This is a genomic window from Pantoea sp. EKM20T (assembly GCF_011800485.1).
GTDB lineage: Bacteria > Pseudomonadota > Gammaproteobacteria > Enterobacterales > Enterobacteriaceae > Pantoea > Pantoea agglomerans.
On the sequence record NZ_JAALFW010000004.1, the window covers coordinates 1 to 114,410 of the forward strand.

Sequence of the window (114,410 nt, forward strand, 5' to 3'; positions counted from 1 at the left end):
TGCTGTTGTAGTGGGTAATCAGCAGCAGATTCTGGCTGAGGCTGGTACTGTTTCCATTCAGATCCGTTGCACTGACCAGAATGGTGTGGTTGCCGTCCTTGATAGTTTTCACGTCGCTGTCAGAGAGCTGAACCTGCCACTGATCCTGGTAGACGCTGCCCTGCCAGGTTCTGCCGTCAAGGGTCAGTTCAACCGGCGTGCCGGAGGGGAGATGGGCGGCGGAGCCGGTGAAGATAATGCCGTATATCCCCTCTTTGTAACTGACCGCATTGTCGCCGGTAACCGGATCAAGAGTCAGCGCCGGTAATGGAATGGCGCTGGCCTTCATAGCGTCGGAGGTGGCGGGGGCATCTGAAGCTGTTGCTGACTCAACCTGGGGCGTAAGCGTTAAGGTTGAATCAGCTTCGCTGGTCGTCGCCCTCAGGGCGACAGCTGCTCCGTTTAACGGCATGCCTGACGGGATCAGAATCTGGCTTTGGGTAGACTCTACCACTGATAACGCGGGATCTGACTCTGGACTGGCAGGGAATGGCATTGGAGATGTTGCAGAAGCTGGAGATTGCCAGACAGGTGTCAGCGTGGTGACAGTCTGAGCATCGCCGGAAACGTCTGTGCTGAACTGTGCCTCCTGAAATAAACTTCCCTGCTGGAAAAGCATTTTACTCTGCTGGCCTGCAACCTCAGTAAAGAAATTCTGATAGCGAAGCGTATCGCTCTCGTGCAGGTTAAGAATGAGATCGTCACCCTGTTTCTGAAAAGAAGAAATCTGAGAAGGTGAGCTTTGCAGCGTGATAAGAGCGGGTTCGCTCAGAATAGATTGTGATTTTCCTTCAGTGGACTGAGACAATGGGTGACCGCTTTTCAGCGATATGACCGTGGCGCGGCCCGTTCCTGAAAATGCCATGGAAATCTCCTTATATACCAGTTATTAAGTAGGCAATGCCGTTGGAAATAAAGCGACGCTTTACTTATTTCAGGCACGCAACGGCCAGCGCCAATAAAGGTGCTGAGGCAGAGCCGGCACTCAACGCATTAAACGCAATTCGTAGCAACAATAAAGGGCATAACCACAGCCAGATTAAATATTCGGTTTTGAAAACAGATTATTTCTGCTGGCAAAATAAAAAGTACCATTCTTTGCAAGAGTCCGGGCATCAGCTCAATTAACCTTTACTGACTTCAACGACGTATTGTCAGGAAAAAGTGAATAGTTGATGCTGGATAGACATAAGCTAAACTTCGTTTTCATGTCTGGCTACCAGGTAAAATCTGGAAATGTCCCCTGTTAATAGCAGATGCTTCCTGATGATTTAACTGCCCTGCTGTCTCAGTTTAGTAACGACTTCCCCATCCCTGTAAGAGCAATGATGATGCTATTGCACCATTTTAAGTGGCAGGTGGGAAATTGCATTACCGATATACGTGTCCGCTTTATGCTAAAAGCGGACACTTTAATTTAAACAGGAATAAGTCAGCGTCAATCCTTATTAATCAGGTAACGACTGAACCAGTTACTTCACCACCGGGTTCTTTTTAAGTGAAAGCATGTTCATAAACTCTTCATCCAGATGCAGGTGTTGCCGGACAAGTTCAGGTGGTGTACTGGCGAGCCACTGGTTAAGCGAAATATCGGCATAGTAATCACTTTTAAAAAGCTCAAGAAAACGCAGTGGTCCCTTACCGGTGTTTTCGATGTAGTGTCCCATAGCAAAAGGAACATATCCCACATCGCCGGCGCGGTAGTCAAAAGTCCTTGCCTGACCGGATGATGCAAAGACCCCCATCCGCCCCTCTCCTTCAAGGTAATACTGCCATTCATCATTGTTAGGATGCCAGTGCAGCTCGCGCAGTCCGCCTGGCTCAATTTCCACCAGTGCGGCAGCAATCGTTTTTGAAACCGGAAAATTGGATGAATCCGTGATCCTGACGGTTCCTCCCGGCGCGCGTACCGGATCCTGAGCCAGCATCTTGTGGGTAAAGCGGATTTTCGACTTCACCCCGCCTTTTATACTGTCTGATTCCAGGCTGCCCGGAACGTTGCCGGCAAAAATGTACTCATCATCAGGTGAAGGCAGGTGAGAAAATGAAGATACCGGAACCCTGAAGTTTTTGGCGAGAATTTCCGGGGGAATATGCCTGAACCAGTCTGACAGCAGAAAAGTGCTATCCTCATCAAAATTTCCGTCGTCAAAAGCCAGTAAAAATTCACAGCCGTCCGGACCGAGACCCTGAATCGAATGGGGAATACCGGGCGGAAAATACCATAGGTCACCTGCAGCGATATCATCAACAAACCATCCTCCGCTGGCGTCAAAAGCGGTAATCCGCGCGTTGCCATAAGTCATGTAAGCCCACTCCCCCTCTTTATGCCAGTGCAGTTCGCGAATACCTCCGGCATTGAGGCGCATGTCCACACCCGCAATCGTCGTAGATATGCCCAGCTCCCGCTGCGTCACCTGACGCGTCCAGCCACCGCTTCCCTTGCGTACGTGCGCATCACTGAAAGAAAAGTGAAGGTTTGGCAGCGTTCCGCTGTCGGTAACGGGCGGATTTACGATGTCCGGACTTTCAGCCTCACGAATAGGGTCATGTGGTCCGGGATCTCGTCCTCCGCTCCCTGCCGGAAACGTCTTTACGCCGTTGTCATGTGCCATGGCCTGACCCGCCGCAAGCGCGACCGTTCCTCCTGCCGCAAAAGCCATAAAATGTCTTCTTGTCAGTGTTTTCATATTCATCCCTCTTAATAATCTTTTTATAAACGGTATTATTTTTGTTACCGCCATAAAGTTATAAGCGGGCTGAATGCGGAGGGAAAAACAACTTTGTAACACTGTGGAAAGAGTGCATCTTTCACGCAAATAGTAAAGATAATTGAATGTATTAAGAAAGATTAATGTTGTTTAATCAACGTATAGTTATAAAGGGATTATCCTGTGCATAAGCGCACTAATCGTCAATTAATGTGGGTCTTTTTGATTTTCATTTACCCGGTGATCGGTAACTGCTGATAAGAATTTTTACGAATTGAGGGGTTTAACGAGGCCTGAGCCTTTGATCCGTGAGCTTTCACGCACGTACTCAGATAGACGAGGCGCATGTGCAGGGCCGCTCTGTTACGCCTGATTAAGCCCGAAGCATAAAGTCCACTCCTCACTCATAGCGGACATAGATAAATCCGCCCTGGATCACCTATTTCAGTCACTATCACTGGCACTGTTGAAACCGGAGATCAAAGTCACCCCCGATTTACTACGCTGGTTACAAGACAACATTCAGAAGCCGTTCAGCGTCCAAACATGCCCTTTAGTTTTTGCTTCATGCTCCGCACATAGAATGGCGTAAACTGCGACCTGATATGTGAGTCCAGACCTTTGTCGTTCTGGCCAAGGCGCATCAGATCCACCGCCTGCCCATTCGGAGAGGTATCCGCTGCGACAAGACCCGCACCACGCATCACCTCTTGCACATCACCGCTCATTTCCACCCCCACCAGATAATGCGGTTTATCATCGACTGACGGGTCGTGCATTAAAACCAGGAATGCACGGCTGACCCCGGGACATTTTGCAAACCAGGCTGATAACTCTTTCAGAAGCCTGTCCGGAACAACGGCAGGTACTCCCACTAATACCTGTGTTTCTTCCTCAACCACCCTTGTCTGCGGCAGGCGACCCGTTCCTTCCGCCAGCATGGCTTCTATTTCTTCCGGCACAAACTCCTTTCCGTAATCCGACCTGGGATTAAGAAACACACCCTCTCCCCGCGTCATTTCAAAAAAGGCTCTGGCAGGCAACTTCATGTAGTTACTTTCCTGGCTGATGGCGCGCTGCAGGGTGGCAAGCGAGCTGAATACCGGAATGACAGGCGTTCCATCCGGTTTTTCCCAGTGCTGAATCGAGATATTCTCACCCGCCTTTAGTTCGACCTCACCATCACCCGTTGCCCCTCCGGAACTACCCAGGACGTAAAGAGATGAATCTAACAGTACCCGGTAAAACTCAGGTCGTTCTGCTGGATGATCGGCCGCCAGTTTTAAAGCAGTCTCCAGTTTGATTTCCCTTTCGTCAGACATTTAACCACCTTAGGCAGGATTGGATTAGGATCAATTTAACAAGGGCTTATGAGCATAATATAGATAATTTCTACTCGCCAGATTCCTGCACGTACCGGGGGATTGCCTTTGAGGGCTCGTTATTGCGATTAAGGACATGCGTTTGAATGGGTAAATGGCAGAACAGGCACGATCTTTTCCGTTTTCCAGACGCTTCCCTTAAACTACACCGCACAGGCCTCAACTATTAAGCTTATCTGACTAACATCCTGTTCTATAAACTCGTGAGTCAGAACCGTTACCAGCGTGTTTATCAGTGTTTGTTTAAAATCATGCTCACGCTGACATGCCATACTGCTACAGAGAACGATGTAACTTCAGCTATTAAACCAGGAAAATAAGATGTTTTTACCGGATGCACGATTCACAAAAATCTTTCCTCACTTCTCATTCCAGGCATGAGTCGTCAGCTTTTTGTTTCTCTGGATGGGCCCAAGGGAACCGGTAAAACCACTCTGCTGGAGTCCATTACGCAAGTGCTAAGAGCAGATAACAGGAAGGTGATCCGACTTAGCGAGCAAAAAAGCGATCCCTTCAGGGCGGAAACAATGGCACTGGTTAACAGGCTCGCCAGAAATCCCTCCGTTGATCTTGAACAGGATATTTGTGAACGCTTTGCCGTTAGCCGTGCCTGGATTTCACAGAATGTACTCACTAAACAGCCCGGGAACTGCATTATCCTGATGGATCGCTGGTATCCGTCTGATGCCGCGTTTCGGCGGATGGTGCCCTTTGCAGAGATTTTGCAGCGAAACATTAAGCTCAATGTGCGAGCGCCAGATCTGCATGTCGGGGTGGTCACGGCACCTGAGATTTCATGGGAACGAGCCGCGGCACGATCGCGTGGGCTGGGGAGTACAGTGATTCACAGGCTGGAAGAGCATGTCGCTTGCACCAGAGCGTTCGAGCAGGAGATGACTAACCACGGCTGGTTTTTATGTCGCAATGAAGGAACCGTAGAAGAGGCAACGATGCAGGTCATTGCTGAAATCTATAAAACGCTTTGATGCCCTACAGTTATCCGTTTCAGGGGCTGATTCCTACTCGAAATTGCCAGTTAACAGCGCGACCTGTTCCGTTTCGCTCTCCCCTGCTCGCGCTTTATGAATACCGCTTTGCAGATCACTGGTTTCGGTCTTTGACACCAGCAAATAAAACACATAACAGTCGCGTTATCATCTCTTCTTCGAAAATTCGTGTCACCTTTGGTTGTTAACTCAAAAATCATCCACCTGAATTTTACTTGTCTGAAATCAACAATAATCAGATTACCGCTGGCACAGATATCCCGCTTTAACTTATAAAATTGCTTTATTTTTCAGATAAGGCACAGGGAATTGCGCTACGCATCGATACCATTTAATCACAATCAACTGGGCTGGCCTGCGGGTGAGCATTGTTTTACGCCGCAGCCCATGCTGCGAGAGGATATCACTGCCGACTGGGTTATCGTCGGCGCGGGGTTTTCAGGTGTTGCCTTTGCGCGACGCCTGGCTGAAATTAATCCCGACCTGAAAATTATCATCGTCGACGCGCACAGCACACGGGAAAGCGCATCGGCACGTAATTCCGGGTTTGTTATCGGTCTGCCTCATAATATTGGCAGTTCGACCGCTGAATTAAAAAAGGCCAACGCTTACCGTAACCTGCTTCAGGAAGGCATTCGTCAGCTGGAGCAGGTTATTTCTCAGCATCATCTTCAGTGCGACTGGGAACAGGTCGGTAAATATCACTGCCAGGCTGAACGTGGCAGTGATCGTATTTTAAAAGAGTACGCCAGCCAGCTCGATTTAATGGATGAGCCATGGCAGATGTCAGACAGCGAGGAGCTTTACCTTAAACTCGGCACGCGCTTTTACAGCAAAGGGATATACACACCTGGCTGTGTGCTGGTTAATCCGGCGCAGTTGATCTCCGGGCTAAACCACTATTTACCTGAAAATATTCAACGCTTCGATAATACGCCAGTGCTGGGGATTCGCTACGGCAGCATGGCTGAAGTGCTGACACCGTTTGGCATCATCAAAACGCCAAAGGTGATGCTGGCCACCAACGCATTATCGCCAGAGTTGCGGCCAGGACTTTCGCGTCAGGCAGCAATGGCGACCTTCGCCAGCATTACCGATCCGCTGACCGATGAACAACTGGCTACCCTGCCCCCCATGCAGAGCTGGGGGCTTACGCCGGTTAATGCGATTGCCGGTGCAACCTTCCGTTTTACCTCAGACCGCCGTTTCCTGATTCGCCAGCACGTGATACCCGCACTCAGCGGTCAGGTAAATGCCGCAGAGACCTGGCAGGCAACCCAGCTGCATCAGCGCTTATTTCATAAAGTCTATCCGACCCTCGGCAGCGTAAAGCTAACCCACACCTGGTCCGGCACCATCAGCGTTACGCGAAACAGCGCGCCTGAATGGGGCATGCTGAACAAATTTATCTGTACGGCGGGTGGCTGTAACGGCGCAGGTGTTTCAAAACAGACCGTAGCGGGCAGTCTGCTGGCAGATTACATGATGAAACAGGACAACCCGCATATCGCGGATATGCTGTCGCTGGGCAAGGCCAGTTTCATGCCGCCATCGCCGGCGCTGGATGTCGGCATAAAACTGTCACTGATGAAAGAGCGTTATCTGGGCCGTAAAGAGGTCTGATCCTCCTTTTGGTATGGGCGGGAAGCGGCATAGGCTGTTTGACGTTAATCCCCTGAACCCTGCGGCTCAGGTCACGAACCAGCCCGCAGGATAGTGTTCACAGATAAATTCCACGAAAACCTTAACCCTGATGCTCTGGAGATGGCGGGAAGTGTGCAGCACCCAGAGCTCAGTAAGATTTTCCTCCTCTCCCCAGCAGACAAGCTCTCCCTCTTCCAGCTGTTTGCTGACGAGGGATTGCGGAAGCATCGCCGCACCAGCACCCGCCAGAACGGCGTCCCGGAGCGTCAGAATGGATGACAGACGCATCAGAGGCTGTGGCGTAAAACATCGCTCTCCGTCCTGTACGGCCCAGAGCTCACCAGGCTGAAACGTTGACATCACAACTGCCGGTATTTCCGGCGGGTTATGCGGATCGCCTGTTGGCATGACAAGCGCGGGAAGCGCCACCAGCACCTGCTTATCACGGGCAAAACACCGGCCGACCAGCGAACTGTTTTTCTGTGGATTAATACGAATAGCAACGTCAAATTGCTCATCCACCAGATCGCTCATGCGATCTTCTGAAATAGCTTCAATCAGGATGTCAGGATAGCGTCGCTGAAACGCAGCCAGCAGGCCGCCAAGCGCCAGTTGCGAAAACAGCAGCGGTGCGGCGATACGCAGGGTGCCCGCAGGCTTTGTCCGCTCGTCGCGTGCTGATCGCGCGGCTTCATCAATCTCCTGTATTGGCCCGGCGGTGCGTGCCAGCAAACGTTCGCCAGCATCGGTGACCCGCAGTCGCTGGCCGCCCCGCTCAATCAGCCGCACACCAACCGCCTCTTCAAGTTCAGCCAGCCTGCGTGATAGCGTGGCTTTGGGCCTTCCGCTGGCGCGACTGGCAGCACCCAACCCTCCCCAGGCGGCAATCAGATGAAAATCTTTTAGCGCGTTAATATCCACAGGCTGTCTCATTTATGGAACAACTCGTCTCAATATTAGCGTCTATTCGTGGGAAATGGATCGGCTTATTGTTTGCTCACACCCACCCAGACATTATGGAATAAACATCATGACGATTCTTGTTACCGGCGCCACTGGCCGTGTTGGCCGCCACCTTGTCGATCAGCTTATCCACCGCGGTGCTGATTTCCGTGTTCTGACACGCGATCCGGCAAAAGCGGGCTTTGCGGACAATGTCGACGTTGTTAAAGGCGATCTGCTGGATATCGACGCCCTGCGCGCCGCCTTCAGCGGCATCAAAACGCTTTTTTTACTGAACGCGGTCGCTGCAGATGAATATACGCAGACAATCATCACGCTCAATATTGCCAGAGAGTGCGGCATTAAGCGTGTCGTCTACCTGTCGGTTTTTGGCGCAGACATTTCGGTTAACGTGCCGCATTTTGCCGTCAAATATGGTGCCGAGCGCATGCTGAAAGAGATGGGGTTTAGCGCTACTATTCTGCGCCCCACCTACTTCATCGATAATGAGGTGATGATCAAAGATGTGATCATCAACCACGGCGTTTACCCGATGCCGATCGGCATGACTGGCCTGGCAATGGTCGATACACGGGATATTGCTGAAGTGGCGGCAATTGAACTGATAAGGCGCGACCAGGCCAGCGAAGAATTACCGGTCGAAACGCTCAATCTCGTGGGGCCGGATACGCTCAACGGAGAAGAGGCAGCAGCAGCCTGGCAACAGCTTCTGGGCCGTCCGGTAATTTATGGAGGAGATAATCCGGATGTATTCGAAGCCAATATGGCGGAGTTTATGCCGCGCTGGATGGCGTATGAAATGCGGCTGATGGCTGAACGTTACGTCAGTGATGGGATGATTCCACAAGAGGGCGACCGGGAACGTCTGGTCACCCTGCCTGGCCGCCCACTGCATACCTATCGTGACTTTATTACCGCACTCGCCGGAGAGTAATCTGGATCTCTCAGGCTTAAGGACAAGCCTGTAGAGCAATGCTGCGCATGCTAACTATTACGATGCACCACTTTCAGTTGGGGAATTCAGCGGCTCATAGATTGTACTGAGCAGTATCAACAGGTACTGACACAATTTATTCTGTGAGTGCCTGTTCTTATCTTCGGCGACAGCTGCTCTCTGGCGTCTCAATTATCTCACGCCCCTATCTTATCCTTTTCAGCATCTTCACCGTAAAAGTGTGAACCCGACCACATAATAGAAAAGTTAACCGCACAAACTGTAGCAAAAGGTTAATTTTTACTTAACATTCACAATTATGAACCCTTTCTTTCCCAGGCACCTGTCATGCTCAGACCATCATCAAGTGAATGTTTTACAGTGGTAATTTCTATGATCATAGTCATTAGCTTCTTCTACCTGTGGTTCACAGCACATGAATTTTATTAATTATCACTAATCAATTCAGAAATAATCTGTATTGGCTCAATTTTTTCAAGGTTACGGAATACCTTTATGCCACGATTCACAATCAGTCAGCCCGTGATGCACCGCGTTACGTTTATTATATTATTCTCAATTTATATCTCGGTTTTTCTCAATCTCGCCTTTTACCGGCAGGCATATTCACTTATACCGCTAAATGAGCTTAAAAATATTCTTTTTTTGTTCTCCATGCCCCTTGTGGCTTTTAGCGTCATCAATATTGTGGTGACTATTGCCTCATTTCTCTGGCTGGACAGGATAACCATTGCACTATTTATCTTTGTCTCTGCCACGGCTCAGTACTTTATTCAGCACTATGGCATCATTCTTGACCGTTCAATGATCACCAACATGGTGGATACCACGCCAGCAGAAAGCATGGCGCTGCTGACGCCTAAGATGATAGTGGTAATATTTTTTACCGGCATTTTTATGGCTGTACTTGCCTTCTGGCCCGCGTTTAAAAAGTCGGTTCCGGTGTGGAAAGGAGTGCTTGAGCGCGCTTTAAGTCTGGTGATTTCTGTTGTGTTGATAGCCGTGATAGCCATGTTGTTTTATAAGGATTACGCCTCACTGTTTCGTAATAATCACGAGCTGGTGAAATCCCTGAGTCCGTCTAATTTTATTGCCGCCTCGCTCTCTTACTATAATCACCGCGAGCGGGCGAATCTTCCCCTGGTGAAAATAGGCGAAGATGCGCATCAACTCCCCCACATGCTGAACGGCCCTAAAAAAAACCTGACGATTCTGGTTGTGGGTGAAACGTCACGCGCCGCCAATTTTTCTCTGGGAGGTTATTCACGGCCAACCAATCCACTGCTGGCGGAAGATGACGTCGTCTATTTTCCTGACGTCTCCTCCTGTGGCACATCCACGGCGGTCTCCGTTCCCTGCATGTTTTCGAACATGCCGCGCAAGCACTACGATGATGCCCTGGCCAGTCATCAGGAGGGGCTACTGGATATTATTCAGCGTGCAGGGCTGAGTGTTTTATGGAATGAGAACGATGCGGGATGCAAAGGGGCCTGCGAAAGGATCCCTAATCAGGATATGACAGCCCTGAATCTTCCGGGAATGTGTATTAAAGGCGAGTGCTATGATGAGGTGCTTTTCCATGGTCTGGAGGAGTATATCAAACAGCTTCAGGGGAATGGTCTTATCGTGTTGCATACAATAGGCAGCCACGGGCCAACCTACAACCATCGTTACCCCCCGGCGTTCCGCAAATTCACGCCCACCTGTGAAACAAATCAGATTCAGGAGTGTTCTCAGGACCAGCTGATTAATACTTATGACAACACCATCCTGTATGCGGACTATATCGTCGACAAAGCGATTGAATTACTCAAAGCCCATCAGGACGAGTTTACGACAAGCCTGGTTTATCTTTCCGATCATGGTGAGTCGCTGGGAGAGAAAGGTGTCTATCTGCATGGCCTGCCCTATGCTATCGCGCCTGAAGCCCAGACTCGCGTGCCGCTGCTTATCTGGCTTTCGCCCGATTACCAGCAGCGTTATGCCGTGGACTACAAGTGCCTGAGCCAGCAAGCCACCACGCAAAAATATTCTCAGGACAACCTTTTCTCAACCATGCTGGGCATTACAGGTGTTCAGACCCGGGAATATGTCAGTTCTGACGATATAGTGGCGTCATGCAGAAATAAGTCGGGTCAAAAATGAGAGTGATAAAGCCCCGGAACGGGGCTTTAATCTGACAGGACGATATCTGAATAATCAGAAGGGCCGGGGGATAAACCGTTGGCCGTCGATTATCACAGTCAGGTTTGCTCAGAGATTTCTCTCACCTGAACGACACAGTGTGGCTATCTCATATTGATTAAAGCGAACCCGAGCCAAGCCTCACCGGCATCGTGATCGTGACAAGTCCAGCAAGGAATGCAAAACTCAGTGAAATATTCAGTCACCTTAGCCAGATCATCAACGCAGACAGATTATTCTTCCCAGGAAATTTAAACCGGCCAGTTTATGGCACGGTTATTTTCAATAATATCCTGATGAGAGGGCGCATCACCCAGCGTCGCGAAACTGGCATAAAGCTGTGGCAGCCGGGTCAGCCCTTCGCCCTTTCTGGCCAACGCCAGAGCTCGCAGCATTACGGGCGCTTCCCAGTCACAGCAGTAACAAGGTGTGCAGGGCTGCTGACGCCATGATTCAGCGATAGTCCCAGAGAACACAGGATCAAAACCGGTGTCGTTAATCAGTGACATGGCCGTCTGCACACCATCAGGATGATCTCCCGCTACGGCAACTGCCAGACGACCCCGACTTCCCTGCGGCTGGCCCAGATCGGCGAGCGAGTCGGCAAGGATGTTATTAAAAGCTTTAACCACAGGGTGCCCGATTTGCTCCTGAACCCATTCGCTTTCGGTCTGCCCATTATCCAGTGCAGTAATCGGTGCATCGCGCAGGCCAGGATAGTAGTTGCTGGTGTCGATCACCGGGACATGGGATGGAAGGTGATCGAAAAGCCCATCAGGCAGGCTGCTAAGTGCCGGCAGCGGAATGGAGAGAATCACGGCTTCAACGTCTGTAACCGCTCCCCTGATGTCTGTGGGTTCTGCATTAATTTCACCCGCGAAATCACGCACGCCATCAATTCCGCGTGAGTTAGCGATTTTTACCTTGTGCCCCGCTTCACTAAGCTTACGTGCCAGGGTACCACCGATATTACCTGTGCCAATTATGCCGATTTTCATATTTCGCTCCTGATTCTGTGTTGAAGTGAGATACCCTATATATTCACTGAATAAACAACAAGAACCGACAAAATAGTGGGTTACTAACCTGAAGGTAAGTATGGAAAGAGACTGGCGTTGTGATATTCCGGAGCAGCGACTGGTGTGGGCTAAGGCTACCACCGAAGCGCTGAAGATTATTGAAGGTAAATGGAAGACAATTATTATCTGTCAGCTTTTCGCCGCTAAAGGCCCGCTGCGCTTTTCCGAGCTGGAGCGCCGGATTGAGGGCGTAAATCAAAAAATGCTGATCCAGCAGCTTAAGCAACTGGAACAGGATGGCATCGTGACTCGCACGGTTTATCCCGAAGTCCCTCCGCGTGTTGAGTACTCGCTTACCGATCTGGGAAAAGCGCTTGGGCCATCAATGACTGCTCTGATTGACTGGGCCTTCCTGCGTCGTGAAACGCTGGGGCTTGATGGCGCCTGAAGCTCGCATTTCAACCTGGTTATACCGATGTGGCTGAGCGCAGGGCATGGCTGTTCAGGCCAAGACTGGCGTAACGAGAAAGAAACTCCAGCCGATGGTGGATTATGTCGTTTCTGGCTGGTCCCGATGATCCCGTAACAGCGCTTGCGGATAATTCGGAACCGGCCAGCCCGGTTACATCGCCATGTGCTGGGCGGATTTCAGATGCTGTTCTACAACAGGGGTATGCGCGTCGGCCAGCGCCTTCACATCCGGATCCTTTATCTTCGTCGCGTCACTCTTCAGCGTCGACAGCACCATCTTATGATCCATTATTCCGGCATTTTCCATATACATTTTGTCAAAGGCACCGCCGCTCTGCTTTTCCAGCTTATCGGCCATGGCCTTATGTTTAGCGTCTGGCGCAGTCGGTAATGTCACCTCTTTTTGCTTAGCAACCGCCTGAACTTTTGTCAGGGCACTGCCATGATCTTCGACCATCTTCTGTGCAAAGGTTTTAACTTCTACGCTTTGTGTTTTGTTCAGCGCAATTTTGGCGGCGGCAATTTCATTGATATTGGCCTGCGCCATATCCTTCAGTGCTTTTTCATCACCAGGGCTGAGCTTGTCACTCTTTACGGTCTGCGGTGTATTCCCGCCCTGCGGGGCGCTTGTCTGCGTCTCAGCCTGTACGGTGGCAGTGCTGCACAGAACGACGACGGCTGATATAGCCAGCCATCCTTTATAGCTTTTATTATTTTTCATTTTGTAATCCTGAATATTATGGGAAGACCGATATCAGAAAAGTTCTGCTCACAATTACCTGCTCCGTCTCATGAGTCGACATGGTTTCTGTCTCGCTTAAAGTACCTTACGTAGCAGAGTGATTAAGCGTTGTAGTAATGTCAGGTAATCGCAAGTATAAACAATGCATTACAGCAGCATAAAAATAACGAAAATGTATTCCGCCTCGCTTAAAGCCGAAAATTTATCTATTGTTAGCAAGGGCTTCAGCATAAAATTTATACGAAATATCAAAACATCGTACAGCTTTTCTTTGATTGGTTTGAGATAATTCTTAAGGTTGCTATGTGGTTGTCGGCCGTTTAATGCTGGGTAATAACTAACAGGTGACATAATAATGTTAAGAGGTTGAGCTCATGTTACCTCCTTACATCGCTTTATATTTTCTGGTTCAGATTACTGAATAATATTAAGGAAAGATCACATGCTCAAATCTCGCACTTTAAAAGCCGCATTTGCGGTGGTGATATCTTGTACCGTGCTTGCTGCGCCCGTTTTCGCAAATCCGGGCAACGGCAACGGTGGTGGCGGTCAGGGTAATGGTAATAGCGGAAACCCGGGTAATAACGGCAAAAGCGGAGAGCACGGAAACAAGGGGCATGGTAATGCGGGTCCGAAAGAAAAACATGGAAATCGTAAGAACGCAGGACGACCCGATCACGTCGAGTCAGATATCAACTACTCTCTTGCACGTAAACTTGCCGTCAATTATGGCCTTGTCGGCTATCAGTCTTTGCCGCCAGGAATAGCTAAAAAAGTTGCGCATGGTAAACCTTTGCCTCCGGGTATCGCCAAAAAAAGTTTGCCAGCATCAATGCTAAATGAGCTGCCCTATTACCCTGGTTACGAATGGCGAGCTGTCGGAGATAATCTTGTGCTGATAGCCCTGAGCACCGCTGTCGTGACCGCCGTAATTAATGGGGTTTTCGATTAACCTTCAAAACTTTTTCGAATGGGTTAACTTTCCTGGTGGAGCGCCAGTAACACGCTTAAATGCTTTTCTGAAGGCGCTCCGACTCATATCCCAGCGCGGCAGAAACGCCTGAAATCGTTTCGCCTGAATTTTGCAGATGATTGCTGGCGAGCGGCATCCTCCATTGCGTCAGATATTCTATGGGCGTAATTCCAACCGTCTGACCAAAATGTTTTGCAAATGCAGCGCGGGACATCCCTGTCTGTGATGCCAGCATATTTTACGTCGGACATGTCATCGCAGCGCCCGTCTCCGGTGTAAAGTGCCTGACAGGCAGATTGCCACTCATGCTTTATGCACTCTGTGACAGGCTCCGTTGGTCCCGTTGATCGGGAATGCGCGCAATCACCTTGATTTCAAAATCAAATCCCGCCAGCCACGTCACACCCACCGCTGTCCAGTTAGGATAAGGAGGCTGCGGAAAAACGCGCTGCTTTATCTGCATGATGGTTTCGAACTGATGCTCCGGATCGGTGTGAAACGTGGTGACATCGATCAGATCGTCAAAGGTACACCCTGCCGCAGCGAGCGTGGCTGCCAGATTCTCAAATGCCCGTTCTATCTGAGCAGCAAAATCAGGCTCCGGCGTGCCGTCGGCACGGCTGCCCACCTGACCCGAGACAAACAGCAGATCGCCTGAGCGGATAGCCGCTGAATAACCATGCTGCTCATAGAGAGCGTGACGATTGGCAGGAAAAATGGGTTCGCGGGTGATCATAGAATTTCCTCAATAGCCTTTAAGGGATTGCAGGATGCAGCGCACACGAGTTTGATTTAATATACGCGGCGTATGTCACATTAATCACACATACGTCGCGTATGTCAATTAATATACCTCGCGTATGTGAAAGGAGAGTGTATGGCCGTTAAACGTCGCGCTGAAACAATGGAAGAGAACCGGGCAAAACTGATTGCAGCAGCACGCAAAGCCTTTGCCGAAAAAGGCTTTGCCGCTGCGTCAATGGATGAACTGACGGCCAGCGTAGGTCTGACACGCGGGGCGCTCTACCACAATTTTGGTGACAAAAAGGGGCTGCTTGCGGCGGTCGTCGCACAGGTTGATGGCGAAATGGCGCAGCAGGCTAAAGCGGCAGCGTCTGGGGTGAGCGATGCGTGGGAGAAGCTGGTGGCTGAAGGCATCGCCTACATCCGCATGGCAATGGATGCCGAAGTGCAACGCATTGTGCTGCGCGATGGCCCGGCTTTTCTGGGAGATCCTTCCCAATGGCCCAGCCAGAACAGCTGCCTGGAAGCCACGCGTGAAACGATTACCCGTCTTATCGACAGCGGGATAATGAAGCCGGTCGACGCCGATGCCGCCGCTCATCTGCTGAACAGCGCGGCGCTGAATGCCGCACTGTGGGTCGCTTCCAGCAGCGAGCCGGAAAAGGCGCTGCCAAAGATGATCGACGTGTTCACACAACTGGCAGGCGGCTTGCGCCATAGTGCGATTTAACCCTGAATGCTCACTGCTGCTTTCACTGATAGCCCTGAAGCTCTGAGTGCTGACGCCTGCATCTCTTTCAGGCGCGGTGTCGTTTTAATTCAGTGTGACAGCGGAATCAGGCCGCTCTCCTGATAGGTCGCAATCAGGTTATCAAAAATGGTTATATCCTGGCGCGTGCGGGCTATTAACTGCGCGCCAGCAACTGCGGTGTAAATTGCCAGCGCACGCTGCGCATTTTTCTCCGCGTTATCGGGCGACTTTTCGCAAAGGACCTCTGTCAGCCACTCGACGTTCGCATCGACAAAACACTGAACCTCACGCTTCACTTCCTCGGGCAGATCTTCAGATTCCGCCGCCATAAAGCTGGAGAGACAGAGCCGGTTGGCATCTTCAAGCGACTTGCGGAAAATCTGCGGATAGCGCTGCAACGCTTCATCCGGTGAGGCACTTTGCTCGCGTATAGTCTTTAAATCCTCAGCCGTATCCTGCCAGTATCGGCTGGCAACCGCGGCTCCCAGATTGGCCTTACTGGCGAAGTGATAATAGATACTGGCATTCTTGATGCCTACCTCGTCAGCGATGCTGCGAAAATTAATCCCGTTATAGCCATGATTCTGGGCAGCACTTTTTGCTGCGGCCAGAATGGCTTCACGCGCGTTCAGGCTCATAACTCAGTTTTCCTTCAGGAGGTGGAGACGCATTATAAGGGGAAAATATTTACCTGCCAACTGGTAGACAGGGATTGACAGGAGAAAAGTTCGGCATCACAATCCACCTACCAATTGACAGGTAGGTAATTCAATCATGACTGATATCCACAATGCATCTGCAGTTCCGTCACTCCCCACGATGAAGATTTATGACTGGTATGATGGCCCTTATCCTGCACGGGTCAGGATTGCCCTGGCGGAAAAGGGATTACTTTCTGAGGTCGAATTTATTCCGGTCAACCTGTGGAAAGGTGAGCATAAAAAACCTGAATTTTTAGCGATCAATTATTCAGGAACACTGCCGGTTCTAGCGCTGAATGACGGAACGCTGATCGCTGAATGCACCGCCATTACGCAATATCTCGATGTGCTGGATGAGAATCCGGTTCTGACTGGCGTCACGCCGGCAGAAAAAGGCGTTATCCATATGATGACCAAACGGGCTGAGATCGAATTTCTTGATGCGGTCAGCGTCTATTTCCATCATGCCACAGCAGGACTGGGGCCGGAGGTGGAGCTCTTTCAGAATCCGGAATGGGGTGCGAAGATGCGTGAAAAGGCCATCAGAGGGATGCACTACTTTGACGGCGTTTTACGCTCACAACCTTATGTCGCGGGCAATACATTTTCGATGGCGGATATCGCCGTAACCGGCGGAATGATTTTCGCGGCTTTGGTGAATCTTGCTGTTCCTGACGAGTGTCGCGCCCTGAAAGCGTGGTATGCAAAAATCCAGAGCCGCCCCAGCTATCAGCAATGGCAGGCAATGGTTGAAGCGGGCCGCCCTGCTGCTGCTGCATCGTCTCAGGACCGGGCGTAAGATCGCGCTGATCGTTCTGGATAACGTGGTCTGGCGGCTATTAAAAAAACCCCGGGAAATCTTCCGGGGTTTTGTCATCTCAAAACATGAAATTTCCGCGCGTCAGCCTTATCAGAATGCCGCTTCAGCCTGCATTGCGCTCAAAGTGGCTATTTACAAAGGCGCGGCAGCGTGGCGAGATCGGATCGAGAAACACCTGCTCCGGTGAACCGGACTCCTCAATCATGCCCTGGTGCAGAAACACCGCTTTGTTCGACACGTCACGCGCAAAGCCCATTTCATGGGTGACGATAATCATGGTACGTCCCTCTTCCGCCAGACTGCGGATCACCCGCAATACTTCGCCCACCAGCTCCGGATCCAGCGCTGAAGTTGGCTCATCGAACAGTATCGCTTTTGGCTGCTGCGCCAGCGCCCGTGCAATCGCCACGCGCTGCTGCTGTCCGCCGGAAAGCTGCGACGGCCAGGCGTCGCGTTTTGCATAGAGTCCCACTCTATGGAGCAGCGCTTCTGCTTCTTCAATCGCCTCTTTATGGCTGCGCTTCTGCACATGAACCGGCGCTTCAATGATGTTCTGCATCACCGTTTTATGCGGCCACAGGTTGAAGCTCTGAAATACAAAGCCGAGCTGCATTCGCATCAGCTTGATGCGACGGCGCTGCTCGCGGCTCAGTTTTTCGTCGGCGTTATCCAGGGTGACGTTCACCTCGCCTACCGCAATTTCGCCTGCCTGCGGCACTTCAAGAAACGGAATGCAGCGTAACAGCGTACTTTTTCCCGACCCACTGGCACCAATCAGCGATATCACATCGCCATCCTGCGCGGTCAGGCTGATGTCGTGCAGCACTTCGTGTCCCGCATAACTCTTTCTGAGATGGCTCAGCATAATGGTAGGGGCGGTCATGAGCGTGCTCCAAAATAGTAAGGTGATAAGCGTCGTTCCAGCATCGATACGCCTTTGCTGACCAGCATGGTGAGTATCAGGTAGATCACCGCCGCGCTCAGGAACACCTCCAGCGCCCGGAAAGTGGAAGAGACTATCGAGTCGGCAATGCCGGTCATCTCCATCAGGCTGATAGTGCTGACCAGCGACGTTGCTTTGATCATCGAGATGATCTCATTGCTGTAGGCCGGCAATGCCTGTCGAATCGCAATCGGTAAGGTGATGCGGGTAAAGATCTTATACGACGACATGCCTGAGACTTTAGCGGCTTCCAGCGACTGCTGACTGACGGCACGCAGCCCGCCGCGCAGGATCTCCGAGGTATAGGCGGCATCATTGAGAATCAGCGCCAGTAAGCCGCACCAGTAGGGATCGCGCAGCAGCGGCCAGAACAAGCTTTCCCGCACCGCCGGTAAACTGCCCAGGCCGTAATAGACCATAAAGATCTGGATCAGCAGTGGCGTACCGCGAAACAGCCAGACGTAGAAGCGACAGAAAACGCTGCCGACACGCGTCATGCGCAGCAGGTTAAGCAGCAGCGCCAGCACGCCGCCGCCAAAGAGTGAGAGCAACGCCAGGTTGATGGTCAGCGGCAATCCTTTCAGCAGCGCCAGCAGCGTCTGCTGTAAAAATATGATATCCACGTGGTCTCCTTACCCCTTCACGCGCTGTTGACCGCGCATCGCAAACTTTTCCACGTAGCGGAAAACCATATCGGAACAGGTGGTGATAATCAGGTAGATCACCGCACCCACGCTGTAGAAGAAAAAGGACATCTGGGTGGAGTTGGCTGCGGTGGAGACCTGGTTCATCGTTTCCACCAGTCCGGTTACCGAGACCAGCGCCGACTCTTTGATCACCGATTGCCACTGGTTGCCCATGCCGGGCAGCGCAGTGCGTAACGCCTGCGGCATGATAATGCGGCGAAACATCATCAGCCGTCCCATGCCGGTCACGGTCGCCGCTTCCAGCGTTCCGCCGGGAATGGCGTAGAAAGCGCCACGGAATACCCCGCTCTGATAGGCACCGGAGATCAGCCCGATGGCAATCGCGCCCGCCACAAAGCCGTTCACATCGAAGGGTCCCTGGAAGCCCAGCGCGGTGCCCACGGTGGAGACCACCTGTCGTCCACCGAAGTAGAAGAGGTAGATCACCAGCAGTTCCGGCACGCCGCGAAACAGAGTGATGTAGCCTGCCGCCAGTCGCTGCTGCCAGCGTGAACCGGCAATCTGCATCCAGCAGAGCACGCTGCCCAGCAACGCACCCAGTAGCCAGGCGCAGAGTGACACGCTGACGGTGACGGCGGCGGCGTTAAGCAGCACGCCACCCCAGCCCTCATCCCCGAAGCCCAGTATCTGCCAGTCAATATTCATCAGCATCAGCGGTTACGCTTTCGGCGCGACATCTTCGCCAAACCATTTGATCGACAGTTTGCTCAGCGTCCCATCTTTGATCATGGAGTCCAGCGCCTGATTCAGCACCTGCTGCAGCTCACTGTTGCCTTTACGCAGACCAATCGCCGAGCCTGCGCCCAGCACGCCACCGGAGAAGCCATAGCCGCTGCTGCTGATCGCCTCAGTATGTTTTTTCACAAAGGCGTTGAGGTTGGTACGAGACGCCATGACAGCATCCACCCGGCCATTCATCAGGTCGGCAAAGGTTTCAGGACCCGCCTGATAGGTGCGGATAGTGGCAACATCGCCCAGGTATTTTTGCAGGAAATCCGCCTGAATGGTGGCGACCTGCACCGCGATGGTTTTCCCTTTGAAGGTGGTTTTCAGATCGTCTATCGCTTTTTTCATGCCGGCGTCATCATCCGCCGTTACAATCGTGCCGCTGCCTGGCAGCGTGGCCAGCGGGCTTTTTTTCGCAGTCACAAAGCTGGAGACGCTCACGGTGTACTGATGGGTAAAATCGATCGCTTCAGCACGTTTTGGCGTTACGGTCACCGCATCGATCACCGCATCATATTTACCGTCGATAAGACCCGGGATCATGCCCGACCATTTCTGGGCGATGATTTCATATTTGAAGCCAGCACGTTTAGCCAGCTCCGCCACCATATCCGGCTCATAGCCGACGATTTTGCCGCTCGGGGTGGTCTGGTTGAACGGAGGATAAGCCGCTTCAGTCGCAAACTTCAGGGTGCCGAAATCTTTCGCCTGGCTGAACGCGGAAGTGGCGAGCAGCGCCACGGTCAGAGAAGCCGTGAACAGGCGGTTAAGCATCATCATATAAACCTCATTTATTTATTATTAAGAGAGTAAATCAATTGCAAGGCGGGTCAGCGCCTGCGTCCCGGCGGTAATGCTGCGTTCGTCCGGCTGATAGTCGGAGTTATGCAGGTGATCGTCACGGCCCGGCGTGGCCGATCCAATATGAATCTGGCAGCCCGGTACCCGTTCCGTGAACAGTGAAAAATCTTCGGCACCAAAGCTGGCGCTGGGCTGCGCGATGATGGGCTTATCAAACTGATGCGACAGAATCTGTTCCAGTGAATCGATCAGGCGATCGTCATTCATCAGAGGCGGCACGCCACGCTGGAAGTTAACCTCCACCCGTACGTTTTGCGCCAGCGCCACCCCTTCGCACATCCGTTTAAACGAGGTTTCCATAGCAGCGCGTACTTCCGGCGACTTAGTACGGATGGTGCCCTGAAACAGGCAGCTATCGGGAATGATATTGTGGGTGGTACCACCCTGAATGTGCCCGATGGTCAATACGGCGGAGTGAGCGGGATCGCGTTCACGCGAGATGAGGGTCTGTAGCTGGCTGATGAGATGCACGGTCGCGATGATAGGATCGGTGCCCATGTGAGGACGTGCCGCGTGGGTCGATACGCCATGCACCGTAACGTCGAATTCATCGCTGGAGGCAGTGCTGGCCCCGCGCGTCAGGGCGACTTCCCCCGCAGCCAGTTCAGGCTTGTTATGCAGGGTCACGGCCCAGTCGATGCCATCTGCCGCGCCGTCCGCGATCATCGCCTCAGCGCCACTTTCTGGCGTCTCCTCCGCGGGCTGGAATATCAGCCGGACCCGGCCTTTGAGCTGCTGACGATAGTGCGGCAGGATCGTTGCGACACCCAGCATCGTTGCGGTGTGAATATCATGCCCACAGGCGTGCATTTTTCCGGGATAGCGGCTGGCAAACGGTAAACCGGTCTGCTCATGGATCGGCAACGCGTCCATGTCGGCGCGCAACAGCAGCGTCTTACCCGGCTCTGCGCCGTCGATATCCACCACAACACCGCTGCGGCCAACGCCGGTGCGGGGATTGAGTCCCAGCGCCTGCAGATACTCTGTGACCAGACTGGCGGTGCGCAGCGTATCAAAGCCTAGTTCCGGATGCGCATGGATATCACGTCGAATCGCCACTAACTGCGATTCAAGTTCATTAACTCTGGCTTTTATTTCCCCGGCCAGTCGTGCTTTTTCCTGATTCATAGCAGCCCCGGCAATATGCGATCGGCACTCTGTTGCCGACCGCTATTTTAATCTCATCCTGATGGCGGACGTTGATGACCGTTTATTTATTCACAGCACGCGACAGAAAGCAACGCGCAACAGCCTGCTCTACATACTTAAAAATCAATAAGATAGTGTTATTTATTGGAAACCTGTATGAGATAACAGCGGATCAGCAATAATATTAATAATCCGCCACACGACATTACTTTCACTACTGTCACTGAGGTGATATTTCGCTTTTATCCGGAGAGGGAATAAAGAAGTCTGCCAGTATTTCCGCTAATTTCTCGGGTTGTTCGTCGGGAATAAAATGACCGCAGTTGAGAACAGTTTCACTGCTTACCTGATGCGCTACGGTGCGCAGCGGGGTGGCCATATCGGGTATCGATCCCTGGTCGGCACTGACAGCCAGCAGCGGTAAAGCCAGTTTGCCTTTTAACGCGCGCTGTCGATTCTGCTCTGCCGACTGTGCGAAAGCGCGGTAAAAAGCCAGTCCGGCCCGCAGGGCCCCGGGCTGCTGAAAAACGCGCAAATATTCATGACGGGCCGCCGCATCTATGCGATGTGGATTGGCTGACTTACGGTTAAAAAACCAGTCGAGGTAGATCGCCTCTCTGCCAGTGATCAGCGCTTCCGGTAAATCATCCACACAGTGAAATCCAAAATGCCAGGTTTTCCAGGCGCTATCACCCACCATTGGCATTAAGTCAGGCAGCGTGATACCGGGAATACCGCCATCCAGCAGCGCGAGACGGCTAACCTTTTCGGGATGGCCTGCCGCCAGTGACCAGGCGACCCACGCCCCGATATCATGCCCGGCCAGATGAAAGCGTTTGATACCCAGCTGGTTCAGCAGCGCCAGTATGCGCTCTGCCACGCTGTCAGTGTCGTAACCACTGGCTGGAAAGTCAGAATCACCCTGCCCTGGCAGGTCGGGTGCGATCACATGAAAGCGGCTGGCAAGCAAGGGAATAACCTCCCGCCAGGCATAACTGCTTTGCGGGAAACCCGCGAGCAAAACCACAGCCTCAGCGTGTTCACTGCCTGCGCTGAGGTAGTGTAGCCGCTGCGAGTCAATGTTAATAAAATGGTGCTGGTAGAGTGGATATACGTGCATAAAACCTCCGGACAATAAGGAAACGATCACTTCCTTAATGAGTAAAAAATTTAGTCGAGTAACTTCAGCGCCAGGGGGATGATGCTGGCATCGGGCCGGGTCGCAGCAACTTTACCGGCGACCCGCATCCCCAGAATAATGCAAAGCATTAGCGAAGCGGTGGCGTCTCTGTCCAGTGCAGGATTGACCGAACCATCCTGCTGACCCAGGCTGATTATCTGCTGCAGATTCTGCTGGTTGCGTATCAGCGCCGCGCTGACGGCTCCGGCAAGTTCCTCATCCAGAGTTTGCAGCTCCACGGCGCTGACAGCCACCAGACAGCCGCGCTCACCTTCGACATCGCGCACTGAATCCACATAAAAATTGAGTAGCGCCGCCAGTTGCTCACGGCCATTTTCACATTGCGCCAGCCGCGCGGCTAAACTGCTGTTGCGCATTGAGAGATAGCGAGCAAAGACGTTTGCAAACAGCGTGCGCTTGTCGGTAAAAGCTTTATAGATGCTGCCGGTAGTGAGCTGCATAGCATGGCCCAAATCGCCGATCGAAGTGGCGTGATAGCCCTTTTGCCGGAATACCAGCATTGCGCTGTCCAGTGCCGCATCGGTATCAAACGCCCGCGGTCGTCCCCGCTCTTTATAACGGTTATCGTTCATCACAAACACCATTAGAGAATGATCATTTCCTTAAAGATAGACTGATTTGTCCCGCAATGAAAATCTTTCTCCCTGCAGCTAAACAATGCATCAAGACGCTGATACGCATTTCATAACCTTTATCCAGACCCTTCCCCCCCTCTGACCTGACGCAAGGCACTGAAGCTTAAGCCTCATCTATACTGCAGCTTATCTTTGCTGAAGGAGCCCAATCATGGGACTGAGCTGGTTTACCCTCTGGCCGCCGCTGGCACGCGTGCTGTTTATCCTCGCCTGTCTGACCATTATTCTGACCGGCCTTTATCTGGCAGCACCGCTGATCAATCAGGTCCTGCTGGCGATGTTACTGGCCATCATGCTTGATCCCCTGATTACCCGTCTGGAAAACAAACGCATACCGCGCATCGTCTCGTCACTGCTGGTGATTATGCTGATGCTGTTGATCATGGTGGTCACTATCCTCAAGTTAACCGTGCTGACGCCCGATTTAATGCAGCTCAGCCGTCAGGCGCCCGTGCTACTGGCGGCCCGGCTTGAACAGCTGACGCTGGCCTTTGCCCGGCTTGATATCGGTATGACGCCCGACCAGTTGCTGACCTTTCTGGATGCGGGTGCGATAGTGCGCATCGTCACCGCGTTTCTGACGCAAATCCCTGGCGTCATCTCATGGTGGATCATGGTGTTCCTGATGCTGCTGTTTATGCTCTATGAGATGCCGCTGCTGAAAGCTGCACTGCAACAGCGGGTAAAGGGAAAACATCAGGCCTTTTATCTGGCGCTGCAGGAGGGAATTCAAAGCGTGATTGTGTATGCCAGAGTGAAAACGCTGACCAGTATTCTGGGCGGGTTAATCGTGGGCGTCGGCGCGCATCTGATCGGGCTGAAGTTTGCCTTTTTCTGGGGCGTACTGATGTTCATCTTTAATTACGTGCCGGTGCTTGGCTCCTTTCTGGCCGCGATTCCGCCGGTGATCCAGAGTTACATCATGTTTGATTTACAGATCGCGCTGGCGGTAGCAGGATTCTTTGTGGTGCTGAACCTCTGTCTGAGTTCGGTGATCGAACCATTGCTGATTGGTAAACGACTCAACCTGGCGCTAACCACGCAGCTGCTGGCGTTTCTGTTCTGGCAGGCGTTACTGGGGATTACGGGCGGGATACTGGCTATTCCACTGACCTATCTGATTAAAAAGGTCCTGCTTGCGAGCTATCCGCAGCAGGACCCGGAGGCAGAATTAACTCAGTGATGGCGTCTTCACCCGCCATGCGCGGGTGAGGCGTTTTTCGATCTCAACTATGATGAAGATCGCGATGCTGACAATCAGCGAAATCAGCCAGTAGTTGATCGGCAGTGGACGGGTACCAAACAGTGTGTTCATTAATGGCACATAAATAATGATCGCCTGAAGGACAATCAGTACCAGCGTCACCAGCCAGATACCGCGATTTTTTAGCAGACCGCGATCCAGTGAGAAGCCATCCGAGTTACGGCAGTTAAGCATGTAGGCCCACTGCGCAGTCACCAGCATCTGCAGCAGCACGGTACGGATAAACTCGGCACTGTAGCCACGCGGTTGCAGCCAGGCTTCCAGCACAAAGGCACTGATTGAAATTAGCAGACCGACAAACACCACGCGCCAGATGGCGTAAGCGTCCATCACATGCGCTTTGACATTGCGCGGCGGCCGGCGCATCGCATTCGCTTCAGCAGGCTCGAACGCCAGACCAAACGACAGCGTGGCGGATGTTGCCATGTTCATCCACAGAATCTGTACCGGGGTTAACGGGAGCAGATTGCCCATCAGAATCGCGATAATAATCAGCAGACCCTGTGCCAGGTTGGTGGGCATGATAAACAGGATGGTTTTCTTGAGGTTGTCGTAAACCCGACGTCCCTCTTTGACTGCCGCAGCGATGGTGGCAAAGTTATCGTCGGCCAGAATCATATCGGCCGCCTCTTTTGTCACCTCGGTGCCTTTGATACCCATCGCAATACCGACGTTGGCCTGTTTCAGCGCCGGAGCATCATTGACGCCGTCGCCGGTCATGCCGACGATCTCGCCGCTCGCTTCCAGCGCTTTCACCAGACGCAGTTTGTGTTCCGGGCTGGTGCGGGCAAAAATGTCATAGGTTTTTGCCGCGTCCGCCAGTTCGGCGTCACTCATGTGTTCAAGCTGGTAGCCAGTGATAGCAGCCTGGCTGTTGCCGATTCCCAGCATCTGACCAATCGCCATCGCGGTTTCCTGATGGTCGCCGGTGATCATTTTGACGCGAATGCCCGCTTTCTGGCACTCGTCAATGGCGGCAATCGCCTCGGGACGTGGGGGATCCATCATACAGGCCAGACCCAGCAGCACCATGTCACTTCTCAGATCGGCATGATCCAGCGCGGTAACGGGTGCAGAGGTTCTCTTCCAGGCGGCGGCAACGGTGCGCAGCCCTTCGCTGGCGTAGGTGGTGATGGCGGCATCCCAGTACGCACGGTCTATCGGCTCTGCACCCTCCGGCGTTTGCTGCTGTTGACACAGCGTCAGCAGCACGTCTGGCGCACCGGTCAGCAGCACATAAGATTCGCCGTTGGCAACACAGCTGACCGACATATATTTATAGAGGGAATCGAACGGCAGCTTGCTCACCACCTCAACCGGCTGAGGTGTCGTCTGGCCCTTCGCCGCCAGCACCTTCAGCGCGCCTTCAGTCGGGCCGCCAACAATCGTCCAGTGACCCTGACTTTCCTGACGCAGCTGGCTTTCATTACAGGTGTTTACCGCATGCAGGAACTGCTGAAACAGCGGATCCTGTGCCGCAGAGAGTCCACTTGCGTCGCCCTGCTCAGCAACAATCTCCCCTTTGGGTTCATAGCTGTTTCCGCTGACGCGCCAGCGGCTCTTCGCCAGCACCACCGCTTTCACCGTCATCTCATTCATGGTGAGCGTGCCGGTTTTATCGGAGCAGATCACCGACATCGCGCCCAGGGTTTCAACAGTCGGCAGCTTACGGATAATCGCCTGGGTGCGCGCCATCGACTGCACGCCCAGCGACAGGATGATAGAGATAATGGCAGGCAGACCTTCCGGAACCGCAGCAACCGCCAGGCTGATGACAGACAGCGACAGCTCGCCCAGTGGAATGTCACGCAGCAGATAGCCGAAGATAAACAGGGCGACCATCATCAGCAGGATGATGAAAAAGATCGCTTTACCAAGTTTGTCGATCTGCACCAGCAGCGGGGTTTTAACCTCTTTTATGCCACTGATCATTTCGTTGATATGGCCCAGCTCAGTATCACCGCCGCTGGCGATCACCACGCCTGCGGCGGTGCCGGAACTGACGGTAGTGCCTGAAAAAGCCAGGTTGAGACGGTCGCCCAGCGACTTTTCACCGCTCAGCGTATCGGTGTTCTTCGACACCACCGTCGACTCCCCGGTGAGGATTGCCTCTTCAACCCGCAGATTATTGACCTCAAACAGTCGCAAATCAGCCGGGATTTTGTCGCCGGGGCGTAACATCACCACGTCACCAACCACAATATCGCGCGTCGCGACCGTGACCTGTTTGTCATCCCGCACCAGCATCGCTTCACTGGCGAGCATGTTCTGAATACTTTTCAGTGACTTCTCGGCATTATTCTCCTGAATAAAGCCGATCAGGGCGTTAATGACGGCCACGCCGATAATGACAAAGGTATCGACCCAGTGACCCATTATCGCGGTGATCACCGCCGCGGCCAGCAGAATATAGATCAGCACATCTTTAAAATGCGCGATGAATTTGAGCAGAGCCGATTTCTCAGCTTTTTGCGGAAGGGCATTGGGACCATGTTTCTGCAGGCGTTCCTGCGCAGTGGCGGTGGATAATCCTGCTGAGGAGCTCTGCAGTTCGGAGAATATCTCTGCCACACTACGCTGATACCAGGGGCGCTCAGATAAAGCTAACGCTTTATCCTGCTTATCATTATTTAGCATATATAAACCTCGTGCCATTTAGCGATGAAATAAAGGCGCAATTAAAAGACATGCATTTTGCAGGCAGCCCCTCCTGCAGGTAATGACCGATATCATATTTACGTAAGAAACGTCTGACGAATAACATAAAATGGCTAAATTAAATCTAACCTATATTATGAGAATGACAACGTTGTTTTTGTTTAGCTAAGGTTTAAGTATGCTGATGCAGTGTGCATCGGTTTATACTCTGGCTCGCAAAAGGAAACTCTGATGAAAAAACAGAGCATTATCATGCTTTGCGGTTTCGTTATTCTCGCGGTCGCCGCAACGACTCTGGTGGGCTTACTGACCTGGCTGGTGGTCTCTCAGATGGCGGCGTAAGCCGATTCAGGCGAAGCAGCCCTGCCGCTTCGTTAAACTTATATGACGAAGATTAAAAATAAGTTTATCCCGGTCGCGATAAGCATCAGGGTTTATTACGCCTTAATGCTTATCAAACCGCAGTTTAAAAGCTGATGTTAAGGCGAAGAAAATGATTAAACGCAAGGTTATCCTCATTTTGCTCTGTTGTTTTTTTATGACAGCGTGCGATGAAAAAAAAGAAACGGATGCTCCCCCGCCCCGCGTAATTAAAGTTTTCACCCTTGAGTCGGACATCGCTCAAAATATCCGGGTATTTCCTGCGCGTATTCAGGCGGGTGATAATACCGATCTTGCGTTTAAACGGGCAGGCCAGCTGGTACAGCTTGATATTCGTGACGGGACGCCCGTGAAAGCGGGACAGCTTCTCGCTACCCTGAATGATGCAGATGCGAAACTACGGGTACGCGACCGCCAGACTGCACTGCAACTGGCGGAGCGACAATTTCAGCGCTTCAATACGCTGGCCCAGCGCAGCGCCGTTTCAAAGTCTGAAATGGATGTGCAGCGTGCTAATCGCGATGCCGCCGCGACTGCGCTGAAAATCGCACAGGAGGAGTTACAGTTTCTTAGCCTTCGCGTGCCGTTTGATGGCGTGATTGCAAGGGTACAGGCGCGTAATCATCAAGTCGTGGCCGCCGGACAGCCCATTGCGCTGCTGACCCGTGCCGATTTGCTCGACGTCATCTTTACGCTGCCCGAAACCCTCTTCACCAGCCTCGATATCCAGAATATTGACTATCAGCCTGAGGTGCAGTTTAACGCCCTGCCAGGCCGCTTTTTCACCGCACAATATAAAGAGCATACCAGCCAGACGGATGCCGCCACGCTGACCTATCAGGTGGTGCTGACCATGCCGCGTCCGGCTGATCTCCCTGGCGTTGCCGGCCTCAGCGGCTCGGTTCGCGTCAGGCTGCATAACCTGCCAAATGCCCCTGCCCAGCCGCGTCTGGTCGTGCCTGCGGCGGCGGTGTTCAATCCCGATCGCAGCCCCACCAATCAGCCGCACGTCTGGCTGGTTGAGCAGGATGGCGAGGCGCTGCGCATCAAAGATCGACCTGTCGAAGTGGGTCGTCTCACCGCCCAGGGCATTGAAATCATCAGCGGGCTGAAGCCGGGCGAACGTATCGTTGCCGCCGGTGTGGGTGAGTTGCGTGACGGTGAAGCGGTGCGCATCTGGCAGCGCGAGCGGGGGTTATAATGCGTATTCAGGAGCATTTTCTTGATAAACCCATTCGTATCTGGATGGTCATTCTGCTGCTGGGCGTGGGCGGAATCTATGCGCTGCTCAACATTGGCCGCCTCGAAGATCCGCTGTTTACCATTAAGTCTGCGGTTATTGTCACCCACTATCCCGGCGCGTCCGCACAGCAGGTTGAAGAGGAGGTAACGCTGCCGCTGGAGAATGCGCTGCAGCGCCTGCCGTCGCTGGACAATGTCACGTCCATTTCTGGCAATGGCCTGTCGCAGATTACCGTTAATATTCATACCCGCTATCTGGCCGATCAGCTGCCGCAAATCTGGGATGAGTTACGTCGTCGGGTCGGCGATGCGGCCCGGCAGTTCCCGCCTGGCGTTCAGGCCCCGCTGGTTAACGATGATTTCGGCGATGTTTACGGTTACTTCTTCGTCATTCACGGTAAAGACTTTACGAACAGCGAACTGCGCAACTACGCCGATCAGCTGCGGCGCGATCTGGTGCTGGTGCCGGGTGTGGCTAAAGTTGCAGTAGCGGGCGTCGAGCAGGAGGAGATCCGCATCGCTCTCTCCGCCAGCAAAATGACCGCCTATGGTATGACGCCGCAGCGCGTCGCCGATCTGCTGAGCCGGAATAACAGCGTTGCCAGTGCCGGAACGCTGCGGGTCGACAGCGAATCGATCCGTTTTCATCCCACCGGCGAACTGCAGACGCTGGACGATCTGGCTAATCTGCCGATTCTGCCCGCTGGCAACCCACAGAACGTGCATCTGCGCGATATCGCCACCCTGACGCGTGGCGTTACCGACAATCCCGCCAATATCTACTTTGCAGACGGTGAAGCGGCTCTGGCTATCGGCATTTCGTTCGCGCCCGGCGTCAATGTGATTGATGTTGGCGACGCGCTTTCCGCCCGAATGGCGCACTACCAGCAGGATACGCCCGCCGGTATCAGTCTGAAGGTGTTCTATAACCAGGCCCATGAGGTGAAACAGTCGGTTGATGGCTTTATCCTCAACTTCCTGATGGCGCTGGCGATTGTGGTGGGAACGCTGCTGCTGTTTATGGGCCTGCGCAGCGGCATGGTGATTGCCGCCTCGCTGGCGCTTAACGTGCTTGGCACACTCCTGATCATGTACCTGTTTAAACTTGAGCTGCAGCGGGTGTCGCTGGGCGCGCTGATTATTTCGCTCAGCATGCTGGTGGACAATGCCATTGTGGTGGTCGAAGGGGTCAAAATCGATCACCAGCGCGGTCACCCTTTACAGCAAGCCATTGCCCGTATGGTACGGCGCACTGCCCTGCCGCTGCTGGGTGCCACGGTGATTGCGATTCTCGCCTTTGCGCCGATTGGCCTATCGCAGGATTCGACCGGCGAATATTGTAAATCGCTGTTCCAGGTGCTGCTGATTTCACTGATGCTGAGCTGGGTCACGGCGCTGACCTTAACGCCGGTGTTTATCAACTGGAGTGAGAAGCGCCGCAGCACGGCTCAGCCTGAGCAAACCGAACCCTCCACGCCTTATCAGGGCATCGTATTCCGGCTCTATCGTCAGGCGCTGGGCGGCCTGCTGCGTTTCCGCCTGACCACGCTGACGGTAATGGTGGCACTGCTGGCTCTGTCGCTGTATGGCTTTACCCTGGTGAAGCAGAACTTTTTCCCCTCCTCCAGCACGCCGGTCTTTTTCACCGATCTCTGGCTGCCCTATGGCACCGATATTCATTACACCGCGAATACGGCGGCGGATATTGCCCGGTTCATTAATCAGGATCCTGAGGTCGCAGCCACGGTCACGACGGTGGGCCAGGGCGCTCTGCGCTTTACCCTGACCTATGACGCGGCACGGCAGTACAGCAACTTCGCCCAGATTATGGTGCGGGTTAAGGATGGCCGACAGCTTGATGCGCTGGCGCTGAAAACCGAGGCGTATATTGAGCAGAACTTCCCACAGGTGAATCAGCGCATCAAACGTATCCAGTTTGGCAGCGCCAGTGACAGCGCCATTGCCCTGCGGGTGATCGGCCCCGATCCCGAAGTGCTGCGCCACATCGCCAGCCAGCTGGATGCCATTTTCCTGGCGGATGGCTCAACGTTTCCGGTGCGCAATGACTGGCAGGAGCGCAGCAAAGTGATCCGCCCGGTCTATTCGGCGCTGCGTGGTCAGGAACTGGGTATCGATAAACATGACATCGATCAGGCGCTGAGAATGAATTTCAGCGGTGACGCGGTGGGCATTTTCCGTGACGGTTCGCGGCTGATGCCGGTGATGCTCTATCCGGCTGATGAAGAGCGGCAGAGTGTCGATCACATCGAGAATATTCAGCTGTGGAGTGCGGCCCTGCAGCACTTTGTGCCCCTGAGCAATGTGATTTCTGACTTCCGGCTGGAGTGGGAGAATCCGCTGATTATGCGTCGCGATCGTACGCGCGTGCTGACGGTGCAGACCGATCCCGATCCCGCTTCAGGGTTAACCTCCGCACAAGTGGTGGCGCGGGTTCAGCCACAGATCGACCAGCTTAAACTCCCGGCGGGCTACCGGCTTGAATGGGGAGGTGAGCTGGAAAGTTCACGTGAAGCGCAGAGCGGGCTGCTGAGTTCGCTGCCGGTGGGATTCCTGGCGATGTTCATCATTACCGTGCTGATGTTTAACTCGCTGCGCGACGCCGTCGCTATCTGGATCACCGTGCCGCTGGCGCTGATTGGCGTCACCTGTGGCTTTTTGTTCACCGGTATTCCGTTTGGCTTTATGGCGCTGATTGGGCTGCTGAGCCTGTCGGGCATGCTGATCCGTAACGGGATCGTGCTGATTGAGGAGATCAGGCTGTTCCGGCAGGAGAAATCGCTGCAGCTGGCGATTATTGATGCGGCGACCTCACGTCTGCGTCCTATTCTGCTGACCGCCTTCACCACGGTGCTGGGCCTGCTGCCGCTGCTGCGCGACGTCTTTTTCCAGAGCATGGCGGTGGTCATTATTTTTGGCCTCGGGTTCGCGACAGTATTGACCCTGCTGGTGCTGCCGGTCATCTATCGTTGCTTCCATGGTCGGGAGGCGCACGGTGAATAAGAGCGGACTGGCAATGCTGAAGACGCTGGCCTGTATCACCGCCGTCTCGTTTTTCACGCTTTACCAGAGCTACGACAGCTACCATTACGACATTAATCTGACGCTGAACGTGCTGAGTTTTGTTTCGACGATCGCCACGCCGCTCTATTTTCTGCTCAGCGGTTATATCGACGCCGGTGAGCTGCATACACCCGCGTGGCAGCTCGGCAAAATTCGCCGCATTCTGCTGATTTTTATCTTCTGGTTCAGCTTTTTCTGGTTTGCCGGGATGCATCATAAGGGCTATCTGATTCAGCCGTGGTTTGTAATTGCGCTGATTGTGATTTACGTGTCGCATCCGCTGATTGACCGACTCATTCAGCGGCCTGGGCTGATGGCATCGGGGATTTTACTGCTGCTGGTGTTAGCTTTTGCCTATGACCTGCTCGCCAGTCTCTACCCGGGCCAGCGAGCCTTTTCGCTGCTGCCGCAATACCGAATCTGGACCTGGGTGCTCTACTACCTCACGGGTCGGCTGATGGCCGCGCCGCGCGTGATGCAGTTGCTGACATCACCCAGAGTGATAAAGATCAGCCTGCTGCTGCTGCCCGCGGTTTATCTCTTTACCTGGCTGTATGAGCGTCATTACTTTCTTGCGCGCTTTCTGGCGACCCATAACGATGTGGTGCTGACGGGCTCGCAGGTTTATCTGCTGGTGGTGCTGATTGTGATCAGCATTAACGCCATTCGCCTGCCGGAAAAAGTCCAGTGGCTGACGCCGTTTCTGACGACCCTGGGGAAGACCATGACCGGCGTCTATATCCTGCACTATCTGATTTTTGGCCTGCTGGCGGCGGCAATCCGCATCCAGACTCTGGGCGATAAACTGCTGGTCATCGCCCTGACGTTAATCTTCTCAATGGCGCTGTCACTGCTGCTGTTGCGCATCCCCGGCGTCAGTAAGCTAATCAGCCTGTAGTCGCAGGGCGGCTCGTTCGGTTGCCGCACGACGAGTGGCAAGAAACTCAGCCATTTTCGCCCGCGCCTGCTCCACTTCCTGTGGCGATGCGGTATGCGGCGAACCGCTGGTAAACGGCGGTTCAGGATCATATTCCATCTGCAGCTGAACCGATTTCGCCACCGCGTCACCCGCAATTTCTGCCACCAGCGTCAGGGCAAAATCGATGCCAGAGGTCACGCCTGCGCCGCTGATACGATTGCGGTCGCGCACCACCCGTTGACTAACCGGCTCCGCGCCCAGTAGGGCCAGCTGATCGATGGAGCTCCAGTGCGAGGTCGCACGATATCCCTTTAGCAATCCGGCGGCCCCCAGCACCAGCGAACCGGTACAGACCGACGTAACCCACTTCGCCTGATCGGCCTGCTGGCGAAGGAAATTCAGCGTGATGTCATCCGACATCAGGGCGATCTGTCCTGGCCCGCCAGGCACACAGATCACATCCAGTGGCGGACAATCTGCAAACGTAGTGGTCGGCAATATCGACAGGCCGCGATCGGAACGCACCGGCTGAAGATCTTTCCAGATGAGATGGCATTCGACACCAGGCGTGCGCGCAAACACCTCCCACGGGCCGGTCAAGTCGAGCTGAGTGACATCAGGGAACAGCAAAAGACCAATCTGTAGCGGACGATTCATGCGTGAACTCCGGGCAGGTGATGAAACGCCATCATGCCGCGATGCCCGGTCAGATATCAATCCCGGCTACCGGAAACTATTTCCAGCGTATCCACCAGCGATGAGGGTAATATCTGGCCGTGACTCTGACCGGCATAACGCGTCAGAATCAGTCTGGCACCGCTCGGGCGCAGGATGTCGGTAAGCGCGCGCTCTTCCTGCTGAAGATCGTCAGAGTGGCCGGTTCGGCGTTCGGTGATGCCATCGCCCTCCATCAGATAGAGCGACAAATGTTTTAGCGGTCCGGCGTCGGCGCGTCGGGCCAGGGTAAGAATGCGCTGATGATTCCAGCTCAGCGAGGGAGCGGCCGCAAAATAATGGCTGAACCAGGCGGCATGAAAGAAGGTGTCCAGCACGAACAGTCCGCCGTAGGAGTGACCCCAGAGCGCACGCCGCTGCGGATTACTGGGCGCAAGGCGTTCTGCCCACGGGACAATTGTGTTCAGCAGCAGCTGACGAAACTGATGGCTGCCTCCGCCTTTGCGGCCATGAGGCTGAGTGACCAGAGTATCAGGCGCATCATTGGGTGGGGTGTAGTCGTAATTACGCGCCAGCACATCAAAGGGCAAATGGGTGTCGTAACCCACCGCGACCAGCACTGGCGGCGTGCCGCTGCTCAGCTTTTTAAGCAGAGGTTCTGTCAAATGTGCCATCGCCGCATTGCCATCCAGTAGCCAGAGCACCGGATAGCCGCCTGGCGGCGCATCGCTTTTGGGGATAGCAAGCCACACCCGATACTGCCGTTCCCCATCCTGTGAGACAAACTTTTTACTCTGGAAGCGATACCAGGCGGAGCCTGTGTCGGCGATGTTCTTGCCCAGCGGACGCATATCGGGTCGGGCAATGGCCGGAACGGCGGTTAAACCGGCTGTCATCACGGTCAGCAGCATCAGGAGGAAACAGGTACGGATAGTGTTCATTCAGCAATCCCTGCAAGGTTATCGGGCTAATCACGCCTGAGAGAGTGCCATCCTGACAAATTTTCACCGCGATAACATCCCCGCTTTTGCCGGGGTTAATGACATCCTCAGGGCACGCCGAGAAAACGCAACAGCGCCGTCATCGCCGCCGCCCCCAGAATAATCATAATCAGCGGCGCACGACGCCACGCCAGCAACAGGGCAAAGCCTACGCCCGCCACCCGTGCCACACCGGCAAAATGCTGGCCTTCAAACAGCGTGGTGGTGGCCGCTACCGCCAGCAGCAATATCGTGGCGGCGTCGGAGAGCATCTGCTGGGTGCGCTCGCTGATCGGCAGACGGTTTCCCAGCCTGACGCCTGCAAACCGCATCAGATAGGTTCCGGCAGCCAGCAGGGCAATCCCGGCGATAATCATTCCCTGATGTGTCATTTGCGCGATCTCCATGTCAGCAGGCCCAGCAGTGAAAACAGCACCGGCATGCCCGCCGGAACCAGTGGCGTCGCCAGCAAGGAGAGCAGCGCGCCGACGGTCGCGGGGATCCGGGTGCGTCGCTGGCGCAGCGCCGGGAAGATCAGAGCAATCAGGATCGCCGGAAACACCGCATCCAGTCCGATCACCGAGACATCAGGAATAAACTGCCCGATTGCTGCCCCGATCATGACGCTGACCGGCCATATCAAGCCGATACCGATACCGCACAGCCAGTAAGCACTGCGGCGCTGCGCCAGTTGCGGCTGAGAGATCCCAAACACCACACTTTCATCGTTCATGATGTGACAGCCCAGCCAGCCTGACGGACCCTGCCCCACCAGATCCTTGACCGCGATGCCAAACGGCAAATGACGTGCGTTTACCAGCAGGCCCGCTGCGGCGGCGGTAAATGGACTGCCGCCACCGGCCACAATGCCGATAAACAGGAACTCCGACGCCCCCGCCAGCACCAGCGTTGAGAGCGCCAGCGGCACCCAGAGCGGAAACCCGTCGGCCGACGCCAGCGAGCCATAGGATAAACCAACAATTCCATCAGCCAGGCAGACCAGAAAAATCGCTTTGATCACCCCTTTGTCCAGCAACTGCATTTGCGGAAAAAGCATCACTCTGTCTCATAATGAACATATAATCCGATATAATGAACACCGCGAAAGCGTTTTACAAGATGAACGTTATGTTCGATATAAAAAACATTCAGGTTATCAGGAGTGCGTTTGAATACCCCTATCAGCATTATTGCCAATGCCTTAGTACGTGAACGTCAGCGAGCCGGTCTTTCACTGGCTGAAGTGGCGCGCCGCGCAGGGATCGCCAAATCTACGCTGTCACAGCTGGAAGCGGGTAATGGCAATCCGGGCATTGAAACCCTGTGGTCGCTTTGCGTAACACTGAACATTCCATTTTCACGTCTGCTGGAGCCGGATGCGCGTCGTCTGCAGGTGATTCGGCGTGGAGAGGGCCTGACGGTTACCGCCGATCTTGCCGATTATCAGGCCGTTTTGCTGGCCTCCTGCCCGCCCGGCGTTCGGCGTGATATCTATCTGCTGGAAGTTCAGCCCGGCAGCGAACGCATTTCCCAGCCCCATATCCCCAATACCATTGAGCATATTATTATCGCTAAAGGGCGTGCGCTGGTGGGCCCGGTCGACAGTGCGGTGGAGCTGGATGTGGGGGATTACATTACCTATCCGGGCGATGAGCTGCATATCTTTCGGGCGCTGGAAGCCGATACGATGGCGCTGCTGGTGATTGAGCACAGCTGATCACTGTTTAGTGAGCTTCTGCAGGGTTTCTGCGGGCGTGAGGTGAGTGATTAGCTGCACCTCACTGCTCAGCCTGATCTCCGGATAGTGCTCGCGCATCCCTTCCAGCAGCACCTCATCAGGCCATTCCTCCTGTTTCCCCTGTGTCGCGGCGACTTCGCTTAAGCGCAGCGTGTCGACCTGCGTCACCCACACGATTACCGCGTCCGTTTCATCGTGCTGATTCACCAGTCTCAGCGGACCCGTGGTGATATCGCCCTCCTGCCAGCGAATCGTCGAGGTTTTCTCTCCGGACCTGACGGCTGGCATCAGACGCGGGACAAGCGTGAGTTGTTGCATTTCCACTCCCTTTTAACGCTCATTGGTACCCACAACAAAAACACAAATCCGGATTGAAAACAAACTCATTAATGTTATGTTATAACGTATCTATAATCCCGTTCTTACAGGTAACACCATGACACTCTCTGCTCTGACATCCGACGATCCCCGTCTGCCGGTTGCCGTTCTCTCCGGCTTTCTCGGTGCCGGTAAAACTACCCTGCTTAATCATATTCTGAACAACCGCGAAGGACGGCGGATCGCGGTGATCGTCAATGATATGTCTGAAATTAATATTGACGCTGCGCTGGTGCGCGATGGCGGCGCGCAGCTCTCCCGCACCGATGAAAAGCTGGTCGAAATGAGTAACGGCTGCATCTGCTGCACGTTGCGTGAAGATCTGCTGCTAGAGGTAAAACGTCTGGCTCAGGCCGGGCGTTTCGATCACCTGGTGATTGAGTCTACCGGCATTTCTGAACCGTTGCCGGTTGCCGAAACCTTTACGTTTGAAGATGAAGCGGGTGAAAGTCTGTCAGCCTATGCCCGGCTGGACAGTATGATCACCGTGGTCGATGGCTTTAACTTCCTGCGCGATTATCGTTCAGCCGATGATCTGCAGTCACGTGGCGAATCGCTGGGCGCGCAGGATGAGCGCTCAGTGGTTGATCTGCTGGTGGATCAGATTGAGTTTTGTGATTTGCTGGTGCTGAACAAAACGGACCTGCTCAGCCCGGCGCAGCTGCACCAGTTGAAGGGCATGCTGCAGGCGCTTAATCCGCACGCGCTTATTGTGAACAGCGAGTTTGGGCAGGTTCCGCTGGACTGCCTGCTGAATACCGGCCGGTTTGATTTTGACCGGGCAGCGCAGGCACCCGGCTGGCTGCAGACCCTGCGCGGTGAGCATCAGCCGGAATCGGAGGAGTATGGCATTCGTAACTTTGTCTATCGCGCCCGTCGTCCGTTCCATCCGCAGCGTTTCTGGCATGCAGTAAACCACCAGCTTGACGGCGTTATCCGCTCTAAAGGCTACTTCTGGCTGGCCAGTCGGCCGGAATATGCCGCAATGTGGTCGCAGGCGGGCGCGGTGGCACGTCAGGGTTATGCCGGGCGCTGGTGGGTCAGCGTGCCGCGAACTGAATGGCCACAGGATGCAGATTCACTCAACTTTATCGCTGAACAGTGGCAGGAAGGTACCGGCGATGCGCGCCAGGAACTGGTCTTTATCGGCATTGAGATGGACGAGAAGAGCGTCCGTGCCGCGCTGGATCATGCGCTGCTGACACCACAGGAGATGGCTGCGGGGCCTGAACAGTGGATCACCCTGGCCGATCCGGTGCCCGCATGGTTCGATGAAACCACCGCCTGACGCTGCGGTTGACGTACTTCTTTGACTTCGCAATAGTAAACGAACCGGCGGGTAGCAGTTTTCCACTAATCCCTGTTCAGGAGAGACCAGATATGCCACAACGTATTGCCGTAATCGGTGCAGGCGTGCTGGGTTTAGCCGTCGCGCAGTCATTTTCGCGACGGGGCGCACAGGTCACCGTCTTCGATAAAAACTATCCTGGCAGCGGAACCAGTCAGATCAGCTATGCCTGGGTCAATGCCAACGGCAAAGAACCCACCAGCTACCATGATCTTAATGCCCATGCGATAGACGAGCATAAGCGCTGGCAGGCCAGCCATCCTGCATCGCCCCGATGGCTGCTGGAAACCGGCACGCTGGAGTGGGCAGCCGATGAATCATCCCTGCGCCAGCTGGCGCAGCGCGCAGCAAAGCTTACGACGCTCGATTACCCCGTAGAGAAACGTAGCCGCGCCGCACTTCTGGGTGCAATGCCCGAGTTGCGGCTCGATCCCCGCGTTCAGCACGCCTGGTCTTTCCCGTCGGAGTGTCTGCTTTATCCGAGCCTGTTTATCGCCTCTCTGCTGGCAGAGCTGCGTACCAGTGGCGGGCAGCTGGTCTGCAACAATGAAGTGACGACGCTGACTGAATCGGCGCAGGATGTCCATCTTACGCTGGCCAGTGGGGATGAATGGCGCGGCGATCAGCTGGTGCTGGCGACCGGCCGCTGGGCACCGGAACTGATAAGCCAGTGCGGGCTTGAACTGGCGATGACCGATGCGAACCGCGCCGATCCTGTTGCCTGCAGTTTTCTGGCGCAGACGCAGCCTCTGCCGATCCCACTTAAATGCAATCTGATTACCCCGGAACTGAATGTGCGGCCGGATGGTGGCGGCCGCCTGATGCTGCAGGCGCTGGATCTGGATCAGCATGCCGATCCGGCGCGGCCGGTCTCGCCGGATGGACTGATTGGCAAAGAGATGCTGCGTCGATTGCGGCGGCTGTTTAGAAATACGGAAGGCGCGAGAATTGAGCGGATTGAAACAGGACAGCGGTCGCGTCCGGCAGATGGCTTGCCGGCATTAGGCTACATCAGCGAGTCAGCACGCGTTTATCTGATGGTAAGCCATAGCGGCATGACACTTGCCCCATTGCTGGGCAGGCTGGTGGCTGAGGAGATGCTGAGCGGCACAGCGTCACCAATGCTGAGTGCGTTTGCACCGCATCGGTTGCTGAGTCCGCTCAGTGCAGTCGCTAAAACAGCGCCCGCTTATCTTCCGTCGGCACAGTAAACACTAGCGACGATTCTTCCACACGGTCTGCACGTTACAGAATTCGTGCACACCAAAGTGCGACAGCTCACGGCCGTAGCCGCTTTTCTTCACACCACCGATGGTAACGCGCGGATCGGACGCGCCGTTGCCATTAATAAACACAGCACCGACTTCCAGCTGGAGCGCCAGACGATCGGCAATCTCTTCATTACCGCTCCAGACGGTGGCGCTGAGGCCAAATTCGCTGTCGTTGGCGATCTCCAGCGCATGTTGTGGATCCCTTGCGACCGCAATAGCGGCTACCGGGCCAAACAGCTCCTGCCTGAACGCGGTCATGTCGCTGGTGACATCAGCGAGAATGGTCGGCGCGTAGTAGTTACCCTGCCCTGCCACTTTCTCGCCGCCCAGTACCAGACGTGCACCTTCACGCAGCGTGGCCTTTACCTGTCCATCCAGTTCGTCACGCAGATCGGCGCGTGCCATCGGGCCCAGGAAGGTATTTTCATCCAGCGGATCGCCCATGGTGAGTGCCTGGACCGCGGCAGTGAAGCGTTTTTCAAATTCTTCAGCGATCGGAGCTTCCAAAATAAAGCGTTTGGCAGCCATACACACCTGTCCGGTATTCTGGAAACGTCCAATAACGGCTGATTTAACCGCTTCATCAAGATCGGCATCCGCCAGCACGATAAAGGGATCGGATCCACCCAGCTCCAGCACGGTTTTCTTAAGTGCTGCGCCCGCCTGTGCGGCGATCGCGGCGCCAGCCCGGACACTTCCGGTAACGGCAACGGCGGCAATACGGTCATCTTTGATGGCTACGGAGACACCATCATTGTCAACGTTGATCAGGTTAAAGCCGCCAGCAGGCAGATCGGTTGCCCTGAACAGCTCAGCCATCAGTGTGGCGCTTCCCATGACGTTAGGCGCGTGTTTGAGCAGATAGGTGTTGCCTGCCAGCAACATACTCACTGCGCCCCGCAGAACCTGCCACAAGGGGAAATTCCATGGCATTACAGCCAGGATCACCCCGATGGGACGGAATCGCTGCCACGCATCGGCAATCTGCGTAGGCTGATCGGCCAGCATTGCAGGGCCATGTTCCGCATACCAGTCGCATAAGTTAGCGCATTTCAGAACTTCAGCGCGTGCCTGTGCAATGGGTTTACCCATCTCCAGGGTGATCATGCGGGAAAGATCCTGCTCACGCAGACGGATCTGTTCGCCAAGCTGACGCAATACGCGAATGCGGTCCGTCATGGTGCTGCGTTTCCATGCTGCAAAAGCAGATGCGCTTTCAGTCAGTGTCTGTTCCAGCTCTGCACTGTTCTGCAAAGGATAGCGTGCCAGAATTTCACCAGTTGTAGGGTTACGTGATAAGGCATGTTCAGTCATGGTGCCGTTTTCCTCATTCTGTCAGTGATGGAGAGACAATACGCGCTGTAGTTGATGATGAAAAATGAATAATAGTGAGGAAGTTGTTTATTTATTGAGAATGAAGGCTGCTGTAGCTGATTAGCCTGTCAGGCAGTGGGCAGATTGCGGGCCAGTTTTTGCTGATGGTCAGCACATTTGAAAAAGATGTTACGCCTTAAGTTTTCCACTTATACAGTGACCAGATCCTAATAAACGATCCTTAATAGATCATATAGAGATCCTAAGAGATCCCCGATCGTCGCAGGCCGCATCCCACAAGGGCTGAAAGGGTGATCGCGTTCACTATAATCAGTAAAGTGTTCACTGTAATCAGTACTTTATTCACTGTACCAGGTAGAATGTTCACTGTAAACAGTGCTAATGTTCACTGTAGTCAGAAAACGATCCCTTTCATCCACAGAATGAAGATCTTACGCCATGGCAGATAAAGACAACGAAAACAAAGCGTTACTTGAACCTTTTCTGTCAGTGACAAAAAACAGTGGTGAAGTTATTCAGCTTCATCCCAACAAGAATAATACCGTTCAGCCTGTCGCTTTAATGCGCCTTGGGTTGTTCGTGCCGACGCTGAAATCTACTGCACGCGGTAAATCCGGTGCTATGGCATCAACGGATGCGACGAAAGAACTGAAGAATCTGACGCTGGTGAAAGCGGAAGGCTACGAAAAGATTACCATTACCGGCGCGCGGCTGGATATGGATAACGATTTCAAAACCTGGGCGGGTATTATTCAATCTTTTTCCCGCTATCCGACCAAGGGCGATACCGTCACGCTGCCGTTTATCGACTTTGTGAAGATGTGTGGCATTCCCTCTGCCAACTCTTCAGCCGCCCTGCGTAAGCGTCTTGATGCCTCTCTGCGCCGCATAGCGACCAATACACTCTCCTTTGAAGGTAACGGTAAGGCGTATCATACCCACCTTGTTCAGTCTGCTTATTACGATCGCGAAAAAGATATTGTGCGCATCCAGGCCGACCCCAAGCTGTTCGAACTCTATAACTTCGACCATAAGGTCCTGCTTCAGCTCCGTGCAATATCCCGTCTGAAGCGTAAAGAGTCTGCGCAGGCGCTTTACACCTTCCTGGAGAGCCTGCCAACCAATCCGGCGCCTATCTCGCTTGCACGCCTGCGTATGCGCCTGAACCTCGGCTCTAAGACCACCACGCAGAACCATGTCGTGCGGCGCGCGATGGAGCAGCTGAAAGAGATCGGTTATCTGGATTACTCAGAAGTGAAGCGTGGCCGCTCAGTCTTTTTTATTATCCACAGCCGTACGCCTAAGCTTGATGGCATCAGTAATCTGGAGAGCATCGATTCGCTGGATGAGATCGAGTTTGATGATTAACTCCTCATGTTCACTGTAATCAGTATTCCTGCGTGGCAGTGTCACTTTCTGCGTTACCGGTGACATTGCGCCATCCACTCTTCATTCACTGTAATCAGTACTCCCCAGGGATTCACTGTGATCAGTAACGTTCACTGTAATCAGTAACCGGGCCGCCGTGCAAAAGTGTGTTCAGACCCTACCCCCCTTCAATGCGCCTGATAACAAGGGCTTATAAGTAAGTTAGTGCTTACTCTCATATTGGTTAGCACTCAATTATACTGTGTTTACTGATTACAGTGAATGCCCTTACTTCGGTTGGCTAAGCCTCTCTCTGCTGATTACAGTGAATCCTTTTTACTGACTACAGTGAATGCCTTTGCTCTGCCCTGTTCTCAAAGAGCATTACTGGCTGGCCAGCAAATCAGGGCTGGATGCGGTTTACCATGAGGGGTCTGCTCAGCGTGATTCACATGATACGTATGACCTGAATGACACACGTAACCATAGAGAACAGCGTGACACTGTTACTGATTACAGTGAATGTTTGCTGATGGGCGCTACCCTCGCCTCACCATTGAATCTCTTTAACGGCTTTCCGAATCGCTACTGATTACAGTGAATGTTGTTGTCAGATGCCCGGTCTGAGGCGAGTCATAACTGCCATGGCGGGATGCTAATCTTGTACTGATTGCAGTGAACGTTCTGCTGATTACAGTGAATGTTTGCTGCGGTGTACCTGAAGGCATCGTGCATTCTACTGATTACAGTGAACGTTAAAGTGAACCTGCTGACGGCATTGCTGATGTATACGATACGGGGCTGGTGCATGACTGGCTGAAGGGCGACAGAAGAAGCCGTTGCTCGCAAGGTCTGGTCACTTCATGACTCACGACCACGTCGGCACACACTGATGCAGAACAGAATCGCCTCTGTCTACTTACTGCTATCTACTGACTCATATTACGACCCCGTCGGCACGCCCTGATTCAGAACAGAATCGCTTCTGTCTACTTACTGCTGACTACTGACTACAGTGAATGTTTGCGCGGTTGTTCTCCTTCTAATGCCTCTTCTGTTTGTGATGTTACTGACTATAGTGAATGTTTACTGCTTTCTGGATTTACTGATTACAGTGAACGTTTATGGGCTTTACGCTTCTGTATCGCAGACCAGAGTCGGTTGTGACGTTGCCGGTGTATATTCCCTCTCCAGATTCCGATGCTTTTATCATCCGCTGAGGATTTTTCAACCCATCCTTACTGACTACAGTGAACGTTTACTCTGCCCTGCTCCCTCTTCTGGCTCCTGATCGGCAAGTTTACTGATTACAGTGAACGTTGCTCTTCACAGAGCTGAACACGTAAAACGCTACTGACTATAGTGAATGTTGAAGTGATGCAGTGGCAAAGATCAGCACAGCAACCTGCAGTCACTGCCTGAAATCCATTTATCAATGTATCCATCGCTCTTTCGCCTGCTCCTTAACGTCACCGAAAGAGACACAAGCTTTACTGACTACAGTGAACGTTTGATCTCAAGGTTCGTCTTCTGTGTTCTCTCCTTTCCCGCTCAATGTACCCGGTTTGGCTGATGATTTTTTAAACCTGTTTGCTCACTACAGTGAATGTTCTGCTGATTACAGTGAATGCTTACCGCAATTAACCTGCAAAATATATTCGGCCAGACGAAATAATGTGATGAAACTCACCAAAAACCCGTGTGGTTACATAAAAACGGAGATTATGTTGAGAAGATAATTTATTGCCTCACGTGCAGGATTTCTGTATAAAGTCATAAATCCTACATGTTTGGAGCAACTATGGCTAATGATGACAAGCAGGTGATGAAGGTTGCGCAGCGTTCAGAACGCATGCTGCTAAGCCTCACCGAGCAAATTCAGGCGCAAAAGCAGGAACTGCATGAAAATACCTACTATCAGGTCTATGCCAAAGCGGCGCTGGCAAAGTTGCCCAAACTGACCCGAGCCAGTGTGGATTACGCAGTCAATGAGATGGAAGAAAGCGGTTATCAATTTGATAAACGCGCGGCCGGTTCTTCCGTTAAATATGCTATGTCGATTCAGAATATTATCGATATCTATCATCATCGTGGCGTGCCGAAGTATCGCGATCGCCACAGTGAAGCCTATACCCTATTTGTTGGTAATCTGAAGGGCGGCGTCTCCAAAACGGTTTCTACCGTCTCGCTGGCACATGCGCTACGTGCACATCCCCATCTTCTTTTTGAAGATTTGCGCATCCTGGTTATCGACCTTGATCCGCAGTCCTCAGCAACCATGTTTCTGAACCACGAGCGCTCCGTCGGGCTGGTGGAAGCGACTGCGGCTCAGGCAATGCTGCAGAATGTCTCACGAGATGAGCTGGTCAACGAGTTTATCGTTCCGTCGATCATTCCGGGTGTGGATGTGCTGCCTGCATCGATTGATGACGCCTTTATCGCCTCAAGCTGGGATCAGCTTTGTGCTGAGCATCTTCCGCAACAGAACGTTCACGCCGTGTTGTATGACAACGTTATTGCCAAACTGAAAAAAGATTATGACTTCATCTTTATCGATAGCGGCCCGCATCTTGATGCTTTCCTGAAGAATGCGATTGCAGCGTCTGATCTTCTGATGACTCCAGTGCCACCGGCTCAGGTAGACTTTCACTCGACACTAAAATACCTGACACGTCTTCCGGAACTGATTGCGATTATCGAAGACTCCGGCGCGACCTGTCGGCTGCAGGGCAATATTGGCTTCATGTCTAAGCTCTCCAATAAAGCGGACCATAAACTCTGTCATAGCCTGGCGAAAGAGATTTTTGGTGGCGACATGCTTGATGCTGCCCTTCCCCGCCTTGATGGTTTCGAACGTTGTGGTGAATCCTTTGATACGGTTATCTCCGCCAATCCTTCGACCTACGTCGGCAGCAGCGAAGCGTTGAAGAATGCACGATCCGCCGCAGAAGACTTTGCTAAAGCCGTCTTCGACCGTATCGAATTTATTCGCCTGAACTGAGGTTTGTATGAGCGCAAAAAGAATTACGATTGGCAGAACCTTCAGCCAGACTCCACTGGAAAATGACACGCCAGACAGCCAGCACAACCAGACATTCGTTCTGGCAACGGGCAAGCGCGCCCTGTTTCGCTTTGAACGCATTGCCGCCAGCGACGTTGAAAGCAAAACGTTCGTCACAATGGAAACCAACGGTCGCGATCAGGCAGGCCTGACACCTGATTCGCTGCGCGACATTATCCGGACCATTAAGCTGCAGCAGTTCTTTCCCGCTATTGGCGTGATGCGCGATGACCGCATCGAAATCCTGGATGGCTCACGTCGTCGTGCAGCCGCACTCTACTGCAAAACCGGCCTGGACGTGCTGATCACTGACGCGGCCATCACCGCTGATGAAGCCCGCCGACTGGCGCAGGATATTCAGACGGCACGGGAACACAATCTGCGCGAAGTGGGTATGCGTCTGTTAACGCTTAAAGATGGCGGTTTGTCGCAGAAGGAGATTGCTGAAAATCAGGGTTTGTCCCAGGCAAAAGTGACGCGTGCCCTGCAGGCCGCCAGCGTTCCGTCAGATTTGATTTCACTTTTTCCTAATCACGCTGAGCTGACCTATCCCGACTATAAAGCGTTGTTACAGGCAGCGGACAAGTTGAGTGAGTCGGGGCAAAGCGTTGAAGCTCTGATCAAATCCATTTCCAGGGAAATTGATGTGGTCTGTGCCCGTGAAGGTCTGGCCGAGGACGAGCTTAAAAATCATATCCTGCGTCTGATTCGACAGGGCAGCCAGACTCTGATCAAAGAACCGGAGAAAGATAAAACCCAGGCGACTGCACTCTGGTCTTTTGCTGATAAAGATCGCTTCGCCCGTAAAAAGGTACGCGGACGGATGTTCAGTTATGAATTTAACCGACAGTCGAAAGAGTTGCAGGAAGAGCTGGATAAAGTTATTGCGGAGACCCTGAAAAAATATCTCAACCGTTAACGTATCTGCACTCAAATCAGCCAGCGATAGACGCTGGCTTTTTTTTTCGATTTTTGTAGCAAGTCGTCGTTAAAAGAGATGGCGGACACCCAAATTTCAGGCTGAAATCGCCAGATTTTTAAGTGTGAATTCATGATTAAGCTATTGAAATATAATAAATTAATCTATTGTTTCTTGCTGAAAAACTGCATGAAATCGCCACTTCGCTGAACTCTCTCGCCAGATACCGAAGCCGCTTCCAAACCGCACAGGTCACTATAAACAGAGATAGCGGGTTTCGTCTGATGCTATCGTTGATAAATCTCATCGCCGCCAGCTCGCATCCGACGGTCAGAATATTGCAAGTAATGATTTTACGGGGCTGGTTTATTAGTGACCAATCAACCCCCCACTGAACCTCAGTAACAGCGTACCGGCTTCACACACTCCGCTAAACCCTCTGCCTGGCCTTTCTCCAAACATTAGCCCGCCAGCGATATTTCGTGATTAACTGTTTGTTTTTAATATAAAAGATGAAATAATTTCAGCCTGAAATCGCCATGCCTGCAGCTAAACGCTCCCGCGTTTCAGGTCTGAGGGCGAACGGATAAGATCAGAAAAGAGGCGTATCTTACGGGCAGTAAAGTCCTGAACAGAGAGTGAAAAAAGATACTCAGAAACTATCCCTCACTTATCCACAGAAAAAGTGGATAACTTTTTCTGCGCGATAAAATATTTTTTTTGAAGAGGTGCGATACAAGATGCAGCTTTGGCAGGGAATTCCATTAAAACCTGATCAGCGGAAAAAGATTGTCATAGTCTGTTCATAGCGGAAAGGTAGTTGCATGGCATCAGATTCACTGTATTGGGTAAAGCAGGTGAAATCGGCAGCTTATGGACGAAGAGCCCCTATCGGCCTACCTGATAAAAGACGATGGCTCACTGCACTGCTGTTTACAGTGAATTGCGAGAAATAACGTCTGTATGGCATTGAACCGGGTTATCAGTGGCTGTTATCAGCATACAGCGTAATTGCTGATGCGCAGAGAGTGCTGACCACTGCAATCAGTAATCAGACCGATGTGAAGTGACGTAATGCAATGATGATCTTCCACGGCAGCAGCGAACCTATGCAGAAGAAAACCGGGCCAGGCCCGGTTTTGATATGAATCAGGCTTCAAGCCAGGCGGTGATTTGCTTAACCATGGCATCCGTTGAGATGCCATAACGGTCATGCAGCGTCGGTAGTGCGCCTGCTGCAAGGAAAGCATCCGGCAGCGCAATCTGTTTAAAGCGCGGTGTCACATGGTTTCGCATTAACAGGCCGGCAATAGCTTCGCCTAAGCCACCGGTTATCGAATGATTTTCAGCGGTGATAACCAGCTGGTTATGATGCAGTGCTACTCACGCCTCACGCAGGATGGTCTCTTCATCCAGAGGCTTAATCATGGGTGAGTGAACCACACCGACCTCAATCCCCTGCTTCTCCAGCGCTTCAGCGGCCTCAAGCGCCCGCATGGTCATCAATCCGCTGCTGATAATAACGGCATGCTTACCGCCGCGCAGGTGCTGAGCCTTACCGTGCTGATAGCGATAGTCATATTTATCCAGCACCAGCGGAACCTTACCGCGCAGCAGGCGCAAATAGACCGGACCCTGATGTTCAGCGATAGCCGGTATCACCTGGCTAATCTCCAGTGCATCGCAGGGATCGATGATAGTCAGGTTCGGCATGCCACGGAAGATTGCCAGGTCATCAGTCGCCTGATGACTCGGTCCATAACCGGTGGTCAGGCCCGGCAGTGCGCAGGCGATTTTAACGTTCAGATTCTCTTCGGCAATGGCCATGCAGATAAAATCATAAGCGCGGCGGGAAGCAAAGACGGCATAAGTGGTGACAAAAGGCATAAAGCCTTCACGCGCCATACCTGCTGCGGCGCTCATCAGTAACTGTTCCGCCATGCCCATCTGATAAAAGCGTTTCGGAAAAGCCTCTGCGAACAGGTGCAGATCGGTATATTTACTTAAATCAGCCGTCAGCCCGACCACATCTGAGCGCTGCTCTGCCAGAGAGACCAGGGCATGTCCAAAAGGAGCTGAAACCGTGGGCTGGCCTTCAGCGGCGATCGAGGCGATCATGGCGGAAGTGGTCAGACGTTTTTTTTGCGGTTGTGAACTCATCTCAGACTCCTTGCTCAAGTGCTGTCAGGGCTTTGTCCCACTCATCGGCATCGACCCGAATAAAGTGGGTTTTCTCACGACTTTCCAGAAACGGCACACCTTTGCCCATTCGGGTATCGCAAATGATGACGCGCGGCTGGGGTTCGGGCCAGCTGCGAGCCGCATCAAAGGCGGCCTGCAAAGCAGAGATATCGTTGCCATCAACCCGCTGGGTGTACCAGCCAAAAGCCTGCCAGCGATCCACAATGGGTTCAAAAGCGAGAATCTCACTGCTATGGCCGTCAGCCTGCTGATTGTTGACGTCGATAAGGGCGATCAGGTTATCAAGTTGCCAGTGTGAGGCGGACATTGCCGCTTCCCAGGTAGAGCCTTCATTCAGTTCACCATCTGAAAGCAGGTTATAGACTCGTGCCTGCGAGCCTTTCTGCTTCAGCCCAAGACAGGCACCCACGGCAATACCTAATCCATGACCCAGTGAACCGCCGGTAATTTCCATGCCTGGGGTATAGGCAGCCATGCCGGACATCGGCAGGCGGCTCTCATCAGTCCCATAGGTTTCCCTCTCCTCTTCAGGTATCACGCCTGCTTCCAGCAGGGCGGCATAAAGGGCGATAGCGTAATGGCCAATCGACAGATAGAAGCGATCGCGGTCTTCCCACTCAGGTTGATCCGGCCGGTAATTCATGGCGTGGAAATAGCTGACAGCAAGCAAATCGGCTGCACCCAGCGCCTGACCGATATATCCCTGCCCCTGAATCTGGCCCATTAATAAGGCATGGCGGCGAATATTGGTGGCTCGTTGCTGCAATGAGAGCACGTGTGAAGCGTGACGAGAGTCAGTCATATTACCTCCTGATTAACGATTAACGTCCGCTGCCCGGATGCGCAGCACGCATAGCGCGCCACCCAGCAGGACGGCAGCAATAAAGTACATTCCGGAAGCGGGCGTACCGGTTGCGGTGGTGATGGTGCCTATCAGCCACGGTGAGAAAAAACCGGCCAGATTAGCAATGCAGTTCACGGCGGCGATGCCTGCGGCGGCAGAGACGCCACCTAACAGATTGGTCGGCAACATCCAGAACAGCGATGAGGCGGAAAGAATGCCCGCAGCGGCAATACAAAGGGAGAGCAGTGACAGGGAGACGCTATGGCTCAGCAGGGTCGCCAGCGTCAGTCCGGTGAGTCCGATCAGCATCGGAACAATCAGATGCCAGCGGCGTTCACGATAGCGATCGCCACTGCGCCCGGCCAGCAGCATAAAGATAATGGCGCAGAGGTAAGGCAGACTGGTCAGCAGCCCAATATGCAGCGGTTCACTAACGCCTGAGTTTCTCACCAGCGTCGGTAACCAGAACGTCAGGGCGTACTGACCCATCACCACACAGAAGTAGATCAGCGCCAGCAGCCACAGACGACGGTCGGCGACAAAGGCTTTTACCGTGCCATGACAGGCTTTCTGCTGATTATCCTCGTCCAGATCGGCACGCACCCGGCGTTTCTCATCTTCGTCCAGCCACTCTGCCTGTTCAACACGATCCTTCAGAACCAGCAGTACCACTAATCCCATAACAAGGGTGGGGATAGCTTCCAGCATAAACATCCACTGCCAGCCTGCCCATCCGTGAAAGCCTGCAAAGGTCGCCATAATCCAGCCTGAGAGCGGGCCGCCAATCATCCCTGAGAGTGGAATGGCGACAAACCAGAGCACGGTCATACGTGCGCGACGGTGTGATGGAAAACAGTAGGTCAGGTAGAGCAGTAAACCTGGCGCAAGACCGGCCTCGGCGACGCCGAGCAGAAAGCGCAGCAGGTAGAACTGCCATGCGGTTTCTACAAAGGCGAACAGGGCTGAGATGATGCCCCATGTGATCATAATGCGGGCAATCCAGCGGCGTGCGCCGACACGGTGCAGGATCAGGTTACTCGGCACCTCAAAGAAGAAGTAGCCGATAAAAAAGATCCCGGCACCCAGTCCATACACGGTTTCGCTGAGAGACAAATCATCCATCATCTGTAATTTAGCGAAGCCCACATTGACGCGATCAAGATAGGCGCAGAGATAACAGAGCATCAGCCAGGGCATCAGGCGCCAGGCAATTTTGCGATAGGTGATATCGCGCGCAGCAGAGGCTGCGCTCAGATTAAGCGTGGTCATGGTGTTCACTCCCGAGGTTAGCCCGCCAGGCGTGCGGGCAGGGAAGGGCGCTATTTAATGGATCAGCATGCCGCCGTTCACATCCAGCGTGATGCCGGTGAGATAACCGGAGAGATCGCTGGCGAGAAACAGCGCAGCGTTGGCGACGTCACTGGCGGACCCAAGGCGTCCGAGCGGAATTCCGTCGAGAATGGCGTGGCGGCGTTCATCCTGTAACAGGCCACCAGTGATGTCCGTCTGGATCAGACCGGGCGTCAGGGCATTAATGCGTATCTGGTCAGGGCCAAATTCGCGCGCCATCGCTTTAGTCAGGCCCAGAACGCCCGCTTTAGCGGCACTGTAGTGCGGGCCACCGAAAATCCCGCCGCCGCGCTGTGCTGAGACCGAGGACAGGCAGATGATGCTGCCGCCTTTCTGCTGCTGCATGGTGGGGATCACCGCCTGAGACATCAGCAGCGTGCCGCGCAGATTGACATCAAGAATACGGTTGTAATCCTCGATGCCGATTTCCAGTGTTTTAATCGGCTGAGTAATACCTGCATTGTTGACCAGCACATCAATACGGCCGAAGTGCTCAAGGACCTGGTCGATGGCACGACGAACAGAGAGGGGATCGGTCACATCGGTGGCCAGGCCGAGATGCCCCTCACCACAAGACTGTGCGCTGGCCTGGGCGGCCTGCTGATCTAAATCGAGCACTACCACGCGCGCACCATGCTGAGCAAAACAGGCGGCTGTTGCCCGGCCAATGCCGCGCTGAGAGGCGGCACCTGTAATAATCGCAACTTTATTTTCGAGTAACATTGTCCACTCCAGAAAAATAATTATTAGTGGTTCGGTATCGCTACCGGCAGGGTCACGATCAGAATTGATAAAGCGGCTAATATTGGCAATGCAAAAAAATTCATTTGATGCTGAATGAATTTGTTGGTTTGATGCAGTTAACAATTCTGCGATTTAAAAATGGGCACACATCACAAAATTCCAGTGTGGAGAGGCGGATGGAAAAGCAGTCTGATCACTTACCTTCGATTAAATCACTGCGGGTTTTTGAGCAGGTGGCCCATTTTGGTAATGTCGCGCGTGCGGCCGAGGAATTAAGTATTACGCCTTCGGCGGCCAGTCATCAGCTGGCAAAACTGGAGCGTGAATTGGGCTGTATTCTGTTTAATCGTTCGGCAAAGGGCGTAGTGCTGACGCTGTCGGGTGAGCACTACCTCAGGGAGATTGGTCCGATACTGCTGAGTCTGACGCAGGCGACTGCACGCATCAGTAACGAGAAAGCCCGCAGCAACCTCAGGATCCACTGCGCGCCCAGTTTCGGTCTGCTGTGGCTGTTGCCGCGCATCCATAAATTTCGCGACAGCTATCCCGAGTTTCAGCTCACGCTCTCCTGCTCTTACGAGAATTTATCTTTCAGCCGCGACAATATTGATATTGCGATACGCCATGGATTCCCGGACTGGAACTCATTCGAGATTAAAACGATCCGCCACGAAAGAATGTCGGTGCTGGCCTCGCCTGAGTATCTGAAAAAGCATCCTGTTAATCAGGCCGCTGAGTTAATTCATCATGCGCTGATATTATCGGAGTCGCCGCTTATTCAGTGGCCGCAGTGGTTTGCTTCTCAGCAATTACCTCAGCCAGATAAAGAGTGGTTATTTCGCTTTGATCGCTCTTATATGAGTCTTGAGGCGGCGATGTTAGGCCACGGTCTTATATTTGAAAGTGAATTGCTGGCGGAGGATTATCTGCGCAGTGGAAAACTGGTCAGAGTCTTGTCCGAACAGGAGAGTCTGCCCGTCAGCGCCCATCATCTGGTCTTCCCGCGTGGATTTGCCCAGTTTCCCCGCGTCGCGCATTTCCTGAGCTGGATCCAGCAGGAACTGAAAGTGTTAACCTAATGTTAAAATAACTTTCACGTCGTCATTATTGCGCCGGTTTATTTATCCGGTTAACTATCCCTGTTATAAAAATCGCATTGCTAAAGCTAACTTTTAAATACCGTCTACACTTCTTTACCCACTCGGTAAATATGTTCCATTTCTATTCCGTATGAAATTTAATCAAACGGATGTTTAACTTATTAATGGCAGGGATATTATGAGTACGAATACACCAGACTCTGGTGAAGCGGGCGATCACGCGCCTGCGGATACGGTACGCCAGCGCATTTTTTTAGTGGTACTGGTTGCCACTATGGGCGCGCTGGCTTTTGGTTATGACACCGGGATTATCTCGGGTGCGTTACCCTACATGACCTCACCACCCGATCAGGGTGGACTTGGACTGAACTCATTCACTGAAGGGCTGGTAGCCTCTTCGCTGGTGTTCGGTGCCGCAATCGGCTCTTTCCTGAGTGGTTTCTTCTCTGACCGGTTTGGCCGGCGTATTACCTTACGCAGCCTGGCGGTTATTTTTGTGCTGGGTTCACTGGGAACAGCGCTGGCGCCTTCTGTCAACGTCATGGTGGCAATGCGCTTCCTGCTGGGGATTGCGGTCGGCGGCGGTTCCTCTACCGTGCCGGTGTTTATCGCCGAAATTGCCGGACCGCGCCTGCGTGCGCCGCTGGTCAGCCGCAATGAGCTGATGATCGTTACCGGACAGCTCATTGCTTATGTTGCCAGTACGCTGCTGAGCTATCTGCTGCATGATGAGCACCTGTGGCGCTACATGCTGGCAATTGCCATGGTGCCGGGTCTTTTGCTGTTTATCGGCACGTTCTTCGTTCCCGCCTCTCCACACTGGCTGGTCGCGGAAGGGCGTCTGAAAGAGGCTAAAAAGATCCTGAAGTATCTGCGTGAAACGCCGCGTGAAGTGCGCCATGAGATGGCGCAGATGAAGAAGCAGGCGAGGGCGGCGGAACGTGGGCCGGATGCGAAAACCCTGATCCGTGAAAAGTGGGTGATTCGCCTGATGGTTATCGGCGTCGGGCTGGGCTTTGTCGCCCAGTTCACCGGGGTAAATGGTTTTATGTATTACACCCCGATCATCCTTAAACAGACCGGACTTGGCACCAGCGCCTCGATTGCCGCGACCATCGGTAACGGCGTGGTCTCAGTGGTGGCGGCGATTGTAGGTATCTGGGCGGTTAGTCGCTTTCCGCGCCGGACGATGCTGATTACCGGCCTGTGTCTGGTGGTCGCTTCGCAGATTATGCTGGGCAGCGTGATGACCTTTATCGCTCCCAGCCTGATGCAGAGCTACCTCGCCCTGGCCTGTATTCTGCTGTTCCTGTTCTGCATGCAGATGTGCATCTCGCCAGTCTACTGGCTGATGATGTCGGAACTGTTCCCGATGCAGTTGCGTGGCGTATTAACCGGCGGCGCTGTCTCACTACAGTGGATCTTTAACGCGATAGTCGCCTTTGGTTTTCCACCGATAATGGAATATGCCGGCAGCACCACCTTCTTCATCTTTGCCGCGATTAACGTCGGGTCGCTGATCTTCGTGATGGCGATGGTGCCAGAGACGCGGGGCAAAAGCCTGGAAGAGATTGAGTCACACATGAAAGAGAAGTTTGGTGAAAAGCCAAAAGAGGCTCAAGCCTCGTGAGTCTCCCACCGGATTCAGCCCACCGGCTGAATCCGGTTTTACCTCCTTATCGCCTTATCTTGTTACCTCCTTATCTTCTTACGAACCGTTGCACCGCATTTCCCCGTCCTTATCCTCACTAAGTACCATCAGACAACATTCACTGTAATCAGCAATTTTCCCTCGATTAATTTCCATACAGTTCTGGCGATTTCAGGCTGAAATCGCCAGAACCTGACTGAATAAGCTGTCGTTATTGTCTTCAGAAACTACCGGTTAAGCGAAGCATGACCGCTGACAAAGATTGCATCAGGCTCTGCGCTATACTCATTTTTCATCTGCTCCGCACGCTGACCGGTACGCACTATGAAAATTTCAACCACGACGGCAGTTTTTGCCGCATTGCTGACTGCTGCGCCATTGCATGCTGAAAACACACCAATCTCCTCCTGGTGGAATGGATTCACTGACGATGTTGCGCAGACCTGGAACGCGCCTCAGCATACCGATCTCTACCTGCCATTTATCAGCTGGCACGCCCGCTTTATGTACGACAAAGAAAAAACCGATAACTATAACGAGAATCCCTGGGGAGGCGGTCTGGGCATTTCCCGCTACAGCGACAGCGGCAACTGGAGCGCGCTTTATGCAATGGCTTTCAAAGACTCACACAATGAGTGGCAGCCGATTGTCGGTTATGGCTGGGAGAAGGGCTGGTATCCTGGTTCGAATCAGGACTTTCGTCTTGGCGCGGGATTAACCGCCGGTATCACTGCACGCGAAGATTTTGGTAACTATATTCCGCTACCGATTATTCTGCCGCTGTTCTCTGCCGGTTATAAGGCGCTGAATGTACAGTTCACCTATATTCCGGGCACGTACAATAATGGCAACGTGCTGTTCGCGTGGTTTCGCTATGCATTTTAATTTTTCAGGAAAGGATTTATGACCCGGAGGTGGAAAACCGTCACCCGCAGGCTCTGGCGTCTTGCGATTGTGTCTGGAGTATTGTTACTGCTGCTACTGATTATTCGAATCTATGAAGCGGAGCGCGGGCCGGAGTTACATCGCTGGCACACCTGGGTCCCGCATGAACTGACAGTGGAACAGCTTGATAATGCGACCTATGCCGACTACCTCAAGGCCGAAAATCATCTGTTCGACGAGATGAAGCAGCAGGTCAGCAACCGGCTGGATGCGGAAGATAAAACGCCACTCAACCGATACTATGCTGGCAGCATGATCTATCCGGGGCATTTCGCGCAGGACTGGAACCGTTCCTATATTCTGCAACCGACGGGCAGGCCGCGCGGTGCGGTGGTGCTGTTACATGGACTGACCGACAGTCCTTACAGTCTGCGGCATGTGGCAGAGGCTTACCGTCAGCAGGGTTATGTGGCAGTGGCGATACGGTTACCGGGTCACGGTACGGTGCCTGCGGGTCTGACCGATGTTGACTGGCAGGACTGGATGGCCGCCACACGCCTGGCGGTGCGGGAAGCGACCCGGCTGGCGGGCACGCAGACGCCGCTGCATCTGGTGGGTTTCTCGAACGGCGGGGCGCTGGCGATAAAATATGCGCTCGACAGCCTGGGCGATCACACGCTGCGTCGTCCGCAGCAATTGATTCTGTTATCGCCGATGATCGGTGTGACTCGTTTTGCCCGGTTCGCTGGTGTTGCCGGGTTGCCCTCTGTTTTCCCTGCCTTTTCGAAAACGGCCTGGCTGAATATCGTGCCGGAGTTTAATCCGTTTAAATACAACTCTTTTCCGGTTCACGCTGCCCGGCAGACCTATTTGCTAACGCAGGCGCTGCAGAAAGAGATCCTGCAATATGCGCGTAATCAGCAGCTCTCCGGTTTCCCGCCCGTGCTAACCTTTCAGTCGGTCATGGATTCCACCGTCAGTACGCCTTCGGTCATCCGCTCGCTCTATAATTATCTGCCAGTGAACGGCAGCGAACTGGTGCTGTTCGATATCAATCAGGCGGTCAGCGTCAGTCCGTTATTCCGCCACTCCTCATATACCGCGGTTAATCAGCTGTTACCTGCGGCGCGTCGGAATTACTCATCCACAGTGATCACCAATGCCTCCGCCACCTCACTGGAGATGGTGACGAAAAGCGTTCCCGCGGGAGAGATGCAGGAACGGATTCAGCCGCTGGCAATTGCCTATCCGGCGGGTCTCTACTCACTGTCGCACGTTGCGATTCCATTCCCGGCCGAGGATGGGTTATATGGCAGCGCGCCCGCGCAGAAGAATGAGTTTGGTATCAGTTTTGGGACGTTGTCACTGCGCGGCGAGAGTGCGGTGCTGATTGTCGGGCTGGACTCGATTATGCGCGCCACCTCTAACCCGTTTTATCCTTATATGATTAACCGAATCGATCACCACATCAGTTGTAGCGACAAGCCGCAACTTGCGGCCTGTCTCAGCAGTTTCTGAATCAGTACAGCATCAGGCCCGCATCGTGCGGGCCTGATGTTAAATAGCGTTCAGCATTTCCATCACATCATCCGACAGTTCCAGGCTGTCGCTGGCAAGATTCTCTTTAAGATGTTCCGGGGAAGAGGTGCCTGGAATCAGCAGAATATTTGGCGATCGCCGCAGCAGCCACGCAAGTGCGACCTGCATCGGCGTGGCATTCAGGGATGCAGCCACTTCATTAAGCTGATCCGACTGCAACGGAGAGAAGCCACCCAGCGGGAAGAACGGCACATACGCAATTCCCTGCTGCGCCAGCTGATTCACCAGCTCATCATCCTGTCGATGCGCCAGGTTATACATATTCTGCACGCAGACAATCGGCGTCATCGCCTGAGCTTCTGCGATCTGCGTGGCGGTAACGTTACTCAGGCCAATATGGCGAATCAGTCCGCGCGCCTGTAACGCCAGCAGCGCCTCCAGTTGTGGCTTCAGAGAGCCTTCTTTCGGCCTGGCCGGATGCAACATACTGCGCAGGTTCACCACTTCAATCACATCCAGCCCCAGGTTGCGCAGGTTATCTTCAACTGCCTGCTTCAGCGCCTCTGGCTCCATCGCCGCCAGCCAGCCGCCTTTGGCGTCGCGTCGGGCACCCACTTTGGTGACGATGCAGAGATCCTGCGGATAGGGATGTAGCGCCTTTTTAATCAGCTGGTTGGTTTCGTGCGGACCGTAAAAATCGCTGGTGTCGATATGATTAACGCCTGCCGCGACAGCGTCGCGCAAAACCCGGATTGCCCGGGCTTCATCTTTTACCGGGCCGAACACGCCCGGCCCGGCCAGTTGCATTGCGCCGTAGCCGATACGGTTAACTTCACGATCGCCTAACGTAAAAGTCATGGTGGTGTTTGACATGAAAACCTCCTGCGTGAATGTAGATCAATTGTAACGGTGATTCAGCTGTGCAACTATCCGGTGAAATCAGGACAGACTGTACAGGGTGATGCACAATGGCGATCGATATGGCGCTGCTGGATGCCGTCGTGGCGGTGGCAAAAGCGGGAGGGTTTAGGGAAGCGGCACGCGTCACCGGCAGCAATGCGTCACGCCTGAGCGATGCGGTACGACGGGCGGAACAACAGCTGGGCATTCGTCTGTTTCACCGCACCACCCGCACTGTGGTGTTAACCGAAGCGGGCAGGGTGCTGATGGAACGTCTGCTGCCCGCGATCAATGAAGTTAACGCCGCGCTGGATGCGGTTAATCGCTACCGTAACACCCCTGGTGGCACGCTGCGGCTGAATGTGCCGGTCAGTGCAACCCGGCTGGTGCTGCCCGCGCTGGTGCCGGAATTTTTGCAGCGTTATCCCGACATCCGGCTGGAAATTGTGGCGGAGAGCAGCGTGCAGGATGTCTTTCGTGACGGTTGTGACGCCGGGATTCGTTATGATGAGCGGCTGGAGCAGGATATGGTGGCGATGCCAATTGGCCCCAGACAGCAACAGTTCGCGCTGGCGGCTTCTCCGGCTTATCTGGCAGAACATGGCCGACCGGAACATCCGCGCGATCTGATCCATCATCGCTGTCTGCGTGGCCGTTATGCCAGCGGCCTCATGGCTGACTGGACCTTCAGCCACGAGGGCGAAGAGATCAGCGTTGAAACCAGCGGGCCGCTGGTGGTTTCGGTCGGTGGCGCAATGGATCTGGCGGTGGAGGCGGCCATCGCCGGAAGCGGCGTGATATATCTGTTTGACGAGTGGCTCAGGCCAGCCCTTGACAGCGGCAGGCTGGAACCGCTGCTGCAACCCTGGTGGCTGACTTTCTCCGGTCCGTGGCTCTATTACAACGATCGCCGCCTGATCCCCGCCCCGCTTCAGGCATTTATCGACTTTGTGCGCGAAAAAAACGGGCGCGAAAACAACTCAGCTATACCAGCTAAACCCCTGTGGCACCCGTGAAAATCCGGCATGTCGCAACGCGTTAAGCAGCGGGGACCGCGAAACCGGTTCACCATCTACCTTCTCAAGCGTGAAACTCGCGGGCTTTTCACGCTTCAGTGCCAGGCCCAGCGCCGCCACCGCGACCTGCTGCAGCGCGGGATCGTCGATGAATGTCAGCAACTCTTTGCCTCCGGGCGTCAGATAAAGCACCAGCGCGCCGCCTGCAATCACCACGCGGCCCCCCTGACGGCGGGTCGGGCGGATGCCGCTGGCGTGGAGCGGCCAGCTCAGTAACGCACCAAATGGATTCGCCGGGTCCGGTGCGGCCAGCGCCACAGCCTCTGTCGCGGTCAGCGGCTTTTCTGCCAGCTCCCGCAGCCGCTCAATGGTGTTATGGTCGGCAAACTGCGCGCCGCCCGCACCAGCGACAAACCGGCCACGCAGCAATCGTCCGGCATCTTCCATGCTGCGTAATACCGGCTGTAACGCCGGGAATCCTCCGGGGATCTGCTCCGATATCGCGCTACCACGGCTGATCACCCCATAACGGTCGAGAAGATTTTCCACCAGCGACAGGGCCAGCCGGGCAGGATCAATCTCCTGTCGGTTAATCCGCGACCAGCGACCAGCCAGCGTGTTGACCGCTGGTCGGCGTGCAGAAAGTGCGCCCGGGGTAAAACGCTGACCAAAACGGGTGCGCAGGGTACGCGCGGGACGTGAACGGGGGGCGCCTGGCGTGGTCAGCAGCCCACGCACCGCAATCCAGCTATCGGCGGTGACATAGCCTTGCCACACCAGTTGCCACAGGGCAGCATAAACGTCGGTGGTTTGCGTCTCTGCCTCGTCCATCTGTGCCATGATCTCATGAACAAACCACGAGCCACCCCGGCTAAGGGCGTCGAGAGTCGCCTGCTGAGTCGGCGTCAGAGGCTGTGTGGTGTCAATCACCGGCAGTGTTTCAGCGGCATATTCCGTGAGGTGCAGCGAGATCAACCCATCATTCTGACCCAGCGCTTTGTGTCCGTACCAGGTAACCTCGCCACTGGCTAACAGTTCATCGAGCATCGCGGGCTGATAGTCGGCTATCCTGGCGCGCAGGATTTGTGACTCCCACAGCGAGGCCGGTAGCGGCACGCCCGCAAGTTGCTCAATCACACGTAACAGCCTGCTAACCCCCTGATGCTCTTCACGCTGCGTGTTAAGCACACCGTGACGCTCCAGCAGCAGGTTGATCCAGGCGGCAGGTGGAACAGGCCGGGTTGCTTCACGTGCTGATTGCAGTGAACGTAAGCGTAACCGTTTGAAGATCTCTGTGGAAACCCACTCCGTTTCCGATGCGCCCTCTGGCGAACCCACATTGAGCAGGTTGCCCTGCTGATGAAGGGAAAGCAGCACCTCATTCACAATGGCCACACCCAGACCAAAATACGTGGCCAGCTGTCGGGCAGTGAACAGGGTATGGGTTCGGGCGTAGCGATTAATGAGATCGCGTAGCGGATCGGCCTGCGGCTCCAGAAATGTTTCGGGCAGATCGTCAGGCAGTACAACGGCCAGTGCATCGCGCAGGCGGGCTGCATCTTCAATGATCGCCCAGCGCTCTTCACCGGCAAGGGTGATCGGGATCATTCGCTGCGCGGCATCGAACTGCGTTATGGCTTCCGCGATCTGCTGGGCGTTGCCACTGAAACGTGCCGCAATACCGGCAACCGCGAGCGGGCCAAGATCGCGCAGCAGATCGATAATGCCTTCGGCGTGTTGTGCCTGATAGCGGGAATCGATGCGCTGCAGTTCCTGTTCAACCTGCTCAACGACGTCAGGTGCCAGCAAATCACGCTTGCTGGTCTGGCCGAGCAGCTCACCCAGCAGGTTACTGTCGAGCGCCAGCAGTGAGGCGCGCCGTTCTGCCAGGGGGGCGTCGCTGGCGTAAATAAACTCTGCAACATAGCCAAACAGCAGCGGCGCGGCAAAAGGGGAGGGCTGTTCGGTCGTCACCTCGACCAGCTTTACCTTTCCCTGTGCCATCTGTTCCATCAGCTGGTGCAGGGCAGGCAGATCGTAGACATCCTGCAGACATTCGCGTGTGGTTTCGATAAGGATGGGGAAATCGTCATACTGTCGTGCAACTTCCAGCAACTGACCGGCGCGCAGCCGCTGCTGCCAGAGCGGCGAACGTTTGTCCGGATTACGCCTCGGCAGCAGCAGAGCGCGTGAGGCACATTCACGGAAGCGGGCGGCAAACAGCGCCGACTGACCGACACTCTCAGTGACCTCCCGGGTCAACTGGTCGGCGTCGAACATAAACAGGTCAGCGCCGGGTAACACTCCCTCGCTGGCGGGAAAGCGGGCCACGATGCCGTCATCGCTGGCCGCAACAGAAGCATCAATGCCCAGGCGTTGCTGGATTCGGGCGGCAATCGCCAGCGCCCAGGGCGCATTGACCCGCTTTCCCCAGGGCGAATGCAGGATCACCCGCCAGTCGCCGATTTCGTCACGACAGCGTTCGATCAGCAATGTGCGATCGTCCGGCAGTACGCCGGTCGCGGTGCGTTGTTCAGCCAGCAAAGCCAGCAGATTCATGACTGCGCGGGCATCCAGCCCCAGCGCGCGCAACTGCTCCTGCGCATCCGCCGGTGAAGCCGCACTCAGATGACGCAGAAACAGCCCGAGGCTGGCACCCGATTCAGCCGTGCGGCCCACACCTTCTCCGCGCCAGAAAGGCAGACGAGCCGGACGACCTGGCGCAGGAACCACCAGTACCTGGTCGTGGGTAATCTGCTGAATCCGCCACGACGTTGCGCCCAGGGTAATAATGTCATTGACCCGCGACTCATAGACCATCTCTTCATCCAGTTCGCCGACACGACGTGAGCCAGCCTGCTCTTCGCCTTCCGGCAGGATGACGCTGAACATGCCGCGATCGGGAATGGTGCCGCCGCTGGTCACGGCCAGATGCTGAGCGCCGGGTCGCGGCGTCAGCAGTCCGCTCTGACGATCCCACACCAGCTGCGGCCGTAGCTGAGCAAAAGCGTCTGAGGGAAACTTACCCGCCAGCATATCGAGCGTGGCATCAAACAGCCGACGCGACAGAGTGCGAAACGGATCGGCCCGACAGACCTGCGCATACCAATCATCGACCTGTAAGGGATCCATTGCGACGGCCGCCAGGGTTTGCTGCGCCAGGATATCGAGCGGGTTACGCGGCGGAGCCAGCGCATCGAGCTGGCCCGCACGCATCGACTGCAATATGACGGCCGAATCCAGCAGATCGCGCCGGGTGCGCGGAAACAGGATGCCGGTTGATACGCCGCCAACCTGATGTCCGGCGCGTCCCACGCGCTGCAGTGAGCTGGCGACTGAAAGCGGTGCGCCCACCTGGATCACCAGATCCACCGGCCCCATATCAATGCCCAGTTCAAGACTGGAAGTCGCCACCACGCAGCGCAGTCTGCCCAGCTTCAGTGCGGCTTCAATCTCGCCTCGCTGCTCCTTCGAGACGGAACCGTGATGTGAGCGGGCAATAAGATCGTCACTGTCATCGGATTCCGCATCCCGATCGCCAGCGGCTGTCTGCTGCGCCAGATAACGCGCATTGAGCCGCGCAGTCAGCTTTTCCGCCAGGCCACGCGAATTCACAAACACCAGCGTGGCGCGATGGGACATGACCTGCTGCAGAATGCGCGCTTCAATGTGCGGCCAGATCGAACCGCTGGCAGAGGTGGCTTCACCGGTCAGGTCATCGGGGCTGGCGATATCGGTCATATCTTCGACCGGAACCTCGATGGTCAGGTGCAGCGTCCGATCGGCGGCCGGATTAACGACCTGAACGGGCTGACAGCCGCCAAGGAAGGCGGCGACCCGCTCAACCGGTCGTACCGTAGCGGAAAGCCCGATACGCTGGGCGGGCTGTGGCAGCAGTGCATCCAGCCTCTCCAGGCTCAGCGCCAGCTGGGAACCCCGCTTCGATCCCGCCACCGCATGCACCTCATCGACGATGACCGTGGTCACGCCCTGCAGCGTCGTTCGCGCTTTTGAGGTCAGCATCAGAAACAGTGATTCGGGTGTGGTGATCAGGATATCGGGCGGGCGGCGCACCAGCCTGGCGCGCTCTGCACTGGGCGTATCGCCTGATCGCATTCCGATATTCAGAGTGATCTCTGGCTCATTCAGCGCCTGCCGCTCAGCGTAAACGCCTGCCAGCGGCAGATTAAGGTTGCGCTGTACGTCCGCGGCCAGCGCTTTAACCGGTGAAATATAGAGAATGCGAGTGGTCGTTTCACGTGCAGGTGAGGGCTGGGTGGTTCGGAACTGAAACAGCGTGTCGATGGCGGTGAGGAAGGCCGCCAGCGTCTTCCCTGAACCGGTCGGGGCGATCACCAGCGCATGCTCTCCGCTGGCTATCGCCTGCCATGCCGCCTGCTGCACCGGCGTGGGTGCAGCAAAGGTGGCAGAAAACCAGCGTCGTGTGGCGGATGAAAACCGGGCTAAAACCGCATCAGATTGGGATTTCGACATCATACTCACGGTATTACGCAGCAACTGCGCCTGAAATTAATCCGTTGAGTGTAAGTGAAAATTGCCGTTTGTGGATGACGCGGCAGATATCTGGCCGCGTCGGGCGGGTTTATTAACTGGCCGCTCCGGCTAAAGCGCGACCTCTGATCGCCAGCAGCGACACCAGTGCCAGCACGATGATAGTCATGCCATAGAACCAGGCGGTCTGGTTCAGCCCGATATGGGGCGCTGCCATTCCGGCGGCAATCGCAGGCAGGGCAAAGGCGAGATAGCTTTTGATTAAAAAGGCGGAGAACAGTCCGGCGCGTTCATGACTTTCAGCTAACTGCATAATGATCTTCAGCACGCTGGAGAAAATCGATCCAAATCCCTGACCCGCAATGGCAGTGCCGAGATAGAGCCAGGCCACGCTGTGCAGAGAAAGGCCCGCAAGAGTGACGCTGACGCCCGCTATCAGCATCAGCGTACCGATAACTAATGCCCGCGCAGGCGGTAACGGGCGGAAGAGAAATACTGCTGCCGTTGCGCTCAGCATCAGCGTCGCCACAATCGAGCCGCCGATAAAAGGCGATGTCAGGCCGGTTGCGTTCGCCACCATTGAGGGCATCAGTGAAAGGTAAAATCCGCCCAGCATCCAGGTTGCGATGTTAACCGGCGTCACCATTAACAGCGGGCCCAGCGCGCGTCGCGGTATGCTGACCTGGGGTCGCAGTGCGGCCAGAACACCCGGCTGAGGCGCAATGGTTTCTGGTATCAGCGGCAACAGCGCCATGGCAACCACCATCAGGAGCAGCAGCAACGCGTAGAGCGTCACCGTGGGAAAGGGCGCAAAGGTGACCAGTATGCCGCCCGCCAGCGTGCCCAGCGTCATCCCCAGAAAGGCGGTGAATGAGTTCAGGAGTGGCCCACGGGTTTTACTGGCGTCAATCAGGCTGGCACCAAAGGTCGGTAAGGCAATACCGGTTGCAAAGCCCTGCACCAGCCGGGCGGCGATTAAGGTCGCCGCAGAACCGGCAGACATAAAGATCACCAGCGCGACCGCATTGATCGCCAGCGCCAGCAGCATCAGCGGGCGGCGGCCGGTATAGTCGGACACTTTACCGACCGTCAGCAGCGCGGCCAGTAACGCGAAAGCATAGGCACCAAAGATCAGCGTCAGCATGGTCGGCGTCAAATGGAACAGGCTGCGATAAAGTGGGTAGAGCGGCGTTGGCGCACTGCTGGTGGCGGAAATCAGCGCCGCACCGGTAAAACTGAAAAGCGTGGTGCGGGCAGCAGCCTGAGGCGTCAATGTGGGGTTCATGAAATTACCTTAATGCAAAGTATTAGCTTTTAATAAGGTATACGGCTATCTGTGCCTTAATGCAATATCTTTGCTTTAACGTTTATTGCGGTGAGGGTGGAAGGCTTGTCTGAGAGTTTGTAACGGTAAGAGCTATTCAAGGTGTTACGTCTGATTTTTGACAGAGGCAAGCCTGTTATCAGGATATCTGATTTACTGACCCTCTCCCGACGGGAGTTCATGTGCTGGCAGAGGCACGTTGACTTTGGGCCACCGTGACTTTATAGATAAGCTCAAACCTTTATAAGTTTAAGTTGGGGAAAAAGGGCGCATGCTATTGCAGGAAAGCCTTAAACAGGAAGTTACTGAAGCAGTCAAAAAATCACTCACCTTCGATATTTTGTATCAGAGAATACGGCCTGATATATCAGCTTTCGTGGCTGCAACGTCACAACTGCCATTGAAAAGTCTTGATGATTGGGAGCGATTAATACGCTGGCAGATTGACTCATCTTTTTATGCATCAGGTTATAAACGGACAGGTGCTGAGATTCAGCAGGTGTGTTCTCTCAGGTGGCTGGACTTATGTCATGCAGATGGTTTTCGGCGGGAACGCGCATTACGAACATTATCAGTTGGCGCACCCAACAGTTTTTTATTTGCCTTAGCCGTCAGAAGGTTAAATGATTGGGTTCCTCAGGTCAGAGAAGCCGCCCGTGAAGCACTGCCCTCAATCGCAGAAGCTTCTGACCCGGAAATTATCGTGGATGTCTTGTTTATAACGCTTCCCTATTGGACCTCATGGGGAAGAGCGGGTGAGAAGGAACACGAGGTACTGACAGACATTATTTCAATGGAGAACGTCACTGCCTCTCTGAAAAAAAGACTTATCTGCACTTCTTCGGGACCTGCTGCGACTGTCTTTACCCAAGCAGGACGCACGTCAGTATTAGATAATTTTCTGTCTGAGATTGCTGAATCCTCCATTCAGCCCTCACTGCGTGCGAAGGCGTACCGCTGCCTGTTCGAAGGCAAAATTATCTGGTCCGAGGGGCTGGAATGGAAGTGGATTGATAAAGCCTTTGGCGTACGACGGCGTGTACCTGTTTTAAAAGAAAAAACAATAGCCGTATCCAGACCTTTTATTGATATCTTAAGGATGGCCATACTTGACCGCTCACCGATGGTACGGCGTATAGCCGGAGAAATGCTGATTAAAGAATTAGAAAATATATGTGATGAAGCCTTTTCCATGGCCACTCAACTGGCTTCCGATATATCGGAATCTGTAGCGGAACGAGGAAGGTTTGCACTGGTCTGCTTAAAAAAGGATAAGTGAGGCTTTAATTAAACAAGCTAAGCAATATTATTGTCGCAGGAGCCTTTAGGGTAATCTCTGCCTGCCATAAAGAATCATGCTAAATTTCATGTTGTTATGTGCTTTGCGGGTTGTTTATCAATAATATTTCGGCGAGTCTCACTGTTAATAACAATCAGGGAGCCAGATGATGAAGATAGCTGAGATCGATCATATCCATCTCTACGTTGAAAATATTGAACAGGCAGAAAAGTGGTACAACGAGATCCTGGGCTTTGAACGCGACCCTTCCCTGTACTTCTGGTTTGAACAGGGTGGGCCGCTGGTCATAAGAAATAACAGGGCATCACTCTCTCTTTTCCTGCGAAAATCTCAGCCACCAGGCCATACGGTGGCTTTCGGGGTGGCAGCATCATTTTTCAACGAACTTATGCCTGTACTCCGTAAGAATAAAATCCCTTTCAGCGTCAGTGACCACGACGTGTCGATGTCCGTCTATTTCAGCGATCTCAGTAATAATAAAATTGAAGTGACCTCTTACGACTACCTGCATGCAAAGCAGATACTGGAGAGCTTTGCGTAACGCTATCGCAGTTTGCGCTTAGAGGCGTGACTGCAGGCGCACTGTGATCTCCGCTCCGAAAGTATAAGTACTTCACTCATCAGCACGCTGGAGGAAGTTAAGCCTCCAGGCCCTGAACGGCGATTAATAAAGTGAGTTCTTCAATCGCTCAGGCAGCGCTTTGTCGTAGGCATCGCCATCAATCTCTGCAATCTGTTTGAGGATCGAACCGGTGCTGGGCAGCGACTGCCGTGAGATCTGCGTTTCGGCATCCCATAATCCGGAGCGAATAATCGCCCGGCTGCACTGAAAGAAAACGCTCTCCACAGTGATGCGCAATACGGTTTTTGGCAGCTGATTGTTGATGGCAAAGCGCTCAAGCAGCGCCGGGTCGGTGCTGATCGCCGCTGTGCCGTTCACGCGCAACGTCTCGCCAATGCCAGGGATGAGAAAAAGCAGCGCTACCCGATTGTCATGCAGAATGTTGCGCAGGCTGTCGATGCGGTTATTGCCGCGTCTGTCGGGTAATAACAGGGTCTTGTCATCTTCGATTTCGATAAATCCGGCCGGATCGCCGCGCGGTGAAACATCCAGTCCCTCAGGCCCCGACGTTGCCAGCGCCACAAAAGGCGAGGCGGCGATAAACGGACGATAGGCGGGATGAATATGATCCGTCTCTTTAGCGACAGAGGGCCGGGCGACCGTGCCGTAAAGACCTTCAAGTTCGGTAAGTTCAGTGATAATGCTGCTCTGTTCAGCCATTTTTGCACTTTCCTTTCACTATTCAGATCCTCATGACGCTGAAGGTGAGACTACACAGACCCGACGCGCCAGTTTAAGCAGCACTTTAACACCCATGCAGCGTATTCAGAACCCGTGCGCCACCCTTTATGGCAATCGCCCCAGGTGAATCCGTCTTCCCGCCGCTAAAACAGCTTATTACCTGGGGCGGCAACCTCTTTCCACCCTTTACCAATATCAGAAGCACAACACAACGTAGTGACAGCCTCTGATGAGAGGTCCATTTTCTGCAATCAGATGAGCACGAAAACCGCGACTTGTGCACTGAAATTAGCCGCCGTTCGTTAAGAGTATTAACAGAGTTGGTGACAGCAGAAGTTGCTGATATAAAGAGTAAAGATTGCTTATTCAGCACCCAAAAGGAGCGCAGGATGGTTTGGGAATCAGAGCGGCTGCTCTACAGATATACTCTTCGTGAGGATCTTGACGACCTCTTCAGAATCTATGGCGACCCTGAAACGCACAAATTTAACCCGCGAGGTCCATGGCCCGACAGAACGTATGCCATTCAGGCCATAGAGCGCATATTACAGAGCTATCAGGAACAGGGTTTTGGCGACTGGACGATATTTGAGAAAGCCCATCCGGATAAAATTATTGGTTTTGGCGGTGTGTTCAGAAGCCAGTTTGACGGTCGTCAGACGAATAATCTCGGTTACCGGTTTGAGCCTGCTGCCTGGGGAAAAGGGTATGCTACCGAGCTTTCCCGCAGAGCCATTCGCTACGGATTCGAAGAGGCCGGGCTGAGCATCATTACGGGTGTGACGCGCGAAAACCATCTGGCTTCGCGCCGGGTACTGGAAAAAGCCGGCTTAACCTTTTTGAAAAAGGTCGACGATCCGGAGGGGTTGCCTCCCAGCCTGATGTACACCCTCACACGACGTGACTGGCTTGCGGCTGGCAACATCGTTACCGCATAAGTTTGATCTTTCCCGTTTGTGATTCAGGCGTGGCGAAATCTGCGCCACCTTTTCGCACCAGGTCCCTTTAAACCCTCTCTTATCCCGCGATTAATACTCCCCTGTGTGGATTACTTTAGCCACCTTAATCAGGGGAGGCTTTATGGATATTCGTACAATTTTTATTTCAGCAGTTATGGCAGTCAGTCTTTTATGGATAGGCGCATCAGATAACCGTTCGTCACGTCTCACCGCCGAGCCGGTTAAATCTGTCCTGAGTAAACTGCAGCCTTGATTCTCAATCGCCCGATAGCACACATTAGCGCCTGCTCAGCCTGAGATGCGGTACACTGCCGCTATCTGTTAATGCAACTTCGTTGCTTTAACCATGACGTTCAGGCTGATAAAAGCGGGAGAAAGAGATGGCGAGGGAGATGATTCGGCAGGGTGGGCGCAGCGCACGTATTCAGGCGGAAGTGCATAACACCGTTAACCGCTTGCTTGAAACGCTTGATCGTTCAGCTATTACAGTGCCGATGATCGCCGAACAGGCAGGTGTGACACCTTCCACGATCTATCGGCGCTGGGGCGATCTGTCCCAGTTGCTGGCGGATGTGGCCGTGGCACGGATGCGGCCCATTGCAGAACCGGAAGATACCGGATCGACGGCCGGCGATCTTACCGCGTTCATCCAGCAGTATGCTGAAGAGATGTCGTCCAAAGTCGGTCGTGAGCTTCTGGCTGATGTGATAGGAAGTCAGGCTGAAGTGGCGAGCCAGAAATGCTGTGGGTTTACCTATCAGCATCTTGAAACACTGAAAAGTCGGGCCGAGGCACGCGGCGAATCAGGCTTTGACGTTGATCGCATCATCGATGTGGTCGTGGCGCCGGTGATGTTTCATATTCTGTTCGGCGACCGCGACATCTCAGCAGAATACTGTTCGTCTCTGGTTCAGCGGGCATTTCAGACAGTAGTCAGCGCTGAACAAAGGGCAGGGCGGCTTGCGTGATCAGATGCTGCAAGAGTGCTCGCGCCGGATCGTCACCCTGATCTGAGCGGGCGAGCGCGATACCCAGATAGCCGGGCATTGGCAGCCGGTGGGATTCAATCACCAGTGTCTCCGGCAACCCTGCGCGGGTGCGCAGGGTGATGCCCAGCCCGGCCTGTAATGCCGCCCAGATCCCGCTAAGACTGTGGCTGGTGAACACTACCCGCCACGGAATACCTGCCTTATCCAGCGCCTCGATGGCGCGCGATCGCATGACACACGGCGCATCGAATGCCACCAGCGGCAGCGGCTCGCCGCGCTGCAGATATCCCGCCAGATCAAACGCCGGATGCTGTAACCAGGCTAACGGACACTGACCAATTAACTGCGTGCCAGCCTGCTGCTCTGCCTGCCACAGCAGCGCCAGGTCCAGCTCATGACGGGCCAGCGCCGTAAGCAGCGGCAGATTTCTGTCGACGCGTGCGGTCAGCATCACCTCCGGATGCTGCCGGTTGAACGCGCCGAGAATGTCCGGCATCAACGCCTCGCCAAAATCCTCCTGCATCCCGATGCGTATTTCGCCCTGCAACGCTTCGCCTTTCACTGCCCGCAATGTCTCATCGTTCAGCGACAGCAGGCGTCTGGCGTAACTCATCAGCTGTTCACCGCTGCGGGTCAGCTGCACATGACGCCCTTTTTTCATCACCAGCGCCGTGCCGCATTGCTGCTCCAGTTTCTTAAGCTGCGCACTCACGGCCGAGGCAGACCGACACAGATGCTGTGCCGCCAGGGCAAAGCTGCCGGCATCAATGCCCGCGACGAAACTGCGCAGCGCATCCATATCGAGGGACTCCGGTACCTTTTTCATTATTGTCCTGTAATTATGGATGGTAATAGCTGATTAATTTGATTTTCAGGATTGAAGGCCTGAGTGACACTCTGTCTCACCACTGAGGAGTGTGCAATGAAAAAATCGCTTGATCGGGAAACACTGGCGCAGCGCGCGCCAAAACTGGCCGAACTGACACAGCAGGTGCTGTTTGGCGATATCTGGCAGCGCGAACTGCTGTCACCGCGTGAACGCAGCCTGCTGACGCTGGCAACGTTAACCGCGCTGGGGCGGGTCCAGCAGCTGCCGTGGCACATCGATTTCGCCCGGCAAAATGGACTGACGCAGGATGAGCTGGTGGAGAGCTTCACGCATCTGGCGTTTTACGCAGGCTGGCCCGCCGCCGTCACCGCGCTGGGTTATCTGGAGGATAATCACTGATGCCCTTTACCCGAATTACCCTGCGTCAGGGCTACAGCGAGGCGGCTCTGCATCAGATTTCCACGCTGCTTCAGCAGGCGCTGGTCGCGGAATTTGACGTTCCTGAGCATGATTGCTTTCAGGTGATTGAGATGCTGCCCGCCGGACAGCGGGTATTTGATCGTCACTATCTCAGCGGCGGGCGTAGCGATAATTTCGTGCTGTTTCAGGTGACAGCAGGCCGACCGCGAACCCGACAACAGAAGCAGCAGTTTTATCATTCACTCTGTACGACGCTTCAGGCGGAGATGGCGATCGATCCTGACGACGTGATGATCATCATTCAGTTTAACAGCACCGAAGAGTGGAGCTTTAGCGGCGGCCGGATGCTGGCACAGGAGGCGTTATGATTATCATGCACTACCGTTTTACCCTGCCCGCTGACTACGACATGGGCATCATCGAACAGCGCATCAGTCTGAACGGAGCCCGGCTTGATGGCTTTCCAGGGCTGGTGGCCAAGGCGTATCTCTACACCTGCCGTGATGATGACGGACAGAATGAAAACCGTTATGCGCCGCTCTATTTCTGGCGGGAGGCGAGTGGTATGCAGCGTTTCCTGCAAAGTCCTGGCTTTGCGACGCTGGTCAGGGATTTTGGCTGGCCGATCATCGAAAGCTGGCTGGCGCTTGAGGGGCTGACCCACATGCCGGATCTGGCCGATGCCCGCTTTATAACGCTGAACCGCTGGACGATTCCACCGCATTCAGACCTTACGACACTGCCGGTAACAACAGGGATCAGCGCCTGGGATGTGAGCCGCTGGCAGGGAGTAGACGTTAACGCTTCACACCAGCGCCCCGCTGGCGAGCAGGAAGTCTATCGCATCGGTTATCTGGCGCGGGGCGCAGCCGCCGCGGATCTGCAGCTCTAGCATCGGGAATGTCGCTGCTTTCTACTCACAGGGCAAAAATGGCTTCTATCTCTATGCGCAGGTCAGTGGAGAAAAGTCCGCTGACCTGTACCAGTGAGCTGGCGGGCAGATGCTCGCCGTAGTTGCGATAAAGCACTTCCCGCAGCGCGGTGATCTCTGTGAAAGAGGTGATGAATATCGTGACCTTCAGCAGCGCTGCGAGCGACGTATGCTCAGCTGCGGCAACCGCCCTGAGTTGATCAAAAATAGCCTCTGCCTGTTCAGCCATATTTCCCTGCTGAGCCGCCGTACCGAAAGCGGTCAGCCCAGAGACATACAGCGTCACGCCATGCTTCACTGCGTGGACATAAGGCGCTTTTACTTCGCCCAGTTGCGGGTAATTTTTGCGTTCTGGCATCGTCATATTTTTCTCTTTTAAGTGATTTCATACCATACAGGCTACTGGCATTAAAGCAGGCTGAGAGTCGATAGCGGGTTGTGTTAACAAATCGGCAATAGGCAGAAGAGGTGATTGCTGGTGGTTAAGGCGATCTTTTGACGATTTCAGTCGATTTCAGACATCAACGCCGGGCCTGTGTTGCGTGCTATATACAATACATTGAATAGCATGACTACCTTCTGATTTTAAACCTATCAGGACGATGCCTTGCCATCCAGATTCAATAACGTGGATAGGGTGGATAAATATGTACACGATTTCACTCGTAGGTTATATTCATCCTATGACCCTCGGAAAAGAGAGGGGCAGTTCAAATCTTACGGTCTGTGAAATTTTTTAATCAACGATGAAATCTGGATGGCTCTACCGGCAATCCCTTTGATTTTACCCGTCCTGTCTAATCGGAAATCATGTATGAACTCAAATCAAACCATGTCCCAGAAGCTTGCCAGAGACAGTCTCGGAAATGCTGCCGCCTTCGAAGGAGGAGTATACGTAACAAAAAACGGCGTCTCTGAACTCTTCATCCAGACTGCTGCTGAGCGTCAGGCTGAGATTAGAGAGATCGAGCAGGAAAGAAACATAAACGCCCTTTTCAAGCTGGCCTTGCAAGCTAAAAAGGAAGTCGCTGATGGCAAAGGCATGACCCCTGAAGACGTTCTGGGAAGGTTACGTGCCGCAAGAAAATAATAGAGAGGCTTTGAGTGTCAGAACAATATCAGCTGGTAATCGCGCCTCTGGCTGAACAGTGTCTCAAGGACATTGAGTCCTATAAGAGCGGAACAGTTGGGGCGCAGCAAGCGGCTGCATTTGTCGATAATCTACTCATGGATTCAGTCGACAATATCAGTCAGGATCCTGAAAGGTATCGCTACAATGCTTATCTTTCAGAGCGCGGGCTTTTGTTACGCGAACGTCTTGATGTTGAAGGAGAGTATCGTGTTCTGTACGATTTCGTGGACAATACTATCCAGATTCTTCTTTTCGTTAGCATGAAACAGGATTTCGGAAATTTGCTCTACAGATACAACATACTGAAATGACGCTCAGGGCCCGCTAATGCGGGCTTTTTCATAATGAAAGCTTATGGACGTAAGTGCCACTGTCAGCATCCCCGTTTTAGTTTCACTCAATTTTTGAGATTTCCGGATTCTCAGCCATCAGCCCATATTCTTCCGGCATCAGGTTATCAGGGATTCATAAGCCCGCTTACCTGTTAGTCGTAGACAAAAAACACTTTAATTTCAGATGTGTAGGGATAAGCCAGGACGGGCGCGGCCATAATGATGACCAGCGCGAAATCATATGAATAACGATATGAACACGCCCGTCAGAAATCAGCGTTTCAGCAATTGCTGGCAGGCGAGGTTATCCTGCACGGCGCGCTGTTGCTCATCAGGTGTCAGTTGCTGCCAGCGAGCAATCACGCTGCTGCCCAGCCCCGGTTTATAAGTGATTTTTTGCAGCGCATAATCAGAGTTGCCGCCTTCAATGACGTTCTGCATCTGCCGGTCGAGGGGCTGCTTACTATCATGATCAATCGCGCACAACACCGCGACGTAATACGCCTTATCTTCCTCACTGTCGTGTGGGATAAACCACCAGGCGGCCAGGGCGAGGATCAGCAGCAGGGGCAGGATATATTTTACTTTAGCCATTTTAGTCACCGGTTGAGTGCCGTTAAGTCAGCCGGGTATGGCCAGACGCAGGGCGCGTATCCTGCCACAGTTTCCGCTCACCGTTAACCTTGTTCAGCCGCTGTTGAGGCAATGTTCAGTTTGCTGGCGCTTCAATCAGCGTCGTACTGATTTGCGCACCCGGCATCATCTGCTGTAATCCCGAAACCAGATCGTCGCTGGCCTGTTGCAGCGCGGAGAGCGGCATAGCGGGCAGACTTTCCAGAATGAACCACATCTGCTGCGCACTGGCATCCAGTCGGGTTCTTACACCCTGACGCCAGTTCCAGCGGCGACAGGTTACGCCCTGCTCGTCGCGCCAGATCACTTCGCCTGGTTCCGGCGACTCATAAACCACCTCGCCCTCTTTAACGGTATCGAAACGTTCACTGCCGTCAGCAATCACCAGACGTGGCTCGCCAGCATAGGCCGCGATATTTTCACCCCCGACCGGCAGCGCATAACGAATGCTGATGGCGTTATAGAGATCGACAACCGGATCGATGGCAGGCAATGCGCCATCCCGCAGCACACGCTTACGCAATGCTTCTGCCGAACAGGGTGTACGTTTCGCTTTGGCACCAAAGGCTTTAAATACCTCAGCCCAGGCGGCGAGATGCGCGTCTGCCCACGTCGCATCATCATTTAACACCTGCTGGCATGCGCTTTTCATTGCATCGCTGGCAACGTCTGGTCGGGTAATCGGTGTGGCTTCCACCACAATACTCATGGCACGAAAGCCGGGAGCGAGCGCGAAAACAGCGGGATCGATTGACGGGTGAACAGATAACATCGGATACTCTCTCAGTGACTAATTTATTTCATAGTAATGACCGATGACCAAAAAAGTCAATATAACGACCGATGCGGGTGCCGATGCCGCCAGTGTCAATCAGGCTGTTTCGGACAGCATCAAAAGCTGGCGTAAAAGTCAGAAACTCTCGCTGGATGAGTTATCACGCCGGGCTGGCGTCAGTAAAGGCATGCTGGTGGAGATCGAAAAGGGTGCCGCCAATCCCAGCATCGCCATTCTCTGTAAAGTGGCTGCCGCGTTGGGCGTCTCGGTGGCAGATATCGTCAACGTTGCGCATGCGCCTGACGCCTGGCTGATTGAGAACAGCGAAATGCCCCGGCTGTGGCAGGGTGAGCAGGGCGGTTATGCACAGCTGCTGGCGGGAACCCGTGGGCCGGATATGATCGAGCTCTGGCGCTGGCAGATGTTTGCGGGCGAAGCTTTCCGTTCAACCGGTCACTCTTCAGGCACGCTCGAACTGTTGCACGTCGAGCAGGGCACGCTCGCCTTAACGGTGGGTGAGCAGACCCTGGTGGTGCAGCAGGGCTGTGCAGCCGTAGCGCGAACCGATATGCCGCATGCCTATGCCAGCGCCGATCACCTGCCGGTTATCTTCACCATGACGGTGGCCGAACTGCAGCGCTGACGGCGCTATTCTGCGGCTGTCGCTTCGCCTGGACACGCCAGCAGCAGCGTTTTCAGCAACCTTTCCAGTTCGGCACGCTCTGAAGCGCCAAGCGGGGCCAGCACCGCCTCCTGCGTAGCGGTATGGACGCGGAGTGCATGCTCAATCTGCTGCTGCCCGTGCGGCGTCAGCCCGACCAGCATGCTGCGCTTATCCTCTGGCGCGGCAATACGCTCAATCAGATGCTGCTGCTCCAGCCGGTTCAGACGATTTGTCATCGCACCGGACGTCACCAGCAGCGCCTGGTAGAGCTGGGTGGGCGACAGGCGAAAAGGCGATCCCGCCCGTCGCAATGTCGCCAACACATCAAATTCTCCCTCCTGAAAACCAAAAGGCTCCAGTGCCTGACTGCGCGCTTTCGCCAGATGTTTCATCAGACGCAACACCCTGCCGAAGATCCGCATTGAAGAGGCGTCGAGATCGGGCATCGCGTCGTCCCACTGACTGACAACGAAATCAATATGGTCATGCATAAATCACCTTTAAATATTGTGGTTATGTTGTCGGGTTGTGCGCAGCCTCTTAACACCGGGGGGATTTTATCTTAACGTTAAGATAAACGGTGGCAGCCCGGTGCTGTCATCGCCAATCCTCTGTTAAGGCGTCGATGATGAAAAATAAGGTGTTGTTCCCCATTCTGTTAGCCGTGATCGCTTTTCTTATCGGGCTGAATCTGCGACCTATGCTGGCGATTATCGGCCCGCTGTTCCCGGTGTTGCAACTGCAGGCCGGGTTGTCGTCGACGACGTTCAGTCTGCTGACCACGTTGCCGGTGGCGATGATGGGCCTGGCCGCACTCTCTGGCCCGTGGCTGATCGCCCGCATCGGGCCGGTAAAGGGAATCGCCGCCGGTTTGCTCTGTCTGACGGTCGCCTGCCTGTGGCGCGGCGTTACGCTTACTCCCTCTCAGCTGCTGCTCACCGCGCTGGCGGGGGGCGCAGGGATTGGCGTGATACAGGCGCTGATGCCCGCTCTGATCCGGCAACGCTTTGCTGAGGCAGCGGCGACGCTGATGGCGCTGTTCAGCACGGGCATTATGGCGGGCGCGGCACTGACTGCTGCCGGTGCTGACCCGCTGTTTTCATGGCTGGGCCTGCAACCCGCGCTGGCGCTTTCCGGCGGGTTAACGCTGGTCACACTGCTGATCTGGCTGACTTTAGTCAGACGATCGCCGCAGGTGAGCGTGGCCTCTGATGCAGCGACGCTGCCTGTGCGGCGTACCCTGTTGCTGATGCTCTTTTTCGGCATTGGCACGGGTGCTTATACATTAGTGCTGGCCTGGCTGCCGCCATTCTATATTCAACTGGGCTGGAGTGCTCGCCACAGTGGCTATCTGCTCGCGGCCCTGACGTTAACCGAAGTGGTGGCAGGATTCATCGTCTCGGCGACGTTACATCGCTTTCCCGATCGCCGTCCGCTGCTGCTCGGCGTGCTGGCCCTGTTGCTGCTGGGGCTGCTGAGTCTGGTCTTTTACCCGGGTACGATGCCGATACTCTCTTCACTGTTACTGGGTACGGGCATCGGTGCGCTCTTTCCGCTGTCGCTGATTGTCACGCTGGATCATGCGCGCAGTGCCAGAGAGGCGGGCATTCTGCTGTCGCGCGTGCAGGGAGGCGGATATCTGATTGCGGCTCTGATGCCGCTGCTGGCAGGCTGGGTGCGTGATAGCGGAACGTCAATGACTCAGGCCTGGCTGATCATGAGCGCTGGCGTTGTGCTGTTAATGGTGATTGCCCGACGCTTCAGACCTCAGAACAGTATCAACTGAACAAAGCCGTTGCCGATCAATGTCGATCTGGCATGCTGGAATAAAACCCCTGAACCCGGAGTGCATTGTGAAAGTCATTGGTCTGTTAGGCGGTATGTCGTGGGAGTCTACCGCGCTCTATTACCGTATTCTCAATCAGCTGGTTAAACAGCGGCTGGGCGGCCTGCACTCGGCGGAGCTGGTGCTCTATAGCGTCGATTTTCAGCGCATTGAGCAGCTACAGGCCGCGGGCGAGTGGCAGCAGGCGGGAGAGATACTGGCTGAAGCGGCACGCAATCTGGAACGGGCTGGCGCGCAGTTCATCGTACTCTGTACCAACACCATGCATAAAGTGGCAGCACAAATCAGCGCCGCAACGGGCATCCCGCTGCTGCATATCGCCGACGCCACCGGACGGCGCATTCAGCAGGCCGGGGTGCGTAAGGTCGGATTACTGGCGACGCGATTCACCATGGAACAGGATTTCTATCGCGGGCGACTTCAGCAGCAGTTTGGTCTTGAGGTGATCACGCCTGATAGAGAGGATCGGATTTTTGTGCATGAGGTGATTTACCACGAGCTCTGTCTGGGCGAGATCAATCCCGCGTCGCGTCGCCGTTATGGTGAGATCATTCAGCAGCTGGTTGCGCAGGGGGCGGAGGCCATTATTCTCGGCTGCACCGAAATCACACTGCTGGTGGATGCCACGGATGCCAGTGTGCCACTGTTTGATACCACGCTTATCCACGCGGAAGAGGCTGTTACCCAGGCGCTGGCCTGACGTTTATCCTGCACTTAGCCTTGAGGGAATCGCATGAAAATTGAAAATCTGCCGTTTGGCCTGACCCAGTGGGATCAGATTGAAGAGACGATTCATCCCGGCGACCAGGGACAGGCGACCTGGCGAACCGTGAAGTTTAATGATATCCGGGTGCGGATGGTCGACTATTCACCAGGCTATGTCGCCGATCACTGGTGCACAAAGGGCCATATTTTGCTGTGCATGGCGGGTGAGTTGCACACTGAACTGGCAGATGGTCGCCGTTTCGTGCTGACACCGGGCGTCAGCTATCAGGTGGCGGACGATGCTGAACCACATCGCTCCTTTACGTCCACAGGCGCGCAACTCTTCATCGTTGACTGAGTTCACCATCAGCCTCTCTGGTGATCACCTGCTGGTGAATCATCGCGTCGTTGACACTTTTAAAAGTAAACTGAATCAGCTTTATAAAAATCAGCAAAATTAATGGCTTATTTCATCAGAGTTATCTGGTTCTGACAGGAATAATTTCCATCAGGCTGTATGCTGGAAGCCTTATAAGAACGTTTTGCATTCACCTGAGGTGGGGAAGCCTGTGCTGATAAAAAAGAAGAAAGTTCGTTCGCATACCGAAGATCGACTGCTGGCGCTGGTGCTTGCCACTACCGCCGGCATCCTTAATGCCATGGCGCTGGGCGCGTTTGGATTTTTTCCATCGCATATGACGGGTAACACCTCGCAAATCTCCCAGGAAGTGACCACCAGCGACCTCCATACCATGCTGTTTTTGATGGCACTGATTATTGCCTTTGTGCTGGGCTGTACCGTTGCCCGGCTGGCGGTGGTAGTGGGGATCAGACATAAGTTACGCACCATATTCTGTCTGATCATTCTGGCGGAAGGGGCGGCACTGACGGCGGCATCAATCTTTGAGATCGTGTTCTACCGGCCAAGCTTTAACGGGGAAGTGCTGTTAATGCTGGGCTTTTTAATGGGGATTCATAATGCGACATCGACGCAGCTCTCCAATGGCCGCGTCAGATCGACCCACATTACCGGCACGCTGACCGATGCGGGTATTGCGCTGGGGTCGTGGATCTTTGCCCACACGTCCCACGCCGTGCATCTTGAAACCGACGATCGTCGCTTTTTCCAGAAGGTTCTGCACACCCATCTGACTACCGTGTTTTCATTCCTGAGCGGCTGTATTGCCGGTCTGCTGCTGTTCAAAGTCTATGGCTTTAACGCCATGGTTGGACTGGGGATATTTCTGATGCTGGTGGCACTGACGGCCATCGCTATCACCGTGCAGCGTACCCGCAGAAGCCTCTACTGACAGTAAAACCGCCCGCCCGATGCTCACAGCGCATCGGGCGGGTTGCTTACTGCTGCGTTCGGGTTGGCCGCACCACGATTTCGTTCACATCCACCTCTTCAGGCTGTTCAATGGCATAGCGCACGGCGCGCCCAATGGCGTCCGGCTGCAACGCGATAGCGCGATAGTGCTGCATCGCCTCGGCGGCTGCCGGATCGGTAATGGTTGATGCCAGCTCGCTCTCCACCACACCGGGATGAACACAGGTCACCCGCAGCTGACTGTTCTCCTGCCGTAATCCGTCGGAAATCGCCCGCACCGCAAACTTGGTGGCGCAGTAGACGGCCGCGGTGGGCGACACGGCCAGCGCCCCTATCGACGCGACGTTGATGATGTGACCGCGCTGGTGGGCCAGCATGGTCGGCAACACTGACGCAATGCCATACAGCACCCCTTTGATGTTTACATCGATCATCTGATCCCACTCTTCCACCCGCAGCGATGCCATCGGAGACAAGGGCATAATACCGGCGTTATTGATCATTACATCCACCCGGCCCCATCTCTCCAGCGCATACTCAACAAACTGCGTCACCTCTTCGCGGCGCGTTACATCAAGCGCTTTGATCGCCACCTCTGCACCATTGAACTGCAGCTCTTCAGCCAGCGCGGCCAGGCGGCTTTCCCGCCGCGCACCCAGCAGCAGAATGGCATCTGTTTTCGCCAGTTCACGTGCAATGCCTGCACCGATGCCGCTTGAGGCGCCGGTAATTAAAATCACTTTCTGAGTCATTTTGTTTCTCCAGTCAGGTTGTCACTGGCGATCATACGGCGACTGGATTATAAAGATAATCCACCGAACGCTTTACGCACTGGTAACTCAATCTGACCAATGAATGCCGATAAAAATGCTCTCGAAGTTTTTGTGATTGTGGCGCAGACGCGAAATTTCCGGCTGGCCGCAGAACAATTGGGTGTTACGCGTCCGGCGATCAGCCAGAGTCTGCGGCGTCTGGAAGACCGGCTTAACATCACGCTGATGCAGCGCACCACACGATCGGTTCAGCTGACCGAAGCCGGACAGCGGCTCTATGCCGAAGTGGCACCGGCGATCAACCAGCTCAATCGCGCCGTGACCGATATTGCCGAACTGGCTGCGGAACCTCGGGGCCAGCTGCGGCTGGCGATCTCCTCGATTGCTGAGCGGATGTTGGGGGGGAAATTACTGGCGAGCTTTATTACCGCTTACCCGCAGGTTGAGCTGGATATCACCGTCACCGATGAGGAGTTTGATATTGTCGGGCAGGGCTATGACGCGGGTGTGCGGCTGGGGGAGGTGATTGCTCAGGATATGATTGCGGTGCCGGTATCCAATGCGCAGCGTCAGGTGGCGGTGGCGTCACCCGCCTATCTGGCTCGCGCAGGCACGCCGCAACATCCTCAGGATCTGGTCAATCATCGCTGCATCGGCTGGCGAAAAGGGCCTGGTCTGGCCCCTTATCGCTGGGAGTTCGCAGAGCAGGGACGCGAGTTTGATGTTGCCGTCAATCCGCAACTCACCACAAATGACATGGGGGTGATGATTCGCACCGCCTGCGCCGGGGGCGGCATCAGCTTTGGCATGGAAGAAACCTTCCAGCCTCACATCGCACGTGGCGAACTGGTGACCCTGCTCGATGCATGGTTGCCTGCCTTTGCCGGCTTCTATCTCTATTTTCCCAGCCGCAAAAATCTGGCCCCCAAGCTGAGGGCGCTGATCGATCACGTCAGACTCTAGCGACAGAATACGCGCCTGATTTAGCGCTGATATTGCTGATCGCTGACCTGCTCCAGCCAGTCAACCGGCGAGCCGTTCAGTGACTCAGCGATAGCAATATGCGTCATGGCGTTATCCGGCGTTGCACCGTGCCAGTGCTTCACATTTTCCGGGATCCAGACGATATCACCGGTGTTCATCACCTGAATGGCTTCACCCTCACACTGAATCCAGCCCTGGCCATGCGTGACGATCAGGGTTTGCCCGAGTGGATGGGTATGCCATGCGGTACGGGCACCGGGTTCAAAAGTCACCGTTGCGCCACCCACGCGGGCGGGTTCGGTTGCCTGGAATGGTGCATCAATCCGAACCGTGCCGGTAAAATATTCAGCAGGTCCTTTACGCGAAGGCAGCGATCCGTTGGCGATAATTTTCATTACTCACTCCTGTTGTTAACGTGTCATGCACAGTGTAACCGGCAAGCCGGAGCGTGATTAGCCCGCTCAGTCGGCAAACGGTTATGAGCCGGGCTCATTAATTGCCTGACAGTTTTTCAGGCTGTCATGTTGTAACGGGTGATGATGTTGATTTTAGAGTAGGGCGCGGGCGGTTCTGAGGCGGGCAAAAATCCATGAAACGCCAGCAGCGTTCTGAAGGCGTGCAGCGCATCAAGCTGTAAATTATGCTCGATTAATGCATCAATTTTACCGGCCTGCAGCAGTGCACGATTCTCACGATCGAGATCGTGACCAATAAAAGCGTTAACCGTCCGCTTTTGTTCGGCAAAAGCGCGCAGTATGCCGGGATTACCGCCACCGACTGTGTAGACCGCATCTGCATCCGGATGGCTCTGCAAGAACTGTGTCACCGACTGCTGCATCCGGGCGTCAATGCCATAACCGCCTGCCACCACGCTCACCTGATGCTGGGGCGCAAACTCCTGCATTGCTCGCTGAAACCCCTGAATTCTCTCCTGTTCGCCAATGAAATCGTGACTGCCGGTCACAGCCACAATATGTGAACGACTCACCCGCAGCCATTTTGACATCAGAAAAGCCGCCACTTTACCGGCATCAAAATTATCCATGCCGATATAGCGCAGGCGCGCGCTGCCGGGCAGGTCACTCATCATGGTGACCACCGGAACGCGTTGTTTCAGCAGTGATTCAAGGGTGGGATGAAGTTCACCAGAACAGGCTGCCTTAAGAATGACGCCGTGACTATGCAACGCTTTTTTATTCAGCAGCGCGTTAATCGCCTCCGCAGTCAAATTCGCGCCGAAGTGGAAACGCAGCTGAAGTTTAAAGGCAGTAAAACTGGCAATCTGACTGCTGAACGCCTCACGTATCAGTGGCTGAAAGCGGTCAGGTGTATGCATGATGACGTCGAAATAGTTCGTTCTTCCCCTGGCGAGTCCCGCTTTTTGCATCAGTTCCAGGTCCGCTATCGCCTGCTGGATTCGGTGCTGGGTCGTGGCATGCACGTTGCCGCGCTGATGCAGGGCCCGGTCGATGGTCGCCAGACTGAGTCCCGACTGGGCAGCAATCTGTTTCAGGGTAAATTTAGCCATGTGCTGCTCGTGACACCAGAGGATGACGATAGTTTTATCATACTGCTGGCCATTGTCAGATGATCATTTGTGAAAGGCTGGTCAGCACATATCAGGCCGGGAAAGCTGCCCCGCAGGTTATCGCAACAAACAGTGAGTCGTAAAAGTGTTTATAACACATTCAGCCAAAAGTCTGTTTCCGCGATATATAACTATCCAACTCTCAATATACATGGGCATAAATAGATTACAGCGGTTGCTACCACGTTTTGGCTATTTATAGCTTCAGGGCTGCATGGGGTGAAAATAAATCAAGATAATATTCTGAGGTTGTATAGTTAATAACCTTTTTGCCGCTTCGCTTATATTTCCCGCTTGACGGCTTTTTTGTTTTTTGGCTCCCGCTAATGATAGACTGTATATGCATACACCATCGGGAGGTCGTGTGAAGTACGACAACGATAATGAAATCCGTGCGCTGGTTGGTGCGGTAGTCAGTGATTTGATCAAGGCGGGAGAGCCGGTTCATTTCCACGACATTACGGACGCGCTGTTTCGCCTGAGCGAAGAGACGCGTGACAGCAGGCTGAAAGCATTGTGTCAGGAAGCGATAAGCTTTTTCACCCGGAAGATGCATTAAGGTTGCCAGGCCTGATGCCGGGCGTTGCCCCGGCCTGTGTCATGATAGCGTCCCTGCTACCTTTGACATCGGCGAGCATAAGAGGCTTTGCATATTGCTCGCAGCCTTTAAAAGGGATTTTACTGTGAGTCGGTCGTTTCTTTTTTATTCAGCGAGACGGTTGATGACCGCATTAAAAAATGTCAGTCAGATCTTTCTGTTGATTATTCATTAGGGGTGGCAAATTTCTGATAAAGAAGTTCGCCTTTTCATTGGCAGGTCTTATTAAGCCTGAATGATCATCATCTGGCATGATTGCAAAAAAGCGTTATCGTCGGGATAAATTGCCTGCCACATCATTAAACCGCAAAAGAATTTTTATATCTTATCGTTTTGGTGTGGCATATCGGGTATACAGCGAAAGTGAGGGAAGGAAACAAAAGCGGGCGAGGGGGAAGAGTATCCTGCGTTACCAGAGGTAACGCAGAATGGCGTATCAGATGCCGGTATCGTCTGGCGTGCGGCCAACCACGATTTCCAGCGTTTTGCGTAACACATCCAGCCTGACAACATCTGAAGTGCATTCCAGTTCCGCGATCAGATAGAGGATGATCGCTTTATTGGTTACACGTCCCTGATCAGCAACAATGTCACGAATCACTGCGCCCAGCAGTTCAGTTTCCGGAGCAAGCTGATCGCCTGCGCTACGGAAGTAGTCAATGATTGAAGAATCTGATGATGAATGCTGCATGATTTTTCTTTCTCTGAGGAAAATGAGTCAGATGCAATGGTTGAAGTCAAAAACGAGTGTAGACGCAGTTTTCGTTTTGCCCAGCCCGCCTTAAAAATTCTGTTCAGGTCTGCTGCTTCGCTTAAAATTAGCCGCATGTATCAGGTACGCAGTACGCTCAATCAGTGCTTTTTCGAACCCTCAGGCGGGCCATCACTGTTCATACGATGAGCCGTGTTATCACGTTCGGCACCGTCGCCCTGCACGCGTTTGCGCGCGGCAACCATACCATTACGGACTTCGGTGATGGCTTTTCGAATGACTGACACTTTCACGTCGTCGTCAGCATCAGCAGCCATCAGTTCGAGCTGTGCGATTAAGGCATTGCTGGATACCGGTTTGTCTGACTTGAGTAATGTCAGAACGGCTTCGCCGATCATAACATCTGTCAGTTTCTCATCTTCACTTCTGTACATACTGGCTTCTCTGATTGCGAATCAATGGCCATGCTGCGGGTCCGTATGCGTCAGCGGGTGCGACCTGGCGCACCCGATACGGGAAGCAGTACTGGGCTTTATTGCTAGGGTAGATCTTCCTGGATGATGGCTGAAACAGGCGTCCTGATTAACATACACGACCGTGAGAGGGCATTAATCTTCGCGACGAAAAAGCATCGCAATGAGTTCATGCAGATGACTCTCTTCTTCTGGCGTGGCAGCCAGTTCAAGGCGGCTCAGCAGTTTACTGCAAATCGTTTTCCGACTAAGGCTGTGACCTGCGCGCAGAATTTCCACCACAACCGCACCCAGCGTCTCCTGTTGCGACGGTGAGCTGGCCTGATTGAAGTAACGGGCAATATCGCTGATCGTTTCCGGGGCTTGTCCGTTCTGACGCATGTTGTTGTCCTCAGGTGGTTTAAATGTATGCACTCTGGATGCGCAAGTTATACATCTTTGCAAAACTTGTACAGAATTTTGGATTTTTGGGATTAATTTTTTTGTGCAAAAAGTGCTAAGGCTTTTAAAACAGGGTGTTACGAGGAGTTTGTGGCGAGGTAAAAATTGTACCAGATTCTTGTATCATTCACACCCCACCGACGCTCCGACCTGAATATTAAGGCCGGAGAGGAAAGGCATACATGGATTAGTGTTTAAAGAAGATGTCATCGGCAGAGACGGGAGCAGCGGGCTCTTTGCCAGTGGTTTTGGCAAGCCAGGTCGCCGGGGCGGTGCTGCGGGAACCGATGGTTTTGAACCCCATCAGCCATTGAAGCGCATGCTGCATCTGCTCAAGGCGAGTCTCATTAACTTCAGAGTCAGCCATGACCCTTAGTTCATTAATCAGCAGTTCAACATTCACTTCCTGACCGGCATTAAACAGGTTCATTGCGGCTTCGCCAATGATGACATTCGCTTTTTCGTCGCTGGAAAAATACAAATTATCCTCCTGGGTGATTGCGGTAAGTAACATTAACTGTAGCAAAAAAATTTACGAAGCTTAATCAATTCAGCCTATCAATAAGATTATTTTAATTGTCGGTCTGCTATGCGTGTCATGTGAGTGCCGCCAGGTGTCAGAACGCTTTTCGGTAAATTGCGCCGTCAGGATGGGCTTTTTGTAATCCTGTTATCGTTCCTGCGGTTTACTCAACCACAGATGAGAAAGGCGTAAAACCCGGTTATAGCTATACATCACGCTTTCCATAAACTTCCCATCATTGAAATTAAATGTCTATATATCAACAAGTAAAGCGATTCGCTTACAAAACTTCACATTCGGGCCCGGACGCTGAAGAAACTTCACAACCCTTCGCTGTTACAAAGGTATAGCCTGTGCTATAAAAAATAGCCTATGCTAATTATGTTCTGTTTTTAATCACCTCTGGAGATCGCCCTATGGTCCCGAAAAGAAAAATAACCATGATGCTACTGAGTGCGCTACTGACAACCCTGATGGCGACAAGCAGCTATGCAGCAGAAAAATTTAAGGTAGTGACGACGTTTACGGTCATCGCTGACATGGTGAAAAACGTGGCGGGCGATGCGGCCGAAGTTACTTCCATTACCAAACCGGGTGCTGAAATACACGAATATCAGCCGACGCCCGGCGATATCAAACGTGCGCAGGGTGCGCAGTTAATCATGGCGAACGGGCTTAATCTCGAACGCTGGTTTGAGCGTTTTTATCAGCATCTGGATGGGGTGCCGGAAGTGATTGTCTCTGCCGGGGTAAAACCGATCGGTATTGGCGAGGGGCCTTATAACGGTAAACCGAATCCGCACGCCTGGATGTCTCCGGACAATGCGCTGATCTATGTCGATAATATCCGTGATGCGCTGGTGAAATATGACCCGGCGCATGCGGAGACCTATCGTCAGAACGCAGCCGCCTATAAGCAAAAAATCACCGCAGCGCTGGATCCGCTTCGCCAGCAGATTGCCGACATCCCGGAGGATAAACGCTGGATGGTGACCAGCGAAGGCGCATTCTCCTATCTGGCTCGCGACCTGGGCATGAAAGAACTCTACCTGTGGCCTGTAAATGCTGATCAGCAAGGCACGCCGCAACAGGTGAGAAAAGTGATCGACCAGGTGAAGAAAAATGCTATTCCAGCGGTGTTCAGTGAAAGCACCGTGTCGGATAAGCCAGCCCGCCAGGTCGCGCGGGAAACGGGTGCGCATTACGGTGGGGTGCTTTACGTTGACTCATTAAGCAACGCTCAGGGACCGGTGCCGACCTATCTGGATCTGCTCAGAGTCACCACGGAGACGCTGGCGCAGGGCATTAAAGCGGGAGAGAAAGCGCAATGACAGACACCATCGTTGTTTCGGATGTCACCGTGACCTATCGCAACGGTCACACCGCGTTGCATGATGCCAGCTTCAGCGTGCCGGGCGGATCGATTGCGGCGCTGGTGGGCGTCAATGGCTCAGGCAAGTCAACCCTGTTCAAAGCGCTGATGGGCTTTGTCCGGCTCGCCAGCGGCAGCATCTCAGTGCTCGGCATGCCAACCCGTCAGGCGCTGCGTCAGAGTCTGGTCGCGTATGTGCCGCAGTCGGAAGAGGTGGACTGGTCTTTCCCGGTGCTGGTGGAAGATGTGGTAATGATGGGTCGCTATGGTCATATGGGCCTGCTGCGTCGACCGAAACCGCACGACCAGCAGATTGTCAGTGATGCGCTGGCGCGGGTCGATATGCTGGATTACCGCCATCGTCAAATCGGTGAACTCTCCGGCGGACAGAAGAAAAGGGTATTTCTGGCGCGCGCCATTGCCCAGCAGGGCAGCGTTATCCTGCTGGATGAGCCATTTACCGGCGTGGACGTTCAGACTGAGGCCAGAATCATCAGCCTGCTGGGTGAGCTGCGCGATGAAGGCAAGACCATGCTGGTCTCAACGCATAATCTGGGATCGGTCACGGAGTTCTGCGATTACACCGTGATGGTCAAAGGCACCATTCTGGCCAGCGGCCCGACCCGCACCACCTTTACCGCCGCCAACCTTGAGCGCGCGTTCAGTGGGGTGCTGCGTCATGTAATGGTGAAAGGGCTGGACGATCAGATTATCACCGACGATGAGCGGCCTTTTATTGCGCCACGTACGGCACCTGAAGACGGAAACTGACCATGGAACTGTTACTGGAGCCTTTTGGTTATCACTACATGCTCAACGCGATGTGGGTCTCCGCCATGGTCGGCGGCCTGTGTGCGTTTCTCTCCTGCTACCTGATGCTCAAAGGCTGGTCGCTGATTGGCGATGCGCTGTCGCACTCCATCGTGCCGGGCGTAGCGGGTGCTTACATGCTGGGACTGCCCTTTGCGCTAGGCGCGTTTCTCTCTGGTGGGCTGGCGGCGGGCAGTATGCTGTTACTCAATCAGCGCACCCGCTTAAAAGAAGATGCAATCATCGGCCTGATCTTCTCCTCCTTCTTTGGTCTGGGTCTGTTTATGGTGTCGCTCAATCCGACCGCGGTAAACATTCAGACCATTGTGCTCGGCAATATTCTGGCGATTGCGCCCGCAGATATACTTCAGCTGGCGCTGATTGGCGGGCTGTCGATCATCATTCTGCTGTTTAAGTGGAAGGATCTGATGGTCACCTTCTTTGATGAGAATCACGCGCGCGCTATCGGACTGCGTCCTGAACGACTGAAAGTCCTCTTCTTTACCCTGCTGGCAGTCTCAACCGTGGCGGCGCTGCAAACCGTCGGTGCATTTCTGGTGATCTGTCTGGTGGTGACGCCAGGCGCGACGGCCTGGATGCTCACCGACCGCTTCCCGCGTCTGCTGATGATTGCCGTAGCGATTGGCAGTATCACCAGTTTTCTAGGTGCGTGGGCGAGTTACTACCTGGATGGCGCAACGGGCGGCATCATCGTGGTGGCGCAGACGTTGCTGTTCCTGCTGGCGTTTGTTTTTGCGCCCAAACATGGCTTGCTTGCTAACCGGCGTCGCGGCCGCCATCGTCCCGAAAAGGAGCCTGGCTGATGTCGATCTTTGAACCTTTCCAGTTCGCTTTTATGAACAGCGCGTTGCTGATTGCGCTGGTGGTGGCGGTCCCCTGTGCGCTGCTGTCGGTCTTTCTGGTACTGAAAGGCTGGGCGCTGATGGGCGATGCCATGAGCCATGCGGTATTCCCTGGCATCGTCCTCGCCTGGATGGCCGGGCTGCCGCTGGCGGTGGGCGCGTTTGTCGCCGGTCTGTTCTGTGCCGTTGCCAGTGGATTTCTGCAGGACAACAGTCGCATCAAGCAGGATACGGTGCTGGGAATCGTCTTTTCCGGCATGTTCGCGGTGGGATTAATCCTCTATATCGCCGTGAAACCGGAGGTGCATCTTGATCACATTCTGTTTGGTGACATGCTCGGCATTACGGGCGCTGACATAATTCAGACCTCGCTTATCGCAGCGGTGATCGTTGGGGTTATTGCGGTGAAATGGCGTGATTTTATGCTGTTCAGTTTTGATCCGCAGCAGGCACAGGTCTCTGGCTTACCCGCACGCTGGCTGCATTATGGGCTGCTCTGCATGGTCTCGCTGACCATTGTGGCGACGCTGAAAGCAGTAGGAATTATCCTGTCGATTTCCCTGCTGATTGCACCCGGTGCTATCGCAATTCTGCTTACCCGCCGCTTTTCACATGCGCTGCTGGTGGCGGTCGTGGTGTCGGTGCTGGTGTCGCTGAGTGGGGTCTATCTCTCGTTCTTTATCGACAGCGCGCCAGCACCCACGATCGTGGTGCTGTTTGCACTGGTGTTTATCGTGGCGATGGTGATTTCAGGCCGCAAAACGCGACAGCTTGAACGTCAGCGGCTTAATGCCAGCTGACTGGCTATCGCGGCTGTCTCTCAACCGCGATAGCGCACCGCATCAATCAAACGTGTAAAGGCGCTGGTGTGCTGTCTGCGGCTGGGATAGTAAAGATAATAACCCGGAAAAGGCTCACACCAGTCAGCCAAAACCTGAACCAGACGGCCACTTTTAAGGTGTTCCGCAACGCTATCCTGCGGCACATAGCAGATCCCCATCCCGCTCAGTGCGGCATCAATGCGCGACGCGAGATGATTAAAAATTAACTGACCCTGCGTTTTGACCCTGATCTCCTTGCCATCACGCATAAACTCCCAGTTATAGAGGCCACCCAGCGTCGGCAGCCGCAGGTTGATGCAGTTATGATGCTGTAAATCATAGGGCGTCTCAGGTCTGCCGTGCTGATCAAAATAGCTGCTGGCTGCCACCACGCACATATTCCAGTCCGGCCCGATGCGTACCGCCACCATATCCTTTTCGACCTGCTCACCCAGTCGCACGCCTGCATCGAAACGGCCGCTGACAATATCGGTCAGACTGTTATCCACCGACACTTCAACATGGACATCGGGGTATTGCTGAAGAAAGGGCCTGAGCAGCGGCCAGAGTGTAGAGGTGAGCGCATGTTCGCCTGCGGTGATACGAATGTTGCCGGAGATTTTACCCTGACTGTCAGTGACATTGACCAGTTCAGACTCAATCTCGCTGAACAGCGGGGCGAGGGTAGTGATCAGCCGTTCACCGGCTTCTGTCGGGGCAACGCTGCGAGTAGTGCGCGTCAGCAACCGGACGCTAAGACGCTCTTCCAGAGCGCGAATCGCGTGGCTCAGTGCCGACTGCGACACACCCAGCTTCGCCGCTGCCCGGGTGAAGCTGCGCTCTTCTGCTACCACCACCAGATAGATTAGATCGTTAAAATTTTCTTTCAGCATAGGCCCTCTGACCTGTTTGATCGGTTATCCCGGTCGGGACAGGCCGATTTATCGACGTTAACTACGGCTTCGCTACCCGACCTGCTATCAGACCCGAAATTGCCTTTCAGGGTTACACATTTCGCGGCAGGATTAATGAGGCGGACAGATAAACCCTATGAACGACGGCTATAAAAGCTTTTTTAAATAAAATTAATAAAATCATTTAGATGAGCGTTGTATGAACACATATTTATCCCGATTCAACCTCGCTCCGTCATTCAGATAACACTTACTTTTCCCGGCTTCCCCGCAAAATTGCCAAAAAGCTGCTAAACCTTAAAGCAGAGATACGCGCGTAAAGATTAGGGTTATCACGATTTTCCCCCGATTCGAACCCCGTCAGAAATAAACCTATAAAAAATTAAATCTTTTGGCCCCCAACAATGGGAAGCAGACAATGTCGGAAAAAATATCGCTAACAATGCAGGTTAATGGTCAGTCGCAGCAGATGCAGGTCGATCCCCGTGTCACCCTGCTTGATGCGCTGCGTGAGCATCTTAACCTGACCGGCACCAAAAAAGGGTGCGATCAGGGGCAGTGCGGTGCCTGCACGGTACTGATTAATGGCCAGCGGGTGCTGAGTTGCCTGACGCTGGCGGCTCAGGCGGATGGCGCCGAAGTGACCAGCATTGAAGGGCTGGCTTCCACCGAAGGTGAACTGCACCCGGTGCAGCGCTGCTTTATGGAGAATGACGCCTTCCAGTGCGGCTACTGTACACCGGGTCAGATTATGTCCGCCGTCGCCTGCATCAAAGAGGGCCATGCGGGTTCAGAAGATGAGATCCGTGAGTATATGAGCGGCAACCTTTGCCGCTGTGGAGCATATCCGCACATTGTGGATGCGATTAAACAGGCCGCAGCAGAGATGGCGAAGGAGTCCGCATGAATGAATTCAGCTGGAAAGTCGCGCAGTCGCCTGAGGAAGCCGCAGCTCTGAAACAGCAGCCTGGCAGCCAGTTTCTGGCAGGCGGCACCACACAACTCGATCTGATGAAGTGTGGGGTCTTCACGCCGCCGCAGCTCATCGGCATCACTGGATTGACCGGGCTTAAAAACCTGCAGTTTGACGACGATAAGATCACGGCCGGCGCGCTGGTCACCATGAGCAGCCTGGCGGATCATCCCGCCTGCCAGCAGAACGCGCCAGCCATCTACGGAAGCCTGTGGCAGGCCGCGTCACCGCAGATTCGTAACATGGCCACGCTGGGCGGTAATTTACGCCAGCGTACCCGTTGCGCCTATTACCGCGATCCGGCGACCTTTTCCGCCTGCAACAAACGCAATCCGGGTTCCGGCTGCGCCGCACTGGATGGCGTTAACAGCAATCATGCCATCCTGGGCGCCAGCGACAGCTGCATCGCGGTCTATCCCGGCGATCTGGCGGTGGCGCTGGTGGCATTTGACGCCATCGTGGTCCTGCAGAATCAGCAGGGCGAAACCCGCCGCATCGCGATTGATGATTTCTTCCTGCTGCCGGGTGACACACCTGATCGTGAGCACGATCTGCGCGATGACGAAATTATTGTGGCTATCGAAGTGCCGCAAACCGAGTCACTGCGTCACTCACACTACCTTAAAGTCCGTGATCGCAGCTCTTATGAGTTTGCTGCAGCCAGCGCGGCCGCAGGCTTCACGCTGGAGAACGGCGTGATGCGTCAGGTCCATATTGCGCTGGGCGGCGTCGCCACCAAACCCTGGCGGGTCAGGTCGGTGGAGCAGGCGCTGGAGGGCCAGCCGTTTAATGAAGAGACGGTCTTCCAGGCGGCAGAACGGATTACACAGGAGACGCAGGCGCTGACCCACAACGCCTATAAAGTAAAACTGGCGCCGCGTGTGATTGCACGTGCGCTGATGGCAGCAGGAGAAACCGCATGAGTGACGTAAATGACAAATCACGTCGGGAGTTACTGAAGGCGACGGCGGCGATCTCAGCGGCGGGCAGCCTGGGGCTGAGTATGCAAAGCGCCAGTGCCAGTGATACTGCCACGGCAGAACCAGAAACCACCGATCCGATTGAGGGACTGGGCGCCGGGCGCTCGCGGGGTGACGGCAAAGTAAAAGTCACCGGTGAGGCGCGGTATGCGGTAGAACATCAGCCGGAAAATCCGCTTTATGGCGTGGTGATCCAGTCTACTGTTGCCAGCGGCCGTATCAGCCGGATGTCGACGGAAAAGGCGCAGCAGGCCTCGGGTGTGGTGGCGGTTTATACCCATCTGAATAGCCTGAAGATCAACAAACCTACCGCGATTGCAGACGGCGGCGCGGCGCAGTCAACCTATACCCCGATTCAGGACGATGTGATTATTCACAATGGCCAGAACATCGGTCTGGTGGTGGCAGAGACGTTTGAGCAGGCAACTTATGCCGCCTCGCTGGTGGAGATCGACTATGAAACCTCGCCCGCACTGATTTTTGCCACCGATGAGGGTGTCGAACCGAAACCGGTATCGAAACAGGATATCGATATGGGCGATGCACAGGTGGCGATGCAGCAGGCCGAGGTGCGTCTGAGCCAGCGCTATACCACGCCGCGCGAATACAACATGCCGATGGAACCGCACGCCTGTGTAGCTGAGTGGCAGGATGGACGCATTACCGTCTGGGAGCCGAGTCAGTGGGTGGCAGGCGCGCAGGTGGAAATCGCCGAGTGGATGGGCATTGACGTTGAAGATGTGCGGATTATTTCGCCCTATGTCGGCGGGGGATTTGGGTCCAAGCCGGTGCCTTACACCCACGTCGCACTGGCCAGTGTGGCATCACGAGCGCTGAAGCGTCCTATCAAAGTGTCGCTGACCCGACCGCAGACCTTTACTGGTCTGGGCGGACGTCCCGCCACCTCGCAGCAGCTGGAACTGGGTGCCTCGCGTGACGGCAAGATCCAGGCGATTATCCAGCGCAGTTTCAGTGAAACCTCATTAATCGATGTATTTGCTGAGAACTGCAGCAAAGTCACCGCCCGCATGTATGCGGTGGGCAACGTCTCCGCCCAGCATCAGGTCAGGCCCATCAATACCGTGACGCCAGGCTGGATGCGTGCGCCAGGCGAAAACCCCAGCGCCTTTGGTCTTGAAGTGGCGATGGATGAGATGGCCTATGCCCTGAATATCGATCCGCTGGAGTTGCGTCTGCGCAACTGGGCGGACAAAGATTATCAGCTCGATCTGCCGTGGAGTTCGCGTCGCCTGAAAGAAGCCTATCAGAAAGGGGCTGAGGCCTTTGGCTGGGATAAGCGCATTATGACGCCGCGGTCGATGCGCGAAGGGCGTGAATTGATTGGCTGGGGCATGGCCTCTGGCACCTATCCGGTCAACAAACTGCCTGCTGAGGCAAAAATCATCCTGACCCCACAGGGTAAATTTGTGGTGCAGTGCGCCGGTGCGGATATCGGCACCGGGACCTATACCATCCTGGCGCAGACCGCTGCCGACATTCTTGGCGTCGCCTCTGCCACCATCGAGGTTCAGCTGGGTGATACCGAGCTGCCGCGTGCCGGTGTCGCAGGTGGATCGCAGCTTGCGGGCAACGTGACCGCGGCGGTGAACGATACCGCCAGACGAATGCGCGACCAGCTGCTGAAACTCGCCAGCGAGCTGCCACAGTCGCCACTGAATGGCACTCCGGCATCTCAGCTCACGCTGAAAGGCGACGGGGTTCAGCATAATCTGCGCAGCGGAATGGCGGTCTCATTTGCCCGGCTGGCGACCCTGGCACCGGCGGAGAGTCTGACGGTGAAAGGCGGCACTTTCCCGGACGATCTGTCACAGAGCGAGCGCGACAAGATGGTGCGCAACCTTAATGACATGAGCCGCCCTGAAAAATTCTCGGCCCACAGCTGGAGCGCGCAGTTTGTGGAAGTGCGGGTCGATGAAGATTTCGGCACTATCCGGGTCAAACGGATGGTGGCGGCGCTCGACAGCGGTCGTCTTTACAACCCTAAACTGGCGCGCAGCCAGTGGATTGGCGGCATGATCATGGGCGTCGGTCAGGCGCTGATGGAAGAGGGCATCGTCGATCCACGCAATGGTCGGGTGATCAACAACAACCTGGCGGACTATCTGGTGCCGGTTAACGGTGACATCCCGAGCATTACCACCATCAACGTTGGCGAGCCCGATTTTGAGGCGACCACCATGGGCGGTAAAGCCGTGGGTGAGCTGGGTATCGTGGGCGTGGCGGCAGCGATCAGTAATGCGGTGTTCCATGCCACCGGTAAGCGGGTGCGCGACTTACCTATTACTCTCGATAAGATTATCTGAGCCTGTTCCTGACCTGCTGCCAGCAGGTCGATGTGAGGATATGCGGGCGCGGGCTGAAACCTGCGCCCGTTTTTCACGCTTAGCGGAGAGAAAGAGTGAAGATAGCGTTGATTGTGCTGGCCGCCGGGCTGAGTCGCCGTTTTCGCCAGCAGGCGGGTGAGCATAAGCTGCTGGCCGATCTGAATGGCAAACCGGTGCTGCAACGCACGCTGGAGCAGGCCGCTGCCAGTGGTCTTGACCTGTTTGTGGTCACGCGCCCGGACGCCGCTGCGCTTAAGGCGCTCTGCTCGCAGGCTACCCTGGTGCTGTGTGACAGCGGCGGGCTGGGCGAATCAATCGCCGCAGGTGTCAAAGCCAGCCGTGACTATGACGGCTGGCTGATTGCGCTGGGCGATATGCCGTTTGTCACGCCTGAAAGTTACCGCGCCGTCAGCGCTGCGCTGGCTTACGCGCCGATCGTCAGGCCGTGGATTGACGGCAGGCCGGGCCATCCGGTGGGCTTTCAGAACCCCTGCTACCCGATGCTGAGCACGCTACAGGGCGATGCCGGGCCGCAGGCGGCGGTGAAGTCACTCGCCGTCCGGTTGCCGCTTCAGGATCGCGGCTGTTTGTGTGATATCGATCTCCCTGCTGATCTGCAGTTAATAAAGGAATTTTCATGATTACGCTGGATCAACGTGTGATTAATGCGGCACTGAGCAGCTGCCAGGCGGGTCAGCAGGTCTGGCTCTGCACGGTGCTGCGCACCTATGGATCTTCGCCGCGGGCCCCTGGCACCCTGATGACGGTCAACGAAACGGGTGCTTACTGCGGATCGCTGTCGGGCGGCTGCATTGAAGAGGACTTTCTGGCGCAACTGGCGGCAGGAGCCTATCGCGCCAGCAGTCAGCGGGTGCGGTACGGTGAAGGCGGAATGCGTCCTGACGTCAGCCTGCCGTGCGGCGGCAGCCTGGAGATCGTCATTGAGTTTCTGCCGCCCGATGATGCCACGCTGGCGCTGCTGACGGCCATGCAGCGCGCGCTGAGCGGACAGCAGCCGATGGTGAAAATGATACGACCCGGCGAACGTGCGCAGTGGGAAGTGCTCGCCCCTGACAGGGTGTTGCCTGCGCTGGATGCCAGTGAACAGCAGATGTTACTGCCGGTTGGTGCGATACCGGAACTGCTGATCGCGGGCTACTCGACTGTGGCATATGAGTGCATCCGGCTCGGGCAGATGCTGGGATTTCACGTGCGGGTCTGTGAGCACCGACCGGAGATGCTGACGGAGCTGGAGAGCCACTTCAGCGCTGCGGACAACGTGACGCTGGTGTCACAGCATCCGGCGCGCTGGCTGGAGCTGAACGGCGCGCATGCAGCGGTGGCGATTGTGGCACTGACCCACGATCCCCGCATTGATGACCTGACGATGATGGAGGCGATCGCGACACCCGCGTTCTATATCGGCATCATGGGCTCGGCGAAAAATAGCGAGAAACGACGGGCGCGACTACAACAGATCGCCGGCATGGATCGTGCCGAACTGGACCGCATCCATGCGCCCATCGGCCTGCCTATCGGCAGCAAAACCCCGGCGGAGATTGCGCTGTCGGTGATGGCCGATATCGTCCGGGTGAAAAATCGCGGGCTGTCAGCCGCCTGAGTCCGGCGTCGCCTCCGGTGCGAGCCGATAGAGGTAGCTGCCCGAATAGGGGATCGGCAGGAAATCACGGAACAGCTGCCGCAATGTCTGTTCAGGATCGACATCGCGGAACAGTTGCGGGTAGAGCGTGGTGGCGAAGAACTCTGTCGCTACCACGTGCCATGGACTGAGGTAAAAGTTGTGCCAGATTGCCCCGGCGTGACCGTCCCGCAATGCCGTCAGCTGCTTCAGCGCATTCTGCTGACCGGTCAGCGCCAGCAGGCTCTGCCGGGTCTGCGCTGTTATGACGGCGGGGCCGAGTTTTAAGGCTCCCGCTTCATCGGCGCTGCCGGTGCCGGTGGCGAAGTAAAAGTCTGGCTGTGCCGCAATCACACTCTCCTCACTCAGCCTTCCGAACACGCCTTTGATCTGCTGACTGGCGATGTTGTCGCCCCCGGCAAAGCGCAGCAGCTCACCCAGATTGCCATTCACCGACGTCACGCAGCATTCACTGCGCCGCCCGAGATGCAGCTGCAAAAGAACTTTAGGTTTAGCTCCGTGATAGTCCGCCAGTCGTCTCTCAATGCGCTGCATGTGGCTGCGGTAAAAGCGATTGAAGTCAGCAGCCCGCTGGGGCTGATTCAGCACCTCGCCCAGCAGGGTCATGCTGCGCTCGGTATTTTTCAGCAGCTCAACCCGCAGATCGATCCTCACCACCGGGATATGCGCCGCGCTGAGCATCTTCTCCAGCACTGCTCCGCTTTCACTGCCGCGCGCCAGCTGCGGCAGGATCACCAGGTCCGGTTTCAGTGCGATCACCTGTTCGGGATTCATGTCATTGACGCCATCCAGACCCAGTACCGGAATGTCCTCCATCTGCGGAAACTTACTGGCAAAAATCTGCCAGGTCTGGGGATCATACTTTTTCAGATCCTGTGGCCAGCCAGCGATATGCTGCAGCGGATTGCCGGGTGTCAGCAGCGCGACGCTGTAGAGCATCCGGCTTTCACCCAGCACAATACGCTGCGGATGGCCGGGGAGGGTGACCTCACGGCCGGTGATGTCGGTCAGCGTGCGGGCGGTCGCGCCAGCGCTGACCAGTATCACGCTCAGCATTAATAACGCACAGCGCAGCGATTTAAAATTCAACACGGGCCTGTACCATCAGGTTGCGGGTTTCACCTTCACGGACGCGCAGGTTGCCGCCGCTTGAACTGTAATAGTGCTGGTTAAACAGGTTATTAATGTTCAGACGCAGCTGCGTTTTTTCACCGAACAGGCGGTTGTTCCATGCCACGAAACTGTCTGCCACCACATAGTCGGGCAGGGTGAAGCTGTTATCGGGATCGCCCGCACGGCTGCCGACATAGCGTGCACCGCCACCGAGCCGGAACGAGCCGGGCAGGCTGCTGATCTGCATCTCATGACTGAGATAGAGCGCACCGGCATGGCGCGGCGCATTCTGCAGACGATTACCATTGTTATCCGGATTAACCCGGTCATTTACGATCTCTGCCTGATCATAGCTGTAGTTCGCGCTCAAATCCCAGCCGGGTGCAATTTCGCCGTTCAGCTCAAACTCAGCGCCGGTCGATCGGGCTTTATCAATGGCCCGCGTGCTGCCATTAATATTCAGCGACATCGCTTTTTCGTCTATCCGATAGAGCGCGACGGTGGCGAACAGTTTCGGCGAGAGTTGCCATTTACTGCCAACTTCCCAGCTGGTGCCCTGTTCCGGTTTGCCGACATTGCCATCATCATCCACGTCGGTTGACGGCGTAAACGACTTGCTGACGCTGGTGTAGAAAGAGAGGTCAGGTGTGAATTTGTAGATCACCCCCGCCTGCGGCAGAAACTTATTACCCTCATCATTCAGGGTTTCCACCTGCGGATTAAAGCCGCGCGAGGCGCGCTGTTCATAATGCTGATAACGACCGCCCAGCACCACAATCCAGTCGGGTGACAGAGAAATGCTGTCTTTGGCGTAGAGTGACCGGCTATGAATGCGGTTCAGGTTATTGGCGGCTGCGCTATTTTCCGTGCTGGCGTCCGTGACCGGTGACAGCAGGTCATATTCAGGCGTGAAATAGTTGAACTGGCGGTTGACCTTGCCCTGATACTGATGGGCGCGATAAGTCTGGTTCATCTCATAGTCGGTGCCCACCACCAGCGCGTGCTGCATACCCAGAATTTCGGGATTACCCAGCAGATCCCAGCTCAGATATTTGGTTTTGTGGTTAAACCCGCGATTGGCATCGGCGCGACGTGTGACCACGCCGCTGCTGGCGTTCACCGCCGTCACGCGCACTTCATTGTTGTCATAGCGCCGCTGGTTCCAGCCCAGGGTTAACCGGGTGCGCCACTCATCATTAAACTGCCAGTCATAATGAGCAGTCAGGGTTTTGTTATGGCCCCAGGCGTGATTGGCTTTGTCATCCAGCCGATCTTTATAACCGATGTCGATCGGCTTGCCGTCGATAAAGGCCGTGCCGCGATCGTAGGGAATGTCATAGCGGTAGTCGGCATAGCTGATCAGAAAACTTGCCTGCTCGCCATACCATTGCAGAGAGGGTGCCAGCAGTGTGTGCTCTTCACTGCCAAAGTTGCGCCAGTAATCCTGATTCTGCTTTTCGGCGATCAGCCGGAAGGCGAAGCCGTTGCCCAGCGGGCCGGTGACATCCAGCGTGCCCGCACCGCCACCTTCACTGGCGTAACGTCCGCTGACGCTGGAGTGCCAGCTGTATTGCGGCTTTTTGCTGACCACATTGATAATGCCGCCCGGATTCTGAATGCCATACAGCAGCGAGGAGGAGCCTTTCAGCACCTCAACCCGCTCGGTCGTGGCATCGAAATTCAATCCCTGACTGCTGCGAATGCCATCCCGGTAGATAGAGCCATCGGCGTTGCTGCCAAATCCGCGTCGTACAAAGCCATCTTCGGTGCCAGCCAGCGTGTTTGCTTCGGTCACACCGCTGACGAAGCGCATCGCATCCGCCAGTGAGCTTGCCTGGTAATCGTCCAGTTGCTGCTGCGTCACCACGCTGACCGACTGCGCCTCATCAAGCCGCGCGGTCGGCATTTTACTGGCGACGCTACTCTGAGTGGCGCTGTAATTTCCCTCTGAACTGGCATCCGCGGTCACGGTCATATCCGGGGCGCTGTCGGTTGCTGCATTGACCTGTGGCAGCATAATGCTGCTGCAGATCGCCACGACCAGAGCGGGGTGCCGGGCCGGATATCGTGAGTCTTTGTTTATCATTTTTCTTTTGGTGTCTGTAACTGGCAGTTTCTGAAGCAAATACGCCCTGCATGACGGTCTGTCACTCAGGGCTTCCCTGGAGGTGGTCTGCAATATGCAGCGCTTTAAGCAGAGGAGAATCGCATCAGGGGTCAGACATCATTTCGTCTCCCGGACGACAATACTTCTCATCTGTAATTGAGAATCATTCAAACATCCGATATTGTAGTAGTAAACATAATTTGAATAGAATTGACTACATTTTTTCCGTGTCGTTTATCGCTGCAAAAATGTTGGCTGGCAGTTTTATTTAATTGAAAATAATGAATATATTTTCATGGGGAGGTGAGGTTTTTGGTTAAATCCACATCTTCTTCAGGTGAAATATAAAACAGCATGACGTTTTTACTACATCTCCCGGCCCTTAAACTCTCCATTTAGCCAGACTAGCAATGAGTCTTTCACACATTTAACCCCAGTTGCAGGTGCAGCATGAAACAGAGCAGGCCCGTTAAAAACAGAGTGGATGTGGTGGCAGAACGTCTTCGCGCCCGTGAAAAGCAGCTTTCACCCCGCCTGCTGGCGGTGGCGCGCTATATCGATCAGCAGCGGGAAACGGTGCTGGAGAGCACCGCGATGGAGATCGCTGTGGCGAATCACACCTCTGATGCCACTGTAATCCGCGCGATTCAGGCGCTGGGCTTTAGCGGGCTACGCGACCTCAAACAGACACTTAAGGCCTGGTTTGGTCCCTCGCTGACCTCTGAAGATAAGATGATCACCACCGTCAGTGAGGTGACCAGTGATGTGAACAGCGCCATCGACTTTGTGCTGGAGGGCCACCGTCACGCCTGTGAGGTGCTGTCGCAGCCGCAGAATCGGGTGGCGGTAGCGGATAGCGTGGCGCTGCTGGGCGAAGCGCGGCAGGTCGCTATTTTTGGCATCAACGCCTCAGGTATTCTGGCGGACTACAGCGTGCGGCTGCTCAACCGTATCGGTCTGCCCGCCTTTTCCCTTAACCGTGCAGGAATTGCGCTGGCAGAGCAGATGCTGGCGCTACAGCGTGGCGACGTGCTGATCATGATGGCGCAACAGTCGGCGCACCGGGAAGGGACAACCGTGGTGCGTGAAGCGAAGCGGCTGGATATTCCGATTATTCTGCTGACCAACGCCACCGACTCCTTTTTCGCCCGCGAGGCGGATGTCGTAATCAATGTGCCGCGCGGCGGCGAGAAGGGACGCATTCCCCTGCACGGCACGATTATGGTCTGTCTGGAGATGCTGATCCTGTCCGTTGCCTCAACGCTGCCACAGCGTACCGTTAAGACGATGAAACGGTTACAGGATCTTAATCGCGGGCTGAAGCCCGCCAGCAAAAAGTAGCCAGTGTAACGACGCTGTGGCGGGTTCCCGGTATTTCACCTGAACCGGCACGGCTGATCTTTAAGTCAAATTTCTCCGCTTTGCGAGCGCGATCCCGTATTTTCTGCCACCCCTTTCCTCAGCCGTCTACGCTTACAGCTTGCTGCGCTAGCCGGTGCGGTTCTTACTCATACTGACTTTCATTTGATTTGTGCGGAGCTGCTGATGAAACCCCTTCACGCGCAATACCTTTTCTGCTGTGCCACCCTGAGCCTGCTGTCGCCGCTGCCAGCGATGGCCTGGAGCGACCTTACCGTCTTTGGCGATAGCCTGAGTGATGGCGGGAACGTCGGGCGCTTTACCTATGATGGCGCGACCCATCCGCTCTATGACGAGATCGTAGCGCAGTCGCTGGGTGATAACCTGCGCCCTTCATCGCAGGGCGGAAGCAACTATGCCGAAGGTGGCGCAGTTGCGGTACCTGCGATTAATCCCCTGTTTAACACTCAGGATCAGCTTGATAGCTACCTTGCGGCGCGAGGCGGACGAGCTGATTCGGACGGTCTCTATATTCACTGGATTGGCGGCAATGATTTAGCGGCGGCGGCTCTTGCCCCTCTCGCTGCCCGGCAGATAGTGGATAACAGCGCCAGTGCAGCGGCCTCACAGGTCAGCCGGTTGCTGGATGCCGGAGCCGGAACGGTGATTGTACCGACGGTACCTAATGTAGGGGCAACGCCCGCCCTGCTGCAGGCGATTCTGCAGGTGCCTGGTCCAGCGGCACAACCTGCCACGGCGGCGCTGTTTCAGTCGCTGAGCACCACCACTACGCCTGACCGTGCCGCAAGAGAGCAGGCGATTGAAACCGCGCTTGGCGAGGCGGCCGGACAAATCTCTTCAATCCCGCTGATCCGGGATGCCATTGCGCAGCAGCTGATTGCCGCCTGGGAGTTACTGAGTCAGGAGGCGGCGGCACTCACCGACCGTTACAACCAGGCTGAAGAGCAGGGGCTGGTGGCCGCGCGCGGGAACATCGCGCGGGTGGATATCAATGGCCTGTTTAATGAGGTGATCGCTAATCCGGGCCTGTATGGACTCACGAATACGGCCGGAATGGCCTGTCCGCCAGGTGTCTCGGCGATGGACTGCACCTCCTCGACGACAGGATTTTCGCAGTCACAGCAGTATCTGTTTGCAGACAGACTGCATCCCAGCCCGGCGGTCCATGCGCTGATCGCCGATTACATTCAGTCGGTGCTGAATGCGCCGCTGCAGGTGGCTGCGCTGAGTCGGGCGCCGTCGATGCTGGTGGGCGATGCGCACAATACGCTGGATGGACATCTGCAGCAGCAGCGTCAGCAGCCCGCTAACGCCGGGGAGTTTACGGTCTTCGGCGGTTATGCCGGACAGCAGCGTGATTTCCGCGGTGACAGCCTGCAGGATGGTGATGCCACCAGTGCCAGCGGCACCGTGGGTGTGGGCTATCAGCTGACCGATCACTTGCAGGCCGGTGCCATGCTCTCTACGACCTCGCAACGTCAGGATCCCTCGTCGCGCTTTGATTACCGTTTACGCGGCAATCTGGTGGCGCTCTGGAGTCAGTTGAATTATCTCGATCGGGGATGGATTAATGCGGACGCCCATTATGCGGATCTCGACTTTGATGATATTGAGCGTCAGATCAGGCTGGGACCGGCGACCCGCACGGAAAAGGGCAACAGCAACGGTAAGATGCTGGGAATGCGGCTGCAGACCGGCTGGGATTTGCCGCTGGGTAGCTATGTTTCTACTGGCCCGGTGGCCAGCTATGCGCTCGACTACACCCAGGTCGATGGCTATAAAGAGGAGGGCAATAGCAGCACCTCAATGCGCTTTGGCGACCAGACGCTGCACTCTCAAATCGGCGCAGTGGGCTGGCGTATCGACAGCAAAGATTTACTGATCAATCCCTGGGCGCAGGTCAGCTACAACCACCAGTTTGGTGACAGCGATTCGGCGGTGACCGCCGGACTGAAATCGACCCGCACCGCCTTTACCCGCAGCAGCGATTCCAGTGATGATAACTGGATCGATATGGCGCTGGGTGCGAGCGTGCCGCTTGGCACCTCGGTGAATGCCTTTGCGGGCGTCTCGGCGGTAACAGGCAACAGCGACATGCATCAGGTGACATGGAACGTCGGGCTTAACGCCCGCTTTTAACCGATCTGCTTTGCGGAGTGAAAAGCCCTACAGACGTTGTCCGTCGCTCTCATAATGATAGCGGCGGGCGACGTTGCAGCAGATCTGAGCGTTCATCACGCCCCGGATGCAGTCGGGTATAACTCTCTTCTGCGGCGTGTCGTTTTCACGCTTCGATCAAAGCCTGCGCCTCCAGTTCGCGGACCCGCGGTATCACTTCGCGGCCAAAGAATTCGACCTCTTCATGAAAGTGCAGAAATGCCAGCAGCAGCAGATCCACACCGGCCTGCTTCAGTTCGATAATACGTTCAGCAATCTGCTGCGGTGTGCCAATCAGATTGGTTTTAAAGCCGTCGTTGTACTGCACCAAATCCTCAAACGACGATTTCGCCCAGTTTCCCTCTCCTTCGGGTGAGGCACTGCCAGCATTTTTGACCTCATGCTGAAAGCCTTTTACCGCATCCGGGTTGGCTTTGCTGATGATCTCATGAAGCACCGCCTGCGCCTGCTGTTCGCTCTCGCGGGCAATCACAAAACCGTTCAGCCCGATTCTGACCTGATGCTGATGACGTCCGGCTTTTTCACGGATATCCGCGACCTGCAGACGGACACCGTCCGGGGTATTACCGTTGGTAAAATACCAGTCTGACACCCTGGCGGCCATGTCGCGCGCCGCGCGTGAACTGCCACCCTGGAAAATTTCCGGGAGCGGTGACAACGGCTTGGGTTTCATCACGTAATCGCGGAAGCGATAAAAATCGCCGGCAAAGCTAAAACTCTCTTCACGCCAGATGCCGCGCAGGCAGCGAATAAACTCTTCTGAACGCAGATAGCGCTCTTCATGATCGAGCCAGGGTTCACCAATTGCCTTGAACTCGCCCCGGAACCAGCCGCTGACAATATTAACGGCGATGCGTGGACCATAAAGATGGCTGATAGTGGCAATCTGTTTTGCCGCCAACACCGGATTCCACGGGCCGGGAAGCAGAGCGGCAATCACTTTTAATTTCGAGGTGTGACTAAGTAAGTCCTGCGAGAATGTGACCGATTCATGCTGATTATCTGCGCCATATCCTGCAGTAAAGCGAATCTGCGTCAGCGCGTAATCAAAACCCGCCTGTTCAGCGATCTGCGCCAGTTTGCGGTTGTATTCGGCATCCCAGCGGGTACGCTGCTCTATCTGACTGATCACCAGTCCGCCCGAGACATTCGGTACCCAGTAGGCGAACTGTAAAGGTTGGTTCAGTGACATGGTTTTCTCCTGGCATATAGCTGGATTAATGGAACAGTTAATTTTTCCAAACTTTCAGATATAAAAGAAAAGACCAAGCAGTAACCATGCCAGAGCGTAATAGATTGATGTTACTAGATTAAAAACCAATGTTGCATAAAGTGGATGTTGCAAATGCAGCAACACAGAAACAGCACGGTTGCTGATGCAGCAGCGCTTCATTACCGCGCGTAACTGCGGCGAGGCCAGGGGCACTGAACCCGGCGGTATTCGCAGATAGCCGCAAAGCGATGTGATAACGTAGCGGTTCTGTTGCAGAGCCGGAGGGCACTATGATTGTCAGACAGGCATCGCCCGAAGAGGCGCACCATTTATGGAACATCAGAAATCTGGCCATCCGTCATGGCTGCCAGCATGCTTATCCACCCGACGTGCTCGCCGCCTGGACGCCAGACCGCATGCCCGCCAGCTTTCCCGCAATGATCCGCATGAATCCCTTCTTCGTGATTGATGGTCCGGACGACGTACCGGTTGCTATGGGATCGCTGGACCTTGCCGCCGCCAGCGTGGAAGCCATTTTTACCCTGCCTGGGTTCACCGGACAGGGAATGGCGGGCCTAATCATCAACACCATCAAAGCGGAGGCGCTGCAGCGTGGCTACCGCCGGTTGACGCTCGCGTCGACGCCGAACGCCGTGGGTTTTTACCAGCAGCATGGCTTCCGGCCGCTGGGCGAAAGTTTCTATCCGTCAAAGCTGGCGGGCAGCGATTTACGCTGTACTGAGATGGCGATTGATCTGTGAATGCCCGCTGCCGTCAGGCTGGCGAAGCAGGGCAAAAGTTTCCGGTGCAAAGACTTCGCAAGCCCCCGCCGGTAAGGTATAGTCCGCGTTTTTTGGAGGAATCATGCTGACTGACTCATCAACTCGTCTTAATAAATACATCAGCGAGAGCGGCATCTGCTCCCGTCGTGACGCCGATCGTTACATCGAGCAGGGCAACGTTTTCATTAACGGCAAACGCGCCACTGTAGGCGCGCAGGTATTTGCAGGCGATGTGGTGAAGGTCAATGGTCAGCTTATCGAGCCGCGCGATGAAGACGATCTGGTGCTGATTGCCCTGAATAAACCGGTGGGGATTATCACCACCATGGAAGAGGGCGAGCGCGATAACATCAGCGATTTCGTCAATCACAGCAAGCGCGTCTTCCCGATTGGCCGACTCGACAAAGATTCTCAGGGCCTGATTTTCCTTACCAACCACGGTGATCTGGTCAACAAGATCCTGCGGGCCGGTAACAACCACGAAAAAGAGTATGTCGTTACGGTCGACAAGCCGATCACCGATGAGTTTATTGCCGGAATGAGCGCAGGCGTGCCGATGCTGGGCACGGTGACCAAAAAGTGCAAAGTGAAGAAAGAAGCGCCGTTTGTCTTCCGCATCACGCTGGTCCAGGGGCTGAATCGCCAGATCCGCCGTATGTGTAAGCATTTTGGCTTTGAAGTGACGAAGCTTGAGCGCACCCGCATCATGAACGTCAATCTCAAGGGATTGCCGCTGGGGGAATGGCGCGATCTCACTGACGACGAACTCGTTGAGCTGTTTAAACTGCTGGAGAACTCCTCTTCAGAAGATAAACCAGCGAAGAAAGCTAAAGCTCCGGCGAAACCGGCCGCCGCCAAAAAACCGCAGAAGAGTGCGGCGAAACCCGCTGAAAAAGCGGATGCTAACGGTGCCTCACGCAAGCGCTTTGTCCAGCCGGGACGTAAGAAGAAAGGGCGCTAATGATGGCCCGATGCAGAGAGCGACTTTCCTGCTCTCTGCATCTGTAATCAGCGGATCATCACGGAATGATCCGGGCCGCCCGGAAGCGGGCAAACAGATCGCAGAACATCTTATCCGTTGCGCGATAACCGTGGAATCCCGCCCGCCGCAGCTTGCTGCCGTCGCCAAACATGTCGTAATCCCAGCCAAAAACAAAATCAGCGAAGACACCATCACTGAGCGCCAGAATATCGGGCTGGAGCAGCGCGTCGGCAGCGGCGATTTCCCGCCACAGCGCACGATAATCCTGAAATAGTTGCCGGAACGACAGCGAAACCGGCGGCGCGATCTCCAGTTCAAACCACGCTGCAATGACCGGCCATAGCTCACTCCAGCGCCAGAGATCGCCATTATTGATATTAAAGGCCTGATTGCGTGCGTCTGGAGTACGCGCGGCCCAGATCGTCGCGTCGGCCAGCAGAGTGGCATCGGTAAAATCGACCATACTGTGCCAGGTTTCCGGCGAACCGGGAAAGCGTAAGGGCAGCCGCGCCGCGCGACAGATTGAAGCGTACAGCGCCAGGCTCAGCGCCAGGTTCATGCTGTTGCCCGGCCTGTCACTGCCGACCACACCGGGCCGCAGCGCACTCCAGTGCCAGGCTTTACCTTGCTGTTGTGCGCTCAGCCAGTTCAGCTGCACGGCGTTAAACTCAGCACCCGGTACACCAGGATCGCTTTCCCGCGCCGGCGTTTTAAAGCGTCCGAGATGGGCGCCATACACCTTGTATCCCTGCATCAGACTGACATGCTCAAGTGGGGCGACATTTTCCATGGTCTGAACCAGATTTTGCAGCATGGCAAGATTCGGCCCGACCATGGTTACCCAGTCAGAAGCGTTCAGCCAGGCGCTGTAAAAGATATGCGTGACGTCGGTGAGTGATGCCAGCCGTTGCTGGCACTGCTGGCTATCGCGCAGATCAACCGCAATCACCTCTGTGCCGCTGACTGCATAGTCTGACCGATGCGTCAGTGCTTTGACCTGCCAGTGATCTGCTACCAGCGCCTGACTCAGTTGCTGACCGACAATCCCGCTGGCACCCGCCACCAGCGCAACCTTCTTATCCTGCGTCGTTTTCATGATCATTGCCCTGTTAAGAGAGAAGCTGCATTCTCACCTGCGTTTATTTCTGATTAAATCCCCTGAAACGGATGTCACTTATCAGGAAAATCAATAAATGCAGAACAAACTGAATGCGATTCAGACCTTCATCCGGGTGGCAGAAGCGGGATCTTTTTCGGCTGCGGCCCGGCAAAACGGCATGAAGCAGTCGGCAGTAAGCCAGCAGATCGCCGCGCTTGAAGAGGCGCTGGGGGTCGTGTTGCTGCACCGCACCACACGAAAAATGGCGCTGACGGAGCAGGGTCAGCATTATCTGCAGCAGGTCAGGCAGCTGCTCAGCGCGATGGAAGAGCTGGAGCAGCAACTACGGCCTGAGTCGCAGCCTCTTCACGGCAAACTCTATATGCAACTACCGAGCGGCATCGGGCAGCGGCTTATGCCGTATCTGATTGCATTCCAGCAGGCGCATTCCGCACTGCGTCTGAATATTGCGCTGGAGGATCGCCTGTCGGATCTCATTGGTGAAGGCGTTGATGTGGCAATCCGCCTCAGCGAATCGCCGCCCGCTACACTGGCTGCCCGTTCACTCACCACGGTTGAAACCGTGCTGGTGGCTTCCCCTGAGTGGATAGCGCGAAACTGCACGCCGCAAACTCCCAGTGACCTGCAGCACCATCCCCACATACGTTTTAGCGGCGTATCGCCCGATGCGCCGCTGCAGCTGGTGTCCGCGACCACGAGGGTGTCTGTGCCGGTGGAAAGTGCTTTTCGCTCTAACAACAGTGATGCATTGATGCAGGCCCTTGAAGCGGGGCTGGGGATCGGTGGGTTACAAACACTTATCGGCGCAGACGCGCTGGCATCCGGCCGACTGGTGCGGGTTTTACCGGACTGGCGGCTTCCCGACCGTTATCTTTATGCTGTTTTCCCCGATGCCCGCTTTATCCCGGATAAAGTGCGGAAGCTGGTCACGTTGTTAACTCAGGAGCTGGTGCGGTTGCAGGGAACAGGGCAGGGCGAGACCTAACGCCCAGGCTGTTTTACTGATCCGCATGGTGCAGCAGAACCCAGAAACGCTGAAGACGCTCGCGAAGCTCTGACAGGCCAGCCCGTATGGCTGGCATCCTGTTTCATTATCGATGCCTCCGGTTTCCCCTCGCTGAAGAATTTAAAAGCCCTCTCCCCCGATCCCGCAGTCCGTTTCATGCCACCCGCCAGATTTTAATGGGGGTCACATTCAGACCAACGACACTTTTCACCCTGATCAGGGCGTGGCAGGATAAGCGCAATCTATCAAGGAGTGTGCCTGATGTTACTGAAAGGTATGAACGATCCGCTGCTGAAAGCGTATCAGCATCCCAAATCACGGATGATGATCAGCCGTTTCAGGGGGCTGGCGGGGGATCGAAGACTCAGTGACTGGCAGGCGTTCTGTATTCTGGTCACCGGCTTTACCAATTACTGGTATGTGCATGCAGGTCACTACACCATTAATGTCACACTGACTAAAACTCGCCAGTTCGACTTCCTGCAGGACTTTCTGCATTTCACGGTTACGCTGGATGGGTTAATTGGTGATGAACATTTTCGTAGTCCGGATTTTGTGCTGCCCCATTATGATGTGCCCTACGAATTCTGCCGCTGGCGTAACAAGCGCGGCTATGATGCGTTAACCACTTATATCAGTAAGCAGGGGTTGAAATCCCATAAAGGGATATTTGTCGCCTCAGAAGGGGCTTCCCCGGAAGAGCAGGTGATGAAATGGGAAGGTGTGGTCAACGTCTATGACAAAACCTTTTTTAGCGTGACTAACTTCAGCACCACTCAGGAATTTCTGATCAAAGACATCAGTAGATCCATACAGGAAGGATTGCTGAAGCACCTGAGTTTTTACCGCGATCTGTTTCACTATATCTTCCCCTCACCAGCGGAGGCGCGGTTGCAGGCGCGCGATGACAGGCGCTATCTGGCTAAAAGATAGCGCCCGGGCATCTTTAGATCAGGTCAATGGGTTCAGCCGGGTCTGCTTAAACGTTGCAAACCCGGTAGTCAGCTGACCTCTCAGCGGGATTTACCACTTCATCTCGCCGGTATTGACTTTGGCGCTGAGTTCCAGTGAAGCCGGTTCTGCCAGTTTCGGCCAGGCGGCTTTCATGGCGGTAATCACCTGCGCTGAGGTTTTATGTTGCGCCAGCGCCGCCTCAAAACTCTTCAGATAATTCAGGGTGAAATCCACCGCCTGTGAACCGGCCGGACGGGCACCGAGATAGTGACCCGGAATCACGTTCTTCGCGTTCAGCGTCTGCATTTCTGTCAGGATATGACGCCACTCAGCGCGACTCTGAACGGTCTGAGTGTCAGCCGTCCAGACATGAATGCCCGAGGAGAGGGCGGTACCGCCCAGAATGGTGCTCGCAGACGGGATCCAGATATAAGCGGCGTATTGCTCCGGATGACGCAGCTCCAGCACCTCGCCGTCTACGCTAAAGCGGGTCTGATGGGTCACTTCAGGCACAAACACCTTATCCGGCGCGCCCTGCTTCATCTGTGGACCCCAGTATTTCAGCTTGGCGTCATGCGTCTGCTGGATATGCTTCACCACCACCGGCGCGGCAACCACCTTCACGTCCGGCCAGGCTTTAACAATCGGCTCCAGACCAAAGTAGAAATCGGGATCGCCAGAGGTGATCACAATTTCCTTTAGCTTTTTTCCGCTCTTTTTAATCATCTCTGCCAGTTTTTCACCGTCCTGGGTGCTGAATTGGGCATCGAACAGAATCGCTTCGGTTGGCCCACTAACCAGCGTTGAGGAGACGGCAAAAATACCCTTTTCCTGTGGATTATAGGTTTGCAGTTGCAGGGTGGCCGCGCTAGTGGAGGCCGAGGCCAGCACCAGCATCACAGGTAACAGCATAGTTTTCATTGAGGATCCTCAGAGATAAATGCCCGATTCAGGCAGGCGTAACGGACGATGTTCAGTATCAGTGGCGCTATTCTACGCATCTGGCTATCTGTTAGAATTCCCGCAATCAGAGATGCTGAGTTTCATAATCCGAACAGGTGGAGTGGATGGACAGAGTCACGGCGGCAGCCGTTTTCAACCGGATATGTGAACTGGGCAGCCTGAGTGCCGCCTCACGATCGCTGGGGATATCCCGCCCGATGGTCAGCCGTTATCTGGAGGAGATGGAAAAGTGGGCGGGAACGCGTCTGCTGCATCGCTCTTCGCGCCAGCTGACCCTTACGCCTGCCGGAGAGGCGATCCTGCAAAAAACCCGTCAGCTGGCCCTGCTCTCAGAGGCGATCCAGCAGGAAACCACCCAGGGCATCCCGGCCGGAACGCTTCGCATCGCCTGCGCCCACTTTACGGCTCTTCATCTTGTCGGCCCGGTGATCCCCGATTTTCTGGCGCGTTATCCGGCACTGCGCATCGAGCTGGAAATTAACAATCAGCCAGTAAGCCTGATTGGTGAGCGTATCGATCTCGCTATTCGCATCACCGACTCGCCAGAGCCGGGAGCGATCGCACGCCGTCTTGGCGAATGTCACTCGGTACTCTGCGCCTCACCTGAGTATCTTAAGGCGCGGGGTAACCCGGAAACCCCGGACGATCTGGCTCAGCATAACTGCCTCTACTACAGTCGCTTTGCCGGACAGAGCTGGCATTTTACGGCGGCTGGCGGGGAGAAAATCGCGGTTGCCGTCAGAGGAAATTTCAGTGCGGGTATCTCTTCACTGTTGTGTGACGCGGCGATAGCGCATTGCGGGATAGCGATGGTGCCTGAGCAGGAGGCTCGCCACGCACTGGAAGCAGGGAAGCTGGTAAAATTACTGCCCGATTATGAGCCGCAACGTATTGGCATATGGGGGCTTTACCTGTCGCGTGAGCACCAGTCTGCCGCACTGCGGCTGATGCTGGATGAGCTGCAAAGCAGAATCCAGAGCCGGTGATGAGAGGGGAAAGTAACCGATCAAAATGGAACCTTACTATGAGTGATAATCAAACCCTTTACTGGAACCCTATGGTGCCAGAACTGACCGTCACTGACTTTACTGCTTCGCTGCATTTTTACACCGTGGTGCTGGGTTTCAGTGTGAGAATACAGCGCCAGCAGCCTGATTTTGCTTACCTCTGCTATGGAGAGGTGCAATTGATGATTGAGCAGTTCCATCCGCAGGGCTGGAACATAGCCGATCTGCGCTGGCCGCTGGGGCGGGGTATTAATTTCCAGATTGAAGTCGACGATGTTCAGGCTGTACTGATGCGTTTGCAGCAGCATGCTGTTCCGCTCTATCGGCCGCTTCGGGACAACCACTATGACATCGGCGAGACCACCGCCTGTCAGCGGGAGTTTCTGGTGCAGGACCCCGATGGTTATCTGCTGCGTTTCAGCCAGTATCTGGAATAAACTGAACGTGTTTTGGCAATATTAATCAGCAGGAGAATGGCTTGAGTAAAATAGACATTCTCTTCGGATATTTTATATTGACTGTCCAATCATGATCAACGGAAGCCTTTAATAGCAGCGTAGTAAAGTCATCTAAAGCGCGAAGAGTTACCTGCTGTTTACCACCGTCACATTAATCATGACCTTTTCCACTAACGGAAGGCGCTATGCATAGCGTGTTAACTATTGCAAAGCGTCATTAAGTCACAGGCGGCCGTGATTTGCTGCTACAAAGCCATAATAAAAAAATGAATGTAAGAAAGAAAATTTATCCAGCGATGATCTACACTCTCGTTAGCTGGCTGGATTAGGATTATTCTCAACAAAGGTTTTTAAGGGATTTCATTGGGCTAAGCGTTCGTACATTTACATTTATTCGTTCACTCAGCACTTAATCTTTGGGAATGTGAGCCGATAACAGGTGATACATACTCAGGAGGACGCACAATGAAATCTTTTTTATCTGTCGGCATTAGCACGCTGCTGATTGCCCTGGCCGGACCGGTTATTGCGGATTCAGATTCTGGCACTATAACCTTCAGCGGAGCCATTACTAATGGTTCATGTAATATGAATGTCGGACAAAATCCTGTCGTGTTTGACTGTTTTGATCCCGCCAGTGGTAAGGCTGTGGTCACTACTGCTGACCTGATGAATCCCGAATCGCTGACCAAGTTACCTCTGGAAGTAAAAATGCACTGGTTTAATCCTGAAAAGAGCAAAGGGATACTTTACGTTACCTATCTTTAACGCTTCTCTTGAGGTTTTATTCTGAACGACAGTGCAATGCCTTAGCAGCAACGGTGACATGGAACCTAAAGATATAAACCCATAACCAATACAGGGTTTATCATTAAGTCACTAAGAGCCAGTGAAGTATCTTTTTTGAAATTTTTAAGTCAGCATCGGGGAATTCAGTTTACCGTATTCATCATCAGCAGATAATGTGTGCATCTTATTAATCCCTTGCATAATCGAGGGTTAATACGCGTTGCATCTGTTGATATGCAAAAAAAACCACCTTTGCTGTCAAAGGTGGGTTTAATTTATAAAAAGCTTGCGTGAAGATCAGTAAGAGTCAGAAGAGCGCTGAGTAAAATATTTCGTGCTCTGACGCTTCTCCTTTTTACGACGCAGCACCAGGCTGGTGGTAATAATCAGCAGCGTCAAACCGCCGGTTGCCAGTAATTCAGCCTGATGTTTCGCATCAAACAACATGATTATCAGCACCGTGACGATAAACAGGATAGTGACCCACGTCAGGCCAGGAAATAACCACATCCGGTAACTCAGGACTTCACCCGCTTTCTCGCGCTTTTTACGCAGCACCAGGTGGGACGCAGCGATCACCAGATAGACCAGCAGTGCAATCGCTCCCGACGTGGCCAGTAAAAATTCAAACACCACGCTGGGCGCCAGATAATTGGCGATCACCGCCAGAAATGCAGCCGCGGTAGAGAGCAGCACAGCAATCCACGGCGTGCCGCTGCGATTGGTACGTGAGGCAGCCGACGGTGCATCTTTGCGGCGTGACAGAGAGTAGAGCATGCGCGAAGAGGTATAAAGTGCAGAGTTAAGACAACTGCACACCGCCATCAGCACCACCAGATCGACAATCAGTCGGGCGTGCGGGATGTTCATCGCCTGTAACACCGTCTGCCATGAACCCTGTTCAACCAGCCCTGGCGCATTCCACGGCACCAGCGCCACCACAAAGAAAATCGACAGCAGATAGAACAGCGCAATACGCCAGATGACGGAGTTAGTCGCCTGAGTAATCTGCTTGCCGGGATTCTTCGACTCTGCGGCGGCAATCGTGACAATTTCTGTGCCCATAAAAGAGAACATGGTGGTCAGGATGGCAGCCACGACCGCGCCGATACCATTCGGCATAAATCCGTGAGTGTCGTAGAGATGCGACAGGCCGCTGGTATTGCTGTCAGGCAGCAGACCAAACACTGCCGCACCTGCCACGCCCAGGAACAGGATGATGGCCACGACCTTAATCAATGCAAACCAGAACTCAAACTCACCATAATTTTTCACGCTGAGCAGATTAGTAATGGTCAGCAACAGGGTGATAGCAAACGTGAACTGCCAGATGGCGACATCGGGGAACCAGGCATGAAGAATGGTTCCCGCCGCATTGGCTTCCAGCGGGATCACCAGCACCCAGAACCACCAGTAGAGCCAGCCGATGGTAAATCCGGCCCAGCGTCCCAGCGCTTTATCGGCGTAGGTTGAGAACGAACCTGAATCGGGTGAGGCGACGGCCATCTCGGCCAGCATCCGCATAATCAGGACCACCAGCGCACCGGCAGCGGCATAAGAGATCAACACCGCGGGGCCCGCTTCAGAAATAGCATGGCCGGAGCCAACAAATAGCCCGGCGCCAATCACGCCCGCAATTGAGAGCATACGCACGTGGCGCGGTTTCAGGTTTTGAGCCAGCGAATCTGCATTCGCACTCTGAGTCATCGTCATGTAAACGTCTCCTGTCGACGTCCGGCCTGGATGGCCGGACGAACGGGGATGAACTTGCGTTAACGCGTCAGCGAAATCAGGCCGGGACGACGGGATGTCCGGCGGGTGCGACACAGTGATCGATCACCGTGGAGAGAATGGTCAGCGCCAGGCTGAACTGCGCATCCGGAATGGTGAGCGGGTAGAGGAAGCGGATGACGTTGCCTTTGGCTCCGCAGGTCAGCAGCAGCAAGCCCTGTTCCATCGCCATCTTCTGAACCGCCTGCGCGGTGCTGGCCTGATAGAACTCCATCGCCACCATCGAACCCAGCGCACGCACTTCAGCAATGTCCGGATGTTTGCGTTGATGTTCCTGGAGTTCTGCTTCAAGCCGGGCACCGAGATCAACGGCGCGCTGGCAGAGCTGCTCCTCTTCAATTACATCCAGCACCGCATGGGCCGAGGCGATAGCCAGCGGGTTTCCGGCATAGGTCCCGCCCAGACCACCTGGTGCAGGTGCATCCATCACCTCTGCACGACCGGCGACCGCGGAGAGCGGCATCCCGCCAGCCAGGCTTTTCGCCATGGTGATGATATCGGCCTTCACCGGGTAGTGTTCCATGGCAAACAGCTTGCCGGTACGGGCAAATCCACTCTGGACTTCATCCGCAATCAGCAGAATGCCGTGACGGTCAGCCAGCTCCCGCAACTGCACCATAAACTCTGCGGGTGCCGCATGGAATCCACCTTCGCCCTGCACCGGCTCCAGCACGATCGCGGCGACGTCATGGGGCGCAATGTCCTGCGTAAAAATTTCTTCAAGGCTGATCAGTGCCGCCTCGATGCTGATCCCCTGAACCGCGCTGGGATAGCGTGCATGGAAGACTGACGGCGGCATCGGGCCGAAATCTCGCTTGTAAGGCGCCACTTTTCCGGTCATCGCCATGGTCATAAAGGTGCGGCCATGGAATGCGTTACCAAAGGTGATGATGCCGTGGCGGCGGGTATAGGCACGCGCCACTTTTACGGCATTTTCTACCGCTTCCGCCCCGGTGGTGAAGAAGGCCGTTTTCGCCGCACCGGCGATGGGAACCCGCTGATTAATACGCTCGGCCAGTGCGATGTAGCTTTCGTAAGGGGTGATCTGGAAGGCCGTATGGGTAAACTTTGTTAATTGATCGGCAATCGCCTGTTCAATGCGTGGATGGCGGTGGCCGGTGTTCAGTACCGCGATGCCGCCCGCGAAGTCAATCCAGCTATTACCCTCCTGATCCCATAAGGTGGCGTTCTCTGCCCGGGCAACGTACCAGTCGCACAGCGTACCGATACCTTTGGGGAGAGCCTGTGCTTTGCGCTGCTGCAACAGGTTATTTTTTTCGCTCATTTATTCCACCTCGTTAATATGCGTGTTTACAATTCCCGACAAACACGTTTATTTATGCCTGAGGCGTGGTGAGTTGCCAGAGCCAATTGTCAGAGGAAAGGTGGAGCCAATTGCGACTCTTATACGCAGATCATCTATTAGCGCGGTTACAGTTTTTAAGAACTGGCTCATTACATCAGCGGCTGCTGAACTGCATGCAGGCCGCGATCGCTGAAGAGGTGTTTCCGCGCGGAAGCCGTTTACCGCCAACCCGCGATCTGGCGCGCGAACTGGGCGTGTCGCGAAACACGG

The 114,410-nt window shown here is 54.5% G+C and carries 109 protein-coding genes and 2 pseudogenes (1 of these 111 running past the window's edge); 60 read left to right on the top strand and 51 right to left on the bottom strand.

From position 1 onward, the window contains the following. The 3 genes from HFD94_RS08285 to HFD94_RS08295 form a co-directional block, all read right to left on the bottom strand. On the bottom strand, positions 1–904 hold a 904-nt coding region (locus HFD94_RS08285), incomplete at its 3' end, for a BapA prefix-like domain-containing protein (protein ID WP_167433006.1). A 607-nt stretch (positions 905–1,511) separates the two neighbouring features. Next, complete coding sequence (locus tag HFD94_RS08290; RefSeq protein ID WP_029519267.1) at positions 1,512–2,729, bottom strand: cupin domain-containing protein; 1,218 nt, start codon at positions 2,727–2,729, stop codon at positions 1,512–1,514. Between the two features lie 554 nt (positions 2,730–3,283). Next, positions 3,284–4,072 (bottom strand): enhanced serine sensitivity protein SseB C-terminal domain-containing protein, encoded by a 789-nt coding sequence (locus HFD94_RS08295; RefSeq protein WP_167433007.1) that lies wholly within the window; start codon positions 4,070–4,072, stop codon positions 3,284–3,286. Between the two features lie 437 nt (positions 4,073–4,509). On the opposite strand from HFD94_RS08295, the gene HFD94_RS08300 reads away from it, so the two are divergent. After that, positions 4,510–5,118: a dTMP kinase gene (locus HFD94_RS08300; protein WP_064690953.1), complete on the top strand. Its 609-nt coding sequence runs from the start codon at positions 4,510–4,512 to the stop codon at positions 5,116–5,118. A gap of 330 nt (positions 5,119–5,448) precedes the next feature. Then, complete coding sequence (locus tag HFD94_RS08305; RefSeq protein WP_167433008.1) at positions 5,449–6,762, top strand: FAD-binding oxidoreductase; 1,314 nt, start codon at positions 5,449–5,451, stop codon at positions 6,760–6,762. Between the two features lie 66 nt (positions 6,763–6,828). Here the strand turns inward: HFD94_RS08305 and HFD94_RS08310 are convergent, their stop codons facing one another. Then, entirely contained in the window at positions 6,829–7,704 is an 876-nt protein-coding gene (locus tag HFD94_RS08310; protein ID WP_061902305.1) for a LysR family transcriptional regulator, read from the bottom strand. A gap of 109 nt (positions 7,705–7,813) precedes the next feature. Here HFD94_RS08310 and HFD94_RS08315 point away from each other — a divergent pair, with 109 nt between their 5' ends. Then, the gene (locus tag HFD94_RS08315; RefSeq protein WP_167433009.1) at positions 7,814–8,680 is read left to right on the top strand and encodes an SDR family oxidoreductase; all 867 of its coding nucleotides are present in this window, start codon (positions 7,814–7,816) and stop codon (positions 8,678–8,680) included. Positions 8,681–9,196: 516 nt separating this feature from the next. Further along, entirely contained in the window at positions 9,197–10,846 is a 1,650-nt protein-coding gene (gene eptA, locus HFD94_RS08320) for a phosphoethanolamine transferase EptA (RefSeq protein WP_159226878.1), read from the top strand. Positions 10,847–11,136: 290 nt separating this feature from the next. Here eptA and HFD94_RS08325 read toward each other — a convergent pair whose 3' ends face one another. Beyond that, positions 11,137–11,883: an NADPH-dependent F420 reductase gene (locus HFD94_RS08325; RefSeq protein ID WP_045139954.1), complete on the bottom strand. Its 747-nt coding sequence runs from the start codon at positions 11,881–11,883 to the stop codon at positions 11,137–11,139. Positions 11,884–11,983: 100 nt separating this feature from the next. Here HFD94_RS08325 and HFD94_RS08330 point away from each other — a divergent pair, with 100 nt between their 5' ends. Further along, a complete protein-coding gene (locus tag HFD94_RS08330; RefSeq protein ID WP_050679222.1) occupies positions 11,984–12,352 on the top strand; it encodes a helix-turn-helix domain-containing protein in 369 nt (122 codons plus the stop codon). Positions 12,353–12,526: 174 nt separating this feature from the next. Here the strand turns inward: HFD94_RS08330 and HFD94_RS08335 are convergent, their stop codons facing one another. Then, positions 12,527–13,096 carry a DUF4142 domain-containing protein gene (locus HFD94_RS08335; protein ID WP_062759041.1) on the bottom strand — a complete coding sequence of 190 codons (570 nt, stop codon included), beginning with the start codon at positions 13,094–13,096 and terminating at the stop codon, positions 12,527–12,529. Between the two features lie 463 nt (positions 13,097–13,559). On the opposite strand from HFD94_RS08335, the gene HFD94_RS08340 reads away from it, so the two are divergent. Then, positions 13,560–14,069: an anti-virulence regulator CigR family protein gene (locus HFD94_RS08340; protein WP_167433010.1), complete on the top strand. Its 510-nt coding sequence runs from the start codon at positions 13,560–13,562 to the stop codon at positions 14,067–14,069. A 55-nt stretch (positions 14,070–14,124) separates the two neighbouring features. Here HFD94_RS08340 and HFD94_RS08345 read toward each other — a convergent pair whose 3' ends face one another. Together HFD94_RS08345 and HFD94_RS08350 are read right to left on the bottom strand one after the other, a co-directional pair. Next, a complete protein-coding gene (locus tag HFD94_RS08345; protein ID WP_243234779.1) occupies positions 14,125–14,325 on the bottom strand; it encodes an AraC family transcriptional regulator in 201 nt (66 codons plus the stop codon). Between the two features lie 75 nt (positions 14,326–14,400). Continuing rightward, entirely contained in the window at positions 14,401–14,826 is a 426-nt protein-coding gene (locus tag HFD94_RS08350; RefSeq protein WP_064690949.1) for a RidA family protein, read from the bottom strand. A gap of 141 nt (positions 14,827–14,967) precedes the next feature. Between HFD94_RS08350 and HFD94_RS08355 the strand changes: the two genes are divergently transcribed. Continuing rightward, the gene (locus HFD94_RS08355) at positions 14,968–15,564 is read left to right on the top strand and encodes a TetR/AcrR family transcriptional regulator (protein ID WP_010246771.1); all 597 of its coding nucleotides are present in this window, start codon (positions 14,968–14,970) and stop codon (positions 15,562–15,564) included. Positions 15,565–15,653: 89 nt separating this feature from the next. Here the strand turns inward: HFD94_RS08355 and HFD94_RS08360 are convergent, their stop codons facing one another. Further along, on the bottom strand, positions 15,654–16,223 hold the full coding sequence (locus HFD94_RS08360; protein ID WP_122889528.1) for a TetR/AcrR family transcriptional regulator: 570 nt from the start codon (positions 16,221–16,223) through the stop codon (positions 15,654–15,656). Positions 16,224–16,359: 136 nt separating this feature from the next. Between HFD94_RS08360 and HFD94_RS08365 the strand changes: the two genes are divergently transcribed. Beyond that, positions 16,360–17,085 carry a glutathione S-transferase gene (locus HFD94_RS08365; protein ID WP_122889527.1) on the top strand — a complete coding sequence of 242 codons (726 nt, stop codon included), beginning with the start codon at positions 16,360–16,362 and terminating at the stop codon, positions 17,083–17,085. Between the two features lie 124 nt (positions 17,086–17,209). Here HFD94_RS08365 and HFD94_RS08370 read toward each other — a convergent pair whose 3' ends face one another. The 7 genes from HFD94_RS08370 to HFD94_RS08400 form a co-directional block, all read right to left on the bottom strand. Then, complete coding sequence (locus HFD94_RS08370) at positions 17,210–17,989, bottom strand: ABC transporter ATP-binding protein (RefSeq protein WP_045139956.1); 780 nt, start codon at positions 17,987–17,989, stop codon at positions 17,210–17,212. Continuing rightward, positions 17,986–18,672 (bottom strand): ABC transporter permease, encoded by a 687-nt coding sequence (locus HFD94_RS08375; protein WP_033760892.1) that lies wholly within the window; start codon positions 18,670–18,672, stop codon positions 17,986–17,988. Before HFD94_RS08375 ends, HFD94_RS08370 begins: the two co-directional genes overlap by 4 nt. A 9-nt stretch (positions 18,673–18,681) precedes the next feature. Continuing rightward, positions 18,682–19,407, bottom strand: a complete 726-nt coding sequence (locus HFD94_RS08380; protein ID WP_181955357.1) for an ABC transporter permease — start codon at positions 19,405–19,407, stop codon at positions 18,682–18,684. Positions 19,408–19,413: 6 nt separating this feature from the next. Next, a complete protein-coding gene (locus tag HFD94_RS08385; RefSeq protein ID WP_181955358.1) occupies positions 19,414–20,262 on the bottom strand; it encodes a transporter substrate-binding domain-containing protein in 849 nt (282 codons plus the stop codon). 21 nt (positions 20,263–20,283) lie between these two features. Beyond that, positions 20,284–21,471, bottom strand: coding sequence for a M20 family metallopeptidase (locus HFD94_RS08390; protein ID WP_010246783.1), 1,188 nt, complete (start codon positions 21,469–21,471; stop codon positions 20,284–20,286). Between the two features lie 241 nt (positions 21,472–21,712). Further along, a complete protein-coding gene (locus HFD94_RS08395; protein ID WP_122889525.1) occupies positions 21,713–22,612 on the bottom strand; it encodes an alpha/beta fold hydrolase in 900 nt (299 codons plus the stop codon). 50 nt (positions 22,613–22,662) lie between these two features. Next, positions 22,663–23,277, bottom strand: coding sequence for a TetR/AcrR family transcriptional regulator (locus tag HFD94_RS08400; RefSeq protein ID WP_167433011.1), 615 nt, complete (start codon positions 23,275–23,277; stop codon positions 22,663–22,665). A 202-nt stretch (positions 23,278–23,479) separates the two neighbouring features. Between HFD94_RS08400 and HFD94_RS08405 the strand changes: the two genes are divergently transcribed. Continuing rightward, complete coding sequence (locus tag HFD94_RS08405) at positions 23,480–24,511, top strand: AI-2E family transporter (protein ID WP_167433012.1); 1,032 nt, start codon at positions 23,480–23,482, stop codon at positions 24,509–24,511. Here HFD94_RS08405 and HFD94_RS08410 read toward each other — a convergent pair. After that, the gene (locus tag HFD94_RS08410; RefSeq protein ID WP_167433013.1) at positions 24,500–27,229 is read right to left on the bottom strand and encodes a cation-transporting P-type ATPase; all 2,730 of its coding nucleotides are present in this window, start codon (positions 27,227–27,229) and stop codon (positions 24,500–24,502) included. The genes HFD94_RS08405 and HFD94_RS08410 overlap by 12 nt on opposite strands. Before the next feature lie 514 nt (positions 27,230–27,743). On the opposite strand from HFD94_RS08410, the gene HFD94_RS08415 reads away from it, so the two are divergent. Genes HFD94_RS08415 through HFD94_RS08425 form a run of 3 tightly spaced genes read left to right on the top strand, consistent with a single transcriptional unit; the run spans position 27,744 to position 32,852 of the window. Continuing rightward, positions 27,744–28,832: an efflux RND transporter periplasmic adaptor subunit gene (locus tag HFD94_RS08415; RefSeq protein ID WP_167433014.1), complete on the top strand. Its 1,089-nt coding sequence runs from the start codon at positions 27,744–27,746 to the stop codon at positions 28,830–28,832. Next, positions 28,832–31,894: an efflux RND transporter permease subunit gene (locus tag HFD94_RS08420; RefSeq protein ID WP_167433015.1), complete on the top strand. Its 3,063-nt coding sequence runs from the start codon at positions 28,832–28,834 to the stop codon at positions 31,892–31,894. The genes HFD94_RS08415 and HFD94_RS08420 overlap by 1 nt, the downstream gene beginning before the upstream one ends. Then, the gene (locus HFD94_RS08425; protein WP_010670598.1) at positions 31,887–32,852 is read left to right on the top strand and encodes an acyltransferase family protein; all 966 of its coding nucleotides are present in this window, start codon (positions 31,887–31,889) and stop codon (positions 32,850–32,852) included. The genes HFD94_RS08420 and HFD94_RS08425 overlap by 8 nt, the downstream gene beginning before the upstream one ends. Here the strand turns inward: HFD94_RS08425 and HFD94_RS08430 are convergent. From HFD94_RS08430 to HFD94_RS08445, 4 genes are all read right to left on the bottom strand, one after another. Beyond that, entirely contained in the window at positions 32,838–33,530 is a 693-nt protein-coding gene (locus tag HFD94_RS08430) for a DJ-1/PfpI family protein (RefSeq protein WP_033768726.1), read from the bottom strand. The genes HFD94_RS08425 and HFD94_RS08430 overlap by 15 nt on opposite strands. 56 nt (positions 33,531–33,586) lie before the next feature. Then, positions 33,587–34,489, bottom strand: a complete 903-nt coding sequence (locus HFD94_RS08435) for an alpha/beta hydrolase (RefSeq protein ID WP_122889518.1) — start codon at positions 34,487–34,489, stop codon at positions 33,587–33,589. 107 nt (positions 34,490–34,596) lie between these two features. Beyond that, positions 34,597–34,920 carry an AzlD domain-containing protein gene (locus HFD94_RS08440; RefSeq protein WP_010246806.1) on the bottom strand — a complete coding sequence of 108 codons (324 nt, stop codon included), beginning with the start codon at positions 34,918–34,920 and terminating at the stop codon, positions 34,597–34,599. Continuing rightward, a complete protein-coding gene (locus tag HFD94_RS08445; RefSeq protein WP_010246808.1) occupies positions 34,917–35,585 on the bottom strand; it encodes an AzlC family ABC transporter permease in 669 nt (222 codons plus the stop codon). Before HFD94_RS08445 ends, HFD94_RS08440 begins: the two co-directional genes overlap by 4 nt. A 111-nt stretch (positions 35,586–35,696) precedes the next feature. Here HFD94_RS08445 and HFD94_RS08450 point away from each other — a divergent pair, with 111 nt between their 5' ends. Further along, a complete protein-coding gene (locus tag HFD94_RS08450; RefSeq protein WP_010246810.1) occupies positions 35,697–36,245 on the top strand; it encodes a helix-turn-helix domain-containing protein in 549 nt (182 codons plus the stop codon). On the opposite strand, the gene HFD94_RS08455 is transcribed toward HFD94_RS08450, so the two are convergent. After that, positions 36,246–36,584 (bottom strand): ASCH domain-containing protein, encoded by a 339-nt coding sequence (locus HFD94_RS08455; protein WP_122889517.1) that lies wholly within the window; start codon positions 36,582–36,584, stop codon positions 36,246–36,248. A gap of 118 nt (positions 36,585–36,702) precedes the next feature. Between HFD94_RS08455 and zigA the strand changes: the two genes are divergently transcribed. Then, the gene (gene zigA / locus HFD94_RS08460; RefSeq protein ID WP_010246814.1) at positions 36,703–37,932 is read left to right on the top strand and encodes a zinc metallochaperone GTPase ZigA; all 1,230 of its coding nucleotides are present in this window, start codon (positions 36,703–36,705) and stop codon (positions 37,930–37,932) included. Between the two features lie 92 nt (positions 37,933–38,024). Continuing rightward, entirely contained in the window at positions 38,025–39,203 is a 1,179-nt protein-coding gene (locus HFD94_RS08465; protein WP_167433016.1) for an FAD-binding oxidoreductase, read from the top strand. A gap of 3 nt (positions 39,204–39,206) precedes the next feature. Here the strand turns inward: HFD94_RS08465 and HFD94_RS08470 are convergent, their stop codons facing one another. Next, positions 39,207–40,577 carry an aldehyde dehydrogenase family protein gene (locus tag HFD94_RS08470; RefSeq protein WP_163641555.1) on the bottom strand — a complete coding sequence of 457 codons (1,371 nt, stop codon included), beginning with the start codon at positions 40,575–40,577 and terminating at the stop codon, positions 39,207–39,209. 459 nt (positions 40,578–41,036) lie between these two features. Here HFD94_RS08470 and HFD94_RS08475 point away from each other — a divergent pair, with 459 nt between their 5' ends. From HFD94_RS08475 to HFD94_RS08485, 3 genes are all read left to right on the top strand, one after another. Beyond that, positions 41,037–41,966, top strand: coding sequence for a RepB family plasmid replication initiator protein (locus HFD94_RS08475; RefSeq protein WP_010246820.1), 930 nt, complete (start codon positions 41,037–41,039; stop codon positions 41,964–41,966). Positions 41,967–43,767: 1,801 nt separating this feature from the next. Then, a complete protein-coding gene (locus tag HFD94_RS08480) occupies positions 43,768–44,967 on the top strand; it encodes an AAA family ATPase (RefSeq protein ID WP_010670591.1) in 1,200 nt (399 codons plus the stop codon). A 7-nt stretch (positions 44,968–44,974) separates the two neighbouring features. Beyond that, the gene (locus HFD94_RS08485) at positions 44,975–45,946 is read left to right on the top strand and encodes a ParB family protein (protein ID WP_010246824.1); all 972 of its coding nucleotides are present in this window, start codon (positions 44,975–44,977) and stop codon (positions 45,944–45,946) included. A gap of 1,149 nt (positions 45,947–47,095) precedes the next feature. Here the strand turns inward: HFD94_RS08485 and HFD94_RS08490 are convergent. The 4 genes and pseudogenes from HFD94_RS08490 to HFD94_RS08505 form a co-directional block, all read right to left on the bottom strand. Continuing rightward, a pseudogene (locus HFD94_RS08490) lies at positions 47,096–48,106 on the bottom strand (transketolase family protein). A gap of 1 nt (position 48,107) precedes the next feature. Then, positions 48,108–48,950: a transketolase gene (locus tag HFD94_RS08495; RefSeq protein WP_031292457.1), complete on the bottom strand. Its 843-nt coding sequence runs from the start codon at positions 48,948–48,950 to the stop codon at positions 48,108–48,110. A gap of 12 nt (positions 48,951–48,962) precedes the next feature. Continuing rightward, positions 48,963–50,261 carry an MFS transporter gene (locus HFD94_RS08500; protein WP_167433017.1) on the bottom strand — a complete coding sequence of 433 codons (1,299 nt, stop codon included), beginning with the start codon at positions 50,259–50,261 and terminating at the stop codon, positions 48,963–48,965. Between the two features lie 54 nt (positions 50,262–50,315). After that, positions 50,316–51,065 carry an SDR family NAD(P)-dependent oxidoreductase gene (locus HFD94_RS08505; RefSeq protein WP_167433018.1) on the bottom strand — a complete coding sequence of 250 codons (750 nt, stop codon included), beginning with the start codon at positions 51,063–51,065 and terminating at the stop codon, positions 50,316–50,318. 197 nt (positions 51,066–51,262) lie between these two features. Here HFD94_RS08505 and HFD94_RS08510 point away from each other — a divergent pair, with 197 nt between their 5' ends. The 4 genes from HFD94_RS08510 to HFD94_RS08525 all read left to right on the top strand — a co-directional run bounded on the left by HFD94_RS08510 (position 51,263) and on the right by HFD94_RS08525 (position 56,240). Next, positions 51,263–52,165 (top strand): LysR substrate-binding domain-containing protein, encoded by a 903-nt coding sequence (locus HFD94_RS08510; protein WP_022624570.1) that lies wholly within the window; start codon positions 51,263–51,265, stop codon positions 52,163–52,165. Between the two features lie 199 nt (positions 52,166–52,364). Beyond that, positions 52,365–53,816: a sugar porter family MFS transporter gene (locus tag HFD94_RS08515; protein WP_111534287.1), complete on the top strand. Its 1,452-nt coding sequence runs from the start codon at positions 52,365–52,367 to the stop codon at positions 53,814–53,816. Between the two features lie 345 nt (positions 53,817–54,161). Then, positions 54,162–54,722: a lipid IV(A) palmitoyltransferase PagP gene (gene pagP, locus HFD94_RS08520; RefSeq protein ID WP_010246837.1), complete on the top strand. Its 561-nt coding sequence runs from the start codon at positions 54,162–54,164 to the stop codon at positions 54,720–54,722. 18 nt (positions 54,723–54,740) lie between these two features. Next, positions 54,741–56,240: an alpha/beta fold hydrolase gene (locus tag HFD94_RS08525; protein ID WP_033760833.1), complete on the top strand. Its 1,500-nt coding sequence runs from the start codon at positions 54,741–54,743 to the stop codon at positions 56,238–56,240. Positions 56,241–56,279: 39 nt separating this feature from the next. On the opposite strand, the gene HFD94_RS08530 is transcribed toward HFD94_RS08525, so the two are convergent. After that, the gene (locus tag HFD94_RS08530) at positions 56,280–57,134 is read right to left on the bottom strand and encodes an aldo/keto reductase family oxidoreductase (protein ID WP_124890714.1); all 855 of its coding nucleotides are present in this window, start codon (positions 57,132–57,134) and stop codon (positions 56,280–56,282) included. 95 nt (positions 57,135–57,229) lie between these two features. Between HFD94_RS08530 and HFD94_RS08535 the strand changes: the two genes are divergently transcribed. Continuing rightward, complete coding sequence (locus HFD94_RS08535; protein WP_167433019.1) at positions 57,230–58,177, top strand: LysR family transcriptional regulator; 948 nt, start codon at positions 57,230–57,232, stop codon at positions 58,175–58,177. On the opposite strand, the gene HFD94_RS08540 is transcribed toward HFD94_RS08535, so the two are convergent. Continuing rightward, positions 58,142–62,674: an ATP-dependent helicase gene (locus HFD94_RS08540; protein WP_167433020.1), complete on the bottom strand. Its 4,533-nt coding sequence runs from the start codon at positions 62,672–62,674 to the stop codon at positions 58,142–58,144. The genes HFD94_RS08535 and HFD94_RS08540 overlap by 36 nt on opposite strands. Before the next feature lie 109 nt (positions 62,675–62,783). Further along, on the bottom strand, positions 62,784–63,974 hold the full coding sequence (locus HFD94_RS08545; RefSeq protein WP_124890712.1) for an MFS transporter: 1,191 nt from the start codon (positions 63,972–63,974) through the stop codon (positions 62,784–62,786). Between the two features lie 310 nt (positions 63,975–64,284). On the opposite strand from HFD94_RS08545, the gene HFD94_RS08550 reads away from it, so the two are divergent. Beyond that, positions 64,285–65,292, top strand: a complete 1,008-nt coding sequence (locus HFD94_RS08550) for a hypothetical protein (RefSeq protein WP_033768755.1) — start codon at positions 64,285–64,287, stop codon at positions 65,290–65,292. A gap of 169 nt (positions 65,293–65,461) precedes the next feature. Beyond that, complete coding sequence (locus HFD94_RS08555; RefSeq protein ID WP_010246853.1) at positions 65,462–65,854, top strand: VOC family protein; 393 nt, start codon at positions 65,462–65,464, stop codon at positions 65,852–65,854. Between the two features lie 123 nt (positions 65,855–65,977). On the opposite strand, the gene HFD94_RS08560 is transcribed toward HFD94_RS08555, so the two are convergent. Continuing rightward, on the bottom strand, positions 65,978–66,595 hold the full coding sequence (locus tag HFD94_RS08560; RefSeq protein WP_033787202.1) for a pyridoxamine 5'-phosphate oxidase family protein: 618 nt from the start codon (positions 66,593–66,595) through the stop codon (positions 65,978–65,980). A gap of 410 nt (positions 66,596–67,005) precedes the next feature. Between HFD94_RS08560 and HFD94_RS08565 the strand changes: the two genes are divergently transcribed. From HFD94_RS08565 to HFD94_RS08570, 3 genes are all read left to right on the top strand, one after another. After that, on the top strand, positions 67,006–67,554 hold the full coding sequence (locus HFD94_RS08565) for a GNAT family N-acetyltransferase (protein ID WP_050679249.1): 549 nt from the start codon (positions 67,006–67,008) through the stop codon (positions 67,552–67,554). Positions 67,555–67,696: 142 nt separating this feature from the next. Further along, the gene (locus HFD94_RS23110) at positions 67,697–67,828 is read left to right on the top strand and encodes a hypothetical protein (RefSeq protein ID WP_022624561.1); all 132 of its coding nucleotides are present in this window, start codon (positions 67,697–67,699) and stop codon (positions 67,826–67,828) included. 127 nt (positions 67,829–67,955) lie between these two features. Further along, a complete protein-coding gene (locus HFD94_RS08570; RefSeq protein WP_124890711.1) occupies positions 67,956–68,543 on the top strand; it encodes a TetR/AcrR family transcriptional regulator in 588 nt (195 codons plus the stop codon). On the opposite strand, the gene HFD94_RS08575 is transcribed toward HFD94_RS08570, so the two are convergent. After that, positions 68,509–69,390 carry a LysR substrate-binding domain-containing protein gene (locus tag HFD94_RS08575; RefSeq protein ID WP_167433021.1) on the bottom strand — a complete coding sequence of 294 codons (882 nt, stop codon included), beginning with the start codon at positions 69,388–69,390 and terminating at the stop codon, positions 68,509–68,511. The genes HFD94_RS08570 and HFD94_RS08575 overlap by 35 nt on opposite strands. Positions 69,391–69,486: 96 nt before the next feature. Here HFD94_RS08575 and HFD94_RS08580 point away from each other — a divergent pair, with 96 nt between their 5' ends. From HFD94_RS08580 to HFD94_RS08590, 3 genes are read left to right on the top strand one after another with little or no spacing between them, the layout of a single operon-like run. Continuing rightward, positions 69,487–69,792 carry a carboxymuconolactone decarboxylase family protein gene (locus HFD94_RS08580; RefSeq protein WP_010246860.1) on the top strand — a complete coding sequence of 102 codons (306 nt, stop codon included), beginning with the start codon at positions 69,487–69,489 and terminating at the stop codon, positions 69,790–69,792. After that, the gene (locus HFD94_RS08585; RefSeq protein ID WP_045139977.1) at positions 69,792–70,181 is read left to right on the top strand and encodes a tautomerase family protein; all 390 of its coding nucleotides are present in this window, start codon (positions 69,792–69,794) and stop codon (positions 70,179–70,181) included. The genes HFD94_RS08580 and HFD94_RS08585 overlap by 1 nt, the downstream gene beginning before the upstream one ends. After that, complete coding sequence (locus HFD94_RS08590; protein WP_010246862.1) at positions 70,178–70,705, top strand: DUF4865 family protein; 528 nt, start codon at positions 70,178–70,180, stop codon at positions 70,703–70,705. The genes HFD94_RS08585 and HFD94_RS08590 overlap by 4 nt, the downstream gene beginning before the upstream one ends. 25 nt (positions 70,706–70,730) lie before the next feature. Here HFD94_RS08590 and HFD94_RS08595 read toward each other — a convergent pair whose 3' ends face one another. Beyond that, positions 70,731–71,108: a RidA family protein gene (locus tag HFD94_RS08595; RefSeq protein ID WP_029519589.1), complete on the bottom strand. Its 378-nt coding sequence runs from the start codon at positions 71,106–71,108 to the stop codon at positions 70,731–70,733. A gap of 450 nt (positions 71,109–71,558) precedes the next feature. Between HFD94_RS08595 and HFD94_RS08600 the strand changes: the two genes are divergently transcribed. Together HFD94_RS08600 and HFD94_RS08605 are read left to right on the top strand one after the other, a co-directional pair. Continuing rightward, positions 71,559–71,834, top strand: coding sequence for a hypothetical protein (locus HFD94_RS08600; protein ID WP_010246864.1), 276 nt, complete (start codon positions 71,559–71,561; stop codon positions 71,832–71,834). A 14-nt stretch (positions 71,835–71,848) separates the two neighbouring features. Next, on the top strand, positions 71,849–72,187 hold the full coding sequence (locus tag HFD94_RS08605) for a type II toxin-antitoxin system RelE/ParE family toxin (protein WP_010246865.1): 339 nt from the start codon (positions 71,849–71,851) through the stop codon (positions 72,185–72,187). Positions 72,188–72,481: 294 nt separating this feature from the next. On the opposite strand, the gene HFD94_RS08610 is transcribed toward HFD94_RS08605, so the two are convergent. Further along, on the bottom strand, positions 72,482–72,802 hold the full coding sequence (locus tag HFD94_RS08610; RefSeq protein ID WP_158149794.1) for a hypothetical protein: 321 nt from the start codon (positions 72,800–72,802) through the stop codon (positions 72,482–72,484). Positions 72,803–72,917: 115 nt separating this feature from the next. Next, a complete protein-coding gene (locus HFD94_RS08615; protein ID WP_167433022.1) occupies positions 72,918–73,613 on the bottom strand; it encodes a B3/4 domain-containing protein in 696 nt (231 codons plus the stop codon). A gap of 43 nt (positions 73,614–73,656) precedes the next feature. Here HFD94_RS08615 and HFD94_RS08620 point away from each other — a divergent pair, with 43 nt between their 5' ends. Further along, complete coding sequence (locus HFD94_RS08620; RefSeq protein WP_167433023.1) at positions 73,657–74,259, top strand: helix-turn-helix domain-containing protein; 603 nt, start codon at positions 73,657–73,659, stop codon at positions 74,257–74,259. 5 nt (positions 74,260–74,264) lie between these two features. Here HFD94_RS08620 and HFD94_RS08625 read toward each other — a convergent pair whose 3' ends face one another. Then, complete coding sequence (locus tag HFD94_RS08625) at positions 74,265–74,771, bottom strand: MarR family winged helix-turn-helix transcriptional regulator (RefSeq protein WP_010670568.1); 507 nt, start codon at positions 74,769–74,771, stop codon at positions 74,265–74,267. Between the two features lie 137 nt (positions 74,772–74,908). Here HFD94_RS08625 and HFD94_RS08630 point away from each other — a divergent pair, with 137 nt between their 5' ends. The 4 genes from HFD94_RS08630 to HFD94_RS08645 all read left to right on the top strand — a co-directional run bounded on the left by HFD94_RS08630 (position 74,909) and on the right by HFD94_RS08645 (position 78,141). Continuing rightward, positions 74,909–76,066, top strand: a complete 1,158-nt coding sequence (locus HFD94_RS08630) for an MFS transporter (protein ID WP_031292447.1) — start codon at positions 74,909–74,911, stop codon at positions 76,064–76,066. A 67-nt stretch (positions 76,067–76,133) separates the two neighbouring features. Continuing rightward, a complete protein-coding gene (locus HFD94_RS08635; RefSeq protein ID WP_167433024.1) occupies positions 76,134–76,826 on the top strand; it encodes an aspartate/glutamate racemase family protein in 693 nt (230 codons plus the stop codon). Positions 76,827–76,859: 33 nt separating this feature from the next. Next, positions 76,860–77,189, top strand: a complete 330-nt coding sequence (locus HFD94_RS08640; protein ID WP_010670565.1) for a DHCW motif cupin fold protein — start codon at positions 76,860–76,862, stop codon at positions 77,187–77,189. 211 nt (positions 77,190–77,400) lie between these two features. After that, a complete protein-coding gene (locus tag HFD94_RS08645) occupies positions 77,401–78,141 on the top strand; it encodes a YoaK family protein (RefSeq protein ID WP_029519590.1) in 741 nt (246 codons plus the stop codon). 46 nt (positions 78,142–78,187) lie between these two features. Here the strand turns inward: HFD94_RS08645 and HFD94_RS08650 are convergent, their stop codons facing one another. Beyond that, positions 78,188–78,913 (bottom strand): SDR family oxidoreductase, encoded by a 726-nt coding sequence (locus HFD94_RS08650; RefSeq protein ID WP_033787178.1) that lies wholly within the window; start codon positions 78,911–78,913, stop codon positions 78,188–78,190. Positions 78,914–79,012: 99 nt separating this feature from the next. Between HFD94_RS08650 and HFD94_RS08655 the strand changes: the two genes are divergently transcribed. Further along, complete coding sequence (locus HFD94_RS08655; protein WP_122889502.1) at positions 79,013–79,897, top strand: LysR family transcriptional regulator; 885 nt, start codon at positions 79,013–79,015, stop codon at positions 79,895–79,897. Between the two features lie 20 nt (positions 79,898–79,917). Here the strand turns inward: HFD94_RS08655 and HFD94_RS08660 are convergent, their stop codons facing one another. Together HFD94_RS08660 and HFD94_RS08665 are read right to left on the bottom strand one after the other, a co-directional pair. After that, positions 79,918–80,313, bottom strand: a complete 396-nt coding sequence (locus HFD94_RS08660) for a cupin domain-containing protein (RefSeq protein ID WP_010246880.1) — start codon at positions 80,311–80,313, stop codon at positions 79,918–79,920. 116 nt (positions 80,314–80,429) lie between these two features. Further along, positions 80,430–81,446 (bottom strand): substrate-binding domain-containing protein, encoded by a 1,017-nt coding sequence (locus HFD94_RS08665; protein WP_167433025.1) that lies wholly within the window; start codon positions 81,444–81,446, stop codon positions 80,430–80,432. 424 nt (positions 81,447–81,870) lie between these two features. Between HFD94_RS08665 and HFD94_RS08670 the strand changes: the two genes are divergently transcribed. Continuing rightward, a complete protein-coding gene (locus tag HFD94_RS08670) occupies positions 81,871–82,065 on the top strand; it encodes a hypothetical protein (RefSeq protein WP_010246886.1) in 195 nt (64 codons plus the stop codon). 475 nt (positions 82,066–82,540) lie between these two features. Here HFD94_RS08670 and HFD94_RS08675 read toward each other — a convergent pair whose 3' ends face one another. From HFD94_RS08675 to HFD94_RS08690, 4 genes are all read right to left on the bottom strand, one after another. Further along, on the bottom strand, positions 82,541–82,795 hold the full coding sequence (locus tag HFD94_RS08675; RefSeq protein ID WP_010246887.1) for a biofilm/acid-resistance regulator YmgB/AriR: 255 nt from the start codon (positions 82,793–82,795) through the stop codon (positions 82,541–82,543). A 161-nt stretch (positions 82,796–82,956) separates the two neighbouring features. Continuing rightward, positions 82,957–83,250 (bottom strand): hypothetical protein, encoded by a 294-nt coding sequence (locus HFD94_RS08680; RefSeq protein ID WP_010246889.1) that lies wholly within the window; start codon positions 83,248–83,250, stop codon positions 82,957–82,959. 174 nt (positions 83,251–83,424) lie between these two features. Next, positions 83,425–83,670 (bottom strand): regulatory protein YcgZ, encoded by a 246-nt coding sequence (ycgZ, locus tag HFD94_RS08685; protein WP_122889500.1) that lies wholly within the window; start codon positions 83,668–83,670, stop codon positions 83,425–83,427. Positions 83,671–83,917: 247 nt separating this feature from the next. Then, a complete protein-coding gene (locus HFD94_RS08690; protein WP_010246892.1) occupies positions 83,918–84,211 on the bottom strand; it encodes a hypothetical protein in 294 nt (97 codons plus the stop codon). A 482-nt stretch (positions 84,212–84,693) separates the two neighbouring features. Between HFD94_RS08690 and HFD94_RS08695 the strand changes: the two genes are divergently transcribed. From HFD94_RS08695 to HFD94_RS08710, 4 genes are read left to right on the top strand one after another with little or no spacing between them, the layout of a single operon-like run. After that, positions 84,694–85,584: a metal ABC transporter substrate-binding protein gene (locus HFD94_RS08695; protein WP_370516265.1), complete on the top strand. Its 891-nt coding sequence runs from the start codon at positions 84,694–84,696 to the stop codon at positions 85,582–85,584. Next, the gene (locus HFD94_RS08700) at positions 85,581–86,396 is read left to right on the top strand and encodes a manganese/iron ABC transporter ATP-binding protein (protein ID WP_033760777.1); all 816 of its coding nucleotides are present in this window, start codon (positions 85,581–85,583) and stop codon (positions 86,394–86,396) included. Before HFD94_RS08695 ends, HFD94_RS08700 begins: the two co-directional genes overlap by 4 nt. A gap of 2 nt (positions 86,397–86,398) precedes the next feature. Beyond that, positions 86,399–87,259 carry an iron/manganese ABC transporter permease subunit SitC gene (gene sitC / locus HFD94_RS08705; protein ID WP_010246899.1) on the top strand — a complete coding sequence of 287 codons (861 nt, stop codon included), beginning with the start codon at positions 86,399–86,401 and terminating at the stop codon, positions 87,257–87,259. Beyond that, positions 87,259–88,098, top strand: a complete 840-nt coding sequence (locus HFD94_RS08710; protein ID WP_122889499.1) for a metal ABC transporter permease — start codon at positions 87,259–87,261, stop codon at positions 88,096–88,098. The genes sitC and HFD94_RS08710 overlap by 1 nt, the downstream gene beginning before the upstream one ends. A 20-nt stretch (positions 88,099–88,118) precedes the next feature. Here HFD94_RS08710 and HFD94_RS08715 read toward each other — a convergent pair whose 3' ends face one another. Next, the gene (locus HFD94_RS08715) at positions 88,119–89,012 is read right to left on the bottom strand and encodes a LysR family transcriptional regulator (protein ID WP_010246903.1); all 894 of its coding nucleotides are present in this window, start codon (positions 89,010–89,012) and stop codon (positions 88,119–88,121) included. Positions 89,013–89,451: 439 nt separating this feature from the next. On the opposite strand from HFD94_RS08715, the gene HFD94_RS08720 reads away from it, so the two are divergent. The 5 genes from HFD94_RS08720 (at position 89,452) to HFD94_RS08740 (ending at position 94,952) form a co-directional block, all read left to right on the top strand. Further along, entirely contained in the window at positions 89,452–89,940 is a 489-nt protein-coding gene (locus tag HFD94_RS08720) for a (2Fe-2S)-binding protein (RefSeq protein WP_022624540.1), read from the top strand. Beyond that, positions 89,937–90,929 carry a xanthine dehydrogenase family protein subunit M gene (locus HFD94_RS08725; RefSeq protein WP_010246907.1) on the top strand — a complete coding sequence of 331 codons (993 nt, stop codon included), beginning with the start codon at positions 89,937–89,939 and terminating at the stop codon, positions 90,927–90,929. The genes HFD94_RS08720 and HFD94_RS08725 overlap by 4 nt, the downstream gene beginning before the upstream one ends. Then, positions 90,926–93,310 carry a xanthine dehydrogenase family protein molybdopterin-binding subunit gene (locus tag HFD94_RS08730; RefSeq protein ID WP_122889498.1) on the top strand — a complete coding sequence of 795 codons (2,385 nt, stop codon included), beginning with the start codon at positions 90,926–90,928 and terminating at the stop codon, positions 93,308–93,310. The genes HFD94_RS08725 and HFD94_RS08730 overlap by 4 nt, the downstream gene beginning before the upstream one ends. Before the next feature lie 95 nt (positions 93,311–93,405). Further along, positions 93,406–93,972 carry an NTP transferase domain-containing protein gene (locus HFD94_RS08735; RefSeq protein ID WP_122889497.1) on the top strand — a complete coding sequence of 189 codons (567 nt, stop codon included), beginning with the start codon at positions 93,406–93,408 and terminating at the stop codon, positions 93,970–93,972. Beyond that, on the top strand, positions 93,969–94,952 hold the full coding sequence (locus tag HFD94_RS08740) for an XdhC family protein (RefSeq protein WP_033760766.1): 984 nt from the start codon (positions 93,969–93,971) through the stop codon (positions 94,950–94,952). Before HFD94_RS08735 ends, HFD94_RS08740 begins: the two co-directional genes overlap by 4 nt. Here the strand turns inward: HFD94_RS08740 and HFD94_RS08745 are convergent. Next, on the bottom strand, positions 94,941–96,047 hold the full coding sequence (locus HFD94_RS08745) for an ABC transporter substrate-binding protein (RefSeq protein ID WP_167433118.1): 1,107 nt from the start codon (positions 96,045–96,047) through the stop codon (positions 94,941–94,943). The two genes, HFD94_RS08740 and HFD94_RS08745, sit on opposite strands and share 12 nt — an antisense overlap. Positions 96,048–96,069: 22 nt before the next feature. After that, positions 96,070–98,190 (bottom strand): TonB-dependent siderophore receptor, encoded by a 2,121-nt coding sequence (locus HFD94_RS08750; RefSeq protein WP_167433026.1) that lies wholly within the window; start codon positions 98,188–98,190, stop codon positions 96,070–96,072. Positions 98,191–98,661: 471 nt separating this feature from the next. Between HFD94_RS08750 and HFD94_RS08755 the strand changes: the two genes are divergently transcribed. Further along, on the top strand, positions 98,662–99,552 hold the full coding sequence (locus HFD94_RS08755; RefSeq protein WP_010670553.1) for a MurR/RpiR family transcriptional regulator: 891 nt from the start codon (positions 98,662–98,664) through the stop codon (positions 99,550–99,552). A gap of 204 nt (positions 99,553–99,756) precedes the next feature. Then, positions 99,757–101,730, top strand: coding sequence for an autotransporter outer membrane beta-barrel domain-containing protein (locus HFD94_RS08760; protein WP_167433027.1), 1,974 nt, complete (start codon positions 99,757–99,759; stop codon positions 101,728–101,730). Positions 101,731–101,875: 145 nt separating this feature from the next. On the opposite strand, the gene sfnG is transcribed toward HFD94_RS08760, so the two are convergent. Continuing rightward, positions 101,876–102,961, bottom strand: a complete 1,086-nt coding sequence (gene sfnG / locus HFD94_RS08765) for a dimethylsulfone monooxygenase SfnG (RefSeq protein ID WP_010246924.1) — start codon at positions 102,959–102,961, stop codon at positions 101,876–101,878. A 311-nt stretch (positions 102,962–103,272) separates the two neighbouring features. On the opposite strand from sfnG, the gene HFD94_RS08770 reads away from it, so the two are divergent. Both HFD94_RS08770 and rluF read left to right on the top strand, forming a co-directional pair. Next, entirely contained in the window at positions 103,273–103,743 is a 471-nt protein-coding gene (locus HFD94_RS08770) for a GNAT family N-acetyltransferase (protein ID WP_010670550.1), read from the top strand. A 103-nt stretch (positions 103,744–103,846) separates the two neighbouring features. Continuing rightward, positions 103,847–104,725 carry a 23S rRNA pseudouridine(2604) synthase RluF gene (gene rluF, locus HFD94_RS08775; RefSeq protein ID WP_033768811.1) on the top strand — a complete coding sequence of 293 codons (879 nt, stop codon included), beginning with the start codon at positions 103,847–103,849 and terminating at the stop codon, positions 104,723–104,725. Between the two features lie 58 nt (positions 104,726–104,783). Here the strand turns inward: rluF and HFD94_RS08780 are convergent, their stop codons facing one another. Next, on the bottom strand, positions 104,784–105,842 hold the full coding sequence (locus HFD94_RS08780) for an SDR family oxidoreductase (protein ID WP_167433028.1): 1,059 nt from the start codon (positions 105,840–105,842) through the stop codon (positions 104,784–104,786). A 97-nt stretch (positions 105,843–105,939) separates the two neighbouring features. Here HFD94_RS08780 and HFD94_RS08785 point away from each other — a divergent pair, with 97 nt between their 5' ends. From HFD94_RS08785 to HFD94_RS08790, 3 genes and pseudogenes are all read left to right on the top strand, one after another. Further along, positions 105,940–106,851 carry a LysR family transcriptional regulator gene (locus HFD94_RS08785; protein WP_167433029.1) on the top strand — a complete coding sequence of 304 codons (912 nt, stop codon included), beginning with the start codon at positions 105,940–105,942 and terminating at the stop codon, positions 106,849–106,851. Next, a pseudogene (locus tag HFD94_RS22995) lies at positions 106,829–106,924 on the top strand (transcriptional regulator); the annotation flags it as partial. The gene HFD94_RS08785 and the pseudogene HFD94_RS22995, both read left to right, overlap by 23 nt. Before the next feature lie 209 nt (positions 106,925–107,133). Next, complete coding sequence (locus HFD94_RS08790; protein ID WP_163641174.1) at positions 107,134–107,805, top strand: hypothetical protein; 672 nt, start codon at positions 107,134–107,136, stop codon at positions 107,803–107,805. A gap of 90 nt (positions 107,806–107,895) precedes the next feature. On the opposite strand, the gene HFD94_RS08795 is transcribed toward HFD94_RS08790, so the two are convergent. After that, positions 107,896–108,747 carry a Vmh family MBL fold metallo-hydrolase gene (locus HFD94_RS08795; RefSeq protein ID WP_167433030.1) on the bottom strand — a complete coding sequence of 284 codons (852 nt, stop codon included), beginning with the start codon at positions 108,745–108,747 and terminating at the stop codon, positions 107,896–107,898. A gap of 146 nt (positions 108,748–108,893) precedes the next feature. Here HFD94_RS08795 and HFD94_RS08800 point away from each other — a divergent pair, with 146 nt between their 5' ends. The 3 genes from HFD94_RS08800 to HFD94_RS08810 all read left to right on the top strand — a co-directional run bounded on the left by HFD94_RS08800 (position 108,894) and on the right by HFD94_RS08810 (position 111,022). Further along, positions 108,894–109,775: a LysR family transcriptional regulator gene (locus tag HFD94_RS08800; protein ID WP_167433031.1), complete on the top strand. Its 882-nt coding sequence runs from the start codon at positions 108,894–108,896 to the stop codon at positions 109,773–109,775. Between the two features lie 38 nt (positions 109,776–109,813). After that, a complete protein-coding gene (locus HFD94_RS08805) occupies positions 109,814–110,233 on the top strand; it encodes a VOC family protein (protein WP_061703275.1) in 420 nt (139 codons plus the stop codon). Positions 110,234–110,719: 486 nt separating this feature from the next. Continuing rightward, positions 110,720–111,022 (top strand): type 1 fimbrial protein, encoded by a 303-nt coding sequence (locus tag HFD94_RS08810; RefSeq protein ID WP_062758956.1) that lies wholly within the window; start codon positions 110,720–110,722, stop codon positions 111,020–111,022. Between the two features lie 318 nt (positions 111,023–111,340). Here HFD94_RS08810 and gabP read toward each other — a convergent pair whose 3' ends face one another. Together gabP and gabT are read right to left on the bottom strand one after the other, a co-directional pair. After that, complete coding sequence (gabP, locus tag HFD94_RS08815; protein WP_045140002.1) at positions 111,341–112,756, bottom strand: GABA permease; 1,416 nt, start codon at positions 112,754–112,756, stop codon at positions 111,341–111,343. Positions 112,757–112,832: 76 nt separating this feature from the next. Then, positions 112,833–114,119 carry a 4-aminobutyrate--2-oxoglutarate transaminase gene (gabT, locus tag HFD94_RS08820; protein WP_167433032.1) on the bottom strand — a complete coding sequence of 429 codons (1,287 nt, stop codon included), beginning with the start codon at positions 114,117–114,119 and terminating at the stop codon, positions 112,833–112,835. Positions 114,120–114,229: 110 nt separating this feature from the next. On the opposite strand from gabT, the gene HFD94_RS08825 reads away from it, so the two are divergent. Then, positions 114,230–114,410, top strand: partial view of a PLP-dependent aminotransferase family protein gene (locus HFD94_RS08825; protein WP_181955359.1) — the start only. 1,310 nt of this gene lie beyond the right edge of the window; the window shows 181 of its 1,491 coding nt (coding positions 1–181); its start codon is at positions 114,230–114,232; the stop codon falls past the right edge of the window.

Coding starts and splice junctions, on each gene's coding strand:
- HFD94_RS08355 (WP_010246771.1), top strand. CDS start 14,968: ATGGCCGTTAAACGTCGCGCTGAAACAATGGAAGAGAACCGGGCAAAA.
- HFD94_RS08560 (WP_033787202.1), bottom strand. CDS start 66,595: ATGGCTGAACAGAGCAGCATTATCACTGAACTTACCGAACTTGAAGGT.
- HFD94_RS08295 (WP_167433007.1), bottom strand. CDS start 4,072: ATGTCTGACGAAAGGGAAATCAAACTGGAGACTGCTTTAAAACTGGCG.
- HFD94_RS08800 (WP_167433031.1), top strand. CDS start 108,894: ATGGACAGAGTCACGGCGGCAGCCGTTTTCAACCGGATATGTGAACTG.
- HFD94_RS08505 (WP_167433018.1), bottom strand. CDS start 51,065: ATGTTACTCGAAAATAAAGTTGCGATTATTACAGGTGCCGCCTCTCAG.
- eptA (WP_159226878.1), top strand. CDS start 9,197: ATGCCACGATTCACAATCAGTCAGCCCGTGATGCACCGCGTTACGTTT.
- HFD94_RS08390 (WP_010246783.1), bottom strand. CDS start 21,471: ATGAATCAGGAAAAAGCACGACTGGCCGGGGAAATAAAAGCCAGAGTT.
- HFD94_RS08475 (WP_010246820.1), top strand. CDS start 41,037: ATGGCAGATAAAGACAACGAAAACAAAGCGTTACTTGAACCTTTTCTG.
- HFD94_RS08465 (WP_167433016.1), top strand. CDS start 38,025: ATGCCACAACGTATTGCCGTAATCGGTGCAGGCGTGCTGGGTTTAGCC.
- HFD94_RS08710 (WP_122889499.1), top strand. CDS start 87,259: ATGTCGATCTTTGAACCTTTCCAGTTCGCTTTTATGAACAGCGCGTTG.
- HFD94_RS08400 (WP_167433011.1), bottom strand. CDS start 23,277: ATGGTGTTTGTGATGAACGATAACCGTTATAAAGAGCGGGGACGACCG.
- HFD94_RS08525 (WP_033760833.1), top strand. CDS start 54,741: ATGACCCGGAGGTGGAAAACCGTCACCCGCAGGCTCTGGCGTCTTGCG.
- zigA (WP_010246814.1), top strand. CDS start 36,703: ATGACACTCTCTGCTCTGACATCCGACGATCCCCGTCTGCCGGTTGCC.
- HFD94_RS08630 (WP_031292447.1), top strand. CDS start 74,909: ATGAAAAATAAGGTGTTGTTCCCCATTCTGTTAGCCGTGATCGCTTTT.
- HFD94_RS08380 (WP_181955357.1), bottom strand. CDS start 19,407: ATGCTGATGAATATTGACTGGCAGATACTGGGCTTCGGGGATGAGGGC.
- HFD94_RS08495 (WP_031292457.1), bottom strand. CDS start 48,950: ATGACTGACTCTCGTCACGCTTCACACGTGCTCTCATTGCAGCAACGA.
- HFD94_RS08300 (WP_064690953.1), top strand. CDS start 4,510: ATGAGTCGTCAGCTTTTTGTTTCTCTGGATGGGCCCAAGGGAACCGGT.
- HFD94_RS08395 (WP_122889525.1), bottom strand. CDS start 22,612: ATGCACGTATATCCACTCTACCAGCACCATTTTATTAACATTGACTCG.
- HFD94_RS08315 (WP_167433009.1), top strand. CDS start 7,814: ATGACGATTCTTGTTACCGGCGCCACTGGCCGTGTTGGCCGCCACCTT.
- HFD94_RS08360 (WP_122889528.1), bottom strand. CDS start 16,223: ATGAGCCTGAACGCGCGTGAAGCCATTCTGGCCGCAGCAAAAAGTGCT.
- HFD94_RS08330 (WP_050679222.1), top strand. CDS start 11,984: ATGGAAAGAGACTGGCGTTGTGATATTCCGGAGCAGCGACTGGTGTGG.
- HFD94_RS08675 (WP_010246887.1), bottom strand. CDS start 82,795: ATGCAGCATTCATCATCAGATTCTTCAATCATTGACTACTTCCGTAGC.
- HFD94_RS08435 (WP_122889518.1), bottom strand. CDS start 34,489: ATGAACACTATCCGTACCTGTTTCCTCCTGATGCTGCTGACCGTGATG.
- HFD94_RS08340 (WP_167433010.1), top strand. CDS start 13,560: ATGCTCAAATCTCGCACTTTAAAAGCCGCATTTGCGGTGGTGATATCT.
- HFD94_RS23110 (WP_022624561.1), top strand. CDS start 67,697: ATGGATATTCGTACAATTTTTATTTCAGCAGTTATGGCAGTCAGTCTT.
- HFD94_RS08410 (WP_167433013.1), bottom strand. CDS start 27,229: ATGCTAAATAATGATAAGCAGGATAAAGCGTTAGCTTTATCTGAGCGC.
- HFD94_RS08610 (WP_158149794.1), bottom strand. CDS start 72,802: ATGGCTAAAGTAAAATATATCCTGCCCCTGCTGCTGATCCTCGCCCTG.
- HFD94_RS08760 (WP_167433027.1), top strand. CDS start 99,757: ATGAAACCCCTTCACGCGCAATACCTTTTCTGCTGTGCCACCCTGAGC.
- HFD94_RS08515 (WP_111534287.1), top strand. CDS start 52,365: ATGAGTACGAATACACCAGACTCTGGTGAAGCGGGCGATCACGCGCCT.
- HFD94_RS08290 (WP_029519267.1), bottom strand. CDS start 2,729: ATGAAAACACTGACAAGAAGACATTTTATGGCTTTTGCGGCAGGAGGA.
- HFD94_RS08695 (WP_370516265.1), top strand. CDS start 84,694: ATGATGCTACTGAGTGCGCTACTGACAACCCTGATGGCGACAAGCAGC.
- HFD94_RS08430 (WP_033768726.1), bottom strand. CDS start 33,530: ATGAATCGTCCGCTACAGATTGGTCTTTTGCTGTTCCCTGATGTCACT.
- HFD94_RS08805 (WP_061703275.1), top strand. CDS start 109,814: ATGAGTGATAATCAAACCCTTTACTGGAACCCTATGGTGCCAGAACTG.
- HFD94_RS08620 (WP_167433023.1), top strand. CDS start 73,657: ATGACCAAAAAAGTCAATATAACGACCGATGCGGGTGCCGATGCCGCC.
- HFD94_RS08350 (WP_064690949.1), bottom strand. CDS start 14,826: ATGATCACCCGCGAACCCATTTTTCCTGCCAATCGTCACGCTCTCTAT.
- HFD94_RS08595 (WP_029519589.1), bottom strand. CDS start 71,108: ATGACGATGCCAGAACGCAAAAATTACCCGCAACTGGGCGAAGTAAAA.
- HFD94_RS08345 (WP_243234779.1), bottom strand. CDS start 14,325: ATGCTGGCATCACAGACAGGGATGTCCCGCGCTGCATTTGCAAAACAT.
- HFD94_RS08660 (WP_010246880.1), bottom strand. CDS start 80,313: ATGAAAATTATCGCCAACGGATCGCTGCCTTCGCGTAAAGGACCTGCT.
- HFD94_RS08480 (WP_010670591.1), top strand. CDS start 43,768: ATGGCTAATGATGACAAGCAGGTGATGAAGGTTGCGCAGCGTTCAGAA.
- HFD94_RS08365 (WP_122889527.1), top strand. CDS start 16,360: ATGACTGATATCCACAATGCATCTGCAGTTCCGTCACTCCCCACGATG.
- HFD94_RS08640 (WP_010670565.1), top strand. CDS start 76,860: ATGAAAATTGAAAATCTGCCGTTTGGCCTGACCCAGTGGGATCAGATT.
- HFD94_RS08785 (WP_167433029.1), top strand. CDS start 105,940: ATGCAGAACAAACTGAATGCGATTCAGACCTTCATCCGGGTGGCAGAA.
- HFD94_RS08385 (WP_181955358.1), bottom strand. CDS start 20,262: ATGATGATGCTTAACCGCCTGTTCACGGCTTCTCTGACCGTGGCGCTG.
- HFD94_RS08600 (WP_010246864.1), top strand. CDS start 71,559: ATGAACTCAAATCAAACCATGTCCCAGAAGCTTGCCAGAGACAGTCTC.
- HFD94_RS08665 (WP_167433025.1), bottom strand. CDS start 81,446: ATGGCTAAATTTACCCTGAAACAGATTGCTGCCCAGTCGGGACTCAGT.
- HFD94_RS08715 (WP_010246903.1), bottom strand. CDS start 89,012: ATGCTGAAAGAAAATTTTAACGATCTAATCTATCTGGTGGTGGTAGCA.
- HFD94_RS08510 (WP_022624570.1), top strand. CDS start 51,263: ATGGAAAAGCAGTCTGATCACTTACCTTCGATTAAATCACTGCGGGTT.
- HFD94_RS08720 (WP_022624540.1), top strand. CDS start 89,452: ATGTCGGAAAAAATATCGCTAACAATGCAGGTTAATGGTCAGTCGCAG.
- HFD94_RS08535 (WP_167433019.1), top strand. CDS start 57,230: ATGGCGATCGATATGGCGCTGCTGGATGCCGTCGTGGCGGTGGCAAAA.
- HFD94_RS08580 (WP_010246860.1), top strand. CDS start 69,487: ATGAAAAAATCGCTTGATCGGGAAACACTGGCGCAGCGCGCGCCAAAA.
- HFD94_RS08440 (WP_010246806.1), bottom strand. CDS start 34,920: ATGACACATCAGGGAATGATTATCGCCGGGATTGCCCTGCTGGCTGCC.
- pagP (WP_010246837.1), top strand. CDS start 54,162: ATGAAAATTTCAACCACGACGGCAGTTTTTGCCGCATTGCTGACTGCT.
- HFD94_RS08540 (WP_167433020.1), bottom strand. CDS start 62,674: ATGATGTCGAAATCCCAATCTGATGCGGTTTTAGCCCGGTTTTCATCC.
- ycgZ (WP_122889500.1), bottom strand. CDS start 83,670: ATGCGTCAGAACGGACAAGCCCCGGAAACGATCAGCGATATTGCCCGT.
- HFD94_RS08615 (WP_167433022.1), bottom strand. CDS start 73,613: ATGTTATCTGTTCACCCGTCAATCGATCCCGCTGTTTTCGCGCTCGCT.
- HFD94_RS08500 (WP_167433017.1), bottom strand. CDS start 50,261: ATGACCACGCTTAATCTGAGCGCAGCCTCTGCTGCGCGCGATATCACC.
- HFD94_RS08575 (WP_167433021.1), bottom strand. CDS start 69,390: ATGAAAAAGGTACCGGAGTCCCTCGATATGGATGCGCTGCGCAGTTTC.
- HFD94_RS08755 (WP_010670553.1), top strand. CDS start 98,662: ATGAAACAGAGCAGGCCCGTTAAAAACAGAGTGGATGTGGTGGCAGAA.
- HFD94_RS08810 (WP_062758956.1), top strand. CDS start 110,720: ATGAAATCTTTTTTATCTGTCGGCATTAGCACGCTGCTGATTGCCCTG.
- HFD94_RS08650 (WP_033787178.1), bottom strand. CDS start 78,913: ATGACTCAGAAAGTGATTTTAATTACCGGCGCCTCAAGCGGCATCGGT.
- HFD94_RS08335 (WP_062759041.1), bottom strand. CDS start 13,096: ATGAAAAATAATAAAAGCTATAAAGGATGGCTGGCTATATCAGCCGTC.
- HFD94_RS08405 (WP_167433012.1), top strand. CDS start 23,480: ATGGGACTGAGCTGGTTTACCCTCTGGCCGCCGCTGGCACGCGTGCTG.
- HFD94_RS08725 (WP_010246907.1), top strand. CDS start 89,937: ATGAATGAATTCAGCTGGAAAGTCGCGCAGTCGCCTGAGGAAGCCGCA.
- sitC (WP_010246899.1), top strand. CDS start 86,399: ATGGAACTGTTACTGGAGCCTTTTGGTTATCACTACATGCTCAACGCG.
- gabP (WP_045140002.1), bottom strand. CDS start 112,756: ATGACGATGACTCAGAGTGCGAATGCAGATTCGCTGGCTCAAAACCTG.
- HFD94_RS08585 (WP_045139977.1), top strand. CDS start 69,792: ATGCCCTTTACCCGAATTACCCTGCGTCAGGGCTACAGCGAGGCGGCT.
- HFD94_RS08565 (WP_050679249.1), top strand. CDS start 67,006: ATGGTTTGGGAATCAGAGCGGCTGCTCTACAGATATACTCTTCGTGAG.
- HFD94_RS08750 (WP_167433026.1), bottom strand. CDS start 98,190: ATGATAAACAAAGACTCACGATATCCGGCCCGGCACCCCGCTCTGGTC.
- HFD94_RS08655 (WP_122889502.1), top strand. CDS start 79,013: ATGAATGCCGATAAAAATGCTCTCGAAGTTTTTGTGATTGTGGCGCAG.
- HFD94_RS08770 (WP_010670550.1), top strand. CDS start 103,273: ATGATTGTCAGACAGGCATCGCCCGAAGAGGCGCACCATTTATGGAAC.
- HFD94_RS08370 (WP_045139956.1), bottom strand. CDS start 17,989: ATGACCGCCCCTACCATTATGCTGAGCCATCTCAGAAAGAGTTATGCG.
- HFD94_RS08325 (WP_045139954.1), bottom strand. CDS start 11,883: ATGAAAATCGGCATAATTGGCACAGGTAATATCGGTGGTACCCTGGCA.
- HFD94_RS08530 (WP_124890714.1), bottom strand. CDS start 57,134: ATGTCAAACACCACCATGACTTTTACGTTAGGCGATCGTGAAGTTAAC.
- HFD94_RS08555 (WP_010246853.1), top strand. CDS start 65,462: ATGAAGATAGCTGAGATCGATCATATCCATCTCTACGTTGAAAATATT.
- HFD94_RS08545 (WP_124890712.1), bottom strand. CDS start 63,974: ATGAACCCCACATTGACGCCTCAGGCTGCTGCCCGCACCACGCTTTTC.
- sfnG (WP_010246924.1), bottom strand. CDS start 102,961: ATGTCACTGAACCAACCTTTACAGTTCGCCTACTGGGTACCGAATGTC.
- HFD94_RS08680 (WP_010246889.1), bottom strand. CDS start 83,250: ATGTACAGAAGTGAAGATGAGAAACTGACAGATGTTATGATCGGCGAA.
- HFD94_RS08590 (WP_010246862.1), top strand. CDS start 70,178: ATGATTATCATGCACTACCGTTTTACCCTGCCCGCTGACTACGACATG.
- gabT (WP_167433032.1), bottom strand. CDS start 114,119: ATGAGCGAAAAAAATAACCTGTTGCAGCAGCGCAAAGCACAGGCTCTC.
- HFD94_RS08790 (WP_163641174.1), top strand. CDS start 107,134: ATGTTACTGAAAGGTATGAACGATCCGCTGCTGAAAGCGTATCAGCAT.
- HFD94_RS08745 (WP_167433118.1), bottom strand. CDS start 96,047: ATGCTGAGCGTGATACTGGTCAGCGCTGGCGCGACCGCCCGCACGCTG.
- HFD94_RS08730 (WP_122889498.1), top strand. CDS start 90,926: ATGAGTGACGTAAATGACAAATCACGTCGGGAGTTACTGAAGGCGACG.
- HFD94_RS08570 (WP_124890711.1), top strand. CDS start 67,956: ATGGCGAGGGAGATGATTCGGCAGGGTGGGCGCAGCGCACGTATTCAG.
- HFD94_RS08415 (WP_167433014.1), top strand. CDS start 27,744: ATGATTAAACGCAAGGTTATCCTCATTTTGCTCTGTTGTTTTTTTATG.
- HFD94_RS08780 (WP_167433028.1), bottom strand. CDS start 105,842: ATGAAAACGACGCAGGATAAGAAGGTTGCGCTGGTGGCGGGTGCCAGC.
- HFD94_RS08485 (WP_010246824.1), top strand. CDS start 44,975: ATGAGCGCAAAAAGAATTACGATTGGCAGAACCTTCAGCCAGACTCCA.
- HFD94_RS08420 (WP_167433015.1), top strand. CDS start 28,832: ATGCGTATTCAGGAGCATTTTCTTGATAAACCCATTCGTATCTGGATG.
- HFD94_RS08700 (WP_033760777.1), top strand. CDS start 85,581: ATGACAGACACCATCGTTGTTTCGGATGTCACCGTGACCTATCGCAAC.
- HFD94_RS08795 (WP_167433030.1), bottom strand. CDS start 108,747: ATGAAAACTATGCTGTTACCTGTGATGCTGGTGCTGGCCTCGGCCTCC.
- HFD94_RS08625 (WP_010670568.1), bottom strand. CDS start 74,771: ATGCATGACCATATTGATTTCGTTGTCAGTCAGTGGGACGACGCGATG.
- HFD94_RS08470 (WP_163641555.1), bottom strand. CDS start 40,577: ATGACTGAACATGCCTTATCACGTAACCCTACAACTGGTGAAATTCTG.
- HFD94_RS08455 (WP_122889517.1), bottom strand. CDS start 36,584: ATGCAACAACTCACGCTTGTCCCGCGTCTGATGCCAGCCGTCAGGTCC.
- HFD94_RS08445 (WP_010246808.1), bottom strand. CDS start 35,585: ATGCTTTTTCCGCAAATGCAGTTGCTGGACAAAGGGGTGATCAAAGCG.
- HFD94_RS08550 (WP_033768755.1), top strand. CDS start 64,285: ATGCTATTGCAGGAAAGCCTTAAACAGGAAGTTACTGAAGCAGTCAAA.
- HFD94_RS08740 (WP_033760766.1), top strand. CDS start 93,969: ATGATTACGCTGGATCAACGTGTGATTAATGCGGCACTGAGCAGCTGC.
- rluF (WP_033768811.1), top strand. CDS start 103,847: ATGCTGACTGACTCATCAACTCGTCTTAATAAATACATCAGCGAGAGC.